The organism is Acidovorax sp. 106, assembly GCF_003663825.1.
Taxonomy (GTDB): Bacteria; Pseudomonadota; Gammaproteobacteria; order Burkholderiales; family Burkholderiaceae_C; genus Acidovorax.
Genome location: NZ_RCCC01000001.1, coordinates 111695 through 227037, shown reverse-complemented (window position 1 = coordinate 227037; position 115343 = coordinate 111695). Strand labels below are relative to the sequence as shown.

At 66.6% G+C, this 115343-nt stretch carries 79 protein-coding genes, 1 tRNA gene and 1 pseudogene (2 of these 81 running past the window's edge); 54 read left to right on the top strand and 27 right to left on the bottom strand.

Annotated features, from left to right (window positions below; all coding sequences use genetic code 11):
- The 4 genes from C8C98_RS01000 to C8C98_RS00985 form a co-directional block, all read right to left on the bottom strand.
- On the bottom strand, positions 1-1526 hold the 5' portion of the coding sequence (locus C8C98_RS01000) for a valine--tRNA ligase (RefSeq protein ID WP_121452775.1). It extends 1372 nt beyond the left edge of the window; 1526 of the gene's 2898 nt are visible here — the first part of the coding sequence; the start codon lies at positions 1524-1526; the stop codon falls past the left edge of the window.
- A 227-nt stretch (positions 1527-1753) separates the two neighbouring features.
- A tRNA-Ser gene (locus C8C98_RS00995) sits at positions 1754-1843 on the bottom strand.
- Positions 1844-1927: 84 nt separating this feature from the next.
- Entirely contained in the window at positions 1928-2845 is a 918-nt protein-coding gene (locus C8C98_RS00990) for an SPFH domain-containing protein (RefSeq protein ID WP_121452774.1), read from the bottom strand.
- Between the two features lie 54 nt (positions 2846-2899).
- A complete protein-coding gene (locus tag C8C98_RS00985) occupies positions 2900-3325 on the bottom strand; it encodes an NfeD family protein (RefSeq protein ID WP_121452773.1) in 426 nt (141 codons plus the stop codon).
- Positions 3326-3488: 163 nt separating this feature from the next.
- On the opposite strand from C8C98_RS00985, the gene C8C98_RS00980 reads away from it, so the two are divergent.
- Positions 3489-5771, top strand: coding sequence for an arginine/lysine/ornithine decarboxylase (locus C8C98_RS00980; protein ID WP_121452772.1), 2283 nt, complete (start codon positions 3489-3491; stop codon positions 5769-5771).
- 117 nt (positions 5772-5888) lie between these two features.
- On the opposite strand, the gene C8C98_RS00975 is transcribed toward C8C98_RS00980, so the two are convergent.
- Entirely contained in the window at positions 5889-6782 is an 894-nt protein-coding gene (locus C8C98_RS00975) for a DNA ligase (protein ID WP_121452771.1), read from the bottom strand.
- 108 nt (positions 6783-6890) lie between these two features.
- The gene (gene fabI / locus C8C98_RS00970; protein ID WP_121452770.1) at positions 6891-7691 is read right to left on the bottom strand and encodes an enoyl-ACP reductase FabI; all 801 of its coding nucleotides are present in this window, start codon (positions 7689-7691) and stop codon (positions 6891-6893) included.
- Between the two features lie 102 nt (positions 7692-7793).
- On the opposite strand from fabI, the gene C8C98_RS00965 reads away from it, so the two are divergent.
- The 4 genes from C8C98_RS00965 to C8C98_RS00950 are packed head-to-tail and all read left to right on the top strand — an operon-like array spanning position 7794 to position 13385.
- Positions 7794-9623: an extracellular solute-binding protein gene (locus C8C98_RS00965; RefSeq protein ID WP_233574410.1), complete on the top strand. Its 1830-nt coding sequence runs from the start codon at positions 7794-7796 to the stop codon at positions 9621-9623.
- 11 nt (positions 9624-9634) lie between these two features.
- Positions 9635-10675: a microcin C ABC transporter permease YejB gene (locus C8C98_RS00960; protein WP_121455944.1), complete on the top strand. Its 1041-nt coding sequence runs from the start codon at positions 9635-9637 to the stop codon at positions 10673-10675.
- 17 nt (positions 10676-10692) lie between these two features.
- Positions 10693-11751, top strand: a complete 1059-nt coding sequence (locus tag C8C98_RS00955) for an ABC transporter permease (protein ID WP_121452769.1) — start codon at positions 10693-10695, stop codon at positions 11749-11751.
- Complete coding sequence (locus C8C98_RS00950) at positions 11751-13385, top strand: ABC transporter ATP-binding protein (protein WP_121452768.1); 1635 nt, start codon at positions 11751-11753, stop codon at positions 13383-13385. Before C8C98_RS00955 ends, C8C98_RS00950 begins: the two co-directional genes overlap by 1 nt.
- A 25-nt stretch (positions 13386-13410) precedes the next feature.
- Here the strand turns inward: C8C98_RS00950 and C8C98_RS00945 are convergent, their stop codons facing one another.
- Entirely contained in the window at positions 13411-13776 is a 366-nt protein-coding gene (locus C8C98_RS00945; protein ID WP_121455943.1) for a FlxA-like family protein, read from the bottom strand.
- 101 nt (positions 13777-13877) lie between these two features.
- Between C8C98_RS00945 and C8C98_RS00940 the strand changes: the two genes are divergently transcribed.
- From C8C98_RS00940 to C8C98_RS00930, 3 genes are all read left to right on the top strand, one after another.
- Positions 13878-14819: a cation diffusion facilitator family transporter gene (locus C8C98_RS00940; protein WP_121452767.1), complete on the top strand. Its 942-nt coding sequence runs from the start codon at positions 13878-13880 to the stop codon at positions 14817-14819.
- Between the two features lie 101 nt (positions 14820-14920).
- Complete coding sequence (locus C8C98_RS00935) at positions 14921-15583, top strand: DUF1003 domain-containing protein (RefSeq protein ID WP_121452766.1); 663 nt, start codon at positions 14921-14923, stop codon at positions 15581-15583.
- A 38-nt stretch (positions 15584-15621) separates the two neighbouring features.
- Positions 15622-16284, top strand: a complete 663-nt coding sequence (locus C8C98_RS00930; RefSeq protein ID WP_147436315.1) for a hypothetical protein — start codon at positions 15622-15624, stop codon at positions 16282-16284.
- Here the strand turns inward: C8C98_RS00930 and C8C98_RS00925 are convergent.
- Positions 16276-17208: a LysR family transcriptional regulator gene (locus tag C8C98_RS00925; protein WP_121455942.1), complete on the bottom strand. Its 933-nt coding sequence runs from the start codon at positions 17206-17208 to the stop codon at positions 16276-16278. The two genes, C8C98_RS00930 and C8C98_RS00925, sit on opposite strands and share 9 nt — an antisense overlap.
- Positions 17209-17314: 106 nt before the next feature.
- On the opposite strand from C8C98_RS00925, the gene C8C98_RS00920 reads away from it, so the two are divergent.
- Genes C8C98_RS00920 through leuD form a run of 3 tightly spaced genes read left to right on the top strand, consistent with a single transcriptional unit; the run spans position 17315 to position 20341 of the window.
- Complete coding sequence (locus C8C98_RS00920) at positions 17315-18214, top strand: alpha/beta fold hydrolase (RefSeq protein ID WP_121452764.1); 900 nt, start codon at positions 17315-17317, stop codon at positions 18212-18214.
- A 49-nt stretch (positions 18215-18263) separates the two neighbouring features.
- Positions 18264-19682: a 3-isopropylmalate dehydratase large subunit gene (gene leuC, locus C8C98_RS00915; protein ID WP_121452763.1), complete on the top strand. Its 1419-nt coding sequence runs from the start codon at positions 18264-18266 to the stop codon at positions 19680-19682.
- On the top strand, positions 19679-20341 hold the full coding sequence (gene leuD / locus C8C98_RS00910) for a 3-isopropylmalate dehydratase small subunit (RefSeq protein ID WP_121452762.1): 663 nt from the start codon (positions 19679-19681) through the stop codon (positions 20339-20341). The genes leuC and leuD overlap by 4 nt, the downstream gene beginning before the upstream one ends.
- A gap of 27 nt (positions 20342-20368) precedes the next feature.
- Here leuD and C8C98_RS00905 read toward each other — a convergent pair whose 3' ends face one another.
- The 4 genes from C8C98_RS00905 to C8C98_RS00890 form a co-directional block, all read right to left on the bottom strand.
- Complete coding sequence (locus tag C8C98_RS00905) at positions 20369-21358, bottom strand: PhnD/SsuA/transferrin family substrate-binding protein (RefSeq protein ID WP_121452761.1); 990 nt, start codon at positions 21356-21358, stop codon at positions 20369-20371.
- Between the two features lie 172 nt (positions 21359-21530).
- Complete coding sequence (locus C8C98_RS00900; protein ID WP_121452760.1) at positions 21531-22031, bottom strand: ribonuclease HI family protein; 501 nt, start codon at positions 22029-22031, stop codon at positions 21531-21533.
- Positions 22032-22062: 31 nt separating this feature from the next.
- Entirely contained in the window at positions 22063-22311 is a 249-nt protein-coding gene (locus C8C98_RS00895; protein ID WP_121452759.1) for a DUF3297 family protein, read from the bottom strand.
- Between the two features lie 228 nt (positions 22312-22539).
- Entirely contained in the window at positions 22540-23445 is a 906-nt protein-coding gene (locus C8C98_RS00890; RefSeq protein ID WP_121452758.1) for a LysR family transcriptional regulator, read from the bottom strand.
- 85 nt (positions 23446-23530) lie between these two features.
- Between C8C98_RS00890 and C8C98_RS00885 the strand changes: the two genes are divergently transcribed.
- From C8C98_RS00885 to C8C98_RS00875, 3 genes are read left to right on the top strand one after another with little or no spacing between them, the layout of a single operon-like run.
- The gene (locus C8C98_RS00885) at positions 23531-24907 is read left to right on the top strand and encodes an acyclic terpene utilization AtuA family protein (protein WP_121452757.1); all 1377 of its coding nucleotides are present in this window, start codon (positions 23531-23533) and stop codon (positions 24905-24907) included.
- Positions 24904-25290: a hypothetical protein gene (locus C8C98_RS00880; RefSeq protein WP_199726534.1), complete on the top strand. Its 387-nt coding sequence runs from the start codon at positions 24904-24906 to the stop codon at positions 25288-25290. Before C8C98_RS00885 ends, C8C98_RS00880 begins: the two co-directional genes overlap by 4 nt.
- A 48-nt stretch (positions 25291-25338) precedes the next feature.
- Entirely contained in the window at positions 25339-26331 is a 993-nt protein-coding gene (locus C8C98_RS00875; protein WP_121452756.1) for a tripartite tricarboxylate transporter substrate binding protein, read from the top strand.
- Between the two features lie 105 nt (positions 26332-26436).
- Here C8C98_RS00875 and C8C98_RS00870 read toward each other — a convergent pair whose 3' ends face one another.
- On the bottom strand, positions 26437-27330 hold the full coding sequence (locus tag C8C98_RS00870) for a LysR family transcriptional regulator (protein ID WP_121452755.1): 894 nt from the start codon (positions 27328-27330) through the stop codon (positions 26437-26439).
- A gap of 124 nt (positions 27331-27454) precedes the next feature.
- Between C8C98_RS00870 and C8C98_RS00865 the strand changes: the two genes are divergently transcribed.
- From C8C98_RS00865 to C8C98_RS00855, 3 genes are read left to right on the top strand one after another with little or no spacing between them, the layout of a single operon-like run.
- Positions 27455-28321, top strand: coding sequence for an MBL fold metallo-hydrolase (locus C8C98_RS00865; RefSeq protein WP_121452754.1), 867 nt, complete (start codon positions 27455-27457; stop codon positions 28319-28321).
- A 51-nt stretch (positions 28322-28372) separates the two neighbouring features.
- A complete protein-coding gene (locus C8C98_RS00860) occupies positions 28373-28678 on the top strand; it encodes a hypothetical protein (protein WP_370450295.1) in 306 nt (101 codons plus the stop codon).
- Between the two features lie 12 nt (positions 28679-28690).
- Positions 28691-29350: a DsbA family protein gene (locus C8C98_RS00855; protein ID WP_121452753.1), complete on the top strand. Its 660-nt coding sequence runs from the start codon at positions 28691-28693 to the stop codon at positions 29348-29350.
- Between the two features lie 102 nt (positions 29351-29452).
- On the opposite strand, the gene C8C98_RS00850 is transcribed toward C8C98_RS00855, so the two are convergent.
- The 3 genes from C8C98_RS00850 to C8C98_RS00835 form a co-directional block, all read right to left on the bottom strand.
- Complete coding sequence (locus C8C98_RS00850; RefSeq protein WP_121452752.1) at positions 29453-30601, bottom strand: zinc-binding dehydrogenase; 1149 nt, start codon at positions 30599-30601, stop codon at positions 29453-29455.
- Positions 30602-31382: 781 nt separating this feature from the next.
- Positions 31383-35015, bottom strand: coding sequence for a bifunctional diguanylate cyclase/phosphodiesterase (locus C8C98_RS00840; RefSeq protein WP_121452751.1), 3633 nt, complete (start codon positions 35013-35015; stop codon positions 31383-31385).
- A 21-nt stretch (positions 35016-35036) separates the two neighbouring features.
- Positions 35037-35855: an alpha/beta fold hydrolase gene (locus tag C8C98_RS00835; RefSeq protein WP_121452750.1), complete on the bottom strand. Its 819-nt coding sequence runs from the start codon at positions 35853-35855 to the stop codon at positions 35037-35039.
- A 156-nt stretch (positions 35856-36011) separates the two neighbouring features.
- Here C8C98_RS00835 and C8C98_RS00830 point away from each other — a divergent pair.
- From C8C98_RS00830 to C8C98_RS00755, 16 genes and pseudogenes are all read left to right on the top strand, one after another.
- Positions 36012-36245: pseudogene (locus C8C98_RS00830) on the top strand (electron transfer flavoprotein subunit alpha/FixB family protein); the annotation flags it as partial.
- A 163-nt stretch (positions 36246-36408) separates the two neighbouring features.
- Entirely contained in the window at positions 36409-37785 is a 1377-nt protein-coding gene (locus tag C8C98_RS00825) for an MFS transporter (RefSeq protein ID WP_233574408.1), read from the top strand.
- Positions 37782-38615: a shikimate dehydrogenase gene (locus tag C8C98_RS00820; protein WP_121452747.1), complete on the top strand. Its 834-nt coding sequence runs from the start codon at positions 37782-37784 to the stop codon at positions 38613-38615. Before C8C98_RS00825 ends, C8C98_RS00820 begins: the two co-directional genes overlap by 4 nt.
- 239 nt (positions 38616-38854) lie before the next feature.
- Positions 38855-40795: a bifunctional sugar phosphate isomerase/epimerase/4-hydroxyphenylpyruvate dioxygenase family protein gene (locus C8C98_RS00815; protein WP_121455939.1), complete on the top strand. Its 1941-nt coding sequence runs from the start codon at positions 38855-38857 to the stop codon at positions 40793-40795.
- Between the two features lie 438 nt (positions 40796-41233).
- Entirely contained in the window at positions 41234-42010 is a 777-nt protein-coding gene (locus tag C8C98_RS00810) for a c-type cytochrome (protein WP_121452746.1), read from the top strand.
- A gap of 5 nt (positions 42011-42015) precedes the next feature.
- Positions 42016-43332 carry a c-type cytochrome gene (locus tag C8C98_RS00805; protein WP_199726629.1) on the top strand — a complete coding sequence of 439 codons (1317 nt, stop codon included), beginning with the start codon at positions 42016-42018 and terminating at the stop codon, positions 43330-43332.
- A gap of 49 nt (positions 43333-43381) precedes the next feature.
- Positions 43382-43795, top strand: coding sequence for a thioredoxin family protein (locus C8C98_RS00800; RefSeq protein ID WP_121452745.1), 414 nt, complete (start codon positions 43382-43384; stop codon positions 43793-43795).
- A gap of 63 nt (positions 43796-43858) precedes the next feature.
- Positions 43859-47443, top strand: coding sequence for a DEAD/DEAH box helicase (locus tag C8C98_RS00795; protein ID WP_121452744.1), 3585 nt, complete (start codon positions 43859-43861; stop codon positions 47441-47443).
- A gap of 237 nt (positions 47444-47680) precedes the next feature.
- Positions 47681-48274 (top strand): ribosome maturation factor RimP, encoded by a 594-nt coding sequence (gene rimP / locus C8C98_RS00790; RefSeq protein WP_099656012.1) that lies wholly within the window; start codon positions 47681-47683, stop codon positions 48272-48274.
- 78 nt (positions 48275-48352) lie between these two features.
- Entirely contained in the window at positions 48353-49840 is a 1488-nt protein-coding gene (gene nusA, locus C8C98_RS00785) for a transcription termination factor NusA (RefSeq protein ID WP_121452743.1), read from the top strand.
- A gap of 24 nt (positions 49841-49864) precedes the next feature.
- Positions 49865-52732 (top strand): translation initiation factor IF-2, encoded by a 2868-nt coding sequence (gene infB / locus C8C98_RS00780; RefSeq protein ID WP_121452742.1) that lies wholly within the window; start codon positions 49865-49867, stop codon positions 52730-52732.
- Between the two features lie 27 nt (positions 52733-52759).
- A complete protein-coding gene (gene rbfA / locus C8C98_RS00775; protein WP_099656009.1) occupies positions 52760-53140 on the top strand; it encodes a 30S ribosome-binding factor RbfA in 381 nt (126 codons plus the stop codon).
- Complete coding sequence (gene truB, locus C8C98_RS00770; RefSeq protein WP_121452741.1) at positions 53137-54135, top strand: tRNA pseudouridine(55) synthase TruB; 999 nt, start codon at positions 53137-53139, stop codon at positions 54133-54135. Before rbfA ends, truB begins: the two co-directional genes overlap by 4 nt.
- A complete protein-coding gene (typA, locus tag C8C98_RS00765; RefSeq protein ID WP_099656007.1) occupies positions 54132-55955 on the top strand; it encodes a translational GTPase TypA in 1824 nt (607 codons plus the stop codon). Before truB ends, typA begins: the two co-directional genes overlap by 4 nt.
- A gap of 122 nt (positions 55956-56077) precedes the next feature.
- Positions 56078-56953, top strand: coding sequence for a DMT family transporter (locus tag C8C98_RS00760; protein ID WP_121452740.1), 876 nt, complete (start codon positions 56078-56080; stop codon positions 56951-56953).
- Positions 56950-58056: an enoyl-CoA hydratase/isomerase family protein gene (locus C8C98_RS00755; protein WP_370450294.1), complete on the top strand. Its 1107-nt coding sequence runs from the start codon at positions 56950-56952 to the stop codon at positions 58054-58056. The genes C8C98_RS00760 and C8C98_RS00755 overlap by 4 nt, the downstream gene beginning before the upstream one ends.
- Before the next feature lie 83 nt (positions 58057-58139).
- Here C8C98_RS00755 and smpB read toward each other — a convergent pair whose 3' ends face one another.
- Complete coding sequence (gene smpB / locus C8C98_RS00750) at positions 58140-58613, bottom strand: SsrA-binding protein SmpB (protein WP_099656005.1); 474 nt, start codon at positions 58611-58613, stop codon at positions 58140-58142.
- A 135-nt stretch (positions 58614-58748) separates the two neighbouring features.
- Between smpB and C8C98_RS00745 the strand changes: the two genes are divergently transcribed.
- Together C8C98_RS00745 and C8C98_RS00740 are read left to right on the top strand one after the other, a co-directional pair.
- Positions 58749-59189, top strand: coding sequence for a type II toxin-antitoxin system RatA family toxin (locus C8C98_RS00745; protein ID WP_121452739.1), 441 nt, complete (start codon positions 58749-58751; stop codon positions 59187-59189).
- A complete protein-coding gene (locus C8C98_RS00740) occupies positions 59182-59559 on the top strand; it encodes an RnfH family protein (protein ID WP_370450293.1) in 378 nt (125 codons plus the stop codon). The genes C8C98_RS00745 and C8C98_RS00740 overlap by 8 nt, the downstream gene beginning before the upstream one ends.
- Positions 59560-59620: 61 nt before the next feature.
- Here the strand turns inward: C8C98_RS00740 and C8C98_RS00735 are convergent, their stop codons facing one another.
- Positions 59621-60148, bottom strand: a complete 528-nt coding sequence (locus tag C8C98_RS00735; RefSeq protein ID WP_121452738.1) for a DUF4124 domain-containing protein — start codon at positions 60146-60148, stop codon at positions 59621-59623.
- Positions 60149-60297: 149 nt separating this feature from the next.
- On the opposite strand from C8C98_RS00735, the gene guaB reads away from it, so the two are divergent.
- The 17 genes from guaB (at position 60298) to C8C98_RS00650 (ending at position 100501) form a co-directional block, all read left to right on the top strand.
- Positions 60298-61773: an IMP dehydrogenase gene (gene guaB, locus C8C98_RS00730; RefSeq protein WP_121452737.1), complete on the top strand. Its 1476-nt coding sequence runs from the start codon at positions 60298-60300 to the stop codon at positions 61771-61773.
- A gap of 94 nt (positions 61774-61867) precedes the next feature.
- On the top strand, positions 61868-62125 hold the full coding sequence (locus C8C98_RS00725) for a type II toxin-antitoxin system Phd/YefM family antitoxin (RefSeq protein ID WP_121452736.1): 258 nt from the start codon (positions 61868-61870) through the stop codon (positions 62123-62125).
- Complete coding sequence (locus tag C8C98_RS00720; RefSeq protein ID WP_121452735.1) at positions 62122-62556, top strand: type II toxin-antitoxin system VapC family toxin; 435 nt, start codon at positions 62122-62124, stop codon at positions 62554-62556. The genes C8C98_RS00725 and C8C98_RS00720 overlap by 4 nt, the downstream gene beginning before the upstream one ends.
- Positions 62557-62568: 12 nt before the next feature.
- The gene (gene guaA, locus C8C98_RS00715; protein WP_121452734.1) at positions 62569-64185 is read left to right on the top strand and encodes a glutamine-hydrolyzing GMP synthase; all 1617 of its coding nucleotides are present in this window, start codon (positions 62569-62571) and stop codon (positions 64183-64185) included.
- A gap of 87 nt (positions 64186-64272) precedes the next feature.
- Positions 64273-64572, top strand: a complete 300-nt coding sequence (locus C8C98_RS22220) for a hypothetical protein (protein ID WP_370450292.1) — start codon at positions 64273-64275, stop codon at positions 64570-64572.
- A 48-nt stretch (positions 64573-64620) separates the two neighbouring features.
- Positions 64621-65544, top strand: coding sequence for an AraC family transcriptional regulator (locus tag C8C98_RS00705; RefSeq protein WP_158600124.1), 924 nt, complete (start codon positions 64621-64623; stop codon positions 65542-65544).
- Positions 65545-65856: 312 nt separating this feature from the next.
- On the top strand, positions 65857-66336 hold the full coding sequence (locus C8C98_RS21725) for a helix-turn-helix domain-containing protein (protein ID WP_158600123.1): 480 nt from the start codon (positions 65857-65859) through the stop codon (positions 66334-66336).
- Between the two features lie 84 nt (positions 66337-66420).
- Positions 66421-67215 carry an outer membrane lipoprotein-sorting protein gene (locus C8C98_RS00695; protein ID WP_158600122.1) on the top strand — a complete coding sequence of 265 codons (795 nt, stop codon included), beginning with the start codon at positions 66421-66423 and terminating at the stop codon, positions 67213-67215.
- 154 nt (positions 67216-67369) lie between these two features.
- The gene (locus C8C98_RS00690; RefSeq protein WP_121452729.1) at positions 67370-69514 is read left to right on the top strand and encodes a TonB-dependent receptor; all 2145 of its coding nucleotides are present in this window, start codon (positions 67370-67372) and stop codon (positions 69512-69514) included.
- A 100-nt stretch (positions 69515-69614) separates the two neighbouring features.
- Positions 69615-71741 carry an AMP-binding protein gene (locus C8C98_RS00685; RefSeq protein ID WP_158600121.1) on the top strand — a complete coding sequence of 709 codons (2127 nt, stop codon included), beginning with the start codon at positions 69615-69617 and terminating at the stop codon, positions 71739-71741.
- Positions 71738-79723, top strand: coding sequence for a non-ribosomal peptide synthetase/type I polyketide synthase (locus tag C8C98_RS00680; RefSeq protein WP_121452727.1), 7986 nt, complete (start codon positions 71738-71740; stop codon positions 79721-79723). The genes C8C98_RS00685 and C8C98_RS00680 overlap by 4 nt, the downstream gene beginning before the upstream one ends.
- Positions 79720-84354 carry a type I polyketide synthase gene (locus tag C8C98_RS00675; protein ID WP_121452726.1) on the top strand — a complete coding sequence of 1545 codons (4635 nt, stop codon included), beginning with the start codon at positions 79720-79722 and terminating at the stop codon, positions 84352-84354. The genes C8C98_RS00680 and C8C98_RS00675 overlap by 4 nt, the downstream gene beginning before the upstream one ends.
- The gene (locus C8C98_RS00670) at positions 84351-87758 is read left to right on the top strand and encodes a non-ribosomal peptide synthetase (protein ID WP_121452725.1); all 3408 of its coding nucleotides are present in this window, start codon (positions 84351-84353) and stop codon (positions 87756-87758) included. The genes C8C98_RS00675 and C8C98_RS00670 overlap by 4 nt, the downstream gene beginning before the upstream one ends.
- Positions 87755-97609, top strand: a complete 9855-nt coding sequence (locus C8C98_RS00665; RefSeq protein ID WP_121452724.1) for a non-ribosomal peptide synthetase/type I polyketide synthase — start codon at positions 87755-87757, stop codon at positions 97607-97609. The genes C8C98_RS00670 and C8C98_RS00665 overlap by 4 nt, the downstream gene beginning before the upstream one ends.
- A complete protein-coding gene (locus tag C8C98_RS00660; RefSeq protein ID WP_121452723.1) occupies positions 97606-98379 on the top strand; it encodes a thioesterase II family protein in 774 nt (257 codons plus the stop codon). The genes C8C98_RS00665 and C8C98_RS00660 overlap by 4 nt, the downstream gene beginning before the upstream one ends.
- Positions 98376-99782: a crotonyl-CoA carboxylase/reductase gene (gene ccrA / locus C8C98_RS00655; RefSeq protein WP_121452722.1), complete on the top strand. Its 1407-nt coding sequence runs from the start codon at positions 98376-98378 to the stop codon at positions 99780-99782. The genes C8C98_RS00660 and ccrA overlap by 4 nt, the downstream gene beginning before the upstream one ends.
- A complete protein-coding gene (locus tag C8C98_RS00650) occupies positions 99779-100501 on the top strand; it encodes a 4'-phosphopantetheinyl transferase superfamily protein (RefSeq protein WP_121452721.1) in 723 nt (240 codons plus the stop codon). The genes ccrA and C8C98_RS00650 overlap by 4 nt, the downstream gene beginning before the upstream one ends.
- Here C8C98_RS00650 and C8C98_RS00645 read toward each other — a convergent pair.
- The 6 genes from C8C98_RS00645 to C8C98_RS00620 form a co-directional block, all read right to left on the bottom strand.
- The gene (locus C8C98_RS00645) at positions 100453-102258 is read right to left on the bottom strand and encodes an ABC transporter ATP-binding protein (RefSeq protein WP_121452720.1); all 1806 of its coding nucleotides are present in this window, start codon (positions 102256-102258) and stop codon (positions 100453-100455) included. The genes C8C98_RS00650 and C8C98_RS00645 overlap by 49 nt on opposite strands.
- Entirely contained in the window at positions 102255-104111 is a 1857-nt protein-coding gene (locus C8C98_RS00640; RefSeq protein ID WP_121452719.1) for an ABC transporter ATP-binding protein, read from the bottom strand. Before C8C98_RS00640 ends, C8C98_RS00645 begins: the two co-directional genes overlap by 4 nt.
- 55 nt (positions 104112-104166) lie before the next feature.
- On the bottom strand, positions 104167-105186 hold the full coding sequence (locus C8C98_RS00635; protein ID WP_147436314.1) for a helix-turn-helix transcriptional regulator: 1020 nt from the start codon (positions 105184-105186) through the stop codon (positions 104167-104169).
- A gap of 105 nt (positions 105187-105291) precedes the next feature.
- Positions 105292-106521: a hypothetical protein gene (locus tag C8C98_RS00630; protein ID WP_121452717.1), complete on the bottom strand. Its 1230-nt coding sequence runs from the start codon at positions 106519-106521 to the stop codon at positions 105292-105294.
- Positions 106522-106561: 40 nt separating this feature from the next.
- Entirely contained in the window at positions 106562-108913 is a 2352-nt protein-coding gene (locus C8C98_RS00625; RefSeq protein WP_121452716.1) for an RND family transporter, read from the bottom strand.
- 279 nt (positions 108914-109192) lie between these two features.
- Positions 109193-109426, bottom strand: a complete 234-nt coding sequence (locus tag C8C98_RS00620; protein ID WP_233574407.1) for a helix-turn-helix domain-containing protein — start codon at positions 109424-109426, stop codon at positions 109193-109195.
- A 64-nt stretch (positions 109427-109490) separates the two neighbouring features.
- On the opposite strand from C8C98_RS00620, the gene C8C98_RS21720 reads away from it, so the two are divergent.
- Positions 109491-109721 carry a hypothetical protein gene (locus tag C8C98_RS21720; protein WP_121452715.1) on the top strand — a complete coding sequence of 77 codons (231 nt, stop codon included), beginning with the start codon at positions 109491-109493 and terminating at the stop codon, positions 109719-109721.
- Positions 109722-110672: 951 nt separating this feature from the next.
- Here C8C98_RS21720 and C8C98_RS00605 read toward each other — a convergent pair.
- On the bottom strand, positions 110673-110984 hold the full coding sequence (locus C8C98_RS00605) for a hypothetical protein (RefSeq protein WP_121452713.1): 312 nt from the start codon (positions 110982-110984) through the stop codon (positions 110673-110675).
- A 101-nt stretch (positions 110985-111085) separates the two neighbouring features.
- Complete coding sequence (locus tag C8C98_RS00600; protein ID WP_121452712.1) at positions 111086-111496, bottom strand: hypothetical protein; 411 nt, start codon at positions 111494-111496, stop codon at positions 111086-111088.
- A 105-nt stretch (positions 111497-111601) separates the two neighbouring features.
- On the opposite strand from C8C98_RS00600, the gene C8C98_RS00595 reads away from it, so the two are divergent.
- Positions 111602-112675 (top strand): DUF6352 family protein, encoded by a 1074-nt coding sequence (locus C8C98_RS00595; RefSeq protein ID WP_233574406.1) that lies wholly within the window; start codon positions 111602-111604, stop codon positions 112673-112675.
- 99 nt (positions 112676-112774) lie between these two features.
- Here C8C98_RS00595 and putA read toward each other — a convergent pair whose 3' ends face one another.
- Positions 112775-115343 carry the 3' portion of a trifunctional transcriptional regulator/proline dehydrogenase/L-glutamate gamma-semialdehyde dehydrogenase gene (putA, locus tag C8C98_RS00590; protein WP_121455934.1) on the bottom strand. It continues 1178 nt past the right edge of the window, so only the last 2569 of its 3747 coding nucleotides appear in the window; its start codon lies beyond the right edge, outside the window — the gene reads right to left on this strand; it ends in the stop codon at positions 112775-112777.

Genomic DNA, 115343 nt, shown 5'->3' with positions numbered 1-115343 from the left:
AGGTTGAAGTCGTCGGTGGGCGCATCGCCCTGTTCGGGCCAGCCCATGGTGCTGAAGGGCACGAGGGCCGAGGAGTACCAGGTGTCCAGCACATCCTCGTCGCGGCGCAGCGTTTTGCCCGGCGCCTTGGCCTGGGCTTCAGCTTCGTCGCGGGCCACGATCACGTTGCCTTCTTCGTCGTACCAGGCCGGGATCTGGTGGCCCCACCACAGCTGGCGGCTGATGCACCAGTCCTGGATGTTGTTCATCCACTGGTTGTAGGTGTTCACCCAGTTCTCAGGCACAAAGGTCACCTCGCCGCTGGCCACGGCGTCTATGGCCTTTTGCGCAATGCTCTTGCCGGTGGGGTCTTGGTCGCTCACCTTGCTCATCGCCACAAACCATTGGTCCGTCAGCATGGGCTCGATCACCTGGCCGGTGCGGGTGCAGATGGGCACCATGAGCTTGTGCTTTTTCACCTCGACCAGCGCGCCGATGGCTTCCAGATCGGCCACCACGGCCTTGCGGGCCACGAAGCGGTCCATGCCTTGGTACTTAACGGGCGCGTTCTCGTTGACGGTGGCTTGCAGCGTCAGCACACAGATCATGGGTAGCTTGTGGCGCTGGCCCACGGCGTAGTCGTTCTGGTCGTGTGCGGGGGTCACCTTCACCACGCCGGTGCCGAATTCCTTGTCCACGTAGTCATCCGCGATCACCGGGATCTGGCGGTCGCACAGCGGCAGGTTGACCATCTTGCCGACAAGAGCGCGATAGCGCTCATCCTCAGGGTGCACCATCAGCGCCACGTCGCCCAGGATGGTCTCAGGCCGGGTGGTGGCCACGGTCAGGCTGCCCGATCCATCGGCCAGCGGGTAGGCGATGTGCCACAGCGAGCCGTCTTTTTCTTCGCTCTCGACTTCCAGGTCGGACACGGCGGACTGCAGCTTCGGGTCCCAGTTCACCAGGCGCTTGCCACGGTAGATCAGGCCTTGCTCGTACAGCTTCACGAAGGTGTCGGTCACCACCTTGGAGAGCTTGTCATCCATGGTGAAGTATTCGCGGCTCCAGTCCACGCTGTCGCCCATGCGGCGCATTTGCGTGGTGATGGTGTTGCCGGACTTTTCCTTCCACTCCCACACCTTGCTCACAAAGTTTTTGCGCGCCTCGGGCGGGGTGGGGCCCATGTCGTAGCGGCTGATGCCTTGTTCCTGCAACTGGCGTTCCACCACGATCTGCGTGGCAATGCCTGCGTGGTCGGTGCCCGGCACCCACACGGTGTTGAAGCCCTTCATGCGGTGGTAGCGCGTGAGGCTGTCCATGATCGTCTGGTTGAACGCATGGCCCATGTGCAGCGTGCCCGTCACGTTGGGGGGCGGCAGCTGGATGGAGAACGCTGGCTCGCCCGCCTGCGGCGCGCCCGTGCCACGGTGGCCTGCGGCGCCATACCCGCGCTTTTCCCATTCGGGCCCCCAGTGGGCTTCCAGCGCAGCGGGTTCAAAGGACTTGGACAGGCTTTCGAGGCCGGGTTGTTGCAGGGGCGTGCTCATGGATGGTGTTGTGTTGCAGGAGGCCGCCGCTGGGGCGCCTCGACAGACAAGAGGGTGAGCCGGGCATTTTAAGGCAGGGCCGAGTGGCTTCGGCCACAGCTACATTTGTGTCTGTGCCAGAGGGTTACCGATATCGCCGGGCATGCTCTATATGGCCTGGATGCCTCAAGGCAAACGGACTGCCCAATGCAAAAAGCCCAAGTGGTGGAACCACTTGGGCTTGCATATGGCGGAGAGGGCGGGATTCGAACCCGCGGTGGGGATTAGCCCACACACGCTTTCCAGGCGTGCGACTTAAACCGCTCATCCACCTCTCCGAAGCCCGCTACTATAGCATTGCTTTTACGGGTTGCGTTTGAACTGTGTGAATTTCTTTCGGGCGCCCCGGGTGGGCCTGTCGTTCACTGGCCGCGCTGCGTGGTCTGCACCATCTTCATGGCAGACCCGATCAAGGCAGAGACCTCGGTCATGTTGCTGGGCACGATGAGGGTGGTGGTCGCGTCCGATGCGACTTGGCTGTAGGCCTCGACGGCTTTCTCCGCCACTTTGAGTTGCACCGCCTGCTCGCCGCCGGGCTGGCGGATGGCGGCGGCCACGCGTTCAATGGCGTGGGCGGTGGCTTCGGCCACGGCGGTGATGGAGGCGGCTTCGCCCTGGGCCTTGTTGATGGCCGCTTGCTTTTCGCCTTCTGAGCGGGCAATGAAGGCTTCGCGCTCGCCGGTGGCGATGTTGATCTGCTCTTGGCGGCGGCCTTCAGAGGCTGCAATCAACGCGCGCTTTTCGCGTTCTGCAGTGATCTGGGCCTGCATCGCGTGCAGGATTTCTTTCGGTGGGGTCAGGTCTTTGATTTCGTAGCGCAGCACCTTCACGCCCCAGTTGAGTGCCGCTTCGTCAATGGCCTGCACGATTTGTGCATTGATGATGTCGCGCTCTTCAAAGGTCTTGTCCAGTTCCAGCTTGCCGATGACTGAGCGCAGCGAGGTCTGCGCCAACTGGGTCACGGCCATGATGTAGTTGCTGGAGCCGTAGCTGGCGCGCATGGGGTCGGTGACCTGAAAGTACAGGATGCCATCCACCTGCAGCTGCGTGTTGTCGCGGGTGATGCACACCTGGCTGGGCACATCGAGCGGAATTTCTTTGAGGCTGTGCTTGTAGGCGACGCGGTCCACGAACGGCACCAGAAAGTTCAGGCCCGGGGTGAGGGTGCCTGCGTACTTGCCCAGGCGCTCTTTGACCCAGGCGTTTTGTTGGGGCACGACCTTGACGGAGCGGGCGATGAAGATCACCGCAATGATCAGGAGGACGATGGCAATTTCCATGAGAAGCCTTTGGTTTGCGGTTGAATAAAAAAGGGGAAGCCAGACAAATCGCGTTCAGATCGGGTCCACCAGCAAGCGGTTGCCGACCAGTTCGGCCACCCGGTGCATGCCCGTGGCGGGCTGCACGCCTGTGCGGTGGATGGCCGTCCAGGTGGCGCCGCGGTACTTCACGCTGGCGGTGCCGTCGGGGTTCCAGTGGTCGATCAGAATGGTTTCGCCCACATCCAGGTTCACGCTGCGGTCGGCGCGGGCAGATGGGTCGCCGGGGCGCTTGCGCCGCACGGCATGCCAGCCGATGACCGATCCTCCGCCCACCACGGCGGCCGTCACTATTTGCAGCGTGGTGGCCATGCCCAGGTGGGCCGCGATGGCTGCAGCGGCCACGCCCAAGGCCAGCATGAGCAAATAGAAGGTGCCGGTGAGCAGTTCTGCCGCCACAATTCCCCCGGCCAATAGCCACCAGAGGGTGGATTCCGCCATACAGCCTCCTTGCGTGCGGTGGCACGCGCCTGTGTGATGTGTTTAGTGCACCACATTCTGGGTCAAAAGAATGGCACTTCCAAGGCGTGTCACGGTTATTCCTTACACTTCGCGCCTATTTCGTTTTTTGGCCGGGCAGGCCACGGCTCCTTGGAGGCTGCGCATGAAGTTTCGCTTTCCCATCATCATCATCGATGAAGACTATCGTTCCGAGAACACTTCGGGTCTCGGCATTCGCGCGTTGGCGCAGGCCATCGAGGCTGAGGGCTTCGAGGTGGTGGGGGTGACCAGCTATGGTGACCTGTCGCAGTTTGCGCAGCAGCAAAGCCGCGCCAGTGCGTTCATCTTGTCCATCGACGATGAGGAATTCTCGGGTGGCGACGGGCTTGACCCCATCGTGCTGAGCCTGCGCAATTTCATTGGTGAAGTGCGCCGCAAGAACACTGAAGTGCCCATCTATGTGCACGGCGAGACCAAGACCAGCCGCCACCTGCCCAACGACATCCTGCGCGAGCTGCACGGCTTCATCCACATGTTCGAGGACACCCCCGAATTCGTGGCGCGCCACATCATTCGCGAGGCCAAGAGCTACCTCGAAGGCGTACAGCCACCGTTCTTCAAAGCGCTGCTCGACTATGCCGAAGACGGCTCGTACAGCTGGCACTGCCCAGGCCACTCCGGTGGCGTGGCGTTTTTGAAGAGCCCTGTGGGCCAGATGTACCACCAGTTCTATGGCGAGAACATGCTGCGCGCCGACGTGTGCAACGCGGTGGAAGAACTGGGCCAGCTGCTGGACCACAACGGCGCCATCGGCGAATCTGAGCGCAACGCCGCGCGCATCTTCAATGCCGACCACTGCTTCTTCGTGACCAACGGCACATCCACATCGAACAAGATGGTGTGGCACCACACCGTGGCGCCCGGCGATGTGGTGGTGGTAGACCGCAACTGCCACAAGTCCATCCTGCACAGCATCATCATGACCGGGGCCATCCCGGTGTTCATGAAGCCCACGCGCAACCATTTCGGCATCATTGGGCCCATCCCGCAAAGCGAGTTCGAGCCCGCCGCCATCCAGGCCAAGATCAAGGCCAACCCGCTGCTCAAGGGCGTGGATGCCAAAAAGGTCAAGCCCCGCGTACTGACGCTGACCCAGTCCACCTACGACGGCGTGCTCTACAACACCGAGACCATCAAGGGCATGCTCGATGGCTACGTGGACAACCTGCACTTTGACGAAGCCTGGCTGCCGCACGCGGCGTTCCACCCGTTTTATGGCACCTACCACGCCATGGGCAAGAAGCGCACGCGGCCCAAGCACTCGGTGACATACGCCACGCAGTCCATCCACAAGCTGCTCGCCGGCATCAGCCAGGCATCGCACGTGCTGGTGCAGGACTCGCAAACCGTGAAGCTCGACCGGCCCTTGTTCAACGAGGCCTATCTGATGCACACCTCGACCAGCCCGCAGTACAGCATCATTGCCAGCTGCGACGTGGCTGCGGCCATGATGGAGCCGCCCGGCGGCACCGCGCTGGTGGAAGAAAGCATTCTGGAAGCGCTGGACTTCCGCCGCGCCATGCGCCAGGTGGAAGATGACTTCGGTAAGAACGACTGGTGGTTCAAGGTCTGGGGCCCAGAAAAGCTGGTGGACGAAGGCATGGGCCGCGCCGAAGACTGGATCATCCGCAGCGATAGCAAGAGCAAGAAGGCGGGCGCCAAGTGGCACGGCTTTGGCCAGTTGGCCGACGGCTTCAACATGCTGGACCCGATCAAGTCCACCATCGTCACGCCGGGCCTGAACCTGGACGGCAAGTTCGACAAGACGGGCATCCCCGCCTCCATCGTCACCAAGTACCTGGCCGAGCACGGCGTGGTGGTCGAGAAGACGGGCCTGTACAGCTTCTTCGTGATGTTCACCATCGGCATCACCAAGGGCCGCTGGAACACGCTGCTGACAGCGCTGCAGCAGTTCAAGGACGACTACGAGAAGAACCAGCCTATGTGGCGCATCCTTCCCGAGTTCTGCCAGCAGCACAAGCGCTACGAGCGCATGGGCCTCAAGGACCTGTGCCAGCACGTGCACGAGATGTACGCCAAGTACGACATCGCGCGCCTGACGACCGAGATGTACCTGTCGGACCTGACGCCTTCCATGAAGCCCTCGGATGCGTACGCCCACATTGCCCAGCGCAAGACCGAGCGCGTGGAGATCGACCACCTGGAAGGCCGCATCACCGTGGGCCTGGTCACGCCTTACCCACCGGGCATTCCGCTGCTCATTCCTGGCGAAGTTTTCAACAAGAAGATCGTGGACTATCTCAAATTCGCCCGCGAATTTGCCAAGCTGTGCCCCGGCTTTGAAACCGACATCCACGGCCTGGTGGAAGTGGAAGACGAGAACGGGCAGGTTCGTTTCTACGCGGACTGCGTGGCCAAATCTTGATTCCGGCCTGATCGTTGCCTCAAGGGCCACCCCGGGCCCTGGCCGCTGACCAGGGTTTGAGTCAAAAAGGCTGCTAGCGCTTATCCATCAAGCGCTAGCAGCTATTTTTTTGATAGCTTATTGTTGAATCGACGTGGGCGCTGTGGCCGCTGGCATGTCCAGCCGCACCCGCACAAAGCTGGCAAAACGTGGCAAGCCGCCCTCGTGTGTGCCGCGAAAGCGGTAGGTCACCCAGCTGCCAATGGGCGGTGGGTCGGCGCGGTCGGCGTCGGTCAGGCCTGCACCCAGCTTGAATCGTTGGCCTGTGGGCATCTCCACCAGCAGCGCGCCCAGCCGCCCGGCGTGTTTGCCTTTGCCGGGCAAATGCCCCACCACCCGAGCCTCGGTGTCTTCGTGGGTCTTGAGCTTGATGAGGTCGTCACTGCGGCCTGACCGGTACAGCGAGCTGCCTTTGTGCAGCATCAGCCCCTCGCCCCCGGCGCGCACCGTGCGTTGCAGCAGGGCCTGCAAGGCGGCATCGGTGGCCACCCGTTGCTGGGGCACGGCCTGCACCCAGTTTTGTTGGATGGAGGTGACCAGTGCTTTCAATGCGCTCAGGCGTTCGTCAAAAACGCCCCCGTGGGCGGGCAGATCAAACACCATGAAGCGCATCTGCCGCCAGGCCACATCATCAGGCTGCTGCTGCCGTGTGGTGGACTGGGCGTGTGTAAAGCGCCCGCGCCCGGCCCACAGCTCGCCATCCATGGGCGTGTTGGGCCAGCCCGCGGTAAACCACGCGGGTGCTGCCACGGTCTCTCCGCCGCGCGTGCGCAGCGTCTGCCCGTCCCAGTAGCCGCGCACTCCGTCGTACTTCTCGCTGACCCAGTAGTCGGCCAAGGGCATGCCAGGGCGGTACACGTTGGCCAAAAGCAAGGCGGGTGCGTCGGCGGCCCAAGCCGGGGGCACTGCCAGCGGCAGGAGGGTGCTCAGGGGCGCCAGGCCCAGCCAGTTCAGGCAGCGTCTGCGGTGCATAGGGCGATGTCGTAGTGGGAGAGTGCTATCAAAAAAATAGCTTCTAGCGCTTATGGGGTAAGCGCTAGAAGCCAATTTGTCATTGAGCCTGTTCAGCCCTGCAGAGCTTTAGACCTGGTCCGCGCTCAGGCCTGCCGTCTGGCTGAAGCCGCCGTCCACGTAGGTGATCTCAGCCGTCATGCCCGAGGCCAAGTCGGACAGCAGGAAGGCCGCCACATTGCCCACGTCTTCAATCGTCACGTTACGGCGCAGGGGCGAGGCATCGGCCACGCGGGACAGCAGCTTGCCAAAGTCCTTGATGCCGCTGGCGGCCAGCGTTTTGATGGGGCCTGCGCTGATGCCGTTGGCGCGGATGCTGCGGCCGTCAGCCGTGCGTCCCACGGCCTCGGCCAGGTAGCGCACCGAGGCTTCGAGGCTGGCCTTGGCCAGGCCCATGGTGTTGTAGTTGGGGATGGAGCGCAGCGCTCCCAGGTAGCTCAGCGTGATCAGCGACGACTTGTCGTTGAGGTAAGGCAGGGCCGCCTTGGCCATGGCTGGGAAGCTGTATGCGCTGATGTCGTGCGCGATGCGAAAACCTTCGCGGCTCAGGCCGTCGAGGAAGTTACCGGCAATCGCCTCGCGGGGGGCAAAGCCAATGCTGTGCACAAAGCCATCGAACTTGGGCCACACCTGGGCCAGGTCGGCAAACATGCGCTCGATTTGCTCGTCGCTGCCCACATCACAGTCAAAGATCAGCTTGGAGTTGAACTCGGCGGCAAAGTCGGTGATGCGGTCCTTGAAGCGCTCGCCCACGTAGCTGAAAGCCAGCTCGGCGCCTTGTTCGTGGCAGGCCTTGGCGATGCCGTAGGCGATGGAGCGGTTGGACAGCACGCCGGTGATGAGCAGCTTCTTGCCGGTCAGAAAACCCATGTTTGTTCTCCTTGTGGAATGGGGATGGGGCCTGCAGGCGCTGTGCATGTGGATATGCGCTGCCTGCTGCTGTGGCCGATGAACGTAGTGCAGAATTGTCGCATGTGGCTTGTTGCAATCTGCTCTCGTTGGGTCCGCGCGGTGTTGTGTGCTGTGTGTGGCATGGTTATTGGCTCGGCGTCATGGGCCGAACACGCCTATTCACAGTTTGGTGATGTGAAGTACCCGGTGGGCTTTACGCATTTTGACTATGTCAACCCTAGCGCTCCGAAGGGCGGAGAGATTCGTTTGGTCCCGCCCATTGCGGTCACCAATTTCGATAAATTTAATCCGTTCACGCTGAAAGGAACCCCGCCAGCGGGGATGTTGGAGTTGGTTTTCGAGTCACTGCTGACGGGTAACCTGGAGGAGCCGTCCACGGGATATGGATTGCTCGCAGAAGACGTGGGCGTGTCTCCTGATGGTTTATCGGCGACCTTCCGGATTCGTAAGGAAGCGCGTTTCAGCGATGGATCTGCGGTGCTGGCCGCTGATGTGGTTCATTCGTTCAACACGCTGATGAGCAAGCAGGCCTCACCCCAGTTTCGGACAATTTTTGCTGACATCAAGACAGCTCGCATGTTAGGCGAGCGACTGGTTAAATTTGAGTTCGCAAGCTCTAACCGAGAGTTGCCACTCGTAGCTGGAAGCATTCCCGTTTTCAGTCGGAAATGGGGTGCTGGGAAGCCTTTTGACGAAGTAGTCACTGATTTGCCGATTGCATCAGGACCTTATCGGCCTTCCGGGGCTCAGTTGGGTCGCGATATTACTTACGTTCGTGACAAGAACTATTGGGGGGCATCCTTGCCTGTGCGCAAGGGGCTGTATAACTTTGATCGGATCACCTACAAACTCTATTTGGACGACACCAGCCGTTTTGAGGGGCTAAAAGCGGGTGAATATGATTTGAAGCGGGAGTTCGTTTCAAAAAACTGGGCGCGCCAATACACGGGCAAAGCGTTTGATTCCGGTGTGGTCAAAAAGCAGGTGTTTGAGCATCGCAATCCTGGGGACTTCCAAGGCTACACATTCAACTTGCGTAATCCCAAGTTCAAGGACATTCGCGTCCGCAAAGCCATTGCACTGACGATGGATTTTGAATGGCTCAACCGTCAGATGTTCTATGGCTTGTACAAGCGGGTGGAGGGCTATTTCCCAAATAGCGATTTTCATGCGTCTGGGTTGCCAGGACCTGCAGAAATGGCCTTGCTTGAGCCACTGCGCGACAAGTTAAACCCCGAAGTTTTTGGCCCTGCCTTGCGATCACCCAGTACGCTACCGCCATCGAGCTTGCGGGATAACCTGCGCCAGGCAAAACAGTTGCTGGCGGAAGCGGGGTGGGTCTACCGCGACGGAGCATTGAGAGACACCAAAGGTGAGGCGTTCGAGATCGAATATCTGAATTCACAGCCATCGTCGGTGCGGTTGGTCAGCCCCATGCAGATTGCTTTGAAAAAGCTGGGAATTGATCTGAAGATACGTAATGTGGATGGGGCCTTGTATCAGCAGCGGATGGATGAGTTCGAATTCGAGTTGGGCAGCCTTCGCATTCCAGGGCGAACTTCTCCTGGTAGCGATCTCTTTGAATACTTTGGTTCCAAGGCCGCAACCACCCCGGGGTCAGCAAACATGTGGGGTATTACCGATCCGGCCGTGGACAGTCTGATTCGCTCGGTGCTCTCAGCAAAGTCCAAGGAAGATGTGTCTGCTGCGATGCGCGCACTGGATCGGGTGTTGTCGCACGGCTACTACTCGATTCCCCAGTGGTACAGCGACGAGTTTTTTGTGGGCTACCGGCCCGCTGGTTTTGTCTTGCCTACAACGATCCCGCCCTATTACCAGCCAGACTCCTGGGCTGCCGCCACATGGTGGGCTTCGCCAACCAACCGCTAGGTTCAGACTGCATGCTCAGCTACATACTCAAACGCATCTTGTTGATGGTGCCCACGCTGCTGGGGGTGCTGCTTCTGACCTTTGTGGTCATTCAGTTCGTGCCGGGCGGGCCGGTTGAGCAACTGGTGTCGCAGCTGCAAGGGCGCTCTTCTGGTGGTGAGGGGGCTGCTCCGAGTTCTGGGGCTGGGGATTACCGCGGCAGGCAAGGGCTGAGTCCAAAGCAGATCCAGGAAATTAAGGAACTCTATGGATTTGACAAGCCTGCGCATGAGCGCTTCGTGAAGATGCTTTGGTCATTTGCGCGGTTTGACCTGGGGCAGAGTTTTTACCAGCGAAAGGCGGTTTCGGACCTGGTTCGCGAGAAGCTGCCCGTCTCCATCAGCCTGGGCCTGTGGACTTTCTTCATCAGCTACCTCGTGGCCGTGCCGCTGGGCGTAGCCAAGGCGGTGCGGGCGGGCTCGCGGTTTGATTTGGTCACCACGCTGCTGGTGCTGGTGGGCTACGCCATTCCGGGCTTTGTGCTGGGGGTGGCGCTGCTGGTCATCTTTGGCGGGCAGTTGCAGTGGTTTCCGCTGCGCGGACTCACCTCGGCCAACTGGGCGGATCTGTCGCTGTGGGGCAAGGTCACCGATTACCTCTGGCACATTGCGCTGCCCATCACGTCCATGGTGTTGGGCAGTTTTGCCGTCACCACCATGCTCACCAAAAATGCATTTTTGGAAGAGATCCGCAAGCAATACGTGCTCACGGCCCGTGCCAAGGGCCTGAGCGACCGGCAGGTGCTGTGGAAGCACGTGTTCCGCAATGCGCTCATCCCCATCATCACCGGCTTTCCGGCGGCGTTCATTGGCGCGTTCTTCACCGGCTCGCTGCTGATTGAAACCCTGTTCTCGCTCGACGGCCTGGGCCTGCTCAGCTACGAGAGCGTGATCCGCCGCGACTACCCGGTGGTGCTGGGCACGCTGTACCTGTTCACGCTGATTGGTCTGGTGACCAAGCTGGTGAGCGACCTGTGCTACGTGTGGGTGGACCCGCGCGTGAAGTTTGATTGATGCGTGCGACTCTTCCAATGAAGCCTTCCGCAAACCCATCTTCTGCGCCCGTGTCGCTGTCCCCCTCTCGCCGCGCCTGGCTGCGCTTCAAGCGCAACCGGCTAGGCTACTGGAGCCTGTGGCTGTTCTGCGCTCTAGTGCTGGTCAGCCTGTGCGCTGAGCTGGTCAGCAACGACAAGCCGCTCATCGTGCGCTACGAGGGGCAGACCTACTTCCCCATGCTCAAGGACTACCCCGAGAAGACCTTTGGCGGCGACTTTGAGACCCCCACGGATTACCTAGACCCCTTCATCAAAGAGCGCCTGAGCACGGGCAGCAACTGGGCGCTGTACACCCTGAACCCTTACGGTCCCAACACGCTCAACTACTTTGCCAAGTCGCCCAACCCTTCTGCCCCCACGGCCGACAACTGGCTGGGCACGGACGACCGGGGGCGTGACTTGCTGGCGCAACTGCTCTATGGCTTTCGGGTGAGCGTGCTGTTTGGTCTGGCGCTCACGGCCACCGGGGTGGTGCTGGGCATGGTCGCGGGGGCCATTCAGGGCTTTTTTGGGGGTAAGACGGACCTGGCCTTTCAGCGCTTTATCGAAATCTGGGGCTCCATGCCTGAGCTGTATTTGCTCATCATCTTCAGCGCCGTGTTTGCGCCCAGCATCGCTTTGCTGCTGATTTTGCTGAGCCTGTTTGGCTGGATGGGCCTGTCGGACTATGTGCGTGCCGAGTTTTTACGCAACCGCCAGCTTGACTACGTGAAGGCTGCACGGGCCCTGGGCGTGAGCAACACGCAAATCATCTGGCGCCACATCCTGCCCAACAGCCTTACGCCCGTGGTCACCTTCCTTCCGTTTCGCATGAGTGGGGCCATCCTCGCGCTCACCTCGCTTGACTTTCTGGGGCTGGGTGTGCCGCCCGGCACCCCCAGCCTGGGTGAGTTGCTGAGCCAGGGCAAGAACAGCATCGATGCGTGGTGGATTTCGCTGTCCACCTTTGCGGTGCTGGTGGTGACCTTGCTGCTTTTGACATTCATGGGCGATGCCCTGCGCGATGCGCTCGACCCACGAAAGGCTGACCAGTGATGCCACAGCCTGTGACTAAGCCTCTGCTGCAGGTGGCCGACCTGCGCGTTCGCTTTGGCACCAAAGAGGTGGTGCGCGGCGTGAACTTTGACATCGCCCCCGGTGAAAAACTCGCGCTGGTGGGCGAGTCGGGTTCGGGCAAGACCATCACCGCATTGAGCCTGCTGCGCTTGGCGGGCGATGCGGCGGTTTCAGGCCGGGCCCTGTTTGCCGGGCGTGACTTGCTGGCCCTGACCGAGCGTGAGATGCGCGGCGTGCGCGGGGGCGAGGTGGCCATGGTCTTCCAGGAACCAATGACGGCCCTGAACCCGCTGATGACCATTGGCCAGCAGATTGCCGAGATTTTGTTGCTAAAAAAGGGCCTGACGGGCGCGCAATGTGCGCAGGCAGCTATTGAATTGCTAGCAAAAACCGGCATCCCTGAGCCTGCGCGGCGCGCCAACAGCTTTCCACACCAGCTCTCGGGTGGCCAGCGCCAGCGCGCCATGATCGCCATGGCCCTGGCCAGCAGCCCCAAACTCTTGCTGGCCGACGAGCCCACCACCGCGCTCGACGTGACGCTGCGCGGCCAGATTCTGGACCTGCTCTCTGAGCTGCAGCGCCAGACCGGCATGGCCGTGCTGCTCATCACGCACGACCTGAACCTGGTGCGCCGCTTTGCCGACCGCATCGCCGTGATGGAGAAGGGCGTGCTGGTAGAGCAGGGCGCTGTGGCCGATGTGTTTGCCAACCCTCAGCATGCCTACACCCGCCGCCTGCTGGCCAGCCAGCCCCGGCGCGATGTGGTCGAGGCGGTCCCGCCCGCAGGCACGCCGCCCGTGGTGCAGGCGCACCAGTTGCGCGTGACCTACCCCACGCCTCTGCCTGGCGTGCGGGGCTGGTTCAAAAAGGGCGAGTTTGTGGCCGTACAGGGGGCTGATTTGCAACTGCTGCCGGGGCAAACGCTGGGGGTGGTGGGCGAATCAGGCTCGGGCAAGTCCACCCTGGCGCAGGCCATTTTGGGGCTGCTGCCCTCGGGTGGCGACCTGAAGGTCAACGGCCAGGCGTGGCAACAGCCCGCCACGCGCAACACCCCTGCCAACCAGGCCTTGCGCCGCCGGGTGCAGGTGGTGTTTCAAGACCCGTTCTCGTCGCTCTCGCCGCGCATGACGGTGGAAGAGATCGTGGGCGAAGGGCTGCTGGTGCACGAGCCCGCCATGCCAACTGCCGAGCGCCGCAGCCGTGTGGAAGCAGCCCTGGCCGAGGTGGGCCTGACCGAGGCGCAATTCCCCGGCTTGCTGGCGCGCTACCCGCACGAATTTTCAGGGGGCCAACGCCAGCGGCTGGCCGTGGCCCGCGCCCTCATCGTGCAGCCCCAGGTGCTGGTGCTCGATGAGCCCACCAGCGCGCTCGATGTCACCATCCAGCAGCAGGTGCTGGCCTTGCTGCAGCGCCTGCAGCGCGAAAAGGGCCTGAGCTACCTGCTCATCACGCACGATGTGGAGGTGATCCGCGCCATGGCGCACGAGGTGCTGGTGATGAAGGACGGCGCCATTGTGGAGTGCGGGACGGTGGACGCCGTGCTGAACAGGCCTGAACACCCCTACACGCAGAAGCTCGTGGCTGCAGCCACGGTGGCTGCCCCGCAAGCGTAGTTCGCGGCACGCTGTCGGACGGCGGTCAGGCGAAGGTGTCTACGTTTTCGCCCAGGCCGGGTGTACGTTGGCGGCCGGGTGTGGCGCTGTTGTTTTGCTTGGTCTGGGTTTCGGCGGCTTTTTGTGCCTTGGCAAGCTCGGCCTGCTTTTGCTTTTCGATCTGCGCTTGCTGGTTCTGGCGCTGAATGGCCTCAATTTGCGCTTGCACCATCTGGATCTGCGCTTGCAGAGCCTCTACCCTTTGCTTCTTGGCCTTGGCGTCCATGTCAGAGGTGGCCACGTTTTTGAGTTCGTCAGTCAACTGGCGCAGTTGCTTTTGCAGTTTGGCGATTTCGCTGGAGGACTGGGCGCCCGATGCACTGCTGGTGGAGGAGGCGCTAGAGACTTGCATGGCAGGGTTATCGGCATATTCGCGCAAAACTGAACGGGCCTCAATGCATTCTTAAGACTGGGCGTGTAGCCTGTGGTGCTTCGGAATTTGGATCAGAGCCCATGAACTTCAACGAACTTGACGACAGCGAAGACACCCAGCACACGCCGCAAGAGCGCGCCGCTGCGGCCTCGCGCAGCACCTGGGTCAGTGTTGTTGTCAACCTGGTGCTCAGCACCGTGCAGATCGTGGTGGGCGTACTGTCCAAATCGCAGGGCTTGATTGCCGACGGCATCCACTCGTTGTCCGATCTGGTGGCTGATTTTGTGGTGCTGTTTGCCAACCACCACTCGCAAAAAGACGCTGACGAAGGCCATCCCTACGGCCACCAGCGGTTTGAGACAGCAGCCTCGTTGGTGCTGGGCTTGCTGCTGCTGGCCGTGGGTGTGGGCATGGTGTGGTCGGCAGTGCTGAAGCTGGAGAACCCTGACACCGTGCCCCAGGTGCACGCCGTGGCCCTGTGGGTGGCGGGCGGCGCCTTGCTGGGCAAGGAGCTGCTGTTTCGCTACATGCTGGCCGTGGCCAAGCGGGTCAAGTCCAGCATGCTGGTGGCCAACGCGTGGCATGCTCGGTCGGATGCTGCCTCATCTCTCGTGGTGGGCGTGGGCATTGCGGGCAACCTTGCGGGCTACCCCATCCTCGATCCGATTGCGGCCTTGATCGTGGGCTTCATGGTGGGCAAGATGGGCTGGGAGTTTGGCTGGGACGCCATGCACGACCTGATGGACCGCGCGGTGGACGAGCAAGAGGTACAAGCCATTCGCCAGACCTTGCTGGACACCCCCGGCGTGTCCGGTGTGCACGATGTGCGCACGCGCAAAATGGGCGACATGGTGGTGGTGGACGCCCACCTGGAGGTGGACGCACTCATCACTGTAGAAGCCGGACACGACATTGCCGTGCTGGCGCGTCAGCGCGTTCTGCAGCGCCACCGTGTGCTCAACCTCATGACGCATGTGGACCCTTGGCGCAAGCCTGATCTGGACCATGCGCTCAAGCCTTGAGGTTTGCAGGCTCTTTGAACCGGTTTTCAACCACTGTCCAACGCACATCGCCCGCCACGGCCGTGCGTTGGTGATCACTCCATGGTGCAAAAGGTATCTGAATGAACCATCCCGCAGGTCCGTCGGGTAAGCCAGGCCAGCCATCTGGCGGCGGCACAGCCACAACCGCAGCCACGGCAACGCGGACGAGCGCGCAGGCCATTGCAGCGGCAGGGGCTGAGCACCGGCGCTACCACTCGCAGCATGCGCACATGGCCCCCACCTTTGGTGCAGACCAGTTTGCCCTGCGGGCCGAGGCCTTTGCCCGATTTTTTGGAACCCCGTTGTTCCTGGGCGCGCAGACCGTGGTGGTAGCGGTGTGGATCGTCATCAACTCTGCGGGGTGGCTGCACTTTGATGTGTACCCCTTCATTTTGCTGAACCTGGCCTTCAGCCTGCAGGCGGCCTATGCCGCGCCCTTGATCTTGCTGGCCCAAACCCGGCAGGCTGCCCGCGACAAAATGCACGCCGAGGCCGATGCCCAGCACCGCGAGGCACTGGCCGTGGCCAACGAACAGCGCCAGTTGATCGCTGCGCAAAACGCCACCCAGATGCTGGAGCTGCTGGAGCAAAACACCCGCCTGACCGAGCTGACCAAACAGCTGACGGAACGCATCGAGGCACTCACCGTCGAGATGCACGAGCGCATTCGCCACGGCCTGCCCCCGTCAGGGGTGCAGCCACCGGGCACCAGCACGCAAGCTCGCGCCCAGACACCGCCGTAAAGTGCTTAGAACAGGTTCTTAGATACTCCCGACACGCCATGCCCACACACTCTCACGAACCGCTCCAAAGCCCCAGCTCAACGGTTGCCCCCAGTGTGCTGGCCGATTTGCCGCCGTGGGCTGCAGAGGTCATCGAGCGCATGAGGATGGAGGGCGCACCCACCGTGCCCACTGAATTCGCACAGCCCCTCGCGCTGCTGAACCTGGGGGCACACACCACGCAGGTGTGCTTGTGCAGCCCTGCTGAGGCACGCCCCGCGCACCTGTTGGTGTTGCCCTTGGGGATAGAAGCCACGGCACAGCGCTTTTTTCGCGCCGCCATCCCTTCGCCGCTGGATCTGGAGACGGCCATTGCCCATGTGGAAGACGAGGTGTACCTTGCGCACCAGCAGTACCTGCCCTGGGCCGAGGCGGCCCAGGCGGTTGGTGGGCCTGTGGCGTGGTGGAGTGCCGACGAGGCTTTGGCCGAACTGGCTGGGCTTGCTGGTGTGCCCGCCGCTGTCGACCAGGTGCTGGCACTGGACGCCATGGAGCGGTTGTTCCAGCGCCTCACCTACGTTGCTCAGGGGCGGCCTGCCGCCAGCGAAGGCTTGCCTGAGCGTGCATCGTTTTTCGCCGCCTTGCTGCTGCTGCGCGAGCTGATGCACCACATGCCGTTTCACACGCTGCATGTGGCAGGGCAGCCCATGCCATCACGCTGACGGTGGTGTGCCCGCCTCTTGGGGGCGGGTGAAGGTGTTGCTGGCAAACCAGGTGCCCAAAAAATCCACCAGTGCCCGCGTCTTGGCCGACAGGTCGCTGCGCGTGGGGTACACCAGCATCACATCGGCAGGTGGCAACTGCCAGGCGGGCAGCACAGCGATGAGCTGCCCCGTGCCCAGGTGCGGGGCCACATCCCATTCTGAGCGTAGCAACACCCCCCGGCCGTCCAGCGCCCAGGTGGTGGCGGCGCCACCATCGTTGGTGCTGAGCATGCCGCGTACCTTCACCGTTTCTTGCCGCGCGCCCTGGCTCAGGTGCCAGGTGCCGTAGGTCTCGTCGCTTTCGCGGATCACGATGCACTGGTGGCCCAGCAGGTCGGCGGGTTGCTGCGGTGTGCCTGCGCGGGCCAGGTAGCTGGGGGCGGCGCACAGCACACGCCGGTTGGCCCGCAGGCGGCGCGCGGTCAGGCGTGAATCGGGCAAATCACCAAAGCGCACGGCCGCGTCAAAGCCTTGTTCCACCAGATTGATGGGGCGGTCGGTCAGGTGCAGTTGCACCTCCACCTCGGGGTAGGCCTGGGCAAAGGCCGACAGGGCAGGGGCCAGGTGCACACGGCCAAAGCCCAGCGTGGCAGCCAGCTTGATGAGCCCCCGTGGCGTGCTGCGGGCGCCTGCCACGGTACGCTCCAGCGCATCGAGGTCGGCCAGGATGCGGGTGCCCTCAAGCAGGTAGCTTTCGCCCTCCGGCGTCAGCGCCATACGCCGCGTGGTGCGGTGCAGCAGGCGCACGCCCAGTCGGTGTTCCAGCTGCGCCAGGCGTCGGCTGGCCGCAGGCGGGGTGATGCCCATTTGCTGCGCGGCGGCAGCCAGGCTGCCTTCTTTCATCAGCAAGGCAAAAAAACGCAGGTCTGAAAACGCGTCCATGGGGTTCATTCGTGCTTTGGATTGATGAATGAATTGATTTTGAATCTATTTATGCGGTTTGGAATGGCTCCTACCATCGCGATCTCATTGCTTGAACCCATCGCCCATGTCTGACGCACTGTTTCCGGGCTTTACCCCGCACCGCATCGCCACCCCCGACGCCCATCACATCCATGCGTTGGTGGGCGGCGGCGGACCGCCGCTGCTGCTGTTGCACGGGCACCCGCAGACTTCGGCCATCTGGCACAAGGTGGCACCCGTGCTGGCGCAGCACTTCACGCTGGTGCTGGCGGACCTGCGGGGCTATGGCGACTCCGCCAAGCCCAAGGGAGACCCGGAGCACCTGCTCTACAGCAAGCGCACCATGGCCGCCGACATGCGGGCCGTGATGCGGCACCTTGGCCATCGGCAGTTCGCGGTGCTGGCCCACGACCGTGGCGCGCGCGTGGCCCACCGCTTGGCGGCCGATCACCCGGATGCCGTGCAGCGCATGGTGCTGCTGGACATAGCCCCCACGCTGGCCATGTACGAACAAACCAGCAATGCCTTCGCCCGTGCCTACTGGCACTGGTTCTTCCTGATCCAGCCCGCGCCGCTGCCCGAGCGCCTGATTGAGGCCGACCCTGCCGCCTACCTGCGCGATGTGATGGGCCGGCGCAGTGCGGGCCTGGCGCCGTTCGATCCACGCGCCCTGGCCGAGTACGTGCGCTGCCTGGCCTTGCCCGGCACAGCACACGGCATCTGCGAGGACTACCGCGCCGCCGCAGGCATCGACCTGGAGCACGACCGCGCCGACCGCGACGCGGGCCGCCAGCTGCCCATGCCGCTGCTGGCCCTGTGGGGCGATCAGGGCGTGGTGCACCAGTGCTTTGATCCGCTCAAGGAGTGGCAGCGCGTGGCGGGCGACGTGCGCGGCCATGCGCTGCCCTGCGGCCACTACATCGCCGAAGAAGCGCCCGACGCGCTGCTCAACGCGGCACTGCCTTTCCTGCTGGCAGGCCTATAGCCCGTACACCCGTACACCCACCACCACTCCCACGCCCAGCACGATGTCCATGACCATCCCCAAGACGCTGTACCAGAAGCTGCTTGCATCGCACACCGTGGCCGTTCTGGACGAACAGAACGTGCTGCTCTTTTGCGACCTGCACCTGATGAACGAATACACCAGCCCCCAGGCCTTCGCGGGCCTGCACGAGGCGGGGCGCGGCGTGCCCATGCCGGGGCAGAACGTGGCCGTGGTGAGCCACATCATCCCCACGCACCCGGTGCGCCACCGCGTCATCCAAGACGCACCTTCGGCCCTGCAGGCAAGCAACCTCAAGGCCAACTGCGACCGCCACGGCATCCCGCTGTTCGACACCAACGACCCGCTGCAGGGCATCGAGCACGTGATTGCGCCCGAGCACGGCATGGTGCGCCCGGGCATGGTCATCATCTGCGGCGACAGCCACACCACCACCTACGGCGCCTTGGGCGCGCTGGGCTTCGGCATCGGCACGTCCGAGGTGGAGCATGTGCTGGCCACGCAGACCCTGGTGTACCGGCTTGCAAAGAACATGCGCATCCGCGTGGACGGTGCGTTGCCTCTGGGTACCACTGCCAAGGACCTGATCCTTCTCATCATCAGCCGCATCGGCGCGCAGGGCGCGCGCGGCTTCGTCGTCGAGTTCTGCGGCAGCGCCATCAGTGCCCTGTCGGTGGAGGCGCGCTTCACGCTGTGCAACATGGCCGTGGAGGCTGGTGCGCGTGGTGCCTTGATTGCACCTGACGCCACCGCCATCGACTACGTGCTGGCCCGCGCGCCTGATATCACTGGCGCATGGCGCGAGCAGGCGCTGGCGCATTGGGCCACGCTGCGCAGCGATGGGGATGCGGTGTTTGATGTGGAGCATGTGTTTGAAGCGGCCGAAGTGGCCCCCTTCGTCACCTGGGGCACCAGCCCCGACCAGGCCATGGCCATCGATGCCACTGTGCCGCAGCCCGCCCAGTTGGCCGATGCTGCCGCCCGCAGCAGCGCCGAGCAGGCCCTGCGCTACACCGCGCTCAGTGCCGGGCAGGCGTTGCAGGGCGTGCCGGTGCAGCATGTGTTCATTGGCTCGTGCACCAACGCCCGCATTGAGGACCTGCGCGAGGTGGATCGCATTGTGGGCCACCGCCGCGTGGCCAGCGGCGTGCGCGCCATGGTGGTGCCCGGATCGGGGGCCGTCAAGGCCCAGGCCGAAGCCGAAGGCATTGCCGCGCGCCTGGTGGCCGCAGGCTTTGAATGGCGCCAGCCCGGCTGCTCCATGTGCCTGGCCATGAACGACGATGTGCTGGCGCCCGGCCAGCGCTGCGCCTCCACCACCAACCGCAACTTTGAAGGCCGCCAGGGCCGGGGCGCCATCACGCACCTGATGAGCCCGGCCATGGCCGCTGCTGCCGCCATCACTGGCTGCATCACCGACGTCCGCAGCCTGGAGACCGCCGCATGACCACCCACCCCCACACTGCCGACCACAGCGTGATTCGCGGCCATGCCGCCGTACTGGTCACGCCCAACCTTGACACCGACCAGATCATGCCCAAGCAGTTCCTGCGCGGCATCGACAAGGCGGGCCTGGCGCCCGGCCTGCTGTACGACCTGCGCTTTGATGGGGCCGGGCAGCCCCGCGCAGACTTTGTGCTGAACCAACCCGCCTTTGCTGGCGTGGATGTGCTCATTGCGGGCGCCAATTTTGGCTGCGGCTCCAGCCGCGAGCACGCCGTGTGGGGCATGCAGCAATACGGATTCAAGGCGGTGGTGGCGTCCAGCTTTGGCGAGATTTTTTACTCCAACGCCCTCAATAACCGCCTGCTGCTGGCCATGGTGACCGATGCCGATGTGCAGGCCTTCATGGCGGAGGCCGCTGCGCAGCCCGGCCCTCTGGCGCTCACCATCGATGTATCGCAGCGCGTGGTGCGCAGCCCCGGGCACAGCGCGGGCTTTGTGTTGTCAGACCGGCACCAGCACATGTTTGTGCAAGGGCTGGATGTGATTGGCGCTTCGCTCACGCATACTGCGCAGATCCAGGCGTTTGCCCTGCAGCACTGGGCGGCCCAGCCCTGGGTGCGCGATGTGGCACGGCACACCCGCGACCGGCTGGCGGGTTAAGCCAGCCATCTCCGCCGGTGCAGCGCTTTACTTGGCTGCCGCAGGCTTGGCTTCTGCCAGGGCCGCCTGGGTCTTTTTGTAGACCTCCATCACCGTGGCAAAGTCACGCTCGAAGTTGATGGGCAGCATGGTGTCGTTGCCTGGCAGCAACTGGCGCAGCTTGGGCGAGAAGCTGTAGGCGTACGAGCATTTCTGCACGCGGTTTTGCACATCGGGCGAGGCGGTCTTGCCCAGGGTCCAGGTCTCGGTCATGAAGGGCGCGCTCTCCCACAGCGTGCGAATGCTCGATCCCTTCACATCGCCCTTGAGCACCATGCGCTGGTACAGGTCGCTGGCCACAGCGGCTGCGGGGTAAAAACCGTGCATCACACCCGTCACCGAACGCTCGTGTCCGTTGGAGAAAACCACTTCGTAGTTCTTGTCCGGCACCAGCCCGATGGCGGGGAACAGCGCGCGCGGCGCCAGGTTGCCCGAGTTAGAGGTGGGCGTGGAGTGGGCAATCTTCTTGCCGATCAGGTCCTTGGGTTCTTTGAAGGGGCTGTCCACCCGCGCAATCAAGATCAGGTGGTAGGAGTTGCGCTTGCCCGATGCCTTGTTGCCCGGCACGGCAAAGGGCGTGGGCTGGCCTGCTGCCACCAGTTGCGGCACCAGGCCGGGGTTGACCTGGGCCAGTTGCACCTTGCCCGACGTGATGCCTTCGATCAGCTCTTTTTCGCCCAGCAGGTCGATGTTGGAGCTGCGCTCCAGCGACTCGCCTTGCTGGTTTTGCAGGTCCAGGTTGCCGCAGCGTGCCAGGTGGTTGAAGTAGTCGCCCCACAGCAGCATGGTCTCGGCCTTGGCATAGGTCTTGGGCATGGCCACCACCAGCTTTTCGCGGGGGCTGCTGGCAAAGTTGGGGGCCGGGCTGGCGGCAGCGGCGCGGGCCTGGGCTGCTGCGTTGTTGTTCTGTGCCGTGGCGGTGCCCAGCACTGCAGTTGCGCCTGCCAAAAGCACCACCCAGCGTGCATCACGTCGCATGTTGTTCCTTCCTGAATGTGTGAGTCTTGGACCGACGGTGCCAAGCCGACAAAGTATGCAGGAGGATTGTTGTTTAAACGTAAATTTTGTGACGTTTGTGTGACGGGGCTGCGACACGGAGGGGCCAGTGCAGGCCTCCAACAAACCTGTACCCGGCCTATCCGGCAGTGCTTCAGCGCTTCTTTTTCTTGTGGCTCGGGTGCTGCGCCACCTTGGCGGGGGCACCCAGGGCGGCGCGCGCCAGGGTGTCGGCGGCGCTGTTGCGGTGGCGGGGAATCCACTGCAGCTGCACGCTGTCAAAGCGCGCCAGCCAGGCGCGTGCGTTGTCAAACCATTCGGCCAGTCTGGCGATGGGCGCGGGGGCGCGTTTGTCCTGTTGGGGTGGTTGCAATTGTTCGATGAGGATGGTGCTGTCGCTGTACACCGCCACGGCCCGTGCACCCAGCGCATGGGCGTGTTGCAGCGCGGCGATCAGGGCGCGCAGCTCGGCCTCGTTGTTGCAGCCCACCAGGCTGCTGGTGAGCGACAGGCTGTGCTGCTGCCCATCGGGGGCCAGCAGGGTGGCCCCCAGCCCCATGCGGCCAGGGTTGGGGATGGCGCTGCCATCGCAGTGGATGACCCAGAGCCCCGGCGGCGCAGGCTGCGCCACGGGCAAAGTGGGGTGCTGGGCCATGCAGGCGTGAAGGCGGTAGCGCCGGGCTGGCTCAGCGGTAAAACGCTTCGACCGTGCCCTTGAGCTTGATCATCACGGGCTGGCCCTTGCGGTCCACCGTCTTGCCCGAAGGCACTTTGACCCAGCCTTCGCTGATGCAGTATTCCTGCACATCAAAACGCTCTTTGCCATTGAAGCGGATGCCGATATCGTGTTCGAACACGGCGGCATTGTGGTGGGGGCTGCGCGGGTCGGACGAGAGGTGGTCGGGCAGGGCGGGGGCGGTGGTCGCTTCGGTCATGGGGGCGGGATGGACAGGGATGTTAAGGGGCGAGATTTTCGCGGATTTGCGGGCCGGTGTGCGGGGCTTGCCTTGCCAGTCTGCGGGGTTTCCGGCCTTTGGGTGGGTGCGAGGTGAGTCGCACAGGCTGTCTGTGCCGCTTTTTTTTTGATAAAAATGGCCTGTGGCGCTTGATAGATAAGCGCTGGCAGCTATTGATTTAATAGCGTTTTCGTTGCGTTCCCTGATTCAAGCCAACCGGGGTTTGCGCGCCACTACCCATTCGTACAGCGACTGCGCGGCGGCCGACAGGCTTTGGTCACGCCGCCGCACCAGGTAAATCTGGCGCTGCAGCCCGGGCAACGGCAAAGGGCGCGTGACCACCCCCGGCTGCTGAAAGTGAAACAGCGTGAGCGCGGGCACCACGCTGATGCCCAGGCCCGCGCGCACCATGCCCGTCACGGTGGCCAGCTGCTCCACCTCCATCAGGGTGTGCATGGCCTGCGGGCGAAAGGCCGCCTCCAGGTACTGGCGCACGCTGCTGTTGCGTGCCAGGTGAATGAAGGGGTAGCCCGCCAGGTCGGCCACCGTCAGGGGCTTTCTGCGCCGCGCCAGCGGGTGCCGCTCGGGGCACACTAAGTAAAAGGCATCGCTGCAAAACGGCTCGGCCTGCAGCGCAGGCGTGTCCGCGCGGATGGCCGCCAGAGCAAAGTCGGCCGTGCCGTTGGCCACGCGGTCAATGCAGGGCTCAGATAGCACATCGGCAATGTCCACCGCAATGCCGGGGTGCGCCTGCTGGTAGCTGGCCAGCACCTGCGGCAGCCAGCCCGCCGCCAGTGATGGCAGTAAGGCCACTGCCACGCGACCGCGTTGCAGCGTCACGGCATCGCGCAGCGCGGCCACGGCGGCCTGCATTTCGGCGCGAATGCGGTGGGCGGATTCGAGAAAGTTCACCCCCTCGGGCGTCAGGTCCACATGCCGCGTGCTGCGGTCAAACAGGCGCGCGCCCAGCGCGTCTTCCAGCGCCTTGATCAGCGCGCTGAACGCGGGCTGCGACAGATGGCATTGCACGGCAGCGCGGGTAAAGCTGCGGTGCTCTGCCAGCGCCACAAAGGCATCGAGCTGGCGGGCGGAAAGCGCGGGGTTCTCATTCATTTGTTTTGCAGATGGATTGATTGCAACAATCGATTTCACAGAATAGCGCAGCCTGCTTACATTGCACCGCAGGAGACAGCGACTGATGTCACAACACATTCCCCACCTGCGCATTGGCTGCGCGGCAGGCTTTTCGGGCGACCGCACCGATGCCGCCGCGCCCGTGGTGCAGGCCCTCATCGCCAGCGGCCAGAGCGGCGTGCTGATTTTTGAAACCCTGGCCGAGCGCACCCTGGCACTGGCCCAGCTGGCACGCCGCACCCAGCCCGATGCAGGCTACGAGCCGCTGCTGGTGGACCTGCTGCAGCCCGTGCTGGCCGAATGCCTGGCGCACGGCGTGCGCATCGTCAGCAACTTTGGCGCTGCCAACCCTGCGGGCGCGGCACGCCGCATCCACCAACTGGCGGCCGAGCTGGGCCTGCGCGCACCGCGCATTGCGGTGGTGCAGGGTGACGACCTGAGCGGCCTCCAGCACCGTGCCTTGCTCGAGCGTGCCCTGGGCCCCGCCATGCCCACCGAGCCCATCGTCAGCGCCAACGCCTACATCGGCGCACAGGCCATTGCCGATGCGCTGCGCGCCGGGGCCGACATCGTGGTCTGCGGCCGCGTGGCCGACCCCTCGCTGGTGCTGGGCCCGGCCATGGCGCATTACGGCTGGGCGGCAGACGACTGGGACCGCCTGGCCCGCGCCACCATGGCGGGCCATCTGCTGGAATGCGGCGCGCAAGTCACCGGCGGCTACTTTGCCGACCCCGGCTACAAAGATGTGCCCGGCTTGGCCACCCTGGGCTACCCCATTGCCGAGATCGACCCCGACGGCCACTGCACCATCACCAAGCCCGCAGGCACGGGCGGCTGCATCAACGAGCGCACCGTGAAGGAGCAGCTGCTGTACGAGTTGCACGACCCAGCGGCCTACCTGACCCCTGATGTGGTGGCCGACATCACCGCCGCGCAGGTGCTGCCCGTGGGGCCTGACGCGGTGCGGCTGGAAGGTGTGCGCGGCCACTCGCAGCCGCCCACGCTCAAAGTGAATGTGTGCTTTGAATCCGGCTGGTTTGCCGAAGGCGAAATCTCTTACGCAGGCCCCCGCGCCGAGGCCCGCGCCCGCTTGGCAGGGCAGGTGTTGCGCGAGCGGCTGCAGGGCCTGGGCCCAGTGCGCGTGGATTTGATTGGCGTGACCAGTGTGCTTGGCGACGACGCCAGCACCTGGCTGGATGCGCCCGCTGCAGACATGGATGCCACCCGCGATGTGCGCTTGCGCGTGGCCCTGCAGCACCGCGACCACGCCAGCGCCCAGCGCCTGGTGCGCGAGGTGACGGCGCTGTACACCTGCGGCCCCGCAGGCGGCGGCGGCGTGCGCACCGCCATGCGCCCGCGCCTGGGCACCGTGTCGTGCGTGGTGCCGCGCAGTGCCGTGGTCACCGGCTACCAGATGTGGAATGAAGGAGGCCTGCAATGACCGACACGCGCACTGCGGATGCCGCCACCATGCTCACCGTGCCCCTCTACCGACTGGCCCACAGCCGCACGGGCGACAAGGGCAACCGGTCCAACCTCAGCGTCATCGCCTGGCATCCCGCGCTGTGGGATGTGCTGGTGCAGCAAGTGACCGAAGAGGCCGTGGCCCGCCACTTTGCCGCCCGCCAACCCAGCCGCGTCGCACGCTACCTGCTGCCCCAGCTGCACGCCATGAACCTGGTGCTGGACGATGTGCTGGACGGCGGCGTGAACGACGCCCTCAACCTCGACAGCCACGGCAAGACGCTGAGCTACTGGCTGCTGTCGCTGCCCGTGCAGGTGCCTGCTGCGCTGTGCCCGCACCTGGCTGGGCCCGCAATCTGACGCCCCCCGTTTTCGTTTGACCGTACCCATAGAACAGAAGGAGACAACATGCCCGCTAACTACTTTGCCTTGAACCGACGCCACGCCCTGGCTGCAGCCGCTGGGGCCCTGATGGCCTTGTCCATCGCTGCACCCGCTGCCGCGCAAACCTTTCCGGCCAAGCCCATCACCTTCGTGGTGCCCTTTGCCGCAGGCAGCGCCACCGACCAGCTCGCGCGGGCTGTGGGCCAGTCCATCACCAACGACACCAAGCAGGCCGTGGTGGTCGACAACAAGGCCGGTGCCAGCGGCATGATTGCCGCCGCCGCCGTGGCCAAGGCCGCGCCTGACGGCTACACCCTCCTCATCACCACCAACACCACCCACGCCGCCAACGAGCACCTGTACAAAAAGCTCTCTTACGACCCAGTGAAAGACTTTGCGCCCATCACCGGCCTGGGCAAGGGCGGGCAGGTGCTGGTGGTCAACCCCGCATCGCCGCACAAGAGCGTGGGCGACCTCGTGGCCTTTGCCAAGAAGAACCCCGGCAAGCTCACCTTTGGCAGCGGCAGTGCTTCGAGCCGCGTGGCGGGCGAGATGTTCAAGCAACTCGCAGGCGTGGACATCCTGCACGTGCCGTACAAGAGCAACCCCTTTGCCATCACCGACCTGCTGGCCGGGCAGATCGATTTGATGATCACCGACACCTCCACCGGCATGCCGCAAATCAGCGCGGGCAAGCTGCGGGCGCTGGGCTACTCCACCCAAAAGCGCAGCCCCCAGCTGCCTGAGGTGCCCACCATCGACGAAGCCGGTGTGAAGGGCTACGACATGGGCTACTGGTTTGCCGCCTACGCCCCCGCAGGCACGCCCGCCGCTGTGGTCAACCGCCTCAACGAGCTGATGCAAGCTGCCACCAAGAGCGCCACGGCCAAGTCGTTCTTCGACATGTCTGGCTCCGAGGCCTGGACCACCACGCCCGCAGACCTGGCCAAGTTCCAGGCGGCCGAGACCCTGAAGTGGGGCAAGGTGATCAAGGCCGCTGGCATTGAGGCGGAATGAGTGCCCTTGGCAGGGTTTAAGTGAAAAGTGCCTGCAACGCTTATTGGATAAGCGCAAGAAGCTATCAATAGTGTAGCAATGCGGGCCGTGGCAGGCGGGCAGGCGCTACCACGGCACCCCTTCAAACCGCTCCACCAAAAAATCCAGCAGCGCCCGCACGGCGGGCGACAAGTGCCTGCGCGATGGGTACAGCGCATAGATCGTCATCACCGGCAAACCCCACCCTGGCAGCACCGCCTGCAGCTCGCCGTTGTGCAGGTGCGGGTTGACGAGGTAAGTGGGCTGCAGCGCAATGCCGCCGCCCGCCAGCGCCGCACGCATCAGTGTGGTGGCCTCGTTGGCGCTGAAGTGGCCTGACACGCCTACCCGCTCCACCACATCACCCTGCGTAAGCTGCCACACGCTTTTGCCAAAGTTGGCATAGCTCAGGCAGCGGTGCTGGGCCAAGTCGGCGGGCTGCTGCGGCGTGCCGTGCGCGGCCAGGTAGGTGGGCGATGCGACCAGGGCCGATGTGCACTGCGCCAGCGGTCGACCGATGAGGAGTGGATCGGGCTCGGCGCTGATGCGGATGGCCAAGTCGATGCGCCGCTCCACCAGGTTCAGCGAGCCTTCGCTGGCATCCAGATCAATCTTGAGCTGCGGGTGCTGGGCCAGAAAGTCGGCAATCGCCGCACCCAGTTGCGCAAACGCAAACGACACACTGCAGGTCAGCCGCAACTGGCCGCGCAGCTCCCCCTCGGCCGTGGTGGCGGTCTCTTCTTCCAGGTCTTGGGTCAGCGCCAACATCTGCTGGCAGCGGCGCAGAGCCAGCTCGCCCGCGTCGGTCAGTGTCACGCTGCGGGTGGTGCGCTGCAGCAGGCGGGCCTGCAGCCACTGCTCCATCTCGCCCACATAGCGCGTGACCATGGCGCGCGACATGTCGAGCGTGTCGGCCGTGGCGCTGAAGCTGCCGCTGGTGGCTACTTCGGCAAATACGCGCATGGCGGTCAGTCGGTCCATGGGTGTTTATTTGATCGATTTGTGCAACAAGTTTGCGCATTTTATGGCGTTTATTAGATCGATTGGTGCAAATAAACTTCTTCCTGTGATCGACGCAACCCCCTCAAATTCTGGAGAAACCGCCATGTTCCGCACCACCCTCATCGCCGCCACCCTGTCCCTGGCCTTTGCTGGCGCCCAGGCCGCCCAGCCCCTGCAAGTCAAGGTCTACAACGCCGATGGCAACAGCTTCAACGTCAACTCCACCCTGGTCTACGGCGAGAAAGAAGCCATGGTCATTGACGCAGGCTTTACCCGTGCCGACGCACTGCGCATCGCTGCCAACGTGCTCGACAGCGGCAAGGAACTCAAGACCATCTACGTGAGCCAGGCCGACCCTGATTACTACTTTGGCGTGGAGACCATCAAGGAAATCTTCCCCAAGGCCGAGGTGGTGACCACCCCCGCCGTGCTGGAAAAGATCAACGCCAAGCTCGCAGGCAAGCTCGGCTTCTGGGGCCCCAAGATGGGCGCCAATGCACCACGCACGCCCGTGCTGCCCAAGGCCCTGAGCGGCAACACCCTCACGGTGGACGGCCAGACGGTGGAAATCCGTGGCACCACGGGCGCCCTGGCGCACCGCCCCTACGCCTGGATTCCATCGATCAAGGCCGTGGTGGGCAACATCGGCGTGTTTGGCACCAACATGCATGTGTGGACAGCCGACACCCAGACCGTGGCCGAGCGCAGCGCCTGGGTGGCACAGCTGGACGAAATGGCCGCCCTGCAGCCCACCGTGGTGGTGCCCGGCCACATGCCCGCAGGCACGGCGCTGGACGCAAGCAACGTGACCTACACCAAGGGCTACCTGCAAGCGTTTGAGAAGAATGCCGCCGCGACCAAGACCAGCGCCGAACTCATCGACGCGATGAAAAAGGCCTACCCCGCCGCCCCCATGGGCCTGTCGCTGGACATCGGCGCCAAGGTGAACAAGGGCGAGATGAAGTGGTAAGCCGCGAGTGGGCGCTCGCCCCTCCGTTTGACGTATGAAAGGAACCAGATCGTGACCGCTACGCACCCCCTCCAGCAAGTCCTGCTGCATCTGCACGCCGGGCGCTGGAACGCGGCGCACGATCTGGTGCAGCACGACGGCTCCATGCTGGGCGCGTGGCTGCACGGCATCCTGCACCTGCAGGAAGGCGACCTGGAAGATGCCGAAAACTGGTACGACCGCGCTGCCCGCCACTTTCGCAGCCGGGGCACGCTGGCCCAAGAGATTGCGGCGTTGGAAGCTGCGCTAGCCGTACCCGCTGCGCTAGCAGTGACACCACTCACATCCACGCCGCCTGAATTTGAAGAGAGACCCTGATCCATGACCGCTATGCCATCCATGCCCACCATCACGGTGACCTATCTGTTCGACCCCCTGTGTGGCTGGTGCTATGCCGCTGCACCTGCGCTCAAGTACCTGCAGGGCGTGGAGGGCATCGATGTGGCACTCGCACCCACCGGCCTGTTTGCGGGCGCCGGGGCGCGGCCCATGGATGCGGAATTTGCCGCCTACGCCTGGGCCAACGACCAGCGCATACAGCAGCTCACGGGCCAGCCCTTCACGCAGGCCTACCGCGATCACATCCTGGGTGCTGCCAACGGCCGTTTTGATTCCGGCCCCGCCACGCTGGCCCTGACCGCCGTGGCCCAGACCGCGCCCACACGCGAGCTGGATGCGCTGCACGCCCTGCAGCATGCCCGCTATGTGGAAGGCCGCGACAACACCGATCCTGCTGTGATCGCTGAAGTGTTGAATGCACTGGGCCTGCAGGCTGCTGCTTCCCGGCTGCACGAGCCCGATGACGCCTTGCGCGCAGCCTTGCTGGAGCGTGTGGCCGCCGCCCGCGCCACCATGCAGTTGCTGGGGGCCCAAGGCGTGCCGCAACTGGTGGTTACAGGGCAGGGCGGGGCGCTGCAGCTGCTGGGCGGCGATGCGCTTCTGGGGCCGCGCGAGCAATTGCAGGCGCTGGTGCGGGCGGCTGCGGCTTGAATGCAGCGCAGCGTGCCACTTTTAAACACTAAGAGCCGTTCACGCTGAGCCTGTCGAAGCGCGGCGCAATGCTTCAACCGGCTCGGCCCTCACGATGCGCACTCACTCCATCGACGGGTCGATCAACACCTTCGCCCCCGTGTTGCGCGGACCATAGAAGGCAATCGCCTCGGCGCTGAGTGCCCCCGCCAGCGACACCGTGCGTGCGTAGTGGCTGGCAAAGGTGGTTTTCAGCTCTGCCGCCACGCGCTGGCGCAGCGCCTGGGCCGCCTCTTCGCCAATCTTGTGCAAAAACGGGAACAGCAGCCACCCGCCCATGCCCCAGGCCATGCCAAAGGTGCGGTGCACTTCGGTGGGCCGTGTGTCCAGGTGGCCATACAGGTACACCTGCTTGAGCACCGCCGATCCGTAGCGGCTGTACTCCTTGGCTGTGCGGTTGATGGCGGCCTCCATGCACTGCAGGATCTGCCCTGCCAGCGTGCCGCCGCCCGTGGCATCAAACGCAATGGTGGCGCCCGTGGCGGTCAGCGCATCCGTCAGGTCAGCCATAAAAGTGGGCGCGCTGCTGTCGCACACATACTGGGCTCCGATCTCACGCAGCAGCGCCGCCTGCTCCGGCTTGCGCACGATATTGACCAAAGCGATACCGTCCTTCTGGCACACCTTGTTCAGCATCTGCCCCAGGTTGCTGGCCGCAGCGGAGTGCACCAGCGCGGTGTGGCCTTCACGCTTCATCGTCTCCACCATGCTCAGGGCCGTGAGCGGGTTCACAAAGCACGATGCGCCTTCTGCCGCTGTGGTGCCCGGTGGCAGCACCAGGCACTGCGCGGCAGGCACGGCGCGGTATTGCGAATACATGGCACCGCCAATCACCGCCACGGTGCGGCCCAGCAGCGCCTGCGCAGCGGGCGATGCGCCTGCCGCCACCACCAGGCCCGCCCCTTCATTGCCCACCGGCATGCTCTGGCCCAGGCGCGCCGCCATGTGGGGCATGGCGCGCTCAGGGATGCGGGCCGTGGCCACAGGTCGCTCTGCCGTGCCGGTGACCTGCACGGTAGACAAATCGGCTGGGCCCAGCAGCAGGCCAATGTCCGACGGGTTGATGGGCGTGGCCTGCACCTGGATCAGCACCTCGTCATGCCCCGGTGTGGGCACGGCCGTGGGCTCCAGGCTGATCTGCAGCGTGCCATCGGGCTGGACGAGGGAGCGCAGTTGCAGGGCGGTGGTGGGGATGGTGGCGGTGGTGGTCATGGCGCGCTTTCAGTGGAAAAAACGGCTGCGCCATTGAGAGCGACTAACAAAACTCAGCGTAGCGGGCCTGGCTAGGGACCCTCTGCACAAATCACTGCGTCGTGTGCATCTGCGGCCTCGGGCGGTCTGCTCCGCAAGCAAATACTCGCAATAGCGACGGCTATTGCTGCGTTTTGCGCCTTGCAGCCCATCCCGATCCGCAGCGCCCACTTTCTGCTCGATTCGTGCAGAGGATCCCTAGGCGCTCCGTCGCAGGCAGTACGCGAGGTACGACAAGACGGAACAACCACGCCAGGGGAGTTTTGTTAGCCGCTCTTATTCCATGGTGCAGCTTGGTATTGCGCATTAGAACTTGGCTGCGCTGCAATCACGGTCGCGCAAGTGGCTTTGAGCAGGTTCTTGGTGCGGCTAACACGACTCAGCGAAGCGGCCCCCTGGCTAGGCGCTCCGTCGCAGGCATTAAAAGCGGTACGACAAGGCGGGGCAACGACGCCAGGGGAGCTGTGTTGGTCGCTCTTAGCCGTCACGACCCCAAACACCAACGCCTGGTGCGCCCCTGTACACGCCAGCACGCCCTCCACCGATGCCAGCGTGGCGTTGTACCGCATCAGCGTAAGGTTGCCAGCGGCGTACACGCCGGGCACGGTGTCATTTTGCTGGCATCGGTGCGGACATACGGGCCCATGGGGCCTTCGTCGAAGGCGCAGCCTAGCTATTCGGCCAATGGGCTGGTTGGGCGCGTGGTGGCTAGTGGCTGGAGGCGGTCAGCCGATGGCTGTCTTTACGAGGCAGCCGCTCCCACCTTGGCCGCAATCTCTGTCAGGCGGTCGATGGGCTCGGGGCAGTGCTTGAGGTATCCCTGCGCGTAGTCCACCCCCATCTCCTTGAGGCGCAGCAACACCTCAGGGCTTTCGACAAACTCGGCTACCGTTTCCAGTCCCATCAGTCTGGCGACATCGGCAAAGCAGCGCACAGCCGCCTGATCCAGAGGATTGCTGATGAGGTTTCGGATGAACTGCCCGTCGATCTTCAGGTAGTCCACAGGCAGGGCTTTGAGGTACCCGAACGACGACGCGCCAGCGCCGAAGTCGTCCAGCGCGACTTTCACCCCGGCGGCGCGGACCTGGCCGATGAAGATCGCCGCATCAGCAAGGTTGGTGACGGCGGCTGTTTCTGTGATTTCGATGCAGAGCCTGGAGCAAACCGTTGCACCTGCTGCGGCGAACAATGCGAGTGCCCATGCGTGAAACGCCCTGTCGCCCACAGATTGCCCCGAAAGGTTGACGCTGAGGCTGTCGATAAGGCCTGGCTCGTGCAGGCTTTGGAGCCAGCGGACCGAGTTTTGTAAAACCCAGCGGTCAATGCGCGATGCCAGATGAAAACGCTCGGCGGCAGGCAAGAACACTCCGGGCTGTACCAACGATCCATCGTCGTTTCTCAAACGCAGCAGCACTTCGGCGTGAATACCCGGCGCTTGATCCCTCAGGCAATGAATACGCTGCGCAAACAGCACAAAGCCATCGTGGTCCAGCGCGTGCTGGATCCGGGTCGTCCACTGCATCTCATGATTTCTCTCGCGCATGGTTACGTCGGTTTCAAACCATGCGTGGACGCGATTTCTCCCGGCCTCCTTAGCTGCGTAGCAAGAGGCATCCGCAGCCTGCTGAATGGCTGCGGTATTGGCCCAGCGCTTGTCCAGCGGAACGAGGCCAATGCTTGCGCCGATCCGAAAACGTTTCTCTCCATGGACAAACCGAAAGTCGTTCATGCGGTCACAGATCTTTTGGGCAACCCGGCTCGCCTGTTCCATGGTGCAGTGTTCCAGGATGATCGCGAATTCGTCACCCCCCAAGCGCGCAAGGGTGTCGCGCGCGCGGATCGAGTCCCCCAGCAGCTTGCTGACCTGCTGCAACAACTGGTCCCCGATGGCGTGACCACACGCGTCATTGACCAGCTTGAACTGGTCCAGATCAATGTAGAACAGCGCATGGCTGCTGTCGTTGTCTTGCGCATGGCGCAGCGTTCTGAGCAATCGCGACTCGAACTCCGCGCGATTTACAAGATCGGTCAGCGCATCGTGCGTGGCCCGATAGGTCATCTCGCCACTGAGCCTGCGCTGCTCACTGACATCATGGAAGACGAGGACAACGCCGAGCATTTCGCCCTGCGGACTGCGAATGGGGGCCGCTGAGTCCTGGATGCCGTATTCAGTGCCGTCTCGCGCAATGAGCAAGGTTTTGGGGGCCAGGCCCACCGTCTTGCCCTCGGCCAGGCACGCCGCTACCGGGTCGGGTGCTGGCTCGCGCGTTTCTTCGTTGATGATGTGAAATACCTGCAGCAAGGGGCGCCCGATCGACTCCGAAGACAGCCACCCTGTCATTCGCTCGGCCACAGGGTTGAGCCAGCTGACCAGACCTTCGGCATTGGTGGTGATGACGGCGTCCCCAATCGACTGGAGTGTGACCCTCATCAGTTCATGTTGCTGCGCGAGTTCGGCGCTGAGCCGCTGCATGGCATCGTCACGGCGTTTTCTCTCGGAAATGTCGACGTGGATACCAAACATCCACTCAGGCTTGCCGTCGGCGGTGCGCGTGATGAGCCGCCCCCGGTCCTCGACCCAAATCCAGGAGCCGTCCCGATGGCGCAAGCGCAGCTCGGACACATAGGCATCGCTGCGGCCCGCGAAATGCTCTCGCAGCAGTTGCTGAGTCTGGGGCAGTTCGTCCGGGTGGGCGATGTCCGCGCGGTACTGATTCGTTATGACCCCCAGTTCTTCGACGGTCCAGCCAATGATCTCTGCCCAGCGGGGGTTGACGATCACCTCGCCGGTTCGGACGTTCCATTCCCAGGTGCCAGCGTTGGTGCCCTCTATCAGATTGCGCAAACGCGCATGCTCCCTCTGGAGCTCGCGTTCTGCACGCCTGCGAAGCGTCACATCCTCGAAGACGGCCAGACTGCGCGCAGGCTGACCTTGTGCGTCTCGCTCCAGAATTGCTGATAGCAGCACGTCGATGATCTCTCCGCTGCTCGTGATCATTTGGTAGGGCACTGCGTCACATCGGCCCGTCGCGAAAAAGGTCGGAAGTACGTCCTCTTTGGCGCGCCGGCGGGATTCTTCGGTGAGGAAGTCTGAAGACAGTCTGCCAATGACTTTGTCCCGACGGTATCCAAGGCAAGCGAGCCACGCATCGCTCACGTGCAGAAGTCGGCCTTGGGCATCAATCGAGTGCAGCATGGCTGGCGTGGTCTCGTACATCGCCTGCAGCCGACCCTGCGCGACCACTAGTGCCAGTTCTTGCTCTCGCCGCTGCGTGGTTTCCTGAAGCGTACCGCGCAGGCCACTGATGCTCCCTGACGCCTCGCGCACAGCTTCGCCGCGCGCCTCCACCCAGCCTGGGCGGCCATCGGGTCGACAGTAGCGCAGATCGAGGATGTAGTCCTCGCCAGTGCACAGCGCATGGGATACCCGCTCTGCGAGCTTGGCATAGTCTTGCGGCTGGTAGATGCGAGATTGCTCTTCAAAACTGGGTGCTGGAGCCTGCGGGTCGCCGCCGAGGATCGAGTACATCTGTGGAGACCACGTAACGACATCCCCCTCGACTTGCCAGCTCCAACTGCCCGTTTGGCCGAGCCTCTGGGCTTCTTCCAGTGCCAACTGCGCTGTCTTGAGTGCCGTAACGTCACTGACATTGACGAAGAAGCCAAGTACCTCGCTGCCTGCGATATCGGGCACGTAGTGCGCCAGGATGTGGCGGCGACTTCCATCAACATTGGTCACTGCACGTTCGAAATTCTGTTCGTGCCCTGCCAGCGCCGCATGGGCGTATTCCTCGTTCCATTCGATGATGCGTTCGCCCAGCAGCGCTTCGCGTGACATGCCGATCAACTCGTGCGGCTGCCTGCCAAACCATTGCGCGTAGGCATGGTTGGCAAAGCGGCATCGCCGATCCTTACCCCAGTACGCCACCATACTTGGGATGGCGTCAGTGATGGCGCGAATAAAGCGCTGGCTTTCGCCGAGCGCCAGGCCCGCCGACTCTGCCAGGTTGCGCTGTTCAATGAGTTCAGCCTCGAAGCGGTGGCGCTCGTGGGTGGAAACAAGGCTCCAAAAATAGGCGGGAGCACCCTGGTGTTCCCCCCGGCGGCTATTGAGTAGCACAGGCACGCGGGTTCTGTCGCCGCCGCTGACTTGAAGATGGATCTCGCTGATCTGCCCGTCCCGCAGCAAGGTGGGCCAGATATGGGTCTGCAGGAAGATTCTGCTGGCAGGCGGCAGCAGTTCCTCGAACAACGCCCCGATGCGATCCTCTCGTGCTCCCCCGATAAGCGCGAGAAGTGCCGCGTTGACGTCCAGAAGGCGACCCGCTTCGTTCGTGACGACCACCGCGCAGGGCAATTGGTCCAGCAGATTCATGAAAGGGGCCTTGCCCTTGCGTCAGGCTGCGACGGCAGCGTGATCAAGATAGTCACGCATGGCATGGATCACGAGGGATGGGTTGCTCATGTGCCCGCAATGGCCGGCAACGTCGAGCACTTGCAGTGTGCTGCCCGGCAGGTGTGCATGCAAATACTCTCCGACGGAAAGGGGTGCCAGAGTATCGCTGCGGTGTTGCAATAGCAGTGATGGCCGCGAGACTTTGGCAAGGTCAGACCGGTTGTCCGCGAAGAATGTGGCCCTGGCGAACACCTTTGCAGCTACCGGGTCCGTCGAGCAAAAACTGTTTGTCAGCGTGCTGGTGACCTCGCCGGCCCCTGCATTCCCCGCAACCACGGGCGCCAGGTAGTTGGCCCATCCCATGTAGTTCTGATCCATCAGCGCCAGCAGACCTTCGAGGTCGTCACGCTCGAAGCCCCCCGCGTAGCCGGGCGGGTCATTCAGAAAGCATGGCGATGGGCCCAGCAAAATCAACCGGTCAAACAGCGAAGGCCGCTCGATGGACGCGAGCATGCCGATGCTGCAGCTGACGGAATGGCCCACAAAGGTCACCCCCTCGCTGAGGCCAAGGGCATCGCACACTTCCAGGACGTCCAGCGCGTAGCCCCGAAGATCGGCATACCGCATTCGGTCAAACGCGGTGCGGTCGGAGCCGCCGCTGCCCACATAGTCGAACAGCACTTGGCGATGCGTAGCTCTGAACGCAGGTGTAATCAAACTCCACATGTCTTGATTGCACCCAAAGCCGTGCGCGTACATCAGCACAGGGCCTTCGTCGCCCAGGACTTTGACATTGTTTCGCTTCAAAACGCTGCTCATGGCGCATCTCCTCAGGTTGATACGGTATCAGGGCAAACCGGTTCCCACAAATTGGTAGGGTGCCATGGACTATAGCGACGCAGGCGCTGCTTGGCCGGGTGAGATGGGCGATGGCGCGGCCAAACCCCGCGTTTGACAATAGTTTGCAGTTTGCCTGTGAATCCGGGTGCAACGCCATCTCACTGGTGTGATACGGGCAAGATCGTGGCGTCACAGCTGTGTGTGACGGCCGTTATCTCGTTTGCGATCCAGCACTTGGCAGGCATGAAGGACTCCAAGGAGATCTTTGCGATCAAGAGGGACGGTGAGGCGCCGATCTTCAGCATGACCGAGTCTATGTTGGACGCTGATCTGTTCTCCGCTGTGCTGGAACTGGTCGCTGCGCTCTGATAAAGCCCTGTGCGCCAGTTGTTTTGAGCGCCCCCAGGTTGCAGCAACCGGGCCGGGCACGTCCTGCAGTGTTCTAGGGTTTGCCCTAGTCATTGAATAACGTACTAGTTAGTACATTGCATGCACTTTGACAAAACAGGGCGCTTTTTGGCGCCGGATGTGCATGACTTCCCAAGTTTCCAAGCCAGCCTCAGCGGCTGGCAACGCCAGCCACAACCCCCGCAAGGCGGCCCTCGCCAGCTGGATCGGTAGTGCTGTCGAGTACTACGACTTCTTCATCTACGGCACGGCCGCTGCGCTGGTGTTTGGCAAGTTGTTCTTTCCGTCCATTGACCCGCAGCTGGCCAACGTGGCTGCGTTTGCCACGTTTGGCGTGGCATACATCACCCGGCCCTTGGGGGCGGTGCTGTTGGGACACATTGGCGACAAGTTTGGGCGCAAGAAGGTGCTCACGCTCACGCTGCTGCTCATGGGCTTTTCGACCTTCATGATTGGCGTGCTGCCCACGTACGAGCAGATCGGCTTTGCCGCGCCAGCGCTGTTGGTGGTGATGCGTTTGCTGCAAGGCATCTCGGCGGCGGGCGAGCAGGCCGGGGCCAATTCGATGACGCTGGAGCATGCGCCCGACCACCGCCGCGCCTTCTTCACCAGCTTCACGCTGTCTGGCACGCAGGCGGGGCTCATCCTGGCCACGCTGGTGTTCATTCCTATCTCGGCTTTGCCTGAGGACCAGTTGCTGGCCTGGGGTTGGCGTATTCCGTTCCTGCTCAGTGCAGTGGTGGTGGCGGTGGGCTTTTGGGTGCGCCGCACCTTGCCTGAAACGCCCGCGTTTGAAGAAGACGCGCAGGCCAAGGGCAAGGCCAAGCTGCCGGTGGTAGAGCTGTTCACCCAGCACAAGGCGCAGGTGCTGCGCGTGGTGTTTGCTGCGCTGGTGTCGGTGGTCAGCACCATCTTCAGCGTGTTCACGCTGTCGTATGCGGTCAACACCGTGCACATCCCGCGCGCCACCATGCTCACGGTGCTGGTGCTGGCCAACGTGGTGGCGCTGGGTGCGATTCCGCTGTGGGCCACGCTGTCCGATCGCATCGGTCGCCGCCCGGTGTTCATCTTGGGCGCGCTGGGCTCTGCTGCGCTGATCTGGCCCTACATGTGGGCGCTGAGCACGGCCAACATTCCGCTGATTTTTGCGCTGGGCATTTTGCTGTCGGGCGTGGTGTACAGCGCTGCCAACGGCGTGTGGCCCGCCCTGTATGGCGAGATGTTTGACACCCGGGTGCGCCTGTCGGGCATGGCCATTGGCACGCAGCTGGGCTTTGCGCTGGGCGGCTTTGCGCCCTCCATCAGTGCGGCCATTTTGGGCACTGGCCCCACGGGCTGGGTGCCGGTGGCAGCGTTCACCACGGGCGCAGCGGTGGTGTCAGCCATTGCAGCCTTTTCTGCGCGTGAAACCTATCGCGTGCCCATGGCCCAGCTGGGCAAATATGGCGCAGCACCGGCAGCCCCCGCCACGTCGCCACAACAAGGAGCACAAACCGCATGATCTCCGGCAAAACCGCACTCATCGCCCACCTGGGCTACCCCACGGAGTCGTTCAAGGCCCCGATGATCTACAACCCCTGGTTTGAAAAGCAGGGCATTGATGCGGTGGTGGTGCCCATGGGCGTTAAGCCCGAGGACTACACCGCCACGCTGGCCGCGCTCTCGCGCTTTACCAACCTCAAGGGCGCCTTGGTGACCATGCCGCACAAGGTCACCACCTTGTCGCTGGCCGATGAAGTGACGCCCACCGCCCGCATTGCCGGGGCCTGCAACGCGCTGCTGCTGCGGCCGGACGGCACCTGGCTGGGCGACCAGTTTGACGGCGCAGGCTTTGTGCGCGGGCTGCTGCGCAAGGGGCGCACGCTGCGCGGGGCCCGCGTGATCGTGTCGGGTGCTGGCGGTGTGGGCTCAGCCATCGCGGCCTCTTTGGCCGCTGAGGGCGTGGCCCACATCAGCCTGTATGACACCTACACCGCCAGCGCAGAGGGCCTGGCCGAGCGGCTGCGCGCCCACTACCCGCAGCTGGTGGTGCAGACGGGCTCCAACGACCCTGCGGGCTTTGACGTGGTGGTGAACGCCACGCCGCTGGGCATGAAAGAAGGCGACCCGCTGCCCTTTGATGTGGACCGCATCGACGCTGGTGCCATGGTGGGCGAGGTGGTGATGAAGACCGAATACACGCCGCTGCTGCAGCTCGCGCTGGCCAAGGGCTGCGGTGTGCAGGTGGGCACAGACATGCTGTTCGAGATGATTCCGGCCTATCTCGAATTCTTTGGCTACGGCACGGCCACCGCCGACGAATTGCGCGCCGTAGCGCAAATCCAGTATTGAGCCAGATGTAGGAAACCAGTGGGGCAGGGTGTTCTTGATCAAGCCTGTCTGAGTCAGAAATATCCGTTCGGGCTGAGCTTGTCGAAGCCTTGCGCAGCTGCTTGGGCAGCCCTGTCCTGAGCCTGTCGGAGGGCTCAGCGTGAACGGGTCAGATGGGCTCAGACCGAATCAAGAACACCCGCCCTTTTTGCATTGAGAGCGCTCGTCGCAAGAGCGCTGAAACAACCGAAGGTGTACGCATGCGCCGATCCATTGCCACCGTCTCCTTGAGCGGAACCCTGCACCAGAAGCTTGAAGCCATTGCCGCTGCGCGGTTTGATGGCATTGAGCTGTTTGAGCCCGACTTCATCAGCTTCACCGGCAGCGCGCGCGAGTTGCGCCAGCAAGCCGCCGACCTGGGCCTGGGCATTGACCTGTACCAGCCGTTTCGCGACTTTGAAGGCATGCCGGATGATCTGTTCCGCCGCAGCCTGGACCGTGCCGAACGCAAGTTTGACGTGATGCAGGAGCTGGGCTGCCCGCTGATGCTGGTGTGCTCCAACACCTCGCCTGCATCGCTGGGCGATGCCGAGCGCGCCGCAGCGCAACTGCATGAGTTGGCCGAACGCGCCAGCCGCCGCAACCTGCGCATTGGCTACGAGGCGCTGGCCTGGGGCAAGTGGGTCAACCTGTACCAACAGGCGTGGAACATTGTTGAAAAGGCCGACCATCCGCACCTGGGGCTGATCCTGGACAGCTTCCACACCCTGTCGCTGCGCGACGACCCGATGGGCATTGCCGACATTCCGGGCGACCGCATCTTCTTTGTGCAGATGGCCGACGCGCCGCTGCTGGCGATGGACGTGCTCCAGTGGGCGCGGCACCACCGCAACTTCCCCGGCCAGGGGCAACTGGATGTGGTGACGTTTTTTGAGCAGGCGCTGCTGGCGGGCTACCAGGGCAACCTGTCGCTCGAAATCTTCAACGACGTGTTCCGCGAAACGCCCAACCGCCGCACGGCCTTGGACGCTATGCGCTCGCTGCTGTTTTTAGAGAGCGAATGCAAGAACCGCCTGATGGCCCGCACGCAGGCCACGTCGAGCGAGGCCCGGGCCCCCGCCGCCACCCGTGCGCTGCAGCGGCTGGACCTGGCCGCACCGCCTGCCGTGCAGCCCGTGGGCGGCTTCAGCTTCATCGAGTTTGGTGTGGACGAGCCCACGGGCCACGCGCTGGCCAGCACCTTCACCGCCCTGGGCTTTGAGCACACGGGCCGCCACCGCAGCAAGGCGGTGGATTTGTACTGCCAGGGCGATATCCAGTTCGTCATCAACACCCAGCCGGGCTCGGAGGCCCGCCAGCGCTTTGACGAGCTGGGCCCCTCGGTGTGCGCCATGGGCTTGGTCGCGCCCGACCCGGTGCAGGCCGCCAACCGCGCAGTCGCCCTGCTGTCGGCCCGGCATGTGAGCCCGCTGGGGCCGAATGAGCTGCAACTACCCGCCATCATCTCGCCCGGCGGCGCGGTGGTGCACTTTGTGCACGGGGGCTCCACGCTGGACGCTGACTTTGTGGCGCCCGTGCCCCGCGCGCCTGTGCCCGCGCAGTGCGGCCTGACGCATGTGGACCACATGGCGCTGGCGCTGGCCAACGACCAGCTCGACACCTGGACGCTGTTTGCCCAATCCATCCTTGGCCTGAACGCGGGCGAGAGCCTGGAGCTGGCCGACCCGTTTGGGCTGATCCGCAGTTGTGCGCTCACCAATGCAGAGCGCAGCCTGCGCCTGGTGCTCAATGTCTCCAAAAGCCAGCGCACGCGCACGGCGCAGCAGGTGCGGGCCACGGGCCGATCGGGCGGCGGCGTGCACCACATCGCGCTGGCCACGAACGACATCTTTGCCACCGTGCAGCGCCTGGCGGCCCAGGGCGTGAAGTGGGTGCCCATCAGCCCCAATTACTACGACGACCTGCTGGCCCGCCTGGACCTGGACGAGGCCCTGGTGCGCCGCATGCAGGCGCTGAACATCGTGGCCGATGTGTCGCCGGGCGGCGGGCGCTTTTTGCACGCCTACACCGAGCCCTTTGCCGACCGCTTTTTCTTTGAAGTGGTGCAACGCGAAGGCGGCTACGACGGCTATGGCGCCGTGAACGCAGCCGTGCGCATGGCTGCGCAAGAGCAGGCGCAGTACGCAGACGCGGGCCGCTGAGGGTTCGGGGAGGGTGGGGACGGCAGTGCCTTGCTGGCCGCAGCGAGGGGAAATTGCCCCCTCTCCCCTCGCGGGAGAGGGTTGGGGAGAGGGGCTGTACAAGCACCGCGCCTGTTTCACCCCCTCTCCCCGGCCCTCTCCCACCAGGGGAGAGGGAGTGAGGGCCATCGGTTATCGGTGGCTCATCAGCAAAAATGACCGCTAGCGCTTGCAGAATAAGCGCAAGCAGCTATTGATTTGATAGTGAATTGGCAGGTGATCACAGACACGGCCCAGCCCCGCGCCCCTACCGCGTAGGCGGGTGGGACGCATCTGCTCTGCCTGTTTGCGCCACCACTGCGCCTGTTCGGTGGTGCGCCGGGCGCGTAAAGTCGCAGGCGGCCGCAGGCCTTGCTCTGTGTTTGTGCCGTCCCCTACAAGCCTCCACACAACGACCCCATGACCGAATTTGTTCGCACCCGGCTGCGCGCCCTGGCGCTGTGGGGCGTTGCCCTGGCCTGCAGTGCTGCAGGGGCTGCGCCCGGCGCTGTGGATGCCGCTGGCGTCCAGCCCGTACCCGCTGCCGCTGCGCCAACTGCTTTGCCATCGGGCATGGCATCGCGCGTGCTGGCCTGCACCGCTTGCCACGGCAAAGAAGGGCGCGCCACGCCCGAAGGCTACTTCCCGCGCATCGCAGGCAAGCCCGCAGGCTACCTGGCCAACCAGTTGCTCAACTTCCGCGACGGGCGGCGCAGCTACCCGCAGATGGCTTACCTGTTGGAGCACCTGAGCGACGACTACCTGCGCGAGATGGCCGCCCACTTTGCGGCGCTGGACGTGCCTTACCCCCCGCCGCCAGCACCCCAAGGCGCCCCCGCGCAACTCGAACAAGGCCGCAAGCTGGTGCAGCAGGGCGACGTGGCGCGAAAGATTCCGGCCTGCATGCAGTGCCACGGTGCGGCCCTGACAGGGGTGACCCCGTCCATCCCCGGCCTGCTGGGCCTGCCGCGTGACTATGTCAACAGCCAGCTCGGCGCCTGGAAGACCGGCCAGCGCAAGGCCCATGCGCCCGACTGCATGGCCGATGTGGCCCGCCAGCTCACGCCCGAGGATGTGAGTGCGGTGTCTGCTTGGCTGGCCGCGCAGCCGGTGCCCGGGCACGGCAAGCCCGCCACCCGCCTGCTTGCGCCCATGCCCGTGCGCTGCGGCGGTGTGGCCGAAGGAGGCCGCCCATGAAGCTGATGAACCTGCAGCGACTTTTGCGGTGGGTGTCCGGCACCCTGGCCACGGTGGGTGTGGCCGCTGCCGCCATCGTGGCGCTGAACCTGCGCGGCGAAGCCCCTTTGCCCACGGCCGAGACCCTGCAGACCACCCCCGCGCTGGTGGCGCAGGGCGAGTACCTGGCCCGCGTGGGCAATTGCATGGCCTGCCACACCGCCCAGGGCGGGGCAGCATGGGCCGGTGGCCGGGGCATTGAGACGCCGTTTGGCATGATTTACAGCCCCAACCTCACGCCTGACAAAGCCACGGGCCTGGGCGCGTGGACATCGGCCGAGTTCTGGCGCGCCCTGCACCACGGGCGCAGCAAGGATGGGCGCCTGCTGTATCCGGCGTTTCCGTACCCCAGCTACACGCACGTCACGCGTGAAGACTCGGACGCCCTCTACGCTTATCTGCAAAGCCTGAAGCCCTTGGCGCAGGCCAACCAGGCGCACGCTCTGCGCTTTCCGTACAGCACCCAGGCGGCGCTGGGGGTGTGGCGGGCGCTGTTCTTTGCGCCCGGTGCCCCGGCGGCGCAGGCGGCCTCTGCAACTACCACCACCGCTCCCGACTACCAACGAGGTGCTTACCTCGTCAACGGCCTGGGCCACTGTGCGGCTTGCCATACGCCGCGCAACGCATGGGGTGCCACGCGCGATGGGCAGGCGCTCGCCGGGGGGCTCATCCCTGTGCAGAACTGGCTGGCCCCGGCGCTCACCGACCCCGCCCAGGCGGGCGTGCAGGCTTGGAGCGAGGCCGATGTGGTGGCGCTGCTCCAAACGGGCGTGGCCCCGCACGGCTCAGTCATTGGCCCCATGGCCGAGGTGGTGTTCCGCAGCACCCAGTACCTGAGCGATGCCGATGCCCGTGCCATGGCCGTGTACCTCAAAGCTCTGCCGCGGCAGGCCAAGGAGCCATCCGCGCCGCCAGCGCCACCCGCCGCATCGGCCATGGCGCGCGGGGCCAAGGTGTACGAAGCCCAGTGCGCCCAGTGCCACGGCGCGCAAGGGCAGGGCGCGAAGGACGAGGCGGGGCAACCCGCCTTCCCGCCCCTGGCGGGCAACCGTGCCGTGGTGCTGGCCGATCCGACCAACCTGGTGCGCGTGGTGCTGCAGGGCGGCTACCTGCCCGCCACGGCGGGCAACCCGCGCCCGCATGGCATGCAGCCCTTTCAGCACCTGCTGGGCGATGAGGACGTGGCCGCCGTGGCCACCTTTGTGCGAAACAGCTGGGGCAACCAGGCCGCCAGTGTGGGTACCATCGAGGTTTACCGCGCCCGCGAACGGCGCAGTCCGTGATCCCGTTGTAGCCCTGGCCCTTGCTTTGCGGGCTTGAGGAGTTGACCCGATGCCCAGCCCTGCCGCCCTGCCTGTTGAATCCCACGCTGCCACCCCTTCCACCCCCCAGCCCAGCGGTTGGTGGGCCGTGTGCCTATGCGCGGGCTGGTGCGGCACCTGCCGCGACTATCGGGCACTGTTTGACACCCTGGCCCAGGCCCACCCCGATGTGCGCTTTGAATGGGTGGACATTGAGGACGAATCGGAGCTGGCAGGCGACCTGGATGTGGAGACCTTCCCCACGCTGTTGATTGCCGATGGGCGCAAGGCGCATTTTTTGGGCCCCTTGCTGCCCCAGGCCGCCGTGCTCGATCGATTGCTGGCCACCCTGCGCAGCGGTGCCCCTTCTGGCGCCGCCACCGACCCCATGGCGCAAGAGGTGTTTGACCGCGTGCGTGCAGACCGCACCGTGGCGGGTGCTTGATGCTACTAAATGTATAGCTTCTGGCGCTTATTTATCAAGCGATAGAAGCCATTTTGACTTGTAATGTCTGACACCTTCTGGTTCGATCCCGACTCTTTGCGTGCCTTGTGCGAGGACGGCCCCTGGATGCGCGGCAAGGCCTTGCTGGCACAAGGTTTGGTGGGCGAGCCGGACATTGAACCAATGGACGAAGGCTGGCGGATACAGGCCCTGGTGCAGGGCACGCAGCACCTACCGTATGAGGTGGCCGTCACCATGGCGGTGATGCCCGATGGTCAGGTGGACTACTGGCGCAGCGTGTGTGACTGCCCCGTGGGTCGCCAGTGCAAGCATGCCGTGGCGTTGATGCTCAAGGCGGCCCGCCTGCCGCTGAGCGATGAAGCCCGCGCTGCTGCGGCCCCGCGCAAGGGGGTGAGCGCGGCTGCAGCCTCCTTGTCGGCCCGCGAGCGCATGGCCGCCGTGCAGCAGGCCGAGGCGCAAACCCAGCTGGTGAACTGGCTGGCCGCACTGGACCGCGTTGCCGGGGGCGATGTCGTGCTCAGCCCCACCGACCGCAGCGTGCGGCCTGAGCAGTATCTGTATCTGGCGTCAGTGGTGGGCGGGGCGCGCCAGCCCACCCAGTTGCAGCTCGAAGCCGTGGTGTCCTACCCCAAGCTGACCGGCGGCTGGGCCAAGCCCAAGCAAGTGCGCACCCAGCCCGCCAAGGGCCAGGCGGTGTACGACCAGGCCAGCGAGACCGATCGCCAGGTGCTTCAACTGCTGCGCGCCATGCCACGCAGCCAGGGGTATTACTCGGCCTACAGCGGCGCGCCCTGCGCGGTGCTGGAGGGGCAGGTGGGCTTGCTGGCGCTGCAGCAGGCGGCCAGCACCGGGCGGCTGTTTGCAGATGCGGGCGGCTCCACCGTGGGTGAGCCGCTGCGCTTTGCCCCCGCGCGCGCCTTGCAGTGGCTGTGGCGCGAAGTGCCCGCGCAGCCCGGTGCCTTGTCGGCCGAGCCCGCCTGGCAACTGCGCGCCGCCCTGGCGGGCGATGGCGGCACGCTGTGCCATAACAGCCCGCCCTTGTTCGTCGACGCCGAGCGGGGCGAATGCGGGCCGGTGGACCTGGGCGCCGTCTCTGCCGCCCAATTGGAGGTGCTGCTCAAGGCCCCCGCACTGCGGGTGTCGGCCATCGAAAAGTACCAGGACGAAATGGCCCGCAGCCTGCCCCATGTGCCGCTGCCCCCGGTGGTGCAGGGTGTGCAGCGGGTGCAGGGCGTCGTGCCCCGGCCCTGTTTGTACCTGGCCCCCACGCCGCTGGCCCAACGGCCCACGCTGGGTCTGGTGATGGCGCGGCTCACCTTTGACTACGCAGGCCACCGGGGCTGGTGGCCGGGGCAGGGCGCGCAGGTGATGGTGGCGCCGCTGGACGGGGGCGATGGCCCCAAGGTGCTGCTGCAGCGCCACCCGCAGGCAGAGCTGGAGGCGATCCAGAAACTGATGGCGCTGGGCCTGCTGGCCGCCGATGATGGCGTGTTTGGCCTGCCCGGCGAGCGTTCGCAGCAGGCCTGGATGCCCTGGGCCGATGCGGGCTTTGTGGTGTTCAGCGAGGCAGGGTTTGACGTGACCCAGGACCCAGCCTTGCAGGGCTGGGTGAGTCATGCGCAAAACCTGACGGTGGCGCTGGCACCGCAGTCGGTGGCCGTTGCGCCGCCGGCGGTGCTGGCGGGGAGTGGCGATACAGGCGAGCCGCTCAGCCCGTTTGCACAGGTTGCCCGGAGCGAGCGCGAGGCAGGGGGCGATGGAGTGCCCGATGCCCTTCTTGACGAAGTGGCAGACACTTCGCCCTGGTTCTCGCTGTCGCTGGGTGTGGAGCTGGACGGCCAACGCCACAACGTGCTGCCCTGGCTGCCCGACCTGATCGCCCAGGCGGCGCAGCACCCGCCCGACCCCGCCACCGGGCAGCCGCAGCTGCCGCCGTTTGTGTATGTGCCGCGTGGCGACGCGCAGGGTGGCTTTGTGCGCCTGCCCACCGAGCCACTGCGCCCCTGGCTGGCCGCCTTGCTCGAACTGGTGGGCGAGCGGGGGGGGGATTTTGCCCAGCCCAGCCTGCGCCTGTCGCGGCTGGAGGCCTTGCGCGCCAGCGCCGCCCTGGGTGAAGGCGCGGTGTGGCAGGGCGCGGCTGCGCTGCAGGCCCTGGTGCGGCAGCTGCAGGGCGCCAGCCCCATTGCCGAAGTACCCGTGCCCGCCAGCGTGAACGCCAGCCTGCGCCCGTACCAGCAGCAGGGGCTGAACTGGCTGCAGTTTTTGCGGGCCCAGGGCCTGGGCGGCATCTTGGCCGATGACATGGGCCTGGGCAAAACGCTGCAGACGCTGGCCCACATCCAGGTTGAAAAGGACGCGGGCCGCCTCACAGCCCCGGCGCTGGTGATTGCCCCGGTGAGCCTGATGGGCAACTGGCACAGCGAGGCCGCGCGCTTTTGCCCCGGTCTGCGCAGCCTGGTGCTGCACGGCGCTGGCCGCCATGAACTGGCCGATTCGGTGGCCGAGCACGACCTGGTCATCGCCCCCTATTCGCTGTTGCAGCGCGACCGCGAACGATGGCTGCAACTGCAATGGCACTTGGTGGTGCTGGACGAGGCGCAGAACATCAAGAACGCCAGCACCAACGCGGCCCAGGTGGTGTCTGCGCTGCAGGCGCGCCACAGGCTGTGCCTTTCGGGCACGCCCATGGAAAACCACCTGGGCGAGATCTGGAGCCTTTTTCACTTCCTCATGCCCGGCTTTTTGGGCAGCCAGCAGCGGTTTCGGGAGCTGTTTCGCAACCCGGTGGAAAAGCAGGGCGACAGCGGGCGCTTGGCGCAATTGCGCGCGCGGGTGGCGCCGTTCATGCTGCGCCGTACCAAGGCGCTTGTGGCGTCTGAGCTGCCACCCAAGGTGGAGACCGTGATGCGCGTGGAGCTGACGGGCGCGCAGGCCGATTTGTACGAAACCATCCGCCTGGGCATGGAAAAGACCGTGCGCGAAGCCTTGCATTCCAAGGGGCTGGCCAAGTCGCAGATCACCATCCTGGATGCGCTGCTCAAGCTGCGCCAGGTGTGCTGCGACCCGCACCTGGTGCCGCTGGAGTCCGCCCGCCAAGTGCGCGAGTCGGCCAAGATGGCGCAGTTGATGGAGCTGCTGCCCGAGATGCTGGCCGAGGGGCGGCGGGTGCTGCTGTTCTCGCAGTTCACCAGCATGCTGGGCTTGATCGAGGCCGAACTCAAGGCCCGGGGCTTGCCCTGGGTCAAGCTCACCGGCCAAAGCCAAAAGCGCGACGAGATCATCCAGCGCTTTACCAGCGGCGAGGTGCCGCTGTTCCTCATCAGCCTGAAGGCGGGCGGTGTGGGGCTGAACCTGCCCCAGGCCGATACCGTCATCCACTACGACCCCTGGTGGAACCCTGCTGCCGAGGCCCAGGCCACCGACCGGGCCCACCGCATCGGCCAGACACAGCGCCTGTGGGTGGTGAAAATGGTGGCCCAGGGCACCATCGAAGAGCGCATTCTGGCGCTGCAAGAGCGCAAGGCACAGCTGGCACAGGCCATTTATGGCGGCGATGCCGCACGCAAGGAGCCGTTGTTCACCGAGGCCGACTTGCACGAACTGCTTTTGCCCCTGTCGGCGCTGTGAGTGCCGTGCGCCTGGGGGGGGAATGCCACGTGCCATGGCATGGAAATGGCCGTTTGGCAACAGGCTGGCTTTGCAAATCAAGGCGTTACAGGCTACAATACGTATCTCACGACCAAGCGGGCGGGTACCAACCGCCCGTTTTTTTTGGCCGTTTGGTTTTGGAGCTCGAAGCTGTCAGAAGGAGAGTCTTCTGGGGGTTATCGGGTTTTTTGTTTTTCCCGGGATTGAACTGAACACGTGGCACTGCAGCAAATCGTCGAACAAATTGTGATCGGTCTGGGCTATGACCTGGTAGAGATTGAGCGCTCTGCCGGTGGCCTGCTGCGCATCACCATTGATTTGCCCTGGGTGGCGCCTGTTGTGGATGCCCCCCAGCCTGTGCTGGATCAGTTTGTTACGGTGGAAGACTGCGAAAAAGTCACCCGCCAGCTGCAATTTGCACTGGAGGTGGATGGCGTTGAATACAAGCGCTTGGAAGTGTCATCCCCAGGCATTGACCGCCCCCTTCGCCACGAGCAGGACTTCGTGCGCTTTGAAGGCTCGGTCATCGACATCACCTTGAAGGCGCCCATGGGTGCAGCAGCGGCGGGCCAAGTCAGTGCCAACCGCAAGAAATTTCGCGGCACGCTCGAGCGCGCCGAGTCCGGGGGCTGGCAGATCGTCTGGAGAGACGAGCCTGCGGTCAAGCCCGGCCAGAAAGTCAGCAAAAAACGGGTGCCAGCACCATTGCAGGCACTGGGCTTTGCCCTGGATGAGTTACGTGATGCGCGCTTGGCGCCCATCGTGGACTTCAAGGGGCGTGCCGGCAAGGCAGAGCAGGGCGCTGCCTGAGCTGTTCAGAACAATTGGGATGGCAGGCTGCCCGCTGGGGTCTGCGTCTTCGGGTGATTGAAATAGGAGAGTCGTCGCATGAATCGCGAATTGTTGATGTTGGTTGAGGCCATTTCGCGCGAGAAGAACGTGGAGCGTGATGTGGTCTTGGGTGCGGTGGAATCGGCCCTGGCCCAGGCTACCAAAAAGCTGTACCAAGGCGAGGTGGACATCCGTGTGTCCATCGATCGCGACAGCGGCAACTACGAGACTTTCCGCCGCTGGTTGGTGGTGCCCGATGACGCCGGTCTGCAAAACCCCGAAGCCGAAGAGCTGCTGATGGATGCCCGCGAGCGCGTGGCCGATATCGAAGTGGGTGAGTACATCGAAGAGGGCGTGGAATCCGTGCCCATCGGTCGCATTGGCGCCATGGCGGCCAAGCAGGTCATCCTGCAAAAGATCCGCGACGCTGAGCGTGAAATGCTGCTCAACGACTTCATGTCGCGTGGCGAAAAGATCTTCACCGGCACCGTCAAGCGCATGGACAAGGGCGACATCATTGTCGAGTCCGGTCGTGTGGAGGGCCGCCTGCGTCGCAGCGAGATGATCCCCAAGGAAAATCTGCGCAGCGGCGACCGTGTGCGCGCCATGATCATGGAAGTGGACCTGACGCTGCGTGGCGCTCCCATCATCCTGTCGCGTTCGGCCCCCGAATTCATGGTTGAGCTCTTCCGCCAGGAAGTGCCCGAAATCGAGCAAGGCCTGCTGGAGATCAAGAACTGCGCCCGTGACCCCGGCTCGCGCGCCAAGATCGCCGTGCTGAGCCACGACAAGCGCGTGGACCCCATCGGCACCTGCGTTGGTGTGCGTGGCACCCGCGTGAACGCCGTGACCAACGAGTTGGCTGGCGAGCGTGTGGACATCGTGCTGTGGTCTGAAGACCCCGCCCAGTTTGTCATTGGCGCGCTGGCGCCTGCCAATGTGTCCTCCATCGTGGTGGACGAAGAAAAACACGCCATGGATGTGGTGGTGGACGAGGAAAACCTTGCCATCGCCATCGGCCGTGGTGGCCAGAATGTGCGCCTGGCTTCCGACCTGACAGGCTGGAAGATCAACATCATGGACGCTGCCGAGTCTGCCCAAAAGCAGGCCAACGAGTCCGATGCCTCGCGCCGTCTGTTCATGGAAAAGCTGGATGTGGACGAAGAAATCGCCGACATCCTGATCTCCGAAGGCTTTGCCACCCTGGAAGAAGTGGCCTATGTGCCTCTGCAGGAAATGCTGGAGATCGAATCGTTTGACGAAGACACCGTGAGCGAGCTGCGTGCCCGCGCCAAGGATGCGCTGCTGACCATGGAAATCGCCCGTGAGGAAAGCGTGGATGAGGTCTCTCAAGACCTGCGCGACCTCGAAGGCATCACCCCCGACCTGATTGCCAAGCTGGCTGAAGGCGGTGTGCACACACGTGACGACCTGGCCGATCTGGCCATTGATGAGCTGACCGACCTGACCGGGCAGTCTGCAGAAGATGCCAAGGCCTTGATCATGAAGGCCCGCGAACATTGGTTCGCGGCGGGGCAAGAGTAAAGGTCAGGGAGGCACGAACCAAATATGTCCAGTAATACTGTCGCCGAGTTCGCAAACGAACTCAAAAAATCGCCTGAAACTCTGCTCGACCAGCTCAAGGCTGCGGGTGTGAGCAAGGCTGCCCCTTCGGATGCCCTGACCGAGCCTGACAAGCAAAAGTTGTTGGCTTACCTACAGGCCAGCCACGGCACCGCTTCGGGTGATCGCAAGAAGATCACCATGGTCAAGAAGTCCACCAGCGAAATCAAGCAGGCCGACGCCACCGGCAAGGCCCGCACGATCCAGGTGGAAGTGCGCAAGAAGCGCACCTTCATCCAGCGCGATGAAGGCGTCGAGTCCGCTGCTGAATCTGCCGCGCCCGCCGTCGAGGAAGCCGTGGTCTCCAGCGAGGACATCGAACTGGCTCGCCGCGAGGAAGAAGCCCGCCGCCAGGCTGAGCTGATTCGCCGCCAAGAGACAGAGCTCGCCGAAAAGCGTGCCGAGCGCGAAGCCCGCGAAAAGCGTGAGCGCGAAGCCGAAGAGCGTGCCGCCGCCTACGCAGCCCAGGAAGCCGAAAAGAAGGCGCAGGCGTCTGCCGTGAAGCAGGAAGCCACCCGCGAACAGGCTGCCGAAGCGGCTGCGCGCAATGCCGCCCAGACCGAAGCCCGCGAGAAGGCCGCTGCCGAATCCAAGGCGCGTGCCGACGAAGAAACTGCGCGCGCTGCCGATCTGGACGCCCGCCGCCGCAAGGCCGAGGCCGAAGCTGCAGCGATCCGCTCCATGATGGCAACGCCCAAGAAGGCGGTCATGGTGGCCAAGAAGCCCGAAGAACCCAAGCCAGTGGCCAAGCCCGCTGCTGTGGGTGACGCCAAGAAGGGCACCTTGCACAAGCCTGCCGTTGGTACCGGCACAGGGCCGCGCAATGCGGGTGCTGCTGCACCTGCTGCGCCTGGCGCAGGGGCTGGCAAGGAAGTCAAATCGGCCAAGCTGTCCTCCAGCTGGGCCAATGACACGGCCAAGAAGAAAGAAATCAAGACCCGCGGTGACAGCAGCGGTGGTGTGGGTCGCAACAACTGGCGTGGTGGTCCTCGTGGCCGCCGTGGCGACAACCGCGATCAGCGTGATGACCACCAGCAATCTGCGCCGGTGGAAGCCCGCATCATTGAAGTGCATGTGCCTGAAACCATAACGGTGGCGGAGCTGGCGCACAAGATGTCGATCAAGGCCTCTGAAGTCATCAAGGCTTTGATGAAGATGGGCCAGATGGTCACCATCAACCAGCCGCTGGACCAAGACACTGCCATGATCGTGGTGGAAGAACTGGGTCACAAGGCTGTGGTGGCGGCACTGGACGATCCAGAAGCCTTCACCGACGAAGATGCAGGCCAGCAAAACGCAGAGTTGCTGCCTCGTGCCCCTGTGGTGACCGTCATGGGCCACGTGGACCACGGCAAGACCTCGCTGCTGGACTACATCCGCCGCGCCAAGGTGGCTGCGGGCGAAGCCGGTGGCATTACGCAGCACATTGGTGCCTACCACGTGGAAACTCCACGCGGCATGGTGTCGTTCCTCGATACCCCCGGTCACGAGGCCTTCACGGCGATGCGTGCCCGCGGTGCCCAGGCCACCGACATCGTGATTCTGGTGGTGGCCGCGGACGACGGCGTCATGCCCCAGACCAAGGAAGCCATCAAGCACGCCAAGGCGGCTGGTGTTCCTATCGTGGTGGCCATTACCAAGGCCGACAAGCCCGATGCCAACCCAGATCGCGTCAAGCAAGAGCTGGTGGTGGAAGAGGTGGTGCCGGAAGAATACGGTGGTGATTCGCCGTTCGTGCCTGTGTCTTCCAAGACGGGTATGGGCATTGACGCACTGCTGGAGCAAGTGTTGCTGCAGGCCGAAGTGCTGGAGCTGAAGGCACCGGTGGAATCGCTGGCCAAGGGCCTTGTGATCGAAGCCCAATTGGACAAGGGCCGCGGCCCCGTGGCCACGGTGCTGGTGCAATCCGGTACGCTCAAGGTGGGTGACATTGTGTTGGCAGGCCAGACCTATGGCCGCGTGCGTGCCATGCTGGACGAAAACGGCAAGGTCGCTAAGACCGCAGGTCCTTCGATCCCGGTGGAAATCCAGGGTCTGACGGAAGTGCCACAAGCCGGTGACGACTTTATGGTCATGACCGACGAGCGCCGTGCGCGCGAAATCGCCACCTACCGTGCTGGCAAGTTCCGCAACACCAAGCTGGCCAAGCAGCAAGCCGCCAAGCTGGAAAACATGTTTGCCGACATGACGGCGGGCGAGGTCAAGACCCTGCCCATCATCGTCAAGGCCGACGTGCAGGGTTCGCAGGAAGCTTTGTCGCAATCGTTGCTCAAGCTCTCGACCGACGAAATCAAGGTCCAACTGGTGTACGCCGGTGTGGGTGGTATCAGCGAGTCCGACATCAACCTGGCGATCGCCTCCAAGGCCATCGTGATTGGCTTCAATGTGCGTGCCGATGCCGGCGCTCGCAAGACAGCCGAAGGCAATGGCGTGGACCTGCATTACTACAGCATCATTTACGACGCTGTGGACGAGCTCAAGGTCGCTATGTCGGGCATGCTGGCCCCAGAGCAACGCGAGGAGATCATTGGTACGGCCGAAATCCGCACTGTGTTCGTGGCAACGAAGATCGGCACGATTGCCGGTTCGTACATCACGTCCGGTATGGTGCACCGCAATGCCCGCTTCCGTCTGCTGCGTGAAAATGTCGTGGTCTACACCGGCGAGGTCGATTCGATCAAGCGCCTCAAGGACGACGTCCGTGATGTCAAGGAAGGTTTTGAGTGCGGTATCAAACTCAAGAACTACAACGACATCAAGGAAGGCGATCACCTCGAATTCTTTGACATCAAGGAAATTGCCCGGACGCTGTAAGGCGACCCGAGTAAGAGCGACGACGATATGGCAGCGAAGAAATCCTCCACTCCCAACCGCGCCTTCAAGGTAGCCGATCAGATCCAACGCGATCTGACGGAATTGATCGCGCGCGAGTTGAAAGACCCGCGCGTGGGCATGGTGACGCTGCAGGGTGTGGAGGTCACTCCTGATTACGCCCACGCCAAGGTGTTCTTCAGCCTGCTCACGGGCGACCCTGTGGAGACACAGGTGGCGCTGAACCAGGCCGCAGGCTTTTTGCGCAATGGTTTGTTCAAGCGCTTGCACATCCATACGGTGCCCACGCTGCACTTCATGTTCGATCGCACCTCTGAGCGGGCGGCCGATATGAATGCGCTGATTGCGCGCGCCGTGGCTTCTCGCGCCAAAGACGACGAGGAAGCATGACCGAGCGCGCTCCCCGCATCCGGGTGCAGCGGCGCCCGGTGCACGGAGTGCTGCTGCTCGATAAACCCCTGGGCCTGTCCAGTAACGACGCCTTGCAAAAGGCGAAGTGGCTGCTGCGCGCCGAAAAAGCGGGCCATACCGGCACGCTGGACCCGCTGGCTTCCGGCGTGCTACCGCTGTGCTTTGGTGCTGCCACCAAGTTCAGCCAGTTGCAGTTAGAGGCGGCCAAAACCTACGAAGCCATTGCGCTGCTGGGCACCACCACCACCACCGGCGACGCCGAGGGGGATGTGCTGGAGCGCCGCGACGTGCTGCCCGAGCAGGTGACGCCAGAGCGCATCGCTGCCGTACAGCAACAGTTCACGGGCCCGATCAGCCAGGTGCCGCCCATGCACAGTGCGCTGAAGAAGGACGGCAAGGCGCTGTACGAATATGCCCGTGCAGGCATTGCCGTAGAGCGCGAAGCGCGCAATGTGGTCATTCATGCATTGAAATTGACCCTGGTGCATACAGATCAAGCGCAGGTAGCTATCAAAATGATAGTGACTTGCAGCAAGGGGACGTACATCCGTACCCTGGGGGAAGACATTGGTGCTGCGCTGGGGGTCGGGGCTCACCTGACCTTTTTGCGCCGCATTGATACGGGGGGCCTTGGCATTGAGCGCTGCGTCACACTGGCGCAGCTGGAGGCCATGGACGAGGCAGGGCGTCTGGCCTGCCTGGAGCCCCCTGAGTCGCTGCTGGTGGGGCACACGCGTGTCACGTTGGACGGCGACAATGCGGCCCGGTTCCTGTCGGGCGTGCGCCGCCGTGGAGCTTGGCCTGACGCCAGTGCCGTGGCGGTTTTTGGCGACAAGCCTTCGGCACTGCTGGGGGTGGGCCATATCGTTGGCGGGGAGCTGGTGCCGGGCAGGCTCCTGAGTCCGCTGGAAATTCAACAAATTTTGGAAAGCACGCCGCAACCACAGGCCAGCGGCACATTGGAAAAACTATGACTAAACAAATCCGCAATATCGCGATCATTGCCCACGTTGACCATGGCAAAACCACCATGGTTGACCAGCTGCTGCGCCAGTCCGGCACCTTTGCCGACCACGAAAAGGTCGTCGACACGGTGATGGACAACAACGCGATTGAAAAAGAGCGTGGCATCACCATCCTGGCCAAAAACTGCGCCGTGAGCTGGAAGGGCACGCACATCAACATCGTGGACACCCCTGGTCACGCGGACTTCGGCGGTGAAGTGGAGCGCGCCCTGTCCATGGTGGACAGCGTGGTGTTGCTGATCGACGCGCAAGAAGGCCCCATGCCCCAAACGCGTTTCGTGACCAAGAAGGCCCTGGCCTTGGGCCTGCGCCCCATTCTGGTTGTGAACAAGGTGGACAAGCCCGGTGCCAACCCCGACAAGGTCGTGAACGCTGCGTTCGACCTGTTCGACAAGTTGGGCGCGACCGACGAACAACTCGACTTCCCCGTGGTGTATGCCTCGGGTATCAACGGCTGGTCTTCGCTGGAAGAAGGCGCTCCTGGCGAGCAGTGGGGCCCCGACATGTCGGCCCTGTTCGACACCATCCTCAAGCACGTGCCCCCGAACACGGGTGATGCGAGCGCGCCACTGCAACTGCAAATCTCGGCGCTGGACTTCTCCACCTTCGTGGGCCGCATCGGCGTGGGCCGTATCAGCCAGGGTACGCTGAAGCCCATGATGGACGTGGTCGTCATGGAAGGCCCTGATGGCAAGGCCGTCAAGGGCCGTGTGAACCAGGTGCTGACCTTCCAGGGTCTGGACCGTATGCAGACGCCGATGGCTGGCCCTGGCGACATCGTGCTGATCAACGGCATCGAAGACATCGGTATCGGCGTGACCGTGACCGACCCGGCCAACCCCGCACCGCTGCCCATGCTGAAGGTGGACGAGCCCACGCTGACCATGAACTTCTGCGTGAACACCTCGCCTCTGGCAGGTCGCGAAGGCAAGTTCGTGACGAGCCGCCAGATCTGGGACCGTCTGCAAAAGGAACTGCAGCACAACGTGGCCCTGCGCGTGAAGGAAACCGACGAAGAAGGTATTTTTGAAGTGATGGGCCGTGGTGAACTGCACCTGACCATCCTGCTGGAAAACATGCGCCGCGAAGGTTACGAGCTGGCTGTGTCCAAGCCCCGCGTGGTGTTCAAGGAAATCAATGGCGAGAAGTGCGAGCCTATCGAGCTGGTGACTGCCGACATTGAAGAAGGCCACCAAGGCGGCGTGATGCAAGCCCTGGGCGAGCGCAAGGGCGAGCTGGTGAACATGGAGTCCGACGGCCGTGGCCGCGTGCGCCTGGAATACCGCATCCCGGCCCGTGGCCTGATCGGTTTCACCAACGAATTCCTGAACCTGACGCGCGGTTCCGGCCTGATCTCCAACATCTTCGACAGCTACGAGCCGCACAAGGGCGACATCGGTGGCCGCAAGAACGGCGTGCTGATCTCCATGGACGATGGTGAAATCTTCACCTACGCTCTGGGCAAGCTGGACGACCGTGGCCGCATGTTCGTGAAGGCGAACGACCCCGTGTACGAAGGCATGATCGTCGGCATCCACAGCCGCGACAACGACCTGATCGTGAACGCCACGCGCACCAAGCAGCTGACCAACTTCCGCGTCTCCGGCAAGGAAGACGCGATCAAGATCACGCCCCCGATCGACCTCACGCTGGAATACGGCGTGGAATTCATCGAGGACGACGAACTGGTCGAAATCACGCCCAAGAGCGTGCGCCTGCGCAAGCGCCACCTGACCGAAAACGAGCGCAAGCGCGCTGGCCGTTCCTGAGCGGACCGGTGAAGCACGCGCACTGAGCCTTTGGCGGGTGTGCGTTGCTCTCGCAGAAAAAGGGCCCAGCCATGCTGCGGCCCTTTTTTTCATTTGATTTGATGGTTTGACACAACCGATCCATGTTGAAACTCACACATTCCCGCGCGGTGCTCCTCATGGTGGTTGTGACCCTGCTGTGGTCCATCGCCGGGGTGGTGACCCGCCACCTGGAGCAGGCACGCAGCTTTGAGGTGACTTTCTGGCGCAGCCTTTTCACCCTGCTCAGTCTGCTGATCCTGTTGCCCGCTGTGCAGGGGCGAGAGGTGTTTGGGGCGATGCGCAGGGGTGGGGCGGCCCTGTGGCTGTCTGGGCTGTGCTGGGCGGTGATGTTCACCGCCTTCATGGTGGCCATGATGCTGATGCCTGTGGCCAATGTGCTGGTGACCATGGCGGCAGGCCCGCTGCTCACGGCGCTGTTTGCGCGCCTGTTCATTGGCCATCGCATTGCGCCACGCACCTGGGCAGCCATTGGCTTGGCCGGGCTGGGCATTGGCTGGATGTATGGCTCGCAGATGGCGGGGTTGCCGCTGTCGGGTACCCTGGTGGCGCTGTGTGTGCCGGTGGCAGCCGCTGCCAACTGGACAGTGGTGCAACACTCCCAACGACACGGTCACGCCGTCGATCTGGTGCCTGCGGTGTTGGTGGGGGCAGTGCTGTCGGTGCTGGTCACTTTGCCGTTAGCTCTGCCGTTTCAGGCCACGCCGCATGATTTATTCTTGCTGGCTTTGCTGGGGGTGTTTCAACTGGCCATCCCCTGCGTGTTGGCGGTGCGCTGTGGCCGCGTGCTGAAGGCGCCTGAGATGGCTTTGCTCGGCCTGCTGGAGGTGATCTTTGGCATCCTCTTGGCCTGGCTGGGCGCGGGTGAGCGCCCGGCCCCCGCCGTGTTGGCTGGTGGCGCCCTGGTGATTGGTGCCTTGGTGTTGAATGAAATGCTGGGTTGGAAGGAACAAAAATGACGGAGACAGTGATGACGGAAGTATCGAAAGACGTGGTGAGTGAGGTGCGCGGTCAGGTCGGGTGCATTACCTTGAACCGGCCCCGGGCGCTGAATGCGCTGTCGCTGGGCATGGTGCGCGAGCTGATGGGTACTTTGCTGGCCTGGCAGACAGACCACCGGGTGCTGGCCGTGGCCATCCGGGGCAGCAACAAAGAAGGCCCCTTTGGCGCCTTTTGCGCGGGCGGTGACATTCGCTTTTTGCACCAGGCGGGCAGCCAAGGCAATCCACAGCTCGAAGATTTTTTCACCGAGGAATACGCGCTCAACCACCTGATCCACAACTACGCCAAGCCCTACATCGCCTTCATGGACGGCATCGTGATGGGTGGCGGCATGGGCATCAGCCAGGGCGCAGCGCTGCGCGTGGTGACCGAACGCACCAAGATGGCCATGCCTGAGACGGCGATTGGCCTGTTCCCCGATGTGGGTGGTGGCTACTTTCTGAGTCGCTGCCCCGGCAGCGTGGGTGAGTGGTTGGCCCTGACGGGTGACACCATTGGCGCGGGTGATGCCATCGAGAACCAGTTGGCCGATGGCTGTCTGCCGTCAGACCAGCAAGCCGCCGTGTGGGAGGCGCTGGGCAGCCAGCCGTTTGCCGACGGGCAGGCGGTCCGGTCGTTTGTTGCTTCAAAATTTGTAGCTGCTAGCGCTTATCACACAAGCGCTAGAGCTCAAATTGACCAATATTTCTCGCTGTCCACCGTCGGGGCGATTGTCACGGCGCTGGAAGCGGCGGACACCGATTGGGCGCGCACTGCGGCGGCCACGCTGCGCAAGCGCTCGCCGCTGATGCTGCACGTGGTGCTGGAGCAGATCCGCCGGGCACGCGGCATGGGCCTGGCCGATGATTTGCGCATGGAGCGCGACATGGTGCGCCACTGCTTCTATCTGCGCCCTGGGCAGAGTGAAACCGTGGAAGGTATCCGCGCCCTGGCGGTAGACAAGGACCACGCCCCGCAGTGGAACCCCGGCCGAATTGAAGACGTGACGCCTGAAATGGTGACGCCGTTCTTTGCCAGCCCTTGGCCGGCGCATGCGCACCCGCTTGCCAACTTGGCCTGATTTTTGGCGCGGTACAGCTTGCGTTGGCATGAAAAAGCCGCTCGGCGAGCGGCTTTTTACTGTGGGCTGACCGGCTGAAAGGGTCAGCGGTTGCGGCTTTTCATGGCCCGCTCCACCTCTCGTTTGCCCTCGCGGTCTTTGATGGTGTCGCGCTTGTCATGTTCGGCCTTGCCCTTGGCCAAGGCGATTTCGCATTTCACAAACCCGTTCTTCCAGTGCAGGTTCAGGGGGACGAGGGTGTAGCCCTTTTGCTCGACCTTGCTGATCAAGCGTTTGATATCGTCTTTTTTGAGCAGCAGCTTTTTGGTGCGTGCCGACTCTGGGTTCACATGGGTGGAGGCCGTCTTCAGCGCCTGGATCAGGCAGCCCAGCAGGTACAGCTCGCCTTCGCGGATGAGCACGTAGCCATCGGTCAGTTGCACTTTGCCCTCGCGCAGCGCCTTGACCTCCCAGCCGTGCAGCACCATGCCTGCCTCGTGGCGTTCTTCAAAGAAGTAGTTGAAAGCCGCTTTCTTGTTGTCAGCGATGCGGGACGATGGATCGGGTTTTTTGGCCATGAGGAATTAGATAAGACGCAAACCGGAAGATAAAAGGCCTCCCTACAATTGTCGCTGTCTCGCAGCTGCGATTCTAATTTCCTCTGACCCCTTGCACCCGCCAGCCATCATGCTGTGTGTAGCGGTCCTGTTTGCATGAAAACCGTTCAAAAGTCTGTCCTCATCTGGTATTCCCCCGAAGAAATGTTTGCCTTGGTCACTGGCGTGGAGCAGTACCCTGAATTTCTCCCTTGGTGCGACCGGGCCCGGGTGCTGGAGCATGTGGAGGGTGGGATGACAGCCGAAGTGGGCATCGCCCTGGGCGGGATTCGCCAGACCTTTGTGACCCGCAACACCCACGTCTCTGGCCAGAGGGTACAGATGCATTTGGTGAAAGGCCCGTTCTCGCAATTGGAGGGGGATTGGCGCTTTTTGCCTGTGGGCGATGGCAGCCAGCGGGCGTGCAAGGTAGAGTTGCAGTTGAACTATGGCTTTAGCAGCATGGCACTGGCCGCGTTGGTGGGCCCCGTGTTTGACCGCATTGCTGCCACCATGGTGGATGCCTTCGTCAAGCGTGCGGAGCAGGTGTATGGATGAGCCGCCCACCAAGAGTGGCGGCGCAATGCAGCCGCTCAGGATTGTGCTGGTGGCGTGCACGGCACCCCGTCAGACGCAGCAGTGGCAATTGAGCTTACCCCAGGGGGCTACCGTGGCCGATGCCCTCAAGGCCTGCGGACAGGGCGCTGCACTGTCTGTAGGGTGTGAAGAAGGGAATAGGGGGCTGATCGGTGTATGGGGTCGGTCTGCGGCCCCAGAGACGGTGCTGCAAGACTTGGACCGGGTGGAGCTGTACCGCCCTCTGAAAGTGGACCCCAAGGTCGCCAGGCGCGAGCGTTTTGCCAAACAGGGCGCCCGCAGCACCGGGCTCTTTGCCAGTAAACGCCAAGGTGCCAAGGCCGGGTATTGAACAAAGCCGAAGCTAGAGCCGCAGCCTTGTCTAGCTGCGCGGCGCTGGGGTCAGCAGCGCACTAGCGTGCGCAGTCCGTTGCCATGATGTCGCTGGCACGCTTGATTTCAGCGTTGCGACTGGCTTCGTCCATAAAGACACGCTCGCCCTGGGCATTGACCTGCATGGTGGGGCGGCCCGTCTCCAAGTCGGCCTTGGCGCGGCGGGCGCGTGTGCAGTTTTCCGCCTTGGCGCGCGCCAGCTTCTCTTCTTCGGCCTTTTTCTTGGCGGCTTCGGCGGCCTCTGCCTGGGCTTTTTTCTCTTCCAGCTCTTTGTCCTTGCCTGCGCTGGCGGGCTTGGTAGGTGCCTTGGCTGCCGTGGCCGGTGCGGCATCGTCGGCTCCGGACGCTGCGGCGCCAGCGTCTGGCGCAATGCGCACTGCAGCGGACCCGCCGGGTTGCTTCAGGATGCTCTTGGCGGGGATGTCGGACGGAGGTGGGCGGTCGCTGAACACCTTGCGGCCGTCTTTGTCGATCCACTGCCACTGAGCGGCGGCGCCCAGTGCCCAAGTGCAGGCCACGGCCAGCAGGAGAAGCTTGTGCATTTTCATGGCGATGAGTTTAGCCGTGCACGCTGTTTGTTGTCACAGCAATAGCACATGGTTACAGATGGACGGACGTCTTGATGCAACGGATGGTAGGGCTCTGGCCAGCGTGTCACGAAGCAGTGCGGGTACAATCCGTCTTTTGGAGCCTTCTCATGCGCCTACTTGGAAAAGCGCTCACCTTCGACGATGTGTTGCTGGTGCCAGCGTACTCCCAGGTCCTGCCCAAGGACACGTCCCTCGCGACGAAACTCTCCCGCAATATCCAGCTGAATCTGCCACTCGTGTCCGCCGCCATGGACACCGTGACCGAGGCGCGCTTGGCCATTGCCATCGCCCAAGAGGGCGGTATCGGTATCGTTCACAAAAACCTCACCCCGCAAGAGCAGGCAGCGCATGTTGCCAAGGTCAAGCGCTATGAGTCCGGCGTGCTGCGTGACCCTGTGGTCATCACTCCCGAGCACACGGTGCTGCAAGTGCTGCAGTTGTCAGAGCAACTGGGTATTTCTGGCTTCCCGGTGTGCGATGGTGGCAAGGTGGTCGGCATCGTCACGGGCCGCGATCTGCGCTTTGAAACCCGTTACGACGTCAAGGTCCACCAGATCATGACGCCGCGCGAGAAGCTGATCACCGTCAACGAAAAAGACGGCACGACGCCTGAGCAAGCCAAGGCGTTGCTGAACAAGCACAAGCTCGAACGCATCTTGGTGATCAACGATGCCTTTGAACTCAAGGGCCTGATCACGGTGAAGGACATCACCAAGCAAACCAGCTTCCCCAATGCAGCGCGTGACGCAGCAGGCCGCCTGCGCGTGGGCGCGGCGGTGGGCGTGGGTGAAGGCACTGAAGAGCGCGTTGAAGCGCTGGTGCGCGCCGGTGTCGATGCCATTGTGGTGGACACCGCCCACGGCCACAGCAAGGGCGTGATCGACCGTGTGCGCTGGGTCAAGCAAAACTACCCGCAAGTGGATGTGATTGGCGGCAACATCGCCACGGGCGCTGCAGCGCTGGCGCTGGTCGAAGCCGGTGCCGATGCCGTCAAGGTCGGTATTGGCCCTGGTTCCATCTGCACTACCCGCATCGTGGCTGGCGTGGGTGTACCCCAGATCATGGCCATCGACAATGTGGCTACGGCGCTCAAGGGCACCGGCGTGCCACTGATCGCCGACGGTGGCATTCGCTACAGCGGTGACATTGCCAAGGCTTTGGCCGCTGGTGCCAGCACCATCATGATGGGCGGCATGTTTGCGGGCACCGAAGAAGCGCCTGGCGAAGTGATTCTGTTCCAGGGCCGCAGCTACAAGAGCTACCGTGGCATGGGCTCCATTGGCGCCATGCAGCAAGGCAGCGCCGACCGCTACTTCCAGGAATCGACCACCGGCAACCCCAATGCCGATAAGCTGGTGCCAGAGGGCATTGAAGGCCGCGTGCCCTACAAGGGATCGATGGTCTCCATCGTGTTCCAGATGGCTGGCGGCGTGCGCGCCTCCATGGGCTACTGCGGTTGCGCCACCATCGAAGAGATGAACAACAAGGCAGAGTTCGTCGAGATCACCACCGCTGGCATCCGCGAAAGCCATGTGCACGATGTACAGATCACCAAGGAAGCCCCTAACTACCGGGCAGATTGATCTTTGGTGCTTCTAATCTGACTAGATTGAAAAGATCTGGTCAGACTGATATAGTCTGGTCTGAATTCACCATTCAGGCCAGACTTTTTTACTTATGCAGTCCGTCGGCATCTACGAAGCGAAAACCCGGTTCTCTGCCTTGATCGAGTTGGTCGAGCAGGGCGAGGAGGTGCGCATCACTCGCCACGGCAAAGAGGTGGTGCGCATGCTGCCTGTACGCCGCCGTCCCGTCATCTCGGACGAGCAGATTGCCCGCGAGCTGGGCCAGATGGACGCACTGCATGCCAGCATCCAGCCTGCCGAGTCGTCGATGGTGGAGGCTCTGCGCCACACAGGGCGGAGCGCCGCATGACCGCTTTCGTGCTCGATGCATCTGTCACCGCCGCCTGGCTGTTGCCTGATGCCGCCAGCGACCACACGCGCCGGCTGTACACCCTGATCCGCCGCGATGAGGTAGAGCCCCAGGCGCCCAACCTCTGGCACTGGGAGTGCCACAACATCCTCGCCAGCGGTGTGAACAGTGGGCGTATCCCCGCCGCATCCGTCGAGGGCCTGTGGAGCGTGCTCGAAGCCATTCGCCACCGTGTGGAGCTGCACGAGCTGGCCCCCGCGCAGCACAAGGCCGTTCTGGATGTGGCGCTGGAGACCTGCCTGCCTACTTTCGATGCGGCATACCTGTGGCTGGCCCGCTCGTTGCGCCTGCCACTGGCCACCTTTGATCCCCAACAGATCGCTGCCGCTCAGCGCAGCGGTGTCCCCCTTCTTGACCTCTCCCGCCTTTGACGGAACACCACCATGCAACACCAGAAAATCCTCATCCTCGATTTCGGCTCGCAAGTCACCCAGCTCATTGCCCGCCGCGTGCGCGAGGCCAACGTGTACTGTGAAGTGCACCCTTGCGATGTGACTGACGAATGGGTGCGCGACTACGCCAAGGACGGCTCGCTCAAGGGCGTGATCCTGTCGGGCAGCCACGCCAGCGTGTACGAGGTGGATGACAAGGCTCCGGATGCGGTGTTTGAACTCGGCATTCCGGTGCTAGGCATTTGCTACGGCATGCAGACCATGGCCCAGCAGCTGGGCGGCAAGGTCGAAGGCTCCAACACCCGCGAATTCGGCTATGCCGAAGTGCGCGCGCACGGCCACACTGAGCTGCTCAAGGGTATTGAGGACTTCGCCACGGCCGAAGGCCACGGCATGCTGAAGGTGTGGATGAGCCACGGCGACAAGGTGACCGCCTTGCCCCCAGGCTTCAAGGTGATGTGCTCCACACCTTCGTGCCCCATCGCAGGCATGGCCGACGAGAGCCGCCGTTACTACGCCGTGCAGTTCCACCCCGAAGTCACGCACACGGTGCAGGGCAAGGCGCTGCTGGAGCGCTTCGTGTTGGGCATCTGCGGCACGCGTGCTGACTGGATCATGGGCGACTACATCGAAGAAGCCGTCCAGAAGATCCGCGAGCAGGTCGGTGACGAAGAAGTGATCCTGGGCCTGTCGGGCGGTGTGGATTCGTCCGTGGCCGCAGCGCTGATCCACCGCGCCATTGGCGACCAGTTGACCTGCGTGTTTGTGGACCATGGCCTGCTGCGCTTGAACGAGGGCGACATGGTCATGGACATGTTCGAGGGCAAGCTGCACGCCAAGGTCATCCGCGTGGATGCTAGCGACCTCTTCCTGGGCAAGCTGGCCGGGGTGAACGAGCCCGAGCAAAAACGCAAGATCATCGGTGGCCTGTTTGTGGATGTGTTCAAGGCCGAGGCTGCCAAGCTCAAGGCGGCAGGCAATGGCGCCAAGGGGGCCACTTTCCTGGCCCAGGGCACGATCTATCCCGACGTCATCGAATCCGGCGGCGCCAAGAGCAAGAAGGCCGTCACCATCAAGAGCCACCACAACGTGGGTGGCCTGCCCGAGCAACTGGGCCTCAAGCTGCTGGAGCCCCTGCGCGACCTGTTCAAAGACGAAGTGCGCGAACTGGGCGTGGCCCTGGGGCTGCCGCCCGACATGGTCTACCGCCACCCCTTCCCCGGCCCCGGCCTGGGCGTGCGCATCCTGGGCGAGGTCAAGAAGGAATACGCCGACCTGCTGCGCCGCGCCGATGCCATCTTCATCGAAGAGCTGCGCAACTTCAAAGACGAAGCCACCGGAAAGACCTGGTACGACCTCACCAGCCAGGCTTTCACCGTCTTCCTGCCCGTCAAGAGCGTGGGCGTGATGGGCGACGGCCGCACCTACGACTACGTGGTGGCCCTGCGCGCCGTGCAGACCAGCGACTTCATGACCGCCGACTGGGCAGAGTTGCCTTACGCGCTGCTCAAGAAGGTGTCGGGCCGCATCATCAACGAAGTGCGCGGCATCAACCGTGTGACGTATGACGTGAGCAGCAAGCCGCCAGCGACGATTGAGTGGGAGTGAAATCAGGTCCTTCGGGGACTATCGCTACTTATCGAAAATCCGACGTAACGTATTGATTTAAAAGGAAATACGTCACGACAGCTATCGGTGACTATCGCCGGGCAGCGAAACGGATTGACGGTAGAGGTGACGGTAGAAACCGGAGGCCGGATTAAGACCTTCTTGTTTACTATCGAGACCAAATCGGTCTCTCCCGACTCGGTATTTCCGAAATACAGGGCGGCGCTGTTCGTCCATGGATGCTTCTGGCATCGGCATGGCGGCTGTCGATACCTCACCCGGGCCTGCCAGCGGGGCGTCGTCCCGGACTTGCATCCTGCGGCCGCAGCGAGTTTTGGTATTATTGATAGAGAATCATTCTCAATACTGATGTCGCTGACAGATTGACAGAAGATGCAAGTGCGACGCACCGCCGGGGATCTCATGGAGATCGACATGCCCGATCCGCATTCGTTGTCCCAGGACGACGTGATGCACTGGCCATCGCACATGGGACAGGGCGCGACGCGGCTGTGTGCGCTGGATGACGGCTTGCTGCTGGGTGTGACGCAGGGCAGCCTGCACAGGCCCACGCGCATTGCCTCTGAGCAGCCCAGCTGTCTGGTGAATCTATGCTTTGTGGTCGATGGGCAACTCGGCGCTGAGTCCGAGTCACCGCTGCCTTCACTACGTGGCGGGGCTGGTGCCGCGTTTGCTTGGTTTTTGCCGCAGGCGCGCTGGACGACCGAACTGTCGCAATGCCATCGGCTGGCTGCCCTGGACCTGTCGGTCTCGCGCGAGTTCGTTCTGGCCTGGGCCGAAACCTGGCAGCTGTCGTTGCCCAATGCCTGGGTCAGCGCGGTCGAAGGCAGCGATGTGCCCCTGATCGAGGTCGGTGGCATGCCGCCGGCTATGCTCGGTCACGCCCGCCTTTTGGTCAACCAGCAGGGACAGACCAGCATGCAGCGCTTGCGCCGTGAATCCATGGTGCTGGAGTTGCTGTCGGAATACCTGTTTGCTCGCGTAGAGGCCCAGCGCCGCACACCGGCCAGTTGCAAGCTGGCACCTATCGAAATCGAAAGGGCGTTAGATGCGGCATCGCGGTTGGCAAACCGGCTGCAGGATCCGCCCGGTGTCAACGAAATTGCGCGCGAGGTCGGCTTGTCCGGCTCGCGCCTGAAGCTGGCATTCAGTCAGATTTTCGGCTGCGGTGTCTACAGCTATGTCAAAGCGCTGCGCCTTGAGGCCGCGCGCTGCGCGCTGATCGAGGGCCAGCAGGTCAAGGCGGCCGCGCTGTCGGTGGGCTACACCAGGGCCGGGCATTTTGCTCGCCATTTCCGAGAGCGCTTTGGCATTGTGCCGGGCCGCTACGGTGGCTGAGTCGGCATGCATTTCACGCGACTCTTGCCTAGTGGATTGAGGCTGCGAATCTTGTCTGCACCGGGCAGTGGGTTGCTCGATTGTGTTGGCTTGGTCGCGCTGTACGTGCGTGCCGGCGTGCTACTTGTGGATGGAGCGGCCGTACCTGCTGGCCAAGCCTGGATTGGGCGGGGGCAACAAGTTACTGCAGTAGCCACGCATGACACTCTTGATGCCGTTCTGATTGATACCCCGGGTTGCCCACGCTTCGACGACGAATCGCTGTCGGGTTCTGGGGGGCTGTGTGCGGTCGACGCAGAATCGGCGGTGGCTATGGAGCGCATCACGGCCTTGTCGGTGCAGTCCGGTGCGGCCAGTGTCCTGGGCTGCCATTTCGAGGCCATTCGCTTGCTGACTGCTCCTGCCGCCAGCCGGACCCCGGCGCCCGACGACCGACTGCTGCGTGCCGCCGCCATCCTGCGCATGCGCATGCAGAACCCGCCCGGCATCGAGGCCCTGGCCCGAGAGGTGGGGCTTAGCCCGGCTGCGCTCAAGCGGGCCTTTCCTGTCGCCTTCGGCAGTCCGCCCTATGCTTGGTTGCGGCGCGAGCGGTTGATCGAGGCGCGGCGGCTCATCGAGCAGACCAAGCTGCCTATCGCCGACATCGCGAACAGCGTGGGTCTGGCTGCAGGCGGGCATTTCGCGGCGGCCTGCCGCCTGCTTTTCGGCAAGGAGCCGCGCGCCTTGCGCGAAGCGGTTCAGGTCCCTGATGGAGCCGCGCAGAACACTGGCCGCATGCCCCCCCGCGAATAATCGCCAGGCGCACTTGCCGCGCCCGCCCATAAGGAAGCCATGCTCAGCCTCTGCCAGAAACCACTTCGCCAGACCCTTGCCATCATGCTGCTCGCCGCGGCAGGGCCGCTCGCCCAGGCCCAGGGTGTGCCCGCCGCAGCACCGGCCACCGCCAGGGCGGCCTCCCCGGTGCAAGCCGCGCCCAGCGGGCGCGACATCGTGCAGCGCGCGCGCCAGGCCGACACCCACCGCGACGTCTACCGCCGCTACCTGATGACCATAGAGCGCGACGGCGTGGTGCTGCGCCGCGGGCTGGAGAGCTACTCCATGCGCCTGGCCGACGAAAGCCGGGGCCTGCTGGTCTTTCACGAGCCCTCGGATGCGCGCGGCATCAAGTACCTGACCTGGAACTACGACGACATCGCGCGCGACGACGACATGTGGATGTTCCTGCCCAGCGAGCGCATCGTGCGCCGCATCGCGGGCAGCGCGCGGCGCGGCTCTTTCATGCGCAGCGATCTGCTCAATGAAGACCTGCAGGACCGCAGCGTGGACGACGATGCGCACCAATGGCTGCGCAGCGAGGCCTGTGGCGAGGCGATCTGCCAGGTGATCGAGTCGCGGCCGGTGCGCAGCGACGTCTCCGAGTACGCGCTGCGCGTGACCTGGGTGCGCGAGGACCTGTGGCTGCCAGTCAAGGTCGAGTACATGGACCGTGCGGGCCAACTGGTCAAGACCGCCAGCTACCTGGATTTCCAGCGCTTCGGCGATGTCTGGAGCCGCACCCGGACCGTGGTCACCTCGGCCGACGGCCGTTCGCGCACCACCTTGCTGGCCCAGGAGACGCGCATCAATGGCGGCCTGGCCGCGCGGCTGTTCGAGCACGCCAGCCTGCGCTGAAAGGTGGCTGTCGCTACCAAAAGTCCGCCGACCGACACCAACTCTCCGCCTGCCGCGTGCTCTGTCCTTTTGCAGCCGCGGTCCTCTGAGCACAATTGGCATTGATTGAGAATTGTTCGCAATTGATGTGCAATCTGTGTGGTGAGGAGAAAAGATGAAGCAGAAGAAATCCGGGCGCGCCGCTCGACCGAACAGCGGCCTGCGCATGCAGCCGCTTGCGCTGTCCCTGCTGGCCTTGCTGGCCACGTCGGCGGCCGTGGTACGGGCGCAGGAGGTGGCCGAACAGGTGGCCGTGGAGCAGAGCCTGCCTGACGTGCAAATCACGGCACAGAAGGTGCTGCAGGACAACCAGAGCGTGGGAGCCAGCGTCTATGTGCTCAGCGGTGCCGATGCGAAAGAGCAGGGCATCACGAGCACGAGCGACTTGGTAGGCCGCATTGGCAACCTGCATAATCTGCAGGGGGGCAGTACGCCGCTGCTGTCCATCCGGGGCATCGGCCAGCGGCTGAATACGCCCGGCGTCGGGCTGTATGTGGACGACGTACCCTACTTGGACCATTTCGCCTTCCCCGCCAATCTGCAGCTGTTCGACATCGAGCGCATGGAGGTGCTGCGCGGGCCGCAGGGCACGCTGTACGGAGGCAACACCATGGGGGGAGTGCTCAACATCGTGACGCGCCAGCCCGATGCCCAGTTGCGTGGCGAGACGCGTTTCACGGTGGGAAGCCACGGCCTGCGCCAGGCTAGCGCCGATCTGAACGTGCCGCTCAATCAGCAGGATCTGTTTCTGGGCATTTCCGCTGCCACCATTGAGCGCGACGGATACACCAAGAACACATTTCTGGGGCGTGATGCTGATCCGTTGGACGAGCGCGGCCTGCGATTGAGGCTGCGCTATCTGCCTAGCGATAGTCTGGATATCACGCTGGGCCTGGATGTGTCGCGCATCCGCGACGGCTACTACGACAAGGCGTTGGCCACCGGCCGCCGGCTCGAAGACACCGTTCCCCACCGCGTGGCCTACGATTTCCCGGGCCGCGACGACAAGGACTTGCGCGGCGCCTCGCTGCGCGTGCGCTACGACGCTGATCGCTTCACCCTGACTTCGATCACCGGCCTGCGCGACAACAAGTACACCTTCACCGGAGAGTTTGATGGCACGCCCCAGCCGGTGGCCAACGACGTCTACTCCGTCAAGCAGCGCCAGTGGACGCAGGAGCTGCGCCTGAGTTCGCGCACGGCCGAAAATATCGGTCTGTCCTGGCTGGGCGGCGTCTTCCTGTTCAACGACCGGCGCCAGGGCAACGACCGGCTGGCCATGGTGCCCATGGGCGTGGATACGCTGACCGGCAGCATGTACCGCACGCGCGGCACGGCCTTCTTCGGCAATGTCGAGTACTGGTTCATGCCGTACTGGGGCGTTCAGGCTGGCCTGCGCCATGAGCGCGAGACGGTTTCTTATGGCGCCGAGTCCACCTCCTTCATGGGCTCCATGCCGGTCGCGAATACGCCATGGCAGGGTCATGGGCGCTCGTTCTCGCAGACTGCGCCCAAGGTTGGCGCGATGTTCAAACCCGCCGACGGCACGCTGCTGTACGGCACCGTGGCTAAGGGCTACCGCAGCGGCGGCTTCAACACTGTCGTGCTCAGTGAGGCTGACCGCGCCTACGGTCCCGAGACCAATATCAACTACGAGGCCGGCTTGAAGTTGGTGTCGCAGGACAAGCGGCTGCAGTTCAATGCGGCCGTCTTCCGCTCCAACATCGACAACCAGCAGATCGGCCAGTCGCTGGGCGTTGGTACCGAAGTCACCCGCAACGCGGGCAAGTCCCGCCACCAGGGCCTGGAGTTCGACGCAGCTTATTTGCTGCCCGGCGGTTGGCGGTTGTCCGGATCAATGAGCTACCTGGATGCCAAGTTCCGCTCCTATACCGATGTGCTCGCCGGCACAGACTATGCGGGCAATCGGGTGCCCTTCGTGCCAAGCAGCATCTTCTCTGCGGCGATCCAAAAGCGCCATCTGCTGAGTAATGGTCTGAAACTGGTCGGACAGGTCGAAGTCAGTCATGTCGGATCCATTTACTACGACGCCGCCAACCAGTTGAAAGGTCAAGCCTTTAGCCTGCTGAACCTGCGTGTGGGTATTGAGGATAAGCGCTGGTCGGCCTCCATGTGGGTGCGTAACGCGACCGACCGAAAGTACATACGCGACGCTGGGGTTAACCCGCTGACCTTGACCTCCCAGGTTGCTTTCGGTGCACCGCGCACGTTGGGTATCGACGTGGCTGTCAAGTTCTGACCGCTGCTGAGGCCCCCGCACGGCGGGCTCGGCGATGGGCTACGGCCCTGTGCCGCAGCCCGGTCTGAAGTTCTTATCCCAACACGACGGAGAAACAGGAATGTCTAATGCAGACAAAGGCCTGGGCAGTGTCCTGCTCGATCGGGTCGCCGCCACCCCTGGCAAGACCGCGCTGCGCTTTCTGCGCCAGGGCGAGGAACAGACCGAGGCGGTCACCTACGAGGCGCTGCAGGCCCGCGCCGCAGGCCTGGCGCATGCGCTGGCTGCCCGGCATGCGCCGGGCAGCCGCGCGCTGCTGATGTATGACGCTGGCATCGACTTCGTGGTGGCCTTCTGGGCCTGCGTGCAGGCCGGCATCGTGGCGGTGCCCGTGCCGCTGCCCAAGCTCAACCGCAGCCTGCGCTGGTACGAGCACATCGCGCAGGACGCCCAGATCGGCTGCGTGCTGGGCGATCCTGCGCTGCAGGCGCGCCTGGCGCCAGCCTTCGCGGCCAGCGCACCGCTGCGAGCTCTGTACTGGGTCGCCGAGGACAGCTGCCACACGGCGCTGTCGCCTGTCGCCGCGCGCGGCGACGACTTGGTGCTGTTGCAGTACACCTCCGGCTCCACTGGTGCGCCCAAGGGCGTGCGCGTGTCCCATCGCAACCTGCTGGCCAACGAGGCCATGATCCAGTCGCGCTGGGGCAACAATGCCGGGTCCGTCATCGTCAGCTGGCTGCCGCATTTCCACGACATGGGGCTGATCGGCAAGATCCTGCAGTCGCTGTATGTGGGCGCCGAGCTGGTGCTGATGCCGCCGGCCGCCTTCATCCAGCGGCCCGCCAGATGGCTGGAGGCCATCACGCGCTACCGCGGCAGCAACAGCGGCGCCCCCAATTTCGCCTACGAGGCCTGCCTTCGCGACATCGACGACACGCAGCTGGCGGGGCTGGACCTGACCAGCTGGCAGGTCGCCTGGAGCGGCGCCGAGCCCGTGCGCCCGGCCACGCTGCACGCCTTTGCCCGCCGCTTCTCCGGCTGCGGCCTGCGCGCCGAGGCGCTGAGCGCCTCCTACGGCCTGGCCGAGGCCACGCTGGTGGTCGCCAGCGCCCACCCCGGCCCCACGCCGCTGCTGCGCGTGGACGCGGCGGCCCTGCAGCGCGGCCATGCCCAGGTGCTTGAACGCGCACAGCCCGGCCAGCTCGGCCTGGAATGCGCCGACGACGACTGCTGGCTGGCGGGCTGCGGCCCCTGGATGCCAGACCATCGCCTGCGTGTCGTGGACCCCAGCAGCCTGCAGCCGTGCGCGGCCGGCGAAGTCGGCGAGCTGTGGTTTGCCGGCGCCAGCGTCTCGGACGGCTACTGGGGGCAGACCCAGGCTAGCCTGGATGTCTGCCAGGCGCGCCTGGCGCCGGACGCCGGCGATACCACGCCGTATCTGCGCACCGGCGACCTGGGCTTCGTCGATGAAGGCCATGATGGGGCCGGTCAGCTCTATATCGTCGGCCGCATCAAGGACATGCTGGTGATCCGGGGCGTCAACCACGCGCCGCAGGACATAGAGCGTAGCGTGGCTCGCTGCGATGCCGCCTTCGTGCCCGACGGCTGCGCCGCCTTCCCCGTGATGGCCGGCGGCCAGGAGCAACTGGTTGTCGTGCAGGAACTGCGCCGCAGCCATGCGCGCCATGCCGATGGCGCCGCGCTGCTGCGCCGGGTGCGAGAGGCGGTGGCGGCCCAGCACGAGCTGCAGCTGTTCGCGCTGTGCCTCATCGTGCAAGCCCATCTGCCCAAGACCACCAGCGGCAAGGTGCAGCGCCAGTTGTGCCGCACGCTGTTCCTCGAAGGCCGGCTGGAGTGCTGCTACGCATGGCGCCGTGGCGAGGTCGATGTGCAGCAGGCGCTGTTTGCCGGCGCCGGCCAGCAAAGCCGTCGCTATGGCGCGCTGGGCCTGCCTGCCGCCGACTTGCCGCAGTCCGGCGAAGCGGCCACGCTGCAATGGCTGCAGCAGTGGCTGCAGTCGCATTGCGACGTCGACGGCGCGGGCTTCGACGCCGAGCTGAGCTTTTCCGCCTACGGCATGGACTCGGCGCTGACCGTGCGCATGGTCCACGCGCTGGCGCAGTGGCGCGGCATCGAGCTCGAGACCGAGGTCGCCTGGAACTACCCGACGCCGGCCCTGTTGGCGGCGCATCTGGCGACACAGCTGCATCCCTATCCCCGCGCACTGCGCGTGAAAGTGCCCGCATGACGCCCCCACGCGACGAAGACATCGCCATCGTTGGAGCGGCCTGCCGCTTGCCCGGCGGTGTGGACGACCTGCAAAGCTACTGGGCCCTGCTGCGCGAGGGGCGCGATGCGCTCGGGCCCGTGCCCCAGGAGCGCTGGGACCATGCGGCCCTCTTCGATGTGGACCCCGACGCGCCCGGTAAGAGCTATGCCGCGCAGGCCGGCTTTGTCGCGGAGGTCGACCGCTTCGATGCCGGCTTCTTCGGAATCGGGCCCGACGAGGCGGCGGCCATGGACCCGCAGCATCGCCTGCTGCTGGAGACCGCCTGGCATGCGCTGGAGTCGGCCGCCCTGGCGCCCGATGCAGTCTTCGGCGCCCGCACCGGCCTGTTCGTCGGCCTGTGCTCGGACGACTATGCGCAGCTGTCGATGCAGATGCACGAGCTGCCGGCGGCCTCCATGCACCAGCAGCTCGGCGGCATGCGCTCGCTGGCGGCAGGCCGCGTGGCCTACCACCTGAACCTGCAGGGGCCGGTGATGCAGCTGGACACCACCTGCTCGTCCTCGCTGCTGGCCGTGCACCAAGCCTGCCGCAGCCTGCGCAGCGGCGAGACCGACTGCGCGCTCGCCGGTGGCGTCAACCTGCTGCTGTCGCCGGCCCCGATGGTGGCGCTGAGCCGCCTGCGCGCGCTGTCGCCCAGCCAGCGCTGCCGCGCCTTCGATGCCGCAGCCGACGGCTATGCGCGCGGCGAGGGTGTGGCCCTGGTGGTGCTCAAGCGGCTGGCGGACGTGCAGCGCGCGGGCGATCCCGTCATTGCCGTGATCCGTGGCTCGGCCGTCAATCACGATGGCGCCAGCAATGGCCTGACGGCGCCCAACGGGCTGGCGCAGGAGCGCGTGATCGCCGCCGCGCTGCGCGATGCGGCGCTGCAGCCGTCCCAGGTCAGCTATGTCGAGGCCCATGGCACGGGCACGCTGATGGGCGATCCCATCGAGGTAGGCGCGCTGGCGCGCGCCTACGGACCGGCGCGCGGCGTGGCGTCCGAGCCGCTGTGGATCGGTTCCGTCAAGTCGAACATCGGCCACCTGGAGGCGGCGGCCGGCATGGCCGGTCTGCTCAAGCTGTGCGCGGCGCTGCAGCACCGGCAACTGCCGGCCAGCCTGCATGTGCAGCGGCTGAACCCGCATGTGCCCTGGGACCGCATCCCCGTGCGCGTGCTCACCGAGCGCCAGGACTGGAGCGCGCCGCGCTGCGCGGCGGTCAGCGCCTTCGGACTGAGCGGGACCAATGTGCACATGGTGCTCGAAGAGGCCCCCGCCGATGCGGCGGCGCAGCCGCCCGCCGGCACCCCCCCGGCCCTGTGCCTGCTGCCCCTGTCGGCGCGCACGCCCGAGGCCCTGCAGACGCTGGCCCGGCGCTACCGCGACTGCATGGCCGAGGGCGCCGGTACGGACCTGTGCACGCTGTGCTTCAGCACCGCCACCGGGCGCAAGGCCCTGCCACAGCGCCTGCTGCTGGCGGCCGACAGCCCGGCGCAGGCCGTGGCGCGGCTCGACGCCTGGCTGTTCGCCCCGGCCGCAGCCGCCGGCGTGTGGACCGATGCGGCCGCGCTGGACGCCGGCGCCTTGCCGGCCGCGCTGCGCGATGCCGGCCAGGCCTGGCTGCGCCGCAAGCCCGTGGACTGGTCCGCCTGCTTCCCGGGCCACCAGGGCCGCCGCTGCGCCCTGCCGCGCTATCCTTTTGCCCGCGAGCGCCATTGGCTGGCGCGCCAATGGGCCTTCACGGGCGATGGCAGCGTGCAGGCCGCAGGCGGCGATCTCTCATATGCACTGCGGTGGCAGCCGTGGAGCGCCACGCCATCCGCCCAACTGCCGGCTTGTCTGCTGCTAGGGGCCGACACCGCCCAGGCCCAGGCGCTGGCCCGTGTCCTGCAGGCGCAGGGCGCAGCTGGGCTGGCGAAGGGCACGGCGCAGTCGCTGCCGCAGGACGGCCACGCCGGTCACTCCGGTCACTGCATCTGGCTCGCACCCCAAGGGCAGACGCTGGAGGCCACGCTGGACGAACTGGCCACCGTGGCGCAATGGGTGCAGGCCCGGCCCGCCGCGATGCGGCTGTGGGTCGTGACCCGCCAGGCTTTCGGCGCCAATGGCGCCACTGACGGTACCGCAGCCGCCGAGGCCTCGGACCTGCACGGTGCCGCGATCTGGGGCCTGGCCCGTTCGCTGCGGCTGGAACTCGGTACGCGCTGGGGTGGCCTGGTCGATCTGCCGGCGGGCGAAGACAGCCGCCCGTTTGAACAACTGGCCGCCTGCCTGGCCACCGTCACGGCGGAAGACGAGTTCGCCATCCGCGAAGCGGGCCGGGCCATCGAGGTGCCACGGCTCGAAGCCGTGCCCCAGCGAGCCGGCGATGCGGCCTTCGCCTGCGACCCGGCCGGCAGCTATCTGCTGACCGGCGGTCTGGGCGCGCTGGGCATGGCGCTGGCGCAGGAACTGGTGCAAGCCGGCGCGCGCCACCTAGTGCTGGCCTCGCGCGAAGGCCCGCAGCGCCTGCTGCGCGACGCGGCCTGCGCCGGGCGCGTGGCCGCCTGGCGGGCGCGCGGCGTGGCCGTGGACGTGCTGGGCCTGGATGTGTCCCGGGCCGATGCGGTGGCGGATTGCCTGGCCCAACTGGCGCACGACGGCCGCCAACTCAAGGGCATCGTGCATGCGGCAGGCGCGCTCGACCGGGCCGGCCTGTCGGAACTGGGCCGGAACGGCGCCTGGGGCCCCGGCTGGCGCGCCAAGGTGGACGGCGCGCGCCATCTGGACCGGCTCAGCCGCGCTGCCGCGCTGGACTTCTTCTGGCTGTGCTCCTCGGTCACCGCGCTGTGGGGCATGCGCACGCTGGCGGCCTATGGCGCGGCCAATGCCTGCCTCGACGCCATCGCCGCGCAGCGCCGCGCCCAGGGGCTGGCGGCCCTGTCCCTGCGCCTGGGCCGGATGGAGATCGCCGGCCTGATGAGCGACGGCGACGCCGCCGTGCTGGACGCCATCGGTATCGCGCCGATGCGCCTGCCCGCGCTCATGGCCAGCATCCGCCAGGCGGCGGGCGCGGCCGATGCCGTGGCCACCCTGGTCTCGGCCGACTGGCCGCGCTTTGTGCGCCACCGGCGCGAGCAGGGAGCGGCCACGCTGTTCGAGCGGCTGGCTGCCGGGCCGGCCGAACCCGCTGAGCTGGCCGATGCCCCGGCCACCGCCCCCTGCGCCACGCGACCGGCCGGCGAGCTCCGCGACTGGCTGGCCCGGACCCTGGCCGAGGCCATGAAGCTGCCAGTGGCGCGCATTGAGGAGGCGTCCAATCTGTTCGAGCTGGGGCTCAACTCCGTGATGTCGGTGCTGGTGCGCCAGCGGCTGGAAGCCGCCTGGGGCCTGCGCACGGCCCCCACGCTGCTGTTCGAGCAGCCCAGCCTGGACGCGCTGTGCGCCTGGCTCAATGCGCAGTTGCAGGCACTGGTTCCCGTGCCGATGCCCGCAGGGCTGGCCGCGTCCGCCGCGATCGGCGCCGCGCCGCGCACCGTCTTCCTGTTCAGCGGCCAGGGCTCCATCCATGCTGGCATGGGCCGCAGCTTCTATGCCGGCGAGCCGGGCTTTCGCCGCACCGTCGATGCCTGCTGCGCCCAGCTGCAAGCGGAGTTCGGCCTGGACCTGCGCGAGCGCCTGTTCAGCACCGATCCCGAGGCGCTGGCCCACACCGGCGAGGCGCAGCCGGCGCTGTTCGTCATCGGGCTGGCGCTGGCCCGCATGTGGGAGGCTCAGGGCGTGCGTGCCGACCTGCTGATCGGGCACAGCGTGGGCGAGTTCGCCGCCGCCTGCCTGGCAGGCGTGTTCTCGCAGTCCGACGCGCTGCGCCTGGTGATGGCGCGGGCGCGCCTCATGCAGGCCTTGCCCGAGGACGGCGGCATGTGCGCAGTGTTCGCCGCGCCCCAAGCCCTCGACGGCTTGCTGGCGCGCTGGCCGCAGCTGTCGCTGGCGGCCGTCAACGCGCCGCGTCAGGTGGTGGTGTCGGGCGAGCGCAGTGCGCTGGCGGACTGCGTGCAGGTGCTGAGGCAGGCCGGCCTGGTCTGCCAGCCGCTGGGCGTGCGCCATGCCTTCCATTCGCCGTCCATGCAGCCCATGCGCGAGGCCTTCGCGGCCGTGGCGCGCACGTTGACTTACCAGCGGCCGCAGCGCGCCCTGATCTCCACCGTCAGCGGCCGGCGCGCCGGCGACGATATTGCCTGCGCCGACTACTGGGTGCGCCATGTCGAGGCCACCGTGCAGTTCGCCGATGCGCTGCGGCTGGCGCTGGACGAGGGGGCCGGGCGCTTCATTGAGATCGGCCCGCGCAGCGCGCTGACCGGGCTGGCCCAGGAAGTCGTTGCTGAATCCGGTAACCAGGCCAACGCCGGGCGTGCGGGCGAAGCGCCGCCAGGTCACCAGTTTCTGGCCACGCTGGCGCGCGAGGAGGGCGCCTTCGAGGCCTGGCAGGCCGCGCTGGCGGCGCTGCGCCCCGCCGCCATGGCCCTGCCTGTGCTGGTGCCCGAGCCCGCGCAGCGCCACCAGCCCTTCCCCATGACGCCTATGCAGCATGCCTACTGGCTGGGGCGCCATGCGGCTGTGGCTGGCGGGCGGGTCGCCATCCACATGTATCTGGAGCTCGATGTGCCGGCGCTCGACGTGGCGCGCATGGAGCGCGCCTGGAACGCGCTGGTGGCGCGCCACGACATGCTGCGCGCCATCGCGCGGCCCGACGGTTCCCAGCAGGTGCTGGCCGAGGTGCCGGCCGTGGTGCTGGTCTGCCACGACGCGAGCGGCGTCGATGCGGCGCAGCGCGAGGCCCACCTGGCCTCGGTGCGCGCCGCGCTGTCGCACCGCAATGCGGCGCTGGACCGCTGGCCGCTGTTTGAGCTGCGCGTGACGCACCTGCCCGAGGCCGTCTCGCGCCTGCATTTCAGCCTCGACGGCTGGTGCCTGGACGGCTGGAGCTACCAGATCCTGTTCCATGAGCTGCACCGGCTCTACACCGATCCGCAGGCGGCGCTGCGCCCGCTGGGACTGGGTTTTCGCGACTATGTGTTGGGGCTGCGCGCGCTCGAACAGGGGCCTGCCCATGCCCAGGCCTTGCAGCGCTGGCAGCAGCGCCTGCCGCAGCTGCCGCCGCCGCCGCGCCTGCCCCTGCGCGAGGCCAGCGGCCTGGCCGGCGACCCGGCTGCGGAAGTGGCCGGCGCGCGTCCCGGTTTCGGCCGCTGGCAGCGCCAGCTGGACCGCACCGTCTTCGCCGGCCTGCAGCAGCGCGCGGCGCGCCATTCGCTGACGGCGGCCACGGCCATGCTGGCCGCCTACGGGCGGGTGCTCAGCCGCTGGAGCGAGTCCACCGATCTCACGCTCAACGTGCCGCGCTTCAACCGCCAGCCGCTGCACGCGGACGTGCCGCGCCTGGTGGGCGAGTTTGCCTCTTTCACCCTGCTGGCCGTGCGCCGCCGGGCGGGCGAGGACTTCGCCACACAGGCGCGCGGCCTGCAGGCGCAGCTGTGGGAAGACATGGAAGGCCTGCCCGTGGCCGGCGTCACCCTGCTGCGCGAACTCAACCGCCTGCACCAGCTGCAGGCCCTGGAGAACGGGGCGGAGCCGGCCGCCGCAGGCGCGCCCGTGCTGATGCCCTTCGTGTTCACCAACATGCCTGAGGAGGCGCTGGACGGCGAGCACATCGGCCTGCTCGACGCCTGGGGCGACGACGGGCGCGTCAACGACTTCATCACGCAGACCCCGCAGGTCTGGATCGACTGCCAGTACCACCTGCGTGACGGCGGGCTATTCGTGTTCTGGGACGCGCTGCAGGCGCAGTTCGCGCCGGGCCTGCTCGACACCCTGTTCGACGCCTATGTCGGCCTGCTGCAGCGGCTGGCCAGCGACGACGCGGCCTGGACCGCCATCGATCCGCTGCCCTTACCGCCGCCGCAGGCGCAGGTGCGCGAGCGCGTCAACGGCCTGGTCGCCGCGCTGGCCCCGGACCGGCTGCATGAGCGCTTTGTGCGCAGCGCGCGCCAGCATCCCGAGCGCCCCGCCGTGCTGGGCCAGGGCGCGGCCATGAGCTATGGCGAGCTGCATGTCCAGGTGCGCGACATCGCCGCGCGCATCCTGCAGGCCCTGGACCGGCGCCCGGACCCTTCGCCGGCGCCCGTGGTGGCGGTGGTCATGCCCAAGGGCTGGCAGCAGGTGGCCGGCGTGCTCGCCGTGCTCGCGGCCGGCGCCGTGGTGCTGCCGCTCGATGCCGACCTGCCGGCCGCACGCCTAGCCTGGATGCTGGCCGATGCGGGCGCGGCCCTGGTGCTGGTGCGTGCGCAGGGGCCGGCCGGTCTCGCGGATCCGGCCGGCCTGGGGCTGCCGCAGCTGGTTATCGAAGATCGCCTGGCGCACAGCGACGCCGGTACGGACTGGCCCGTGCGCCCGCACGACGGCCTAGCCTGCATCATCTACACCTCCGGCTCCAGTGGCGAGCCCAAGGGCGCACGCATCGGCGAGCCGGGCCTGGTCAACGCCATCGACTACACGCTGCAGCGCTTTGGCATCGACCACCAGGCCCGCCTCCTGGCCCTCACGCCGCTGCACCACGACATGGCCTGCTTCGACTTGTTCGGTGCCGTGAGCGTGGGCGCGGCCATCGTCATGCCCGAGCCGGCGGGCGCCAGGGACCCCGGCCACTGGCTGCAGCTGATGCGCTCGCATGGTGTCAGCGTGTGGAACAGCGTTCCCGCCATGCTGGAGATGCTGCTCAGCCATGCCCGTGCCGACGAGGCCCTGGCGCGCCAGGCCTGCGCCCGGCTGGCCACGGTGTTCCTGGGCGGCGACTGGATCGCGCTCACGTTGCCGGAGCGGCTGCGGCAGCTGAGCCCGGCCGCCCAGGTAGTCAGCGTGGGCGGCCCTACCGAGACCACGCTGTGGAACGTGATGCATGCCGTCGAGGACGTCGCGCCCCACTGGCGCAGCATTCCCTATGGCCGGCCGATCGCCAACACGCGCTACCACGTGCTGGACGCGCTGCTGGAGGAGCGGCCCGACGGCGTGGTCGGCGAGATGCATGTCTGCGGCGTCGGCGTGGCGCGCGGCTATGTGGGCGACCCAGCGCGCAGCGCCGCCGCCTTCCTGCGCCATCCGCGCACCGGCGAGCCCATGTATCGCACCGGCGACCTGGGCCGCTACGGCGTCGACGGCACGCTCGAATTCATGGGCCGGCGCGACCGGCAGGTCAAGATCTCGGGTGTGCGCATCGAGCCCGCCGAGGTCGAGGCCGCGCTGCTGCGCCACCCGGGCGTGGCGGCGGCGGTGGTGGTCATCGCCGGCGAGGGCGCACGCCGCCAGCTGGCCGCCGCCTGGGTGGCCCATGCCGGCCTGGCGCTGCAGGCCGAGGCCTTGCGCGGCCACGCCGCCGCGGCGCTGCCGCCGGCCCTGCGGCCCGCGGTCTGGCTGCCGCTGTCGGCGCTGCCGCTGACGGCCAACGGCAAGGTGGACCGCCGTGCCATCGCCGCGCTGGCGCTGGCCCAGACCGCGCAGGCCCGGCCGGCCCCGGGCCAGGCCCTGCCGCAGCGCATGAATGCCGTGCAGCAGCACATCGCCGCGCTCTGGGCCGAACTGCTGCAGCGCCCGGGCGTGGGCCTGGGCGAGAACTTCTTCGAGGCCGGCGGCAATTCGCTGCTGGCCACCGAACTGTTCGTGCGCCTGCACCAGGCCTATCCGCAGCTGGCCTCGGTGGTGACGCTCTACGAGCACCCCACCGTCGAGGCCCTGGCCGCGCACCTGCAGCCCGGTGCCGCGCCGCCGCTCAGCGGTGGCGCGCTGCCGGCCGCCGCCTCGCGTGGCGAGCGTCGGCGCGCGCTGCACCGGGGCGTGGCGACGCCCGGCGTACCGACGCCCAGGCCTTCCGATTCCCTGCCAACCGGCGCCACCGGTGCGCTCCCCTCCATCCACCTTTCATTGCTGCCATGACTCCAGAGCACAGCGCAAGCTACCAATTTACCTCATTGAACGGCACGGTCGCCATCATCGGCATGGCCGGCCGCTTTCCGGGCGCTGACGACGTGGACACGCTGTGGCGCCATGTCTGCGCGGGCCGCGACGTGCGCGGCGGCGGCGAGGCGCCGGGATCGGGCTACCTGCTGCAGGGCATGGAGGACTTCGCGGCCGAATTCTTCGAGGTGCCGCCGCGCCAAGCCAGCCTGCTGGACCCGCAGCACCGGCTTTTCCTCGAAGTGGTGTGGCATGCGCTCGAAGACGCTGGCTATGTGCCCGACCGTTGCCCCGGCCATGTAGGTATCTATGCGGGCGCCAACTTCAACAACTACCTGTTCAATGTGGCGGACCACTTCGACTTGGAGGCCATCGACACCTACCTGGAGGCAATGATCGCCAACGACAAGGACTACCTGACCTCACGCGTGGCCCACAAGCTGGGCTTCAGCGGGCCGGCGGTCAGCGTGTCCACCTCGTGCTCGACCTCGTTGGTGGCGATCGCCACAGCCTGCCAGAGCCTGCTGGACCTGCAGTGCGACATGGCGATTGCAGGTGGCGCTGGCCTCAACGTGCCGCAGCAGCGCGTCTACCGCGACTACCAGGAAGGCGGCATGTCGCGTGATGGCGCCTGCCACGCGTTTGACGCCGATGCCACCGGCGTGGTGCACGGCAGCGGCCTGGGCGTGCTGGTGCTCAAGCGCACCGAGGACGCGCTGCGCGACGGCGATGCCATCGTCGCCCTGGTGCGCGGCTTCGCGGTCAACAACGACGGCGCGCGCAAGGTCGGCTACGCGGCCCCCAGCGTCGAAGGACAGGCCGAGGTGCTGGCCGAGGCGCTGGCCATGGCTGGCATCGACGCCGAATCGGTGGGCTACATTGAGGCGCATGGCACGGGCACGCCGGTGGGCGACCCCATCGAGTTCGCGGCGCTGTCCCGGGTCTATGGCGCGCAGGGGCCCAAGCGCTGCGCGCTGGGCTCGCTCAAGAGCCATGTCGGCCACCTGGGCGCCGCCGCCGGCGTGGCTGGCAGCATCGTCGCCGCGCTCGCGCTGCAGCGCGCCACCCAGCCGCCGATGCTGCACTACCGGCGCCCGAACCCTGCCATCGACCTGGCGGCCAGCCCGTTCGAGGTACTTACCCAGGCGCGCGAATGGCCGCGCCAGGATGCGCCGCGCCGCGCCGCCGTCAGCTCCTTCGGCATCGGCGGCACCAATGCCCATGTGGTGCTCGAAGAGGCGCCGCCGCTGCCGGCCCTGCCGCTCCTGCCTGAAGCCGACGGCATGCAGCTGGCGGTGCTGTCGGCACGCAGCCCCGAGGCGCTGGAGCGCATGGCGCAGCGCCTGGCCGACCACCTGCAGGCCCGGCCCGATCTGCGGCCGGCCGACATCGCCTTCACCCTGGCCCTGGGTCGCAAGGCCTTCCGCCACCGCCGCAGCCTGGCCTTCGACAGCGTGGCCGACCTGGCCGGCCAGCTGCGCAAGCCCGGGCGCGCCGCCGCCGCCGAGGCGCCGCAGGCCGTGGCCTTCATGTACCCCGGCATCGGCGCCCAGCATGCGGGCATGGGCGCGGCCCTGTACCGCCAGGCGCCGGTCTACCGCGAGGCCATCGACCACTGCGCGGCGCTGCTGCAGCCGCGGCTGGGGCGCGACATCCGCAGGGCGCTGCTGGCGGATGGCGAAGGAGGTGCGGCCGACGCGGCCGATGCAGGGGTCGTGGCCGACCTCGCCGATGCGCCCTTCGGCATGGCCTGTGTGGTCGCGGTCGAGATCGCACTGACCGAGCTGTGGCGCAGCCGTGGCGTGCAGCCGGCCTGCCTGATCGGGCACAGCCTCGGCGAATACGCCGCCGCCTGGGCCGCCGGGGTGTTCACGCTGGAGCAGGTGCTCGAACTCGTGGTGCTGCGCGGCGAACTGATCCGCGGCACCGAAGAGGGCGCCATGCTGGTGGTGAGCCTGGACGAGCCCGCGCTGCGCGAGCGGCTGCCGGCCGGCCTGTCCATCGCTGCCGTCAATGCCGAGCGCATGTGTATGGTGTCGGGTGCGGTGCGCGACATCGCCGATTTCGAGGGCGCGCTGGGCCGGGACAAGGTGGTCACGCAGCGCCTGGGCGTGGACCGCGCCGCGCACTCGGCCCTGCTTGACCCGGTGCTCGACGCCTTCCGGGCCGCCGTCGCGGCCATGCCGCTGCAGGCACCCACCGTGCCCTTTCTGTCCAACCTCAGCGGCACCTGGATCACGGCCGAAGAAGCCACCAGCGCCGACTACTGGGTGCGGCACATGCGCGAGACCGTGCGCTTCGCCGACGGCGTGGCGGTGCTGCTGGACGGCGGTCGCCATGCGCTGCTCGAACTCGGCCCCGGCCGTGGGCTGGCGACGCTGGCCAGGCGCCATGCGCTGGCGCGCCGCAGCCACTGCATCCTGGCCAGCCTGCACGGCGGCGAGAAGGCCGGAGACGACGCGCGCGCCTTTGCCCAGGCCCTGGGTGCGCTGTGGTGCGCAGGCACTGCCGTGGAGAGCGCGCAGCTGCTGTCCGGCGCGGTGGCACGGCGCGTGGCGTTACCCGGCTACCCCTTCGAGCGCCAGCGCCACTGGCTGGAGCGCCGTGCCGTGGCACCGGCAGCAGCCGCGCTGGACAAGCGCAGCGACATCGACCGCTGGTTCTACGCGCCGTCCTGGCGCCAGGCGCCCGCAGCGCCGGCCGACACGCCGGCGCCGCGCGGTGTGGAATGGCTGTTCGGCGTGGAAGGCGACTGGCTGGACGCGCTGGATGCGGCCCGCCGTGGAGAAGGCCATACCGTGCTGCACGTCGAAGCCGGCGCGGCCTGGGAGCGCGTCAGCACCACGCACTACCGCGTGCGCCCCGACAGCGACGAGGACCACCGCCGCCTGTTCGCCGCCGCGCTGGCCGACTATGGCCCGCCGGCGCGCATCGTCCATGCCTGGGCGCTGGCGCCGCTGGACGCGCCGGGCGCGCACGACGACGTGTTGGCCGGGCCCGCGCACCAGCGCTGCCATGCTGCGCTGCTGTGCCTGGCACGCGCGCTGTCGGCCCACGGGCTGTCGGGCGCGGGCACCGGCATCGTGGTGCTGTCCAGCCAGGTGTTCGGCGTGACTGGTCAGGAGCGGCTGCTGCCCGAAAAGGCCACCGTGCTTGGCGCCTGCCGCACCTGGCCCTATGAGTTTCCCGCGCAGGGCTTTGTCCACATCGACCTGGAGGAGCAGCCCCGGCCCGGCGCCTGGATCGACGGCCTGATGCGCGATATCGACACCGCCCCGGCCCGCACCGGCAACCTGCTGTCGCTGGCCTGGCGCCAGGGGCGGCGCTGGCGCTTCGGCGTCGAGCCCCTGGCCCTGCCGCCGGCGGTGGCCCGGCCGCAGCGCCCGGCGCTGCGCGACCAGGGCCTGTACCTGGTCAGTGGCGGCTTCGGCGGCATCGGCGGCCTGGCCGCCCAGTGGCTGGCGCGCCAGGCCCGGCAGCCGCGCCTGGTGCTGCTGGGACGCAGCGCCGTGCCGCCGCGCGACCAGTGGCCGGCGCTGCTGGCCGGAGAGGGCGGCGATGCCGCCACGCTGGCGCGCATCCGCCAGATCCAGGCGCTGGAGGCCCTGGGCGCCGAGGTCGAGGCGGTGCAGGCCGATATGGCCGACCGGGACCGCATGCAGGCCGTGCAGGCGCAGTTGGCCGAGCGCTTCGGCAGCGCCGTGGTGCATGGCATCGTGCATGCGGCCGGCGTGGCCGGCGGCGGGCTGATGCAGCTGGAAGGCAGCGCCGGGGACACGCGCAATCTGCGCGCCAAGGTCGGCGGCACCCGCCTGCTGGCCGAGCTGTTCGGTTCACCGGCACTGGATTTCATGCTGCTGTGCTCCTCGCTGGGCGCGCTGGCCGGCACCCTGGGCCAGGCCGAGAACACGGCCGCCAATGCCTTCCTCGACGCCTATGCGCAGGCCGGCCCGCTGCGCGCGGGTGTGGTGCACAGCGTCAACTGGGACTACTGGCTGCAGGTCGGAATGATCCTTGGGCTGGCCGAGCGCCACCACCGCATCACCGGTGGCGCGATCGAGACTGGCATCCTGCCCGAGGAGGCGCCCGGCTGCTTCGAGCGCGTGCTGCGCGCCGGCCTGCCGCAAGTCGTGGTTTCCACGGCCGACTTCCCGGCGCTGCTGGCCGCGCGCGCCGAGGCCACGGGCCAGGCGCTGGCGCTGTTCGAGAACGCCGACCTGCGGCGTGACGCTGCCGACGCCACCCTTGCGCGGCCGCTGGACGGCCCGGCCTATGTGGCGCCGGCCAGCGCCACCGAGCGCGTGCTGGCCCTGCTGTGGCAGGAGCGCCTGGGACTGGAGCGCGTGGGCACGGACGACGCGTTCCTGGCCCTGGGCGGCGACTCCATGCTGGCCCTGCCGCTGATGGCCGAGATGCGCGAGGCCCTGCAATTCGACCTGCCGGTGCGGACCCTGTTCGCCGAGCAGACCATCGCGCGCATCGCGCGCCACATCGCCAACCATGAAGCCCGGCCCGGGCTGACCGAACGCGTGGCGGCCGTGTACCTGCAGGTGCGCGGCATGTCGCCCGAGCAGGTCGCGCTGGCGCTTTCCGAAGAGGTCCCCGTATGAGCTCCCACCGTCTCGACGCGCAGCAACGCGCACTCATGGAACGGCTGCTGCGCGGCGAAGGGGTCGCCATGGCGGCTCCGGCCGCCAGCGCCGTGCCGCAGATCGAACCCGACACCGCCCACCGCCATGACCCCTATCCGCTGACCGACATACAGCAGGGCTACCTGCTGGGGCGCAACCGCCATTTCTTGCTGGGCAATGTCTCCAGCCATGCCTACCTCGAATTCGAAATCGAAGGCCTGGATGTGGAGCGCTACCGCCAGGCCTGGCAACAGGTCATCGCGCGCCATGACATGCTGCGCACGGTGGTCCACGACAGCGGCCGCCAGCAGACCCTGGCCGAGGTGCCGCCGTTCGAGGTGGCGGTGCAGGACCTGCGCGGCCTGGAGGCGGCGGCGCGCGAGCAGGCGCTGCTGGCGCTGCGCGAGCACATGTCGCACGAGGTGCGCCCGGCCGACCGCTGGCCGCTGTTCGACGTGCGCGTCAGCCTGATCGACGGCGAGCGCCAGCGCATCCACTGGAGCTTCGACGCCATCGTCTCCGACGTCTACAGCAACTTCATCTTCCAGGGCGAGCTGCTGCGCTGCTACCGCGACCCGCAGCTGCGGCTGCCGCGCACCACGCTGAGCTTTCGCGACTACGTGCTGGCCCTCAAGGCCCAGGAAGGCGGCGAGGCCCATGCGCGCGCGCAGCGCCACTGGCAGCAGCGGCTGGAGACGCTGGCGCCGGCCCCGGCCCTGCCGCTGGCCCGTGAGCTGGGCGAGCTGCGCCAGCCGCACTTCACGCGCCTGCGCCTGGCGCTGGCCGCGCCGCAGTGGCAGGCCATCCGCCAGCAGTCGCGCGCCATCGGCGTGACCACCACGGTGGCGTTGCTGACCGCCTTCTCGCATGTGCTGCGGCGCTGGAGCCGCGATCCGCGCTTCACGCTCAACTTGACGCTGTTCAACCGCCAGCCCTGGCACCCCGAGATGAACGACATCGTGGGCGACTTCACCGCGACCCTGCTGCTGGGCGTCGAGGCGCTGGCCGACGGCCAGGACCCCTCGTTCGCGGCTCGCGCCCGGCGCATTCAGGAGCGCTTTCTCGACGACCTCGAACACCGCGTCTACAGCGGCGTGCGCGTGCTGCAGGACTGGGCCGGGCGCTCGCCGGGCCAGGGCCAGAAACTCATGCCGGTGGTCTTCACCAGCGCGCTGCAGGTGGGCGACGTCAGCGAGCAGCTCGATACCGGGCGCGAACAGCTGGGACGGCTGGCCTACTCGATCACGCAGACCCCCCAGGTGCTGCTGGACCACCAGGTCTACGAGGAGGGCGGCGGCCTGTGCATCCACTGGGACCATGTGGCCGAGGCCTTCCCGCTGGGGCTGATCGAGGCCATGTTCGCGGCCTATGCCGACAGCCTGCGCCAGCTGGCCGACGACGCCTCGGCCTGGCAGCGCGAGCTGCCGGTGGCGCTGCCTGCGGACCAGCAGCAGCGCCGCCGGCAGTACAACGCCACGCGCGACGATGCGCTGGCGGCCGAGTCCGACGAACCCCTGTACGCGGCCTTTCTGCGCCAGGCCGCGCGCCAGCCCGAGGCCGTCGCCGTGATCGATGGCGAGACGCGCATCGCCTACGGCGAGCTGGCGCGGCGCGCCCAGGCCGTGGCCCAGGTGCTGCGCGAGGGCGGCGCCGCGCCGAACCGGCTGGTCGCCATCAGCTGCGCCAAGGGCTGGCGCCAGGTGGTGGCCGCGCTGGGCATCCAGATGAGCGGTGCGGCCTATGTGCCCATCGACCCCGAGCTGCCGCAGGCGCGCCGCGAGGAACTGCTGCAGCAGACCGGCGCCACCTGGGTGGTGACTGACGCACGCGCCGACGCCGCCCTGCAGTGGCCGGCCGCGCTGCAGCGGCTGGTGGTCACCGATGCCGTGCCAGGTCCGGAGGTCGAGCTCCGGACCTGGCCCTGCCGCGCCGACGACCTGGCCTATGTGATCTTCACCTCGGGCTCCACCGGCCGCCCCAAGGGCGTGATGATGGAGCATGGTGCGGTGCGCACCACCCTGCTGGACCTGCAGGCCCGGCTCCAACTGGATGCCGAGGACCGGGTGTTCGCCCTTTCCTCGCTGAGCTTCGACCTGTCGGTCTTCGACATCTTCGGCACGCTTGCCGCGGGCGCCGCCATCGTCATGCCGCAGGCCGGGCATGAGCGCGACCCCGCCCATTGGTGGCAGTGCCTGCGCGAGCACGGCGTGTCGGTGTGGAACAGTGTGCCGGCGCTGATGCAGATGCTGCTGGCCCACCGCCATGCGCCCGGCGCGCTGGACGGGGTGCGTGCCGTGCTGCTCAGCGGCGACTGGATCCCGCTGGACCTGCCCGGGGCCGTGGCCCAGGCCGCGCCCAGCGCCGCGCTGCTGAGCCTGGGCGGGGCCACCGAGGCGGCCATCTGGTCCATCCAGTACCCGGTGTCCGAGGTGCGCCCGGGCTGGCGCAGCATCCCCTACGGCATGCCACTGGTCAACCAGACCATCCAGGTGCTGGACGACGCGCTTCAGCCCTGTCCCGAGCATGCGGTCGGGCGCCTGTACATCGGCGGCGACGGACTGGCGCGCGGCTACTGGGGCGATGCCGACAAGACGGCCGAGCGCTTCGTGTTCCACCCCGCCACCGGCGAGCGCCTGTACTTCACGGGCGACTTGGGCAGCTTCTGTCCCGAGGGCTATGTCGAATTCCTGGGCCGCGAGGACTTCCAGGTCAAGGTCGGCGGCCACCGCATCGAACTCGGCGAGATCGAGTCCGTGCTGGTACGCCATGCCGACGTGCGCCAGGCCGTGGTCCAAGTGGTGGCCGACGCCGCGGGCCAGCGCCGGCTGGTCGCCTACGTGGTGCCGGCCGACCAGGCCACGGCCACCCAGGCCGACCTGCAGGCCTTCCTGGTCGAACAGCTGCCGCGCTACATGCTGCCCGCCGCCTGGGTGCGGCTGGACGGCGGGCTGCCGCTGTCGGCCAACGGCAAGGTGGACCGCCAGGCGCTGCCGGCGCCCGACTTCCAGGCCCAGCGCGCCGCCGCCCATGTGGCGCCGGCCGACGCCATGGAGCGCCTGGTGGCCGACGCCGTCGAGCAGCGGCTGGCCTGCGGGCCTGTCAGCGCGCAGGACAACTTCTTCGACATCGGCGCCAGCTCGCTGGACATCGTCGCCATCCACCAGGCGCTGGAGGCGCAGCTGGCGCGCAGCCTGTCCATCGTCGCCCTGTTCGAGCATGCCAGCGTGCGCGCCCTGGCGCGCCACCTGGCGCAGGACGGGCCGGCCGACGCCGACAACCTGATGGCCCAGGCCCGCGCGCGTGCCGCCCAGACCAGGCGCCGGCCCCAGCGGCCGGCCGCCACCCCCTCCACCGGCCCCCAATTCGCCGAAGACCATCCATGAATCCCTCGACTTTCTCCCCGGCTGCTGGCCAATCCCTGGGCACTGCGGTGCTCGACCATCCCGACGCCGTGGCCGTGATCGGCATGGCCGGGCGCTTTCCCCAGTCGCCCGATGTCCATGCCTTCTGGCAGCACCTGGCCCAAGGCGACGAACTGATCCGCCGCTTCGGCCCCGACGAACTGCGCGCCGCCGGCTTTCCGGCCGAGCAGGTGGCGCGGCCCGGCTTCATCGGCGCCGCCTCGGTGCTGGAGGACGCCGACGCCTTCGACGCCGACTTCTTCAAGGTCACGGCCGCCGAGGCCGAGCTGATGGACCCCCAGCACCGGGTCTTCCTCGAATGCTGCTGGCATGCGCTGGAGAACGCCGGCTATGCGCCCGGCGATCCGGCGACCGGCGAGGTAGGCGTCTACGCGGGAAGCGGCATCAGCACCTACATGCTGGCGGCCGCGCCCCGGCTCACCGGCGGCGGGCTGACCTCGCTGCTGCAACTGCTGATGGGCAATGACAAGGACTATCTGGCCACGCGCGTGTCCTACAAGCTGCGCCTGACCGGTCCCAGCGTCTGCGTGCAAAGCGCCTGTTCCACCTCGCTGCTGGCGGTGCACATGGCGGCGCAGAGCGTGCTGTCCGGCGAATGCAGCATGGCCCTGGCCGGCGGTGCCGACATTTCCGTGCCGCAGACCATGGGCTACGAGCACCAGGCCGGCATGATCTTCTCGCCCGACGGCCATTGCCGCGCCTTCGACGCGCGCGCCGGCGGCACGGTGGCCGGCAATGGCGCGGGCGTGGTCGTGCTCAAGCGGCTTGACCTGGCGCTGCGCGACGGCGACACGGTGCTGGCCGTGCTGCGCGGCTCGGCGGTCAACAACGACGGGGCCGACAAGATCGGCTATACCGCGCCCAGCGTGGCCGGCCAGGCGCGCGTGATCGCCCAGGCGCTGGCCGCCGCCGACGTCAGCCCCGACAGCATCGGCTATGTCGAGGCCCACGGTACGGGCACCGAGCTGGGCGACCCCATCGAGGTGCAGGCGCTGGAGCGCGCCTTCCGGGGCGAGACTCGGCGCACCGGCTTTTGCGCGCTGGGCTCGGTCAAGACCAATATCGGCCACCTGAACGCGGCCGCCGGCATCGCCAGCTTCATCAAGGCCGTGCTGGCGCTGCGCCACCGCGCGATCCCGCCGAGCCTGCACTACACCCAGCCCAATCCCAAGATCGATTTCGCGCGCAGCCCCTTCTTCGTAAACACCGTGCTGCGGCCCTGGCAGGAGGGGCCGGCGCCGCGCCGCGCGGGAGTCAGCTCCTTCGGCTTCGGCGGCACCAATGTGCATGTCATCCTCGAAGAGGCGCCGGCAGCGGACGCCAGCGCGTCGGCCGCCACTGCGGCCGGCCTGCTGCTGCTGAACGCGCATAGCGAGGCGCAGCTGCGCGCCCTGGCCGCCAGCCACGCGGCGGTGCTGCAGGCCGGGGACGCCCCCGCGCTGCACGATGCCTGCCACACGGCCCTGGCCGGACGCCGCCACGACGGCGCGCACCGGCTGGCCGTGCTCGGCCTGGATCGCACCGACCTGGTCGCCGGCCTGGACGGCTACGCCCGGCTGGGCACCCTGGGCGAACGGGCCAGCTTGGGTGCGCGCGCGACCGCCGCCCCCCGGGTGGCAGCGCTGTTCACGGGGCAGGGCGCCCAGTACGCGGGCATGGCGGCGGGCCTGTATGCCTCGCACCCGGCGTTCCGCGAGGCCCTCGATGCCTGCGCGCAGGCGCTGGACGGCGTGCTGCAGCAGCCGCTGACCGAGGTGCTGTTCGGCGCCCACACGGCGCTGCTGCAGCGCACCGACCATGCACAACCCGCGATGTTCGCTGTGGAATACGCGCTGTACCGCGCCTGGACAGCGGCCGGCGTGCGCTTTTGTGCCGTCGCGGGGCACAGCCTGGGCGAGTTCGTCGCCGCCTGCGTGGCCGGCGTGATGAGTCTGCCCGATGCGCTGCGCCTGGTGGCCGCGCGCGGCCGCCTGACCGAAGCCATCGAGGGCGACCGGGGCTGCATGCTGGCGGTGCTGGCCGAGGAATCCGTGGTCCGCGCCGGCCTGCGCGGCTTCGAGGACGACCTGTCGATCGCCGCCATCAACGGCCCTCGCAACCTAGTGGTGGCGGGCGGCAGCGCCGCCATGCAGCGCTTCGACCAGGCCCTGCAGGCGCAGGGCGTGAGCACCCGCCCGCTGCGCATCGCCGACGCCTTCCACTCCCCGCGCATGGATGCCGTGCTCGACGACTTCAAGCGCAGCGTGGCCCATGTGACGCTGCACGCGCCGCGCATGCCCGTGGTGTCCAACCTGTACGGCCGCGTCGTCGCCGACGATGAGATCACCCGGCCGCGCTACTGGTGTGACCACCTGCGCGAGCCCGTGCTGTTCGCGGCCGGCGTGGACTGCCTGGCGCGCGAGCTGCAGGTGGATGTGCTGCTCGAATGCGGCCCCCATCCGGTGCTGGCGCGCCTGGCCGCCGACTGCCTGGGGCCAGACACGGACATCGACTGCATCGCCACGCTCAAGCGCGACCTCGACGACCAGGCGCAGTGGCTGCTGGCGGCCGGGCGCCTGTACACGCGCGGCGTGGCGCTGGATTGGCAGGGGCTGACCGGTGGCCTGCCGGCGCGGCGCGTGCCGCTGCCCGGCTACCCGTTCGCACGCCAGCGCTACTGGCTGGAGGCCGTCGATCGCGGCCTGCATGGCGGCGCGGCATCCGCATCGGCGCCGGCCTCGCCCTCACCTGGTTGGCAGGCCATGCTGTCGGCGGGCCGCGCCCAGGCCGAGGCGGGCCTGCCCGCGCTGGGCCTGCCGACCTTGCGCGCCCATGAAGAGCTGCTGCTGGCCCATGCGCGCGCCTCGGTGCTGCGCGCCTTCGAGCGCCTGGCCCTGTTCGCCGAGGACGGCCAGCCCCACACCGTGGCCGTGCTGGCACGGCGCGGCGGCGTGCAGGCGCGCTTTCACCAGTTGCTGGAACGCCTGCTGCAGGCGCTGGCCGAGTCCGGCGACCTGCAGCGCAGCGCCGACGGCGTCTATGGCGGCTTCACCCCCCCCGACGACGCGCACATGGCGCAGTTGGCCGCGCAGTGCGCGCCGGCCTGGGAGGCCTCGCCGGACTTCCGGCCGGTGTTCCTGCAGGCGGCCGAGCAGCTGGCGGCGGTGCTGGCGGGCCGCACCAGCGGCCTCGAAGCCATGCTGGGCAACGATTCGCTGACCAGCGCCGAAGGCATCTACGCCGACCTGCCGACCTCGCGCTACTTCAACGGGCTGGTCAGCGAGCTGGTGCGCACGTTCGCGCTGCAGGCCGGCACGCGCCCGCTGCGCGTGCTGGAGATCGGTGCCGGCACCGGTGCCACCACGCGCCAGGTGCTGGCGCATCTGCCGGCCGGGCGCTGCGAATATGTCTTCAGCGACGTCTCGCCGCTGTTCCTGGACCGCGCGGCGCAGCGCTTCGCCGAGCACCCCTTCGTGCGCTACCAGCTGTTCGACATCGACCGCGCTCCGCAGCAGCAGGGGCTGCAGCCGCAGTCCTTCGACCTGATCCTGGCCTCCAACGTGCTGCACGCGGCCGCCGACCTGCGCGCCACCATGGCCCATGTGCGCGACCTGCTCCAGCCCTCGGGCGTGCTGGTGATGTACGAGATCGTGCGCGAGACGCTGATCGGCGAGATCACCACCGGCCTGCTGCTGCCCGTGGTGCGCGACACCGAACTGCGCGGCATCCAGCCCTTCATGACCGAGGCGCAGTGGCACGGCCTGCTGGACGGGCTGGGCTTCGACGCCCAGGCCAGCCTGCCCGGTGCCGACTGCGTGGCGTCGGCGCTGGGCGAGCGCGTGCTGCTGGCGCGGCGTGCGCCCGCGCCCGCGCCGGCACCGGCACCGGCGCTGCACACGGACGCGCCGGTCTACCGCCGTGCCTGGGAGGCGCTGCCGGCGCCACAGGTGGGCACGGCTGGTGCGGTCGGCGCGGCCGGCGCGGCCGCCGCGTCGCTGCCGTCCGGCCACTGGTTCATCGTCTGCGACGCCGGGGGCGTGGGCAGGGCGCTGGCCGACGGGCTGCAGGCCTGCGGCCAGCAGGTCGAACGCATTGACCAGCCCGACTTCCCGGCCTTGGGCGAGCGGCTGCGCGTGTGGGTGTGCGGTCAGCAGGGTGGGCTTGGCCGCATCGTCCATCTGCGCGGCCTCGATGCCCTGCTCGATGCCCAGACCACTGGGGAGGAGCTGCGCGCGGCCCAGCAGCAAAGCCTGGGCGAGCTGCTCGGCTTGCTGGGCGCGCTGGGCGCGGCCGAGGTGCCGGGCCTGGCGCAGCTGGCCATCGTGACGCGCGGCGCCCAGGCCGTGGCGCCCGGCGAAGCGCCGGCGCTGGCGCAGGCGCCGCTGTGGGGCTTCAGCCAGGTGGCTGCGCTGGGCCATCCCGAGCTGCGCCTGGCGCTGTGCGACCTGGACCCGCTGGCCTCGGTGCGCGAAAGCGCACAGCAGCTGCTGGCGGCCCTGCTGAAGGGTAGTGTTGGGGAAGGCGTGGAGGGTGAGCAGGCACTGCGGGGTCGGCGCCGGCTGGTGCCGCGCCTGCAGCGGCACCCGGTGCCGCTGCAGGCGCCGCGCCCGCCGGCGTGCGATCCCGCGGCCTGCTATCTGATCGCGGGCGGCCTGGGCGGCCTGGGCCTGGAGACGGCCCGCTGGCTGGCTGCCCAGGGCGCGCGCCACCTGGTGCTGGCGGGCCGCCATGCGCCCGCGGCGGCGGCCCTGGCCGCTATCCACGCGCTGCAGGCACAGGGCGTGACTGTGCAGGTGGCGCAGGCGGACCTGCGCGACGCAGCCGCCCTGGGCGCCCTGGTGGCGGTGCTGGAGCGGCCACTCAAGGGCGTGGTGCACTGCGCGGTGGTCACCGATGCAGCACAGTTGGGCGATCTGCCGCCGCTGGAGCGCGCGCTCGAAGTGATGGCGCCCAAGGTCGAGGGCGCGTGGAACCTGCACCGCGCCACCGAAGAGGCGCCGCTGGACTTTTTCCTCCTGTACTCCTCCTCGGTGTCCCTGGTGCCGGCGCGCGGACTGCCTGACTATGTGGCGGGCAATGCCTTCCTCGACGCCCTGGCGGCCTACCGCCAGGCGCGCGGGCTGCCGGCGCTCAGCATCAGCTGGGGCGCCTGGTCGGACGTCGGCACGGTGGCCGCCAGCGCCCAGCTGCAGCGGCTCGAACGCGGCGGCCTGCGCAGCTTCACTCCGGCCCGCGCGCTGGAGCTGCTGTCGCTGGCGTTGGCCAGCGGTGCGCCGCACCTCGGTGTCTTCGATGCCGACTGGTCGCTGCTGCTGCGCGGCCATCCGCCGACGCAATTGGCCGGCTATTTCCGGCCCGTGGCCGCGGCGGCGTTCGCCGCGGCCGACCGGGCCGAGACCGCCACCGGCGCCGAAGCCGCCGATGGCGCACAGGTGCGTGCCGCTCTGCAGGCCGCGCCCGACGCGGCGGCGCGCGAACAGCTGCTGGCCCTGCATCTGCAGCGCTCGGTGGGCCGGCTGCTGCGCCGCGCACCGTCGGCCATCCCGCCCGACGCTGACCTGCTGCACCTGGGCATCGACTCGCTGATGTTCCTCGACCTCACGCACCGCCTGGGCCAGGCCCTGGGGCTGCAGATCCGGCCCAATGAACTCATGGCCGAGATGAATGTCGCGGCCATGGCGCGCAAGCTGGCGGCGCTGGCGCATACGGCGGGCACGGCCGGCGCCGAGGCGCTGCCGGCGCTGCTGCAGCCATGCCCGGCTGACGCGGCGCTGCCTTTCGAGCTGACCGACGTGCAGCAGGCCTACTGGATCGGCCGCGACCAGGACATGTCCCTGGGCAGCGTGGCCTGCCACGGCTACATGGAGCTGGACTGCGAGTGGCTGGACCGCGAGCGGCTGGCCTGGGCCTGGCGCGAACTCGTGGCGCGCCACGAGATGCTGCGCTGCGTGATCGCGCCGGACGGCATGCAGCGCATCCTGGCCGAGGTCCCGGCCTACGACATCGCCGAACTCGACCTGCGCGGCGACACCGCCGACCTGCGTCGGCAGCGCCTGCAGGCCGTGCGCGACGAGATGTCGCACCGCGTGCCGCGCACCGACCGCTGGCCGCTGTTCGACATCCGCACCAGCCGCCTGGATGACCAGCGCACAAGGCTGCACATCAGCCTGGACAACATCATGACCGACGGGCGCAGCATCGGCATTTTGATGAGCGAATGGGTGGCCTGCTACACGCGGCCCGAGCAGCCGCTGGTGCCGCTGGGCCTGGGCTTTCGGGACTACACGCAGGCGCTGCAGCGCCACCGCCAGGGCGCCGAGCATGTGCGTGCCCGTGACTACTGGATGCAGCGCCTGGACGAGCTGCCGGCGGCGCCCCAGCTGCCGCTGGCCATGGACCCGGCCCAGCTGCGCGCGCCGCGCTTTGGCCGGCGCGAGTACAGCCTGTCTCCCGCCACCTGGCAGCGCCTGCGCCAGCGCGGCGCCGAGCGCGCCGGCCTCACCCCCTCGGGGCTGCTGCTGGCCGTGTATTCGGAGGTGCTGGCGCGCTGGAGCGCCGCACCGCGCTTCACACTGAATGTGCCGACCTTCAACCGGCTGCCAGTGCATCCCCAGGTCAACGACATCGTGGGCGAGTTCACCTCGCTGATCCTGCTGGCCGCCGGCGGCGATGCCGCGCTGCCCTTCGAGCAGCGCGCGCGCCAGCTGCAGCAGCAGCTGCTGCGCGACCAGGCGCACGACAGCTTCACCGGCGTGCAGGTGATGCGCGAGATCGCGCGCCGCGACGGCGCCCAGCGCGCCGCCATGCCCGTGGTCTTCACCAGCACCTTCGGCCTGGCCGAACAGGCCGACACCGACCATGCCGAGCGCGAGCGCCAGGCCGGCCGGCTGGGCGAGCTGGTCTATACCATCAGCCAGACGCCCCAGGTGTGGATAGACAACCATGTGCACGACCACGGCGGACGTCTCAATGTCTGCTGGGACACGGTCGATGCGCTGTTCCCCGAGGGGCTGCTCGACGCCATGTTCGGCGCCTACTGCCGGCTGCTGGACCGCCTGGCGGACGACAGCGACGCAGCCTGGGGCGAGGTGGCGCCGGTGGCGCTGCCGGCCGACCAGGCGCAGCGCCGCACCGGCTACAACGACACCGCCGACGCCACGCTGCTGCAGGGACCCATGGACCTGCTGGCGCCGCTGCGTCGGACGGTGGCCGCCACGCCGCAGCGCACGGCGCTGATCGCCGGCGAACAGCAGCTGAGCTACCAGGCGCTGTACGATGGCGCCCAGTGGGTGGGCTGGCGCCTGCGCCAGGCCGGCGTGCAGCCCGGTGACCGCGTGGCAGTCGTCGCGCCCAAGGGCTGGCAGCAGGTGCTGGGCGTGATCGGCACCCTGGCGGCGGGCGCGGCCTATGTGCCCATCGACCCGCAGTGGCCCGAGGCGCGGCGCCAGGCACTGCTGGCGGCCTGCGGCATCCGCCATGCCATCGTCGGTGCCGGCGATGCCCCGCTGGCCTGGCCTGACGGGCTGCAGCTGCTGCAGTTGCCCGGGGCCGATGCCCTGCAGGCCTGCGCGGCCGAGGCACGGGGCTTCGCATGGCATGCCGCGCAGGCCGGCGAACTGGCCTACATCATCTTCACATCTGGCTCCACCGGCACGCCCAAGGGCGTGATGATCGACCACCGGGGGGCGCTGAACACGGTGCTGGACATCAACCGGCGCTTCGGCATCGGTGCTGGCGACCGGCTGCTGGGCCTGTCGGCGCTGAGCTTCGATCTGTCGGTGCACGACATCTTCGGCAGCTTCGCGGCCGGCGCCTGCCTGGTCCTGCCCGAGGCCGACGGCCTGCGCGACGCGCAGCACTGGCTGGCCCTGATGGCGCGCCATGGCGTGAGCGTATGGAACAGCGTGCCCGCGCTGTGCCAGATGCTGCTGGAGCAGGCCGGCAGCGACCCCCACGCACTGCGCAGCCTGCGCACGGTGCTGCTCAGCGGCGACTGGATCCCGCTGTCGCTGCCGCTGTCGCTGCAGGCGGCGGCGCCGCAGGCACGCCTGACCAGCCTGGGCGGCGCGACTGAGGCCTCGATCTGGTCCATACACCACCGTGTCGATCGCGTGCAGGTCGACTGGCGCAGCATTCCCTACGGCCGGCCGCTTGCCAACCAGGGCTTCCATGTGCTGGACGGCGCCCTGCAGCCCTGCCCCGAGTGGGTGGTGGGGGAGCTGTACATCAGCGGCATCGGCCTGGCCCTGGGCTACTGGGGCGATGCCGCGCGCACCGACGCCGCCTTCATCGTGCATCCGGCCACGGGCGAGCGCCTGTACCGCACCGGTGACCTGGGGCGCTTCCATCCGCAGGGCTACATCGAGTTCCACGGCCGGCGCGACCACCAGGTCAAGGTCAACGGCTACCGCATCGAGCTCGGCGAGATCGAGGCGGCCCTGCGCGCCCATCCGGCCGTGGGCGAGGCCCTGGTGCTGGCCATCGGCAGCGACGGCGGGCGCAGCCGCGCCGGGGCCGCGTCGCAGCGTAAGCAGGCGCTGGCCGCCTACGTGGTGCTGGCCGAGGGCGCGCCCGCCCTCGACGGCGAGGCGCTGCGGGCTTTCCTGCAGGAACGCCTGCCGCAGTACATGGTGCCCGCCGACTGCATGGTGCTCGACCGCCTGCCGTTGAGCGCCAACGGCAAGGTCGATCGAGCCGCGCTGCCCGCGCTGCAGCCGCAGGCGGTGGCGCCGCGCGAGAGCCAGCCGCCGGCCACACCCGCCGAGCAGGCGCTGGCCTCCGAGTGGTGCGCCCTGCTCTCACTGCCCAGCGTGGACCGGCGCGACCATTTCTTCGAACTGGGCGGCGATTCGCTGCTGGCCACGCGGCTGTGCGTGCGCATGAAGGAGCGCCATGGCATGGCGCTGTCGGTGCGCCAGGTGTTCGCGCAGCCCGAACTGGCGGCCATGGCGGCCTGCGCGGGCGGCGCGGTGCCGGGCCCGCGCGAGTTGGTGGTGCGGCTGACGCCGGGCCGGCCCGCAGGCCGCGAATGCGCATGGTTCGGCTTCCACGGCAGCGACGGCGAGGTGTCCGTCTTCAAGCCCCTGGCCCAGGCCCTGGGCCAGGCTGGCCGGGTGCTGCACGGCCTGCAGTCGCCGCAGCACCCGCCGCTGACCATCGAGGCGATGGCGCATGGCTATGTGCATGCGCTGCGCCAGGTGCAGCCGCAGGGGCCGTACCGCCTGTGCGGATTCAGCTCTGGCGGCGTGCTGGCCTGGGAGGCCGCCTGCCAGCTGCGCGACGCAGGGGAAAGCGTCGAGCGGCTGCTGCTGATCGACACCGTGCCGCTGCCGTCCGCCCTCGTGGACCGGCCGCTGGCCACGCTGGCGCTGTTCGCGGTCGGCTTGGACCTGCCGGCGCCGGCCCAGGCCTGGCCCGACGGCCTGGTGGCACCACCGGCGCGGGGCGCCACGCCGGCGCAGCTGGCGGCCTGGCTGGACGGCCTGCCGGCCGCCGACGGGCCGGCCCTGCAGCGGGTCGTGGACCAGCTGGCCGCCGCCACGGGCTGGAACGCCGACGGCCTGGGGGCGCGCTTCGCGCTGTTTCGCCACCATGTCGAGGCCGTGGCGCAGCATGTGCCGCGCGCGCTGGGCGAGGTGCCGGTGACCCTGCTGCGCGCCCGCCAGGGCGCCGCGGCCGATCTGGATGCCGCAGCCCCGTGGCACGGCCTGTGCGATCGGCTGGTGACGGCGGACATCGCCGGCGACCACTTCAGCTGCATGCAGGCCGGCCAGGTCGGGCAGTGGGTGGAGCACCTGGTGGCCGAAGCGGCCGCCGATGAGCTGGCGCAATGAGCCCGCCCAAGAGCTGGATCCAGGCCGAGGCCATGGCGTCGGAGCCGCGCCTGCGTCTGTTCTGCCTGCCGCATGCGGGCGGCGGCGCCTCGTTCTACCGCGGCTGGCAGGCGCAGATGCCGGCCGGCGTGCAGGTCTGCCGCATCCAGGCGCCGGGGCGCGAGAACCGCATCGGCGAGCCCGCCTACCGCCAGATGACGGTGCTGGTGGCCGAACTGGTGGCGCAGCTGCGGCCCTGGCTGGACCAGCCGTTCGCGCTGTTCGGCCACAGCATGGGCTCGGTGGTCGCCTATGAGCTGGTCTGCGCGCTGCAGCGCATGGGGCGCACGCCGGTGCATTTGTGGGTTTCGGCCTGCCGGGCGCCGCACATTGCCGACGCCGCGCCCATCCACAGCCTGCCCCGATCCGAGTTCCTCGCGGCTCTGGGCGCGCGCGGCGGCACGCCGCGCAGCGTGCTGGAGAACCCGGACTACATGGCCATGATGGAGCCGGTGTTGCGTGCCGACCTCGAACTCATCGAGCGCTGGCACCGCAGCAGCTGGCAGCCTCTGCCATGCCCGATCACCGCCCTGGCCGCCACGGACGACGGTGTGACGCCGCTGGAGGCGGTGCAGGCCTGGGCCCCCTATACGCATGCCGGCTTCGCGTTGCAGCGCTTCAGCGGCGGCCACTTCTATCTTTCCGACCCGGCCCTGTCGGTGCCGGCCCTGGTGGGCCGCACGCTGGCCCCCCATCTGACCTCCCCTCTGACCCAGGAGTCCTTCGCATGAAGCTGTCCACCGAACTCACCACCTTGCTCGACATGATCGAGTCCCCCCAGGCCAGCAGCGCCGATTTTGCGAACCTGCGTCTGCCCGAGTCCATGCAGGCGCTGGCCACCCTGCGCGAGGACCAGGAAATGTTCGTCGGCATGGACACCGAGGACAAAGACCCGCGCCGCTCGCTCAAGCCCGTGCAGGTGCCCATCCCCGAGCCGCGCGCGGGCGAGGCGGTGGTGGCCGTGATGGCCTCCGGCATCAATTTCAACACCGTCTGGTCGGCGATCTTCGAGCCCCTGTCCACCCACCAGTTCCTGGCCCAGTACGCGCAAAGCCATCCGCGCGGGCGCCTGCACCAGCAGGACTACCACATCCTGGGCAGCGACGCGGCTGGCGTGGTGGTGCGCGTGGGTGAGGGCGTGACGCGCTGGAAGCCGGGCGACCGCGTGACCGTCAATCCCAGCGTCTTCGGCCTGATCGATCCGGCCGGGCACGACGACCCGCTGGTCGATCCCGATGCGCGGGCCTGGGGCTTCGAGACCAACTTCGGCGGCCTGGCCCAGTTCTGCCTGGTGCAGGAAAGCCAGCTGATGGCCAAGCCCGAGCACATGAGCTGGGAAGAGTCCGCCTCGCTGGCCCTGGTCTCGGGCACGGCCTACCGCATGCTGGTGTCGCGCAACGGCGCGCGCATGAAGCAGGGCGACAATGTCCTGATCTGGGGCGGCTCGGGCGGCATGGGCGCGGTGGGCATCCAGTACGTGCTCAACGGCGGCGGCCGCCCGGTGGCCGTGGTCTCCGGCCCGGAAAAGGCGGCCCTGGTGCGCGAGCTGGGTTGCGAGATGGTGATCGACCGCTCGCGGCTGCGCGGCGGCTTCATCAAGGACAACGGCGAACTCAACATGCGCCAGCTGGTGGCCTTCCGGGGCGCGGCCGAGCGCTTACTAAGCGGCGAGGAGATCGATATCGTCTACGAGCACACGGGGCGCGAGACCTTCTCGGCCAGCGTTTTCGTGGCGCGGCGCGGCGGCAAGGTGGTGACCTGTGGCTCGACCACGGGCTACCAGCATGTCTACGACAACCGGTACCTGTGGATGCATGTCAAGTCCATCATCGGTTCGCATGGCGCCAACTTCCGCGAGGCCTACGAGGCCAACCGCCTGGCCTGCCTGGGCAAAATCCATCCGACCGTCTCGCAATCCTACCCGCTGGAGCAGGCCGCCGAGGCTGTGGCGGTGGTCAAGGAAAACCGTCATGTCGGCAAGCTCGGCGTGCTGTGTTTGGCCCAGGCGGAGGGCCTGGGTATCCGCGATCCTCAGATGCGCGAGCGCATCGGAGAGCAGCGCTTCCAGCTCTTCAGGCGGCACCATGCCCGTGTGAACGGGGTGCAGGCAGCGCCGCTCAGAGTCGCCGCATGAACGTGCTGGCGCAGCCGCCGATCCCAGCGGTTTTGCCTGCACCGCAGGTGGTCTTGGTTCCGGTATGCGTGACACCCGACCGGCTGCGGCAGATGCTGTCGTTGTTGGACGCTGATGAAGCGGCGCGTGCCAGTCGCTTCGTCCACGCAGCGGATCAGGCCGTCTATGTGGCATCGCATGCCAGGCTGCGCGAACTGCTGGCGATTGAATGCGGCTGCGCGCCGCAGGAGTTGCGCTTCGTGCGCGGGCCGTTCGGCAAGCCGGCCCTGTGTCCGGGCCACGCGCAGCCGCTGCTGCGTTTCAACCTGTCGCATTCGCGTGGTTGCGCCGTGATCGCGCTGACACGCGATGGCTCGGAGCCAGGCGTAGACATCGAGGCCGTGGAGCGCTTCGATGCCATGCACGAGGCGCGCAGCCTGTTCATGACACCTGCGGAATGCGCGGCCTTGGCGGACATGCATCCGTTGCAGCGACGAGACCGGCTGGCGCGCAGTTGGACCGCAAAAGAGGCCTACACCAAGGCCGAGGGGAGAGGGCTAGCGCACGGCTTTCACAAGCTGGAGGTCTGTTTCGATGGCTCCGAGCGCTTCTCGGTGCGACCAGCGGATGGTACGTCTGCCCGTCCCATGCGCGGCGTGTGGTCCGGCACCGTTGCCGGGCAGGGCACCTTCTACCGCGTCGCCGTCGTGGTGCTGGGGGCGGCCTCGCCCTTGGCTTGACCCCGGCCCGCAAGCTTCCAGCCACGGACTTCCGACTGCCTGCGCCACAGGCGCGCATAGGTGCCGCCGGCGGCCAGCAGCGCCTCGTGGCGGCCTTGCTCGACCAGGCGGCCGCCTTCCAGCACCAGCAGCTGGTCGGCATGTCGCACCGTGCGCAGGCGGTGGGCGATGACCACCACGGTCTTGTCGCGCGTCAGCCGGTCGATGGCCTGCTGCAGTTCGCGTTCATGGGTGGCATCGAGGCTGGCCGTGGCCTCGTCCAGCAGTACGATGGGCGCATCCTTGAGGATGGCGCGGGCAAAGGCGATGCGCTGGCGCTCGCCGCCCGAAAGGCGCGCGCCGCCTTCGCCCAGCGGGGTGTCGTAGCCCTGAGGCAGGGCCATGATGAAGTCGTGGGCCCGGGCCTGCTGTGCGGCTGCCACCAAGGCCTGCATGTCGGCATCGGGCCGGCCCACGCGCAAGTTGTCGGCCACCGTGCCCGAGAACAGCACCACATCCTGGAAAACCATGGCCACATGGCGGTGCAGGTCCTCGAAAGGCATGGCGCGCACGTCGATGCCGCCGATGCGCACGCTGCCTTCGGACACCTCCCACAGCCGCGCGATCACATTCATCAACGAGGACTTGCCCGCGCCCGACGGACCGACGATAGCGGTCAACGAGCGCTCGGGCAGGGTGCAGCTGACGTCGCGCAGCGCATGCCGGGCATCGGCGGCGCTGTCGTAGACCAGGGACACGCCGTCGAGCCGGATCTCGAAATGCGTCGGCGCCTCGGCCTGCGCGGGCTCGGCCAGTGGGGCCTGCGCCAGCAGGTTGCGCACGCGCGGCAGCCCCTTGTGGGCGAAGCGCAGCAGCCACAGCGCGATGCCCAGGTCCGACAGCCGGCGTGTCATGGTGATAGCCAGCAGCGCGAACATCAGAAATGCAGGCGCCCCCAGCGTGCCGCCGCTGAGCAGGTAGCTTCCGATCAGCAGCACGCAGACGAAGCCGGCCTCGGTGATGAAGCTGAAGGCGTGGATCAGCGGGGCGGGGCCGGTCTCCATGCGGATGGCGGCGTCGCGCAGCTGGGCCAGCGCCAGGCGCAGGCGCTCCAGGCCCTCGCCCTGGCGGCCGAAGCTGCGCAGCACGGCAATGCCCTGCACATATTCGGCGCTGGCGTTCTTGGCGTGGTCCGAGGCCTGGACCAGGGCCCGTGTTTCGCGGTCCATGCGGCGCATCGCGCCCAGCAGCACCACCACCGCAAGCGGCAGGGTCAGGAAGATGGCCAGGCCCATGCGCCAGTCGATGGCCACCAGCGCCAGGCCCATGAACAGCGGCAGGGCGGCCGAGACGGTGAACAGGCCGATGAAGTGGCACCAGATGTCTTCGATCAGCGCCATATCGCTGGTCAGCACGCCGGCCAGCTGGCCGCTGCGCCGGCGCGAGAAAAATCCCATGGGCAGCCGCCGCAGGTGGTCGGCCAGGCGAATGCGCGCCTCGCCCATCTGCCCGTAGGCCGCGCCATAGATGCGCGACACCGACGGAATGCCGAAGCCGATCTGCACCGCCAGGGCCAGCGCGATGCCGGCCACCAGCCAGCCGGTGCGCTGCAGCGACAGCTGGCCGGCAAACAGATCGTCGAGCAGCACATAGGTTAGTAGATACGGAGCGGTCGCGGCCAGGGCCTCGCCGATGGCCAGGGCCATGCCCTGCAGCAGTCGGGGATCGCGCTTGCCCGAGAGGTCGTCGCCCAGGCGCAGGAATTCAAGCAGGTTCATGGCAGTGTCTCGCGGGAAAGGCTGGGAAGAGGGGCTTGCGGGGACCGGTCCGGGCGCGGCGCGGCGGCGCCGATCTCCCAGTGTGCGGCCTCTTGCTGGTCGGCCCACAGGCGCTGGTACAGCGGGCAGCGCGCGCGCAGCTCGGCATGCCGGCCCTGGTCGACGACGCGGCCCTGGTCTAGCACCACGATGCGGTCGGCGTCGACCACGGTGGCCAGGCGGTGTGCGATGACCAGCACGGTTCTGCCACGGCAGACCTCGGCCAGCGCGTCCTGGATCAGCGCCTCGTTTTCGGGATCGGCGAATGCCGTGGCCTCGTCGAGCACCAGGATGGGAGCCTGCTTGAGCAGGGCGCGGGCGATCGACAGCCGCTGGCGCTCGCCGCCTGACAGCCGTGCGCCGCGCTCGCCGAGCACGGTGTCGTAGCCCTGCGGCAGCTGGCAGATGAACTCGTGGGCGCGCGCCAGCCGCGCCGCCTCCTGCAGCTGCGCGTCGGTGGCGTCGGGGCAGGCCAAGCGCAGGTTGTCGGCGACCGAGCCGGCGAACAGAAAGACCTCCTGGAACACCAGGGACACCCGGTCCAGCAGCGCGTCCAGAGGCATGTCGCGCACGTCCACGCCGCCCAGGCGCACGCTGCCGGCGTCCACATCCCACAGGCGCGCCACCAGGCGTGCCACCGTGGTCTTGCCGGCGCCGCTGGGGCCGACCAGGGCCGTGATCTGCCCGGCCGGTATCTGCAGGTTCAGGTCCTGCAGGATGGCGCGGCCGTCGTAGCGGAAGCCCACGCCTTCCAGCGACAGGCCGTTGCCCGCGGGCAGGCTGGCGCTGCCCGTGGCGCCCGGCGCCTCCAGCTCGGGACTGTCGAGGATGGCATTGATGCGCCGCAGCCCTTCGCTGATGCGCATCAGGTCGCCGCCCGCGTAGGTCAGGCGCAAAAAGGCCGACAGCACCTGCGGGCCGAGCACGATGAACAGCAGCAGCACCGGCAGGCTGACCTCGCCGCGCTGGTGTAGCCACACGCCCAGCGGGGCGATGGCGATCAGGCTGGAGCCCAGCAGGGCCGTGAAGCCGACCCAGACGGCGCGCATGCGCCGCGTGTAGTCCGACAGCCATTGCACCGAGCCGTGGATGGCATCGCGCAATTCGCTGAAGGAGCGCGCGCCCAGTCCGAAGGTCTTGATGACATGGATGCCGCGCAGGTATTCGAGCATGGCGGTGTTGATGCGCGCCTGCACGGCATGCCATTCCTGCATGCGCACGCGTGCCTGGCGGCCGAAGAACAGGCCCTGCAGGAGGAGGGCCACGGGCAGCACTGCGACCGAGGCCAGGGCCAGGCGCCAGTCCACGGTGAAGAGCAGCAGCGTGGTGGCCAGCGGCACGGTCAGCGCCGCCACCATGTCGGGCAGGCCATGGGCGATGAAGCCTTCCAGCGCCACCGCGTCGTTCATGAAGGCCTTTTGCAGATCGCCGCTGCCATGGCGCGAGAAAAAGGACATGGGAACGCGCGACAGTTTGTGCGCCATGCGCAGCTGCACGTCGTGCATCACGCGAAAGGCCGCCACATGGGCCAGCAGGCTGGAACCGGCCGAGAACCCAAAGCGCAGCAGCAGCGCCGCCAACGCGATCCAGGCAAGCTGGCGCAGCTGCCCGGCATCGGGCTGGGCGGCAAAGACCTCGACGGCCATGGAGTACAGCACGCCATAGGGCACCAGCTGGACCAGGGCGGCCAGCAGCGACAGCAGGCTGGCGGCCGCCGTCAGCGGCAGCTGGGTGCGCGCCAGGCGCAGCAGGCCTGCGGAGCCGGGCCGCGCCTCGGCGGCGGCGGTTGTATCTGACAAGGGGGTGGTGCTCATGGGGTCGGCTGCTCCGTAGGGGTGGATGGGAGGCCGCCGCTGTGCACGTGCGCGCCTAGGAGGGCGGCGGCGAGGCTGTGTCCGGGGCCAGGGCCAGGCCGCTGGGCGACACGCCGAAGGCCTCCTTGAAGATTGCCGAGAAATGGCTGGGGCTGCGAAAGCCCACCATCTGCGCGGCCTGCATCACGCCGACGCCGTCTTCGCTGATCAGCTGGCGCGCGCGCTGCAGGCGCTGCTTTTGCAGGAAGCTGAAGGCCGAGGTGCCATAGACCGTGCGAAAGCCCGACTTGAGCTTGTTGTCGTTGATGCCCACGCGCCAGGCCAGCTCGATCAGGGTCGGCGGGTTGCACATCTCGCTGACCAGGATCTGGGCGGCCTTGTGGATGCAGGCCAGGTCCGCCGCTTTCATGCGCGGCACCACGTTGCGCGGCAGCGACAGCTTGCGCAGCAGCTCCAGCTGGTGCGACCACAGCTCCAGCACCTTGGCCGACAGGTAATGCCACTGGATGTGCGGCTGGTGCGTGCACTGCACGACCTCGTGCGCCACCGCCAGCATCCATTGGGAGCCCAGCCCGCAGTGGTGCACGCCATGCAGCAAGGCATTGCCAAGCAGGTCGAGCACGAAGGCGTCCTCGGCCGATTCCAGCCATTTTTGGCTCAGGTGGATGGTGAGGAAGCAGCCGCGCTCGCCGCCCTTGAAATGGGAGCTCACATGGCTGTCGGCATGCGAGGTCGTGGCCGGGTAGCGTGCGAACAGCGTCTCCTGGCGGGCAATGCGCACGGGCTGGCTGCCCGCTGTGTCGTTGACCAGGCTGCCCTCCAGGCAGACGGTGAAGCTCAGGTTCGGCTGGGCCACCACGTCGGCGTAGATCACGGTGTCCTGGTGGAAGGTGGACTCCATCAATGCCAGGCTGGCATCGCCGAGCAGGGGAGCGATGAAAACGCGGCCTTGGCCATGTTCGGGTGGAAGCTGCCAGACCTGGCCGCTGGCCGGTGCGGCGACTTCGGTGGTGTCGAAGCGCGCCTGCTCCGGTGGCAACCCGAACAGATCCGCGATGGAAAGCCTGATTGTCAAAGCTGCCTAATTTTATGGAGTGATAATGGTTCTCATTAAGATATATTGGCATGAAGTTGTCAAGCTTTTCGCGTGCGGAAAAGGGGTTGTGGCGCAGGTCCATGGCTAGAACGATCTGCGTGCGGAGATGCGAAACGAGGACTGCCCTCGCCACAGGCCGTATTCGCTGGTGGGGCGGCCCCACAGGCGCATGACACCGGCATCCAGGCGCCACTGATCGTCCACTTCCCATTGGGCGTACAGCTCGGCCGAGCCGCTGCGGTCGCTGGTCTGCAGCACGCCGCGCGCGCCGATCTCCAGGCTGGAGTCCATGAAGCGGTCGCGCACCAGGTAGGTCAGGCCGTGGCGCCGCTGGCTGCGGCCACGGCTCAGGGGCGAGGCCGCCTGGTGGTCGAAATAGGCCTGCAGGTTGGCGTAGGGGCCGTCGTCGAACTGGCGGTCCCAGCCCAGCACGGCGCGCAGACGCGGCGAGCGGCCCAGGGCGCCGGTGGCGGCCTGCAGCAGCGATGCATGGGGCTCCCAGGCCATTTCGCCGCGCAGGCCGTTGCCGCCAAGCACGCCTTGCACGGCCATGCCGAAGGTGCGTACCGCCGGGGCGGCGAAGCGGCCGTCGCCCAGCGATAAGGGCTCGCGCGCATGGCCCTGGTAGGCCAGCATCTCGATGTCGAAGCCGTTGCCGTAGCGGATCCAGCGCAGGCCGTATTCGGGCCGGGCCGGTGTTTCGACGCGCGTGGGCGCGGCGCCTGCTGCCTCGCGCTGCTGGCGCAGCACCGAAGGCTCCCAGGGGCTGCCCGATTCCGGCAGGCGGCCGACGCCGGCGCGCGGCACCCACACCATTTGCAGCCGCCCGCCCAGGGCCTCGCGCTCGACCGTCGCCATCCAGGAGGGCAGCCGCGTGGTGTTGCGCATGCCGCCCACGAACGGGTCCGACAGGTCCACCGGGTTGATCAGGTCGAGCACGCTGCGCCCGTCCGCCGCGCCCCAGCGCAGCCGCCGCCTGCCAGCGTCGATGCGCCAGTCGCCGGCATAGGTGCCCAGTGTCAGCTCGTGCAGCCGCGTGCGCACGGTGGAGGAGCGGTAGCTGGCCAGCGGGTCCCAGTCCACATAGCCCGAGGCCAGCAGGGACACGGGGCCCGACTGCCACTGGGTTTCGATCCAGGCCCGCTGCGTAGCGCTCATGGCATGGCCGTCGTCCAGGCGTGCGCGCAGCTGCGACATCAGGTGGCCCGAGACCGACCACGGGCCGGTGCTGCCGTCGGTGCCGGGGGCGCTGCCGGAGGCCGCTGCGCCTGAGCAGGCTAGTGCGAGGCAGGCGCCACCCAATGCGCCACCCATTGCGCTGCGCCATGCCCGGCTGCCCGTGCCGGGCAGCGAGCTACGACTGGGCCTGCGCATGCGGCGGAATCTGTGCCACCGGCACGCGCGGCGGAAACAGCGTCAGCAAGGCCGGCACCAGCAGCAGATCGGAGATCAGCGCGCACAGGAAGGCGAAGGCCGCGACCAGGCCGAACTCCGACAAGTCCGTGCTCTGCGAGAACACGAAGGCGCCGAAGCCCATGAATAGCACCGAGGAGTTGAACAGCAGCGCGCGGCCGATGTGGCGCACGGTGGCGCGCAGCGCGGCCGCCTGGTTGCCCAGCTCGCCCAGGTGGCGCCTGAAGTGGGCGAAGAAATGCACGTTGTCGTCCACCGCCACGCCGATAACCACCGGCGCCAGCATCATCAGCGGCAGGTGCAGCGGGATGCCAAGTAGGCCCATCAGCCCAAAGGCGAAAACCACGGGAAGCACATTGGGCACCAGCGCGATCAGGCTCAGCCGCACCGAACGCAGGATCGCAAGCAGCAGCAGCGCGACGGCCGCCAGCGCGAGGCCGAAGCTCAGCATCTCGCCCCGCACGATCAGATCGCACAGCGCCACCACCAGCGCGAAGTTGCCGGCCGCTGCCAGACGCGTGTCCGGCGCCAGTGTGGCGGCGGCCTCGCGGTCGATGAAGGCCTCCAGCTCGCGCAGATCGCGCGAGTCCAGGCTGCGGGTGCGCACGGTGATGCGGGCCTGCGAGCCGTCGAACGACATCAGGCGCTCCAGCGACTTGCCGCCGCTGGTTTCGTAGAGAAACAGGTACTGCGCCGCCTGCTCTGCGGCTGCCGGCAGCCGGTTCCAGGCCGGGTCATCGCCATGCAGCGCCTGATTGGTGCGGGCCACGACATCGGCCAGCGAGCGTGTCTCGGTGACCATCGGATGGGTTTGTATGCGCGTCTGCAGGGCCGCCATGCGGCGCAGGAAGTCGAGTTCGCGCACGCCATCGGGTTGGGGGGCGGTGAGCACCAGCTCCACCGCCATCGCGCCCTTCATGCGCTGATCCATCAGTTCATAGGACAGGCGCAGCGGCGCGCCGCGCGGGAAGCTCTCGACGGTCTTGGTCTGCGGCTCGACCCGGTGCGCGGCACCGATGGCCAGCACCGTGGCGGCAAGGAAGGCCAGGGCCACCGAACGCGGCCGGGCCATGGCGAAACCGACGGCGTTCTGCAGCATGCGGTCCAGCCGGCCTTCGCGTTGACCCTCAGGCTTATGCGCGGGCCGCGCCTGGCGCAGCGCCCGGCCGCTGGCTAGCAAGGCGGGCGCCAGCACCAGCGACAAGCCCGCCGCCATCACGATGCCCACGGCCGCCAACACGCCAAGCTGGTTGATCGGCTTGAGCGGGGCGCCGCCAAAGGCAATGAAGGCAGCCACATTGGTCAGCGTGGTCAGCATGATGGGCACGGCGACCCGCTCCAGCGAGCGCACCACGGCCTGCGGATGCGCGGTTCCGTCCTCCAGTTCCTGCTGGTAGTCGGCGATGACGTGGACGCTATCGCAGATGCCGATGCTGACCAGCAGCGTCGGCAGCATGGCGGCCAGCCCCGTCATCGGCCAGCCGAACACGGCCGCCAGCGCGAAGGTCCACACCACGGACAGTGCCATGACCACCAGCGGAATCACCGCCGCCTTGAGGCTGCGCAGCAGCACCAGCAGCATGACGCCGAACAGCACCAGGCCGATCAGTCCGAAGCGGGCGATCTCCTCGCCCACCAGCTGGTCGAAGGCCTGGGCCATGACGGGCCCGCCGATGAGGTGCACCCTGAGATCGGGAAAGCCCGCGACGATGGCGGCGATGGCCGGGCCGACCTCCTTGCGCTGTAGCTCGCGGTCGCCCGGATAGGCCTTGAGCTCCACGACAATGGCCGTCAGCGTGCCGTCATCGGACACGAAGCGCCCCGCCAGGGCCGGGTCGCCGAGCGCGCGCTCGCGCAGCCTGGCCAGGTCGGCGGGCGAGGAGGGGATGTCCTTGAACAGCGCTCCCACATGCAGCGTGTCCGCTTGCGCGCTTATGACTTCGGCCGAGCCCAGCCAGGAGACCTCGCGCACATAGGGCGTGTCCCTCTCCAGCGCAGTGGCCAGGGCCTTGACGCGGCCCAGCAGCGCGGTCGAGAAGACATTCTTGTCCTCCACCAGCACCACCACGCTGTCATCGTTGCCGAAGGTGCGCTCGAAGCGCTTGACCGCCAGCAGCCGCGCGTCGTCCGGCGCGAAGTAGGACGATTCGCTTTCCTCGAAGCGCAGGTGCTGGAGCTGTAGGCCCAGGATGACGGTGATGAGGGCGACGATGGCGAAGACGACATAGCGTCCGCTGACGATGTGCTGGGCCCACCTGGTGTGCCAACTGGGCCGGGATTGCGGTGAATACATAGGGGTCTCGGGAGGGGGAATGGTCTGCCGGCGCATGCTGCCGACGGCGCGAGGCAGTCGATTTGTGAAGTTAACTGCGAATCGTTCTCGAATGGGTGCCGAAATGTGCGCGCCGGATCAGACAGGATCAGGAACTGCGCGTGGTGCCCTGGCCCTTGCCCGGGTGTTCAGCTATCCCGGGGCGTCTTGCCCGCCATCCTGGCTGGGCGCAGCAGGTCGAAGGCCGCGCCATCGCGCGACCTGGGCCTTCATTACATGGGGTCGGGAGTGACACCCGTCCTATGGCCCGCGCCATTGCGCATGCCGCACGCCGAGCTGCAGCTGCTGGATGCGGCGTTGGATGGTGGAGTGGCTGATGCCGAGCTGGCAGGCGGCCTCGGAGACGTTACCCTGGCATTGGGCCAGCAACTGCTCCAGCGCCTGTGCGGCGGGCTCGCCGGTGGGGTGGCCGGTGCAGCGCAGGTTGAGGCGCCGTGCAGCGCATCGGGCACGCACATCCTGGGTGTTCAGCATCCGGTGGCCATGACCTTCCCGAAAGATGAGCAACTCGTGATCCAGAAGGCGTTCTTCTACACCTGTGGGAGTTTTATCTTTCGACGATGGTGGGGACCATCGGGAGCGCCTGGACGCGCGCTTCGCCGTTCGGCGAAATCCCAACCGGTCGAACCGAGATAACGCGGTGCATGCGCTCTCAATAAAGAGCTTCGCGCAGGTGTCCCAGGACGAGATCAATGGCGTGCTGGAACTCGCAGCCCCGATCGCCGCCGACGTGCCGCACGATATGGCCTCTGGCCAAGAAGGCTCTTGATCCTGCTGCCCAGCCCTCAGCACAAGAGTGGGAAGAGATCACCAGGCAGTGTTTCGGCCAGCTGCGGGCGGCTTTCCGGAGGCCCGCCGGTCGGCGGGGCTTGCGTACTTTGCAGGTCGGTGCTCTGTTGCATGCGGCATTACGCTGGAATCGCACGCAGAAGTTGAACGCCAACGGCATGTTCGATTTTCACTATGCAGAAGCGGCGCTGGGCTACTGTGACGTACTCCTGACAGATAGACCCACGCACGCACTGTTGAGGCAGCGAAACCTGGCCATCGAGCGCGACTTTACGTGCCGAGTCATGTCTTCCGCTGAAGAAGGTTCCGACTGGGTTCGGCGCCGCATTGCGTAGTGTGTCGATGACGGCCGTTCCTGCAAGTTGGATTGCGCTGCCGCAAAAGCTGAAGTTTTGACCCCTGTTCGGTATGATGTGAATTGATTGATGATGGTGTTGTCAGAGTCGCCGCCCCGCAAATCGCTCCATCTCCCGCGCCAGCAAAAGATGCGCGCTTCTGACGGTAAAAGTGACGGTAACGCCCTATGTTGATCACAGCCAATCCCTTTAACCACGCGGGTTTAGGTGACCTGTTGATGATGGAGTGGGAGTGATCACTCAAAAATGCTGAGTGCTATTCAGCACGGAAGCCCTTGTGAGCCCGCTTTGCCGCGGGCTTTTTCCCATTTGCAGGACAAGGTCTTGGGGACAGGGGTGCTTGGTTCCGGGCAGGCCTACGCATAGCCTGATGGCCGTCGGCACGTGAGAGTGTCAGTTGCTTGCGCGCAACAGCGGTGGATATATGAGTGATCCGCTCGGATGACCCTGTAGTCCGGTTCGTGCGAGCAGCGCCTGCAAAGTAGATCTGTGTCGGGGCACAACCAAGAAACGTATGTGCCGTTGCTTTAACCATTGCTTTGCGTCCCAGTCGCATTCAGGGGAGGCTGTGGTGGTTACTGCTCCGCTCGCATGTACCGTGTTGCCGCTTCTTTGTAGTCCTCATGTACTTGGTCTTTGTAGATCAGCACCAAGGCCCACACCCACAGAGGCACCGCGACAGCCATCAGGCTCCCCGCAAACCAATATGCCCCTGGTGTAAGTGCCAATGGATTCCCGATTTGCAGTGACGATTTGGTCGCCAATTCCACCAGTTTCATGGCTGCTGCCGCAGTGAGTGCCAGAAACGCTGCGCAGCCGCCGACCCATACACCGCGCCACTTACCGTAGTCCTTGGCGAGACGATCCGAGTTCAGTAGTTCTCCCATGTCATATCCCTTGTTGTCAGCGGTAATTTTATCGAGGAGTGTGTAAGTTCCAGTCTTAAGGTGTCCTCCTGGTCGCTCTGGGCGCGTCAACGGGCGATGACCTACTGCCCACCAAACAACCCCCCTTCATCCAGCAACTCATAGCTGATCTCTGGCCGCCGCTCCAGGCTTTGCTTGATGGCTGCTGGAATGGCCTGGCGGGTTTTGCGGCACAGGCCGGGTTGTTCGTGGACCAGGATGGTGATGCCGCGCAGGGTGCGCACTTCGTTGGGGCTGGGGGTGATGGTGATGCGGATGCCCAGTTGCTGGTGCATGCGCTCTTGCATGCGGCGCAGGTCGGCCAGGCTGCTCAGTTGCTCTAGCCGCTGCAGCAGGCGCTTTTCTTCTTCGCGGGTCAGCAGCAGCACGCGGGTGTCGCCCTGCGGGTTTTGCAGCAGGGCATCGCGGTCGCACACGCAGGCGCCGGGCGGGCATTCGGTGCGGATGGGGAGCGTGGTGGGCAGCGCGTTCATCGTGCGTCCATTGTGCCGCTGACGTCGCAAAAACGCAGGCCTGTGCGGGAAAGCACGGGGAGCCCGGTGTAGCCTTGGGCGTTTTGATTTTCAGGAACCTTCGCCGTGACGCCACACCTCCATGACTTTTGGCCCCGCAGTGGGTACACCCACCTGCAGCAGAATGCGCGCGGCTGGTTGGTGCCCACGCAGGCCTATGTACGCACGTTTCTCGCGCGACCTGAGCTGGCCTTGGTGCCCGAGTCTTGCGCCGCAGAAGTGGCCCTGCACGAGGGCCTGCAGGCTGCACCGCTCAAGCCCGTGGCGGCGGCCGAGCTGGCCGCCGTGCAGGACGGTGACGCGCGCGAGAACTATGCCGTGTTTCTGCGTTTTCGCGATGGCTTGCTGGCGGCGGGCACGCTGCAGGCGTACTACCTGCAACTGATGCGCAGCGGGGTGGTGGATGTGCCTGCGGTGTTTGTCGACGCGGTGGTGCAGGCGCTGCTGCGCCACCTGCTGGCCGACTGCAACGACGCCCTGGAGGCCCGCGCCGCCGAGATGCTGTTTCGCCCCCAGCGCATCACGCAGTACGAAGGCCAGATGCTGGCAGGTGATCGCGCCACGCTCGACATGCTGAACGAGACGGCCGGTTTGGGCGAGGTGGGGCGCCTGCTGCGGCAAAGCGGGGCCTTGCAGCCCACGGCGCAGGCGCAGGTGCTGGCTGCCGACAACGCCGTGGATTACTGGCAGGCGAGCGAGCGCCACCACTTCCTGCTCGACCTGACCCATGAGCTGACGCAGGACCTGAGCCACGGCCTGACCTTCAAGATGACCCGCGCCCGATCGGGCCTGAAGGCGCTGGCGCGCGTGCTGGAGCGCTGGGTGGCCCACCTGCTGGGCGTGCAGGTGTTGATTGAGCCTGTGCACCAGGTCACCGACAGCGCCTGGCGCTGGCATGTGGGGCTGGACGTGGAGTCCACCGCCATCCTCAACGACCTGTACCAGGACCGCCCGGTAGAGGCCGAGCGCATGCAGCGCCTGGTGAGCCTTTTCACGCTGACCTTTGCCAACCCCGCCGAGATGCGCGCTGACGTGGCGGGCAAGCCGGTGTACCTGGGGCTCGCCACCAACGCTGAGGGCGTGGTCCGCATCAAACCGCAGAACCTGTTGCTCAATCTGCCATTGGCATCCGCGTCTTGAGTGCTATTGAATCAATAGCTTTCAGCGCTTTATTTGTAAGCGCTGGCGGCTGATTTGATTCATATTTCAGTTGCCGGGTGGGGGCCCGATGCGGAACCCTCAGCCAATCGTCATCAGGCTTGCATTGCCCCCGGCGGCGGCCGTGTTCACGCTCAGGGCCCGTTCGATGAGCAGGCGTTCCAGCGGGATGTCCGAGGCACCAGGCTGCAGTGCCGTCACGCCCACGATGGGACCGGGGCGCTGTGCGAGGGCGGTGCACACGGCCTGCAAGGCCGAGGCATCGCCGTGGTGCAGCACGGCGTCCAGCGCGACGGCGGCGTTGCCCAGGGCGTTGTTATGCAGCGTGACCTGGGCCTGCACCTGCGTGGGCAGTTGGGCATGCAGGCTGGCCTGCGCGTTGGGCCAAAGGGCGGTGCCACCGCTGGCGAGGACGGCGGCCGTTTGTACCAGCAGGTCGTCAGCGCTGGGTGCCAGGCAAAGCACACGGGCACGGGGCGCCAGGGTGTAGACATTGCGCTCGCCCGTGGGGCCGGGCAGGGTGCGGGCGGTGCCGCTTTGGGTCTCTTGCGCAAAACGCTGGCAGTGGCCCGCCAGGGCCAGGTTGCCCTGGTTGTGCGCCCATTGTTGCAAGGTGGCCAGGGGTACCAGTTGTCGATCGCGCCGCTCTGTGTCGGGGGGGCTGGTGCGGTCGGCCTCTGCAAAGGTGCGGGCCAGTGCATCTGCCGGGCGCTGCGACAGCAGGCGCAGCAGGTACAGCGGTCCACCCGCCTTGGGGCCCGTGCCCGACAGGCCTTCGCCGCCAAACGGCTGCACGCCCACCACGGCGCCCACCATGTTGCGGTTCACGTACACGTTGCCCGCATGGGCGCGTTTCACCACGCGGGCAATGGTTTCGTCGATGCGGGTGTGCACGCCTTGCGTCAGGCCGTAGCCGGTGGCGTTGATCTGGTCGAGCAGGCGATCCAGATCGTGGCGTGCGTAACGTACCAGGTGCAAGACGGGGCCGAAAACTTCGCGTTGCAACTCGCCGATGTGGTTCAGCTCGATCAGCGTGGGGGACACAAAGGTGCCCTGGCTGGTCGTGGCCGTAAGGTGCTGCGGGTGCTGGAACACGCGGTGGCGCTTGGCCTTGAACGTGTCGATGTGTTGGCTGATACCCGCTTGGGCTTCGGCATCGATCACCGGGCCCACATCCACGCTCAACGCTCCGGGGTTGCCCACACGCAGCTCGCCCATGGCACCTTGCAGCATCTCGACCACGCGGTCGGCGGCTTCTTCCTGCACACACAGTACGCGCAGGGCGGAGCAGCGCTGGCCTGCGCTGTCAAAGGCCGACGACACGGCATCGCCCACCACCTGTTCGACCAAGGCGGACGAGTCCACGATCATCGCGTTTTGCCCACCGGTTTCGGCAATCAGCGGGATGGGGCGGCCTGCAGCGTCGAGCCGCCCGGCCACCGTGCGCTGCAGGATGCGCGCCACCTCGGTAGAGCCGGTGAACATCACGCCCATCACGCGGGCATCGCCAATCAGGCGGGCGCCCACGGTCTCGCCCTGGCCGGGCAGCAGTTGCACGACGGCACGGGGCACACCGGCCTGCCACAGCAGGCGCACGGCTTCGGTGGCGATCAGCGGGGTTTGCTCTGCCGGCTTGGCCAGCACGGGGTTGCCTGCGGCCAGTGCAGCCGCCACCTGGCCCATGAAGATGGCGAGCGGGAAGTTCCAGGGGCTGATGCAGGCCACCGGGCCTAGCGGGATGTGGGTGGTGTTGTCGAAGGTGTTTTGCACCTGGGCAGCGTAGTAGCGCAGAAAGTCCACGGCCTCGCGCACCTCGGCCACAGCGTTGCTGGCGCTCTTGCCCGCTTCACGCATCAACAGGCCCAGCAGGGGCTGCATGCGCTCTTCCAGCAGGTCGGCGGTGCGCAGCAGTGCCGCTGCGCGCTCAGCGGGCGGCGTGGCAGCCCAGGGGGCTGCAGCGGCCTGGGCGTGGGCCAGGGCTTGGTCTACGTCGGCGGTGGTGGCTTCTTGAACCTGGCCCACAACATCGCCGTGATCGGCGGGGTTGCGCACGGGTTGGATGGGACCTGAGGGCACGTCAGCGGCCAGCAGGGGCGCTGCCGTCCAGGCATGGGCCGCCGTGGCTTGTAGGGCGGCGGTCAGTTCGACCAGCGTGTTTTCGTTCGACAGATCCAGCCCGCGCGAGTTGGTGCGGTGCCCGCCATACAGGCTCTGGGGCGTGGCAATGCGGGGGTGGGGCAAGCCCGCAGTGCCTTCTGCCGCAGCTTGCTGGTCCACCACTTGCACGGGGCTCTTCACTAGCTCGTCCAGTGCAATCGTTTCGTCGGCAATGCGGTTCACGAAGGATGTGTTGGCGCCGTTTTCGAGCAGGCGGCGCACCAGGTAGGCCAGCAGCGTTTCGTGCGTGCCCACGGGGGCGTAGATGCGGCAGGGGCGGCCGAGCTTGCCCGCCGTGATGGAACCCACCACCTGCTCATACAGCGGCTCGCCCATGCCGTGCAGGCACTGGAACTCGTACTGCCCGGCGTAGTAGTTGCTGCCCGCCAGTTGGTAGATGGTGCCCACCGTTTCGGCGTTGTGGGTGGCGAACTGGGGGTACACGGCCTCGGGCGCGGCTAGCAGTTTCTTGGAGCAGGCGATGTACGAAATG

Coding starts and splice junctions, on each gene's coding strand:
- C8C98_RS00685 (WP_158600121.1), top strand. CDS start 69,615: ATGTCTAATGCAGACAAAGGCCTGGGCAGTGTCCTGCTCGATCGGGTC.
- typA (WP_099656007.1), top strand. CDS start 54,132: ATGACTAAACAAATCCGCAATATCGCGATCATTGCCCACGTTGACCAT.
- C8C98_RS00650 (WP_121452721.1), top strand. CDS start 99,779: ATGAACGTGCTGGCGCAGCCGCCGATCCCAGCGGTTTTGCCTGCACCG.
- C8C98_RS00820 (WP_121452747.1), top strand. CDS start 37,782: ATGATCTCCGGCAAAACCGCACTCATCGCCCACCTGGGCTACCCCACG.
- C8C98_RS00645 (WP_121452720.1), bottom strand. CDS start 102,258: ATGAACCTGCTTGAATTCCTGCGCCTGGGCGACGACCTCTCGGGCAAG.
- C8C98_RS00740 (WP_370450293.1), top strand. CDS start 59,182: ATGGATGAGCCGCCCACCAAGAGTGGCGGCGCAATGCAGCCGCTCAGG.
- C8C98_RS21725 (WP_158600123.1), top strand. CDS start 65,857: ATGGAGCGCATCACGGCCTTGTCGGTGCAGTCCGGTGCGGCCAGTGTC.
- C8C98_RS00795 (WP_121452744.1), top strand. CDS start 43,859: ATGTCTGACACCTTCTGGTTCGATCCCGACTCTTTGCGTGCCTTGTGC.
- C8C98_RS00705 (WP_158600124.1), top strand. CDS start 64,621: ATGCCCGATCCGCATTCGTTGTCCCAGGACGACGTGATGCACTGGCCA.
- C8C98_RS00735 (WP_121452738.1), bottom strand. CDS start 60,148: ATGAAAATGCACAAGCTTCTCCTGCTGGCCGTGGCCTGCACTTGGGCA.
- guaB (WP_121452737.1), top strand. CDS start 60,298: ATGCGCCTACTTGGAAAAGCGCTCACCTTCGACGATGTGTTGCTGGTG.
- fabI (WP_121452770.1), bottom strand. CDS start 7,691: ATGGGTTTTCTGACCGGCAAGAAGCTGCTCATCACCGGCGTGCTGTCC.
- C8C98_RS00825 (WP_233574408.1), top strand. CDS start 36,409: ATGACTTCCCAAGTTTCCAAGCCAGCCTCAGCGGCTGGCAACGCCAGC.
- ccrA (WP_121452722.1), top strand. CDS start 98,376: ATGAAGCTGTCCACCGAACTCACCACCTTGCTCGACATGATCGAGTCC.
- C8C98_RS00890 (WP_121452758.1), bottom strand. CDS start 23,445: ATGAATGAGAACCCCGCGCTTTCCGCCCGCCAGCTCGATGCCTTTGTG.
- C8C98_RS00920 (WP_121452764.1), top strand. CDS start 17,315: ATGTCTGACGCACTGTTTCCGGGCTTTACCCCGCACCGCATCGCCACC.
- rbfA (WP_099656009.1), top strand. CDS start 52,760: ATGGCAGCGAAGAAATCCTCCACTCCCAACCGCGCCTTCAAGGTAGCC.
- C8C98_RS00800 (WP_121452745.1), top strand. CDS start 43,382: ATGCCCAGCCCTGCCGCCCTGCCTGTTGAATCCCACGCTGCCACCCCT.
- C8C98_RS00600 (WP_121452712.1), bottom strand. CDS start 111,496: ATGAACGCGCTGCCCACCACGCTCCCCATCCGCACCGAATGCCCGCCC.
- C8C98_RS00930 (WP_147436315.1), top strand. CDS start 15,622: ATGCCCACACACTCTCACGAACCGCTCCAAAGCCCCAGCTCAACGGTT.
- C8C98_RS00865 (WP_121452754.1), top strand. CDS start 27,455: ATGTTCCGCACCACCCTCATCGCCGCCACCCTGTCCCTGGCCTTTGCT.
- infB (WP_121452742.1), top strand. CDS start 49,865: ATGTCCAGTAATACTGTCGCCGAGTTCGCAAACGAACTCAAAAAATCG.
- C8C98_RS00660 (WP_121452723.1), top strand. CDS start 97,606: ATGAGCCCGCCCAAGAGCTGGATCCAGGCCGAGGCCATGGCGTCGGAG.
- leuD (WP_121452762.1), top strand. CDS start 19,679: ATGACCACCCACCCCCACACTGCCGACCACAGCGTGATTCGCGGCCAT.
- C8C98_RS00760 (WP_121452740.1), top strand. CDS start 56,078: ATGTTGAAACTCACACATTCCCGCGCGGTGCTCCTCATGGTGGTTGTG.
- C8C98_RS00670 (WP_121452725.1), top strand. CDS start 84,351: ATGAGCTCCCACCGTCTCGACGCGCAGCAACGCGCACTCATGGAACGG.
- C8C98_RS00690 (WP_121452729.1), top strand. CDS start 67,370: ATGAAGCAGAAGAAATCCGGGCGCGCCGCTCGACCGAACAGCGGCCTG.
- C8C98_RS00895 (WP_121452759.1), bottom strand. CDS start 22,311: ATGACCGAAGCGACCACCGCCCCCGCCCTGCCCGACCACCTCTCGTCC.
- nusA (WP_121452743.1), top strand. CDS start 48,353: ATGAATCGCGAATTGTTGATGTTGGTTGAGGCCATTTCGCGCGAGAAG.
- C8C98_RS00850 (WP_121452752.1), bottom strand. CDS start 30,601: ATGACCACCACCGCCACCATCCCCACCACCGCCCTGCAACTGCGCTCC.
- C8C98_RS00835 (WP_121452750.1), bottom strand. CDS start 35,855: ATGAGCAGCGTTTTGAAGCGAAACAATGTCAAAGTCCTGGGCGACGAA.
- C8C98_RS00855 (WP_121452753.1), top strand. CDS start 28,691: ATGCCATCCATGCCCACCATCACGGTGACCTATCTGTTCGACCCCCTG.
- C8C98_RS00725 (WP_121452736.1), top strand. CDS start 61,868: ATGCAGTCCGTCGGCATCTACGAAGCGAAAACCCGGTTCTCTGCCTTG.
- C8C98_RS00985 (WP_121452773.1), bottom strand. CDS start 3,325: ATGGCGGAATCCACCCTCTGGTGGCTATTGGCCGGGGGAATTGTGGCG.
- C8C98_RS00965 (WP_233574410.1), top strand. CDS start 7,794: ATGTGGCTTGTTGCAATCTGCTCTCGTTGGGTCCGCGCGGTGTTGTGT.
- C8C98_RS00620 (WP_233574407.1), bottom strand. CDS start 109,426: ATGCTGAACACCCAGGATGTGCGTGCCCGATGCGCTGCACGGCGCCTC.
- C8C98_RS00905 (WP_121452761.1), bottom strand. CDS start 21,358: ATGCGACGTGATGCACGCTGGGTGGTGCTTTTGGCAGGCGCAACTGCA.
- guaA (WP_121452734.1), top strand. CDS start 62,569: ATGCAACACCAGAAAATCCTCATCCTCGATTTCGGCTCGCAAGTCACC.
- C8C98_RS00955 (WP_121452769.1), top strand. CDS start 10,693: ATGAAGCCTTCCGCAAACCCATCTTCTGCGCCCGTGTCGCTGTCCCCC.
- C8C98_RS00875 (WP_121452756.1), top strand. CDS start 25,339: ATGCCCGCTAACTACTTTGCCTTGAACCGACGCCACGCCCTGGCTGCA.
- C8C98_RS00810 (WP_121452746.1), top strand. CDS start 41,234: ATGACCGAATTTGTTCGCACCCGGCTGCGCGCCCTGGCGCTGTGGGGC.
- C8C98_RS00945 (WP_121455943.1), bottom strand. CDS start 13,776: ATGCAAGTCTCTAGCGCCTCCTCCACCAGCAGTGCATCGGGCGCCCAG.
- C8C98_RS00625 (WP_121452716.1), bottom strand. CDS start 108,913: ATGTATTCACCGCAATCCCGGCCCAGTTGGCACACCAGGTGGGCCCAG.
- leuC (WP_121452763.1), top strand. CDS start 18,264: ATGACCATCCCCAAGACGCTGTACCAGAAGCTGCTTGCATCGCACACC.
- C8C98_RS00975 (WP_121452771.1), bottom strand. CDS start 6,782: ATGCACCGCAGACGCTGCCTGAACTGGCTGGGCCTGGCGCCCCTGAGC.
- C8C98_RS00880 (WP_199726534.1), top strand. CDS start 24,904: ATGACCGACACGCGCACTGCGGATGCCGCCACCATGCTCACCGTGCCC.
- C8C98_RS00925 (WP_121455942.1), bottom strand. CDS start 17,208: ATGGACGCGTTTTCAGACCTGCGTTTTTTTGCCTTGCTGATGAAAGAA.
- C8C98_RS00755 (WP_370450294.1), top strand. CDS start 56,950: ATGACGGAGACAGTGATGACGGAAGTATCGAAAGACGTGGTGAGTGAG.
- C8C98_RS00665 (WP_121452724.1), top strand. CDS start 87,755: ATGAATCCCTCGACTTTCTCCCCGGCTGCTGGCCAATCCCTGGGCACT.
- C8C98_RS00980 (WP_121452772.1), top strand. CDS start 3,489: ATGAAGTTTCGCTTTCCCATCATCATCATCGATGAAGACTATCGTTCC.
- C8C98_RS00940 (WP_121452767.1), top strand. CDS start 13,878: ATGAACTTCAACGAACTTGACGACAGCGAAGACACCCAGCACACGCCG.
- C8C98_RS00680 (WP_121452727.1), top strand. CDS start 71,738: ATGACGCCCCCACGCGACGAAGACATCGCCATCGTTGGAGCGGCCTGC.
- C8C98_RS00815 (WP_121455939.1), top strand. CDS start 38,855: ATGCGCCGATCCATTGCCACCGTCTCCTTGAGCGGAACCCTGCACCAG.
- C8C98_RS00720 (WP_121452735.1), top strand. CDS start 62,122: ATGACCGCTTTCGTGCTCGATGCATCTGTCACCGCCGCCTGGCTGTTG.
- C8C98_RS00960 (WP_121455944.1), top strand. CDS start 9,635: ATGCTCAGCTACATACTCAAACGCATCTTGTTGATGGTGCCCACGCTG.
- C8C98_RS00605 (WP_121452713.1), bottom strand. CDS start 110,984: ATGGGAGAACTACTGAACTCGGATCGTCTCGCCAAGGACTACGGTAAG.
- C8C98_RS00990 (WP_121452774.1), bottom strand. CDS start 2,845: ATGGAAATTGCCATCGTCCTCCTGATCATTGCGGTGATCTTCATCGCC.
- C8C98_RS00935 (WP_121452766.1), top strand. CDS start 14,921: ATGAACCATCCCGCAGGTCCGTCGGGTAAGCCAGGCCAGCCATCTGGC.
- C8C98_RS00950 (WP_121452768.1), top strand. CDS start 11,751: ATGCCACAGCCTGTGACTAAGCCTCTGCTGCAGGTGGCCGACCTGCGC.
- C8C98_RS00805 (WP_199726629.1), top strand. CDS start 42,016: ATGAACCTGCAGCGACTTTTGCGGTGGGTGTCCGGCACCCTGGCCACG.
- C8C98_RS00640 (WP_121452719.1), bottom strand. CDS start 104,111: ATGAGCACCACCCCCTTGTCAGATACAACCGCCGCCGCCGAGGCGCGG.
- C8C98_RS00840 (WP_121452751.1), bottom strand. CDS start 35,015: ATGAATCTGCTGGACCAATTGCCCTGCGCGGTGGTCGTCACGAACGAA.
- smpB (WP_099656005.1), bottom strand. CDS start 58,613: ATGGCCAAAAAACCCGATCCATCGTCCCGCATCGCTGACAACAAGAAA.
- C8C98_RS00885 (WP_121452757.1), top strand. CDS start 23,531: ATGTCACAACACATTCCCCACCTGCGCATTGGCTGCGCGGCAGGCTTT.
- C8C98_RS00630 (WP_121452717.1), bottom strand. CDS start 106,521: ATGGGTGGCGCATTGGGTGGCGCCTGCCTCGCACTAGCCTGCTCAGGC.
- C8C98_RS00675 (WP_121452726.1), top strand. CDS start 79,720: ATGACTCCAGAGCACAGCGCAAGCTACCAATTTACCTCATTGAACGGC.
- C8C98_RS00695 (WP_158600122.1), top strand. CDS start 66,421: ATGCTGCTCGCCGCGGCAGGGCCGCTCGCCCAGGCCCAGGGTGTGCCC.
- C8C98_RS00900 (WP_121452760.1), bottom strand. CDS start 22,031: ATGGCCCAGCACCCCACTTTGCCCGTGGCGCAGCCTGCGCCGCCGGGG.
- truB (WP_121452741.1), top strand. CDS start 53,137: ATGACCGAGCGCGCTCCCCGCATCCGGGTGCAGCGGCGCCCGGTGCAC.
- C8C98_RS00870 (WP_121452755.1), bottom strand. CDS start 27,330: ATGGACCGACTGACCGCCATGCGCGTATTTGCCGAAGTAGCCACCAGC.
- C8C98_RS00745 (WP_121452739.1), top strand. CDS start 58,749: ATGAAAACCGTTCAAAAGTCTGTCCTCATCTGGTATTCCCCCGAAGAA.